Below are 115,343 nucleotides of genomic sequence, written 5' to 3' on the forward strand. Positions count from 1 at the left end.
CAAAGTTTTAAACAGGTTAACCACTCAATTTCTCCTCTATAAATTGAGTTTTAAACACTTCCCACACCCCCTAAAGAAGAAGAAGTAATATTTATATAAATACTCTATCTTTTTCTGAAGGTGTGGAAAGTGTTGAAGGATTGTAAAAATGAGCTCATTAGCCTTGCTTCGACGTCCTCGAAGAAATAGAAGAACTGTAGCTATCCGAGATTTGGTAGCCGAAACGTCTTTATTACCTCAAGATTTCATCTGTCCTTTTTTCGTTAAGGAAGGGAAAAACATTTGTGAGGAAATAGAAAGCCTTACGGATGTTTATAGGTGGAGTATTGATCTTCTTTTAAAAGAGATAGAAAGATTGTGTTTTTTAGGATTAAGGGCTGTAATTCTTTTTCCTGTAATCCCTAGTAATCTTAAAGATGCGTACGGTTCTTATTCTTCCAATCCTAAAAACATCCTTTGTAAAAGTATCTATGAAGTGAAAAAAGCTTTTCCAGATTTATGTGTGATAAGTGATATTGCTTTAGATCCTTATACTACTCATGGGCATGATGGTATTATGGATCAGGGTGAGGTATTAAATGATGAGAGTGTTCGCATATTTGGAAACATAGCAACATTACACGCTGAAATGGGAGCAGATGTTGTAGCTCCTAGTGATATGATGGATGGTAGAGTTGCGCATATTCGTTCGAAATTAGATCAATCTGGATGGACTAAGACTTTAATTCTTTCGTATAGTGTTAAGTATGCTTCTGCTCTCTATAATCCCTTTAGAGATGCTCTCGGATCACATTTACAATCTGGAGACAAACGAAATTATCAGATGAATCCAAAAAACGTTTTAGAAGCCTTATTGGAATGTTCTTTAGATGAGCAGGAGGGCGCGGATATGCTGATGATAAAACCGGCGGGATTATATCTTGATGTTTTGCATCGGGTGAGAAATTCTACATCATTACCTTTAGCAGCATATCAAGTTAGTGGTGAATACGCTATGATTGCAGCAGCAGCTAAGATGGGGTGGTTAGATAAGGAAGCGATGTTTTATGAATCTTTAATAGCTATAAAACGCGCAGGAGCCGACATTATCATTTCTTACGCAACTCCATTAATTTTAGAGATGATGGCGTCCTCGAAGCTCTAGGTTCTTCGAAGAACTTTATTCTTCATTTTCTGGATTTAAGATACCCGTTTCCTTTGCATAATCTTTTAGGGATTCTTTGATAATGGTTAGCATTTCTGTTTTCGAGGGGTCTATGAATGTGGGTAGGGCAAAATCTTCAGGACAAATTTCTAAAAACCCTAACAAGCAAGCTAATTCGAAATCCTTAGTAATTACTGCTTTAATTAAGGGTACTACAGGAATTTTCATGGGCATGACTTTATCATAAATTTCTGTATCTATGATAGGACGTGTTTCACCATGAAGATTGGTATCTGGATCCATATACGTATGCTTTCTTTTTAAAAATCCAGAAAGATAAGTTCTTGTACGCGTAGGCTTATTAATTCCTAATCTTAAGAAATTGAAAGCTTGTCGTATTTTTGGATTAGGAATCACAGATATGGTAGAATCTCGCATACCAAGACAGGGTGCGCTTTCTTTGTCGCAAAGTCTTCCTGTTAAGGGATCCCCAGAGATTAAAGATACATCAGAAGAAATATCTTCTAGAGAAAGTAAGCTTTGAAAATCGGCACCTTTTGTAGTTATAACATAACGCCTTAAAGATGATTTTAATCCTGATCCTGCGAGAGCTACGACTTGTTCATTTAGAATTCTTCCTTTTAAGAATAAATGTCCTATGGTTAGGACTTCTTGGAAGGATATCGTAAAGACTATGTCTTTTTCGTTAGTAATGGGTGCTATGTAATGAATGTGCGTTGAGGGAGATCCTGAGGGATAAGGACCTGTGATCTTATGTAAATGTGCTATAGATTTTAGATCTTTTTCAGGAATAGCAAGTCTATCAGTAGAAACAATATGAGGGCATAAACCGAAAAGTTTAGCTATTGCACGAACTCCAACATTAAAAACATAAAATCCTTCTTCTCTAGAAGAAAAGACAGCGAGATGTTTTTCTGTAGATGGTGTGAAGGGACGGTTGTCTGCAAGGTTTATGAAAATATCTCTAGGGGTTTGATTAGGAAGGGCTGGAATATCAAAAGGACGTTGTTTAAAAAGAGAGAAAAGTCCTTCTTTCTTAAAGATTTCCAACAGTTCTTTTTGTGATAATTTAGATAGATCATAAGAATACTCTGTTAGATTTTGTCCTGGAGTTTTTTTGATAACAATATCTAATAGAGAACGTTTATCTCCTCTACGTATTTCCTTTACGGTTCCAGAAACTGGAGAGGTAATGAAAACACCGGGGAAATTTTTATATTCCGCAACAGGAGATCCTGAGGTGATAATATCATCCTGCTCCACCTTAAGCTTTAAAGCTAAGGCAGAATATGGGCGCAGGTCTATAGAAACTAGAGTCGGATCTATTCTTTTTAAAAACCCAGACTCTTTAGGAGACCCTTGCAAAGATAAATCTAAACCCCGAGTAATCGCAATTTTCATACTTTAGGGATTATAGGCGTTTTTATAAGGGAATCCAGTTTTTTTTCTTATTTTTTTTGGATGATGTGCTTTTTGTTTTCTTATTAGAATTGGGTGTTGTTGTTTCTCCTCCTAAGTCTTTAGTAACTTCGTTAATTAGAACTTCTGTCTCTTTTTTATATTCATTACACGAAGATCTAATGTTTTCTAAAGCTAACCATTCTTCTGGAGAAAAGTTATCAGGATTATTAGCAAACACTTCCATTTGTTCTTTAGTCATTCCTGTTTGCTGGAGGATTTCTTGAGAACGTTTATCCAATTCTTGGATTTTTTCTTGGGTTTTTTCCATTAAATATTCGTAATCTACTTCAGAGTCAGAAGATAGGGCAGAACCGAAAGAGGGATCGAAGTCTATATTATAAAGAGTGAGTATTTGTTTTATAGAATCTATTATTTTTTGAGCGGAATTACTATTCATTAATACACCATGAATTTTAATTTATTATAAAACAAATATTATTATTTTGTGTTGTGATATTGCTCTTTTTTATAGTTAAGCGTATATTTCCCGTTAAAAACGGGAGACGTCGTGGACTATCTAGAAAAGTTGCAAGTCTTAATAGACGAAGAGCAACCCTCAAGTTTCTTTAATTTGTGGGAAGAATATTGTTTTAACGATGTGGTCCGGGGGGCAGAGCTTGTCCAGATCTTAGAGAAAGTAAGGCATTCATCTTTAGCGCCTTTGTTTGGTAAAATATCAGATACAGTTCTTCCTTTATGGGAAAGAATACCCGATGGCAAAGAAAAAGATCAGGTTCTTCAATTAGTTTTAGATATTCAAAATACTAATGCTAAACCGTTTTATGATGCCGCCATCGACTATGTAAATAGAAAGTATCAAGGTCGAGAAAATTTTAATGAAGCCTTAAGGGTTGTTGGTCTGCGTGATGGTCGTGAGTTTCAATATAGTTTAAGCCGTTTTGATTTCTTAATGCATTTAAATGAAGGGAATTTTGTCTTCCATTCTGGAGGATGGGGAGTTGGAGAGGTTATGAGTGTATCCTTCCTTCAACAGAAAGTTCTTATAGAATTTGAGGGAGTTATGATGGCTAAAGATATCTCCTTTGAAACAGCTTTTAAGAGTTTGATTCCTCTAGGTAAAGATCATTTTTTATCACGAAGATTTGGTGATCCAGATGGTTTTGAAGCTTATGCTAAGGAACATCCGTCAGAAGTTATAGAAATTCTTCTCAAAGATTTGGGTCCTAAAACTGCTAAAGAAGTAAAAGATGAGCTTGTAGATCTAGTGATTCCCGAAGCTGAGTGGAATCGTTGGTGGCAAGCAACTAAGAGTAAAATTAAGAAAAACACTCGTATAGTAGCTCCTAAGACAATAAAGGATCCTTATAGATATAATCCTGGAGGAGATTCTTTAATTTCTCAGTTAGAAAGTCGACTTTCTGAAATTGAGGATAATTCTGGGAAGCTCATAGAGATATATCAGTTTATTCGTGATTTACATAGCGAGTTAAAGAAACCTGAAAATCGCGAAATTATAATAAAAGCCTTACAGACACTAGCTATTGAGGATAACCAATCTTTGGAAATTCAAAGAGATTTATTGCTTTCAGATTTTTTAGGCGAAAAATCGAAAGTTTTAGATAGTAAGTTCTTATCCTCTCTTGATGAAGAGGGAATTATTTCCATAGTTAATAATATTTCTATAATAGCTTTGCAAAAAGTGTTTTTAATGTTGATAAAGAAGCACTCTCCAGTTTGGGAGAATGTTTTTATGAAAATTTTTCTTTCAACAACATCTCCATCTCTTAGAGAACTTACTTTTAAAGTATTTAAGGGTGAGGATTCTTATCGTAAAAAGATTGAGAAAAAACTTCTTGAATGTGCTGAACACCCAATGATGTATCCTGAAGTTTTTGCTTGGTTTTTCTTAAAACCAAAGTCTCATGATGATGGTATTTTTGATCCAAATAATAAAGAAATAGAAAGATTGTTTTTAGAGGCGGCTATGGTATTTATGTATCATGTTGCTTCAACACCACAGAAAGAATTAGGGAAAAAGATTTATAATTTTCTAGTGGGTCAGCGTTATCTAGCTATTCGCAATATGATAGAGGGAGCCCCATTATCCTATTTAAAAGAGATTTTATTACTGTCTACAAAATGTAGCCAGTTTTCTTCGAGTGATCTTAGTGTTTTACAAAGCCTTGCTGAGGTTGTCCATCCTGATTTGAAGAAAAATAAAGTTGTTATAGAAGAAGATATTCTTTGGACAACTTCTGAAAGTTTTACCAGAATGAAAAACAAGCTTCAATCTCTTGTTGGTAAGGAGATGGTAGATAATGCTAAAGAAATAGAGGATGCAAGGGCTTTAGGAGACCTAAGGGAGAATTCTGAATATAAATTTGCTTTAGAAAAACGAGCACGCTTACAAGAAGAAATTCGAGTGCTTTCTGAAGAGGTAAATCGAGCTAGAATACTGACTAAGGATATAGTCTTTACTGATAAGGTTGGTGTAGGATGTAAGATTTCTTTAGAAGATGAAAAAGGCAACCCTATCACTTATTCAATTCTTGGTCCTTGGGATGCTGATCCGGATAACTATATTCTTTCGTTAAAATCTAAACTTGCTCAAGAAATGCTCGATAAAACTGTTGGAGCAACTGTACAGTTTCAAGGGAAGAAATATAAGATAAGCCGAATACAATCTATTTGGGATGCATAATAGAGGATGGAGCATAGCGGAATCGAACCGCTGACCTCAACAATGCCATTGTTGCGCTCTACCAATTGAGCTAATACCCCGAATAAATAAAATTATCACGAGATAAGGTTTAGAATCAATCTTTGTTCTAATGCGAAGGATTTCTTTAGTATGAGTTTTTTTAATCAGTTACCCTCATTTGCTCCCGATTCTATTTTAGGTTTGCAAAAACTATTTTTAGAAGATGAGCGAGAGGAAAAAGTCAATCTTGTTATAGGTTCTTATGAAGACCCTAACAAGGCATACGGTGGTTTTTCTAGTGTCCGTAAGGCACAGTTTCTATTTTTAGAAGATGAGATGAATAAGGGGTATTTACCTATCAGTGGATTACCTTCTTTTAATCAAGAGATGGAGAAACTTGTTTTTGGTAATGTAAATTCTAGTTTTGTTGTTAGCGCTCAGGCGTTAGGAGGAACCGGAGCTTTACATTTAGGTGCTAAGATTTTTTCCATGGCCTATCCTTCAGGTAAGGTGTATATTCCCGAACAAACTTGGGGGAATCACGTAAGAATATTCGCTCAACAGGGATTGGAAGTTCTTAAATATCCTTATTATAGTTCGGAAAGCAAGACTCTGCTTTTTGATGAGATGCTAGCAGTATTAAAATCTGCTCCTAAATATTCTTTAGTGCTTTTACAGTGTTGTTGTCATAATCCTACAGGTATGGATCTTGATGAGAATATGTGGACACGTCTTGCTGAAGTAATAAAAGAGCATCAACTTCTACCTTTTTTTGATACCGCTTATTTAGGTTTTGGTTTGGGTATCAAGGAAGATAGACGTCCTATAGAGATTTTCATAGAGTCTGGAAATCCGGTATTTGTAGCGGCATGTGCAAGTAAGAATTTTTCTCTTTATGGAGAGAGAGTCGGCTATTTTGCTGTCTACAGTAAAGTTGTTGATGATTTAGATAAAATTTCTAGCTGCCTCGAAGAGAAAATCCGTGGTGAATATTCTTCTCCTCCTAGACACGGAGCTAAAATTGTTTCAACCATCTTATCAAACCGCGCTTTGGAAAAAGAATGGTTATCAGAATTAGATACTATTCGTAATTCTTTAGGAAAAACACGAGCTCGATTTGTTCAAGCTATGCGTAATCATATTGGACATTCTTTTGACTTTATTTTGTCTCAGAAGGGATTTTTTGGATATCCTGGGTTTTCTTTAGAACAAGTGCTTTTTCTGAGATTGGAGAAAGGTATCTATACCACTAGTGGAGCAAGGTTTAATTTAAATGGCATTAATGATGAGAATATCGAGTATGTTGCAAGGAGTTTTTCTGAGGCATACCAGTTATCCTAGTGTTTGTGATTAGATAAAAGCTTTTCTTTATTCGATAATCTTTCTATTCCACGTGAAAACAATCACTATGAATATTGGCGCAGACAAATGTCTGGGCATATTTCTATTTTATTTCATGTTGAAGTTTTAATTATGTTTTATTTTACCCGTTAGTATCATAAAACAGGGAGTTAAATACCGTTCATTAACACAAAATAAAATATATTTTAGATGGATTGAAAAGGTATCTCGATTCTGTATTACAATCAAAACATTAAGAAATATGTGTGCGATTAAAAAACCTGAAGGACATCGTTCTGCGATTAAAACCACAGGCTCTGTTGCTTATCGGCGTCACAGAAAAAACAGGCTCTATGTCTATTTAGTGATTGCTTTGAGTATCATTTTATGTTGGTCTCTACCAAAACCTTTTTATGAAAATCTTCAGAAACATTTTATATTTTTGTATACACGTGTTTTTTTTAAACAGGGTGAAGTTGTTCCTATAGATTATTCGATTCAAGATGTTGAAAATATCATCTTAAAAGATCGCATTGCTATTTTAGAAGAGCGTTTACAGGCTTATGAAGTTGCTAACTATACTCCTCCATTGTTTTCTGAGATCTTATCTCCATATTTTCGTAAGTTAATTGCTAGTCGTGTTATTTATCGTGATCCTTCTCATTGGGGAAGCTCTTGTTGGATAAACGTAGGTAAAGAACAAAAGATACAAAAAAATTCTCCAGTATTATCAGGAAAGGTACTTGTTGGTCTTGTAGATTATGTAGGGGAGCAACAATCACGAATACGCTTAATCACTGATGTAGGTATGCAACCTTCGGTAATTGCTGTTCGTGGAGGGGTACAAGCCTGGTTAATAAAAGATCAGATACAATCTCTTACAAAACACCTTGAACGTCTTTCTGATTCCTATATTCTTGAGAAAGATAAATATGAAAAAATCGATCAATTAGAAGAGCTCAACTCATTTATACATTATAATGATGAAACTACCTTACTTTTGCGAGGCACATTATCGGGTAGCGGTGGCCCTTTATGGAAAGATGAAACGCTAATTTTACACGGTGAGGGGTTTTGTTTTTCTGATGGAAAAGGTCTACGCGTTGGAGATATTTTAATTACAACGGGATTAGATGGAGTATTTCCTCCAGGATTATTTGTTGCTGAGATTACTAAAGTTTGTCGACCTAGAGAAGGTGCTTGTTCTTATAAAGTAGAGGCTAAGTCGCTAGCTGAAGATTTAACAGATCTTTCTTCTGTTTTGATTCTTCCTGCTATGGAATTTAATCCTAATGATAGACCGGATATTTTTGGTTTACTATGGGATTAGGCATTTTTTGATTTGGTAAGCGTAAAAATCCGTTTCCTTCAGGATCTACACTTCGGATAAAAACAAATCCCATTTCTACATCGCTAGTGATGTCAAATTGTTGAAGAAACCGTTTTGCTGCATGAATATAAATAGCGCCTTGATAGTCGAGATTCTGCTCCTTGATATAGTTGAAGAGGTTTTCTTGAGAGTATTCAGAACTTGTTTCTCCTAAAAATGATGTTTTCCAATCGATAATATAATACCTATTATTATGTTCGAAAAATAGATCAATAACTCCTTGCCAAAACTGTTCTTTGTTAGAAAATAGGAAGGACTCTTCAGTAAATATTTTGCTAGCAACAATATCTTTTAGAGAAAAAGAGTCTGTAGCAAAAGATAATGGGGAAGAGAATGATATCATGAGTTTTTTAGAAATAATTTCTTCATATCCCTCTAAATGAGTATTTTTCACGAAATTCGTAACTATTGACGAAATTTTAGAAAGAGGAATTTTAAAGTTGGGAGAAATATTCTCTAAAATTTTATGAATGATAATACCAGTTTTTCTTCCCTTGGGAAGAACAGAAGAAGCTGTAGCTTCTGTGGTATCATCATTTAAAGAAGTTTCGTTGTCTAATGCCTGTTTTACAGAAGAAAAAGAGAAGATTTGTTTAGCAGGAGCTATAGGCAATGTAAAGGTTGATGGGGGAATTATTTTATAAATAGGTTCTGTAAATTCGGGATCTGTTCCTATAGTTGATATGGAAAACATAGCGGGGTGTTCTTTTGCAAACTGTTGTGCTAAATCCATAATAGATTCGTGAGAGCCTTCAAATTTTACATAGTTAGTTAGAGCTGAATTACGTCGTGAATTTGAGGAATTTTGTATAGGGATAAATAGTTGTTTTCTTGCCCGCGTACAAGCAACGTACATTTCTCGAATCCATTCTGATGCGCTTTTATTTTTCTTAGATTTATCCAGTCCTGGGCAAAAAACCACATCGTATTCTAATCCTTTAGATGCGTGAATGGTGGTAATTTTTAATATTTCTGTATCTTCAGAATATGAAGAGAAGGAAAGATTTTCTTCCCAACGCCCAGTTTCAGAGAAATATTGTAGATAGAGTAATTGATGTTGGGGATGAGAAGAAACGGTGTTCAAATAAGCACATAGCCTCTCCATTTCTTGGAAAGTAAGATCTCCCTGTGGCGTTTTTAACAACGCTTCTCCTTGCATAGTCATGAAATGATAGAAAGTTGCTAAAAGTCCGTGATCAAAAATATAACTACGGAGTGAGAAGAAATATGTAGAGTAGAACTCTTTTTTTTCTATAACATCGCTAAGGTTGTGTCTGAAAAGACTGCTTAATAGTACTCTCTGTATTTTTTCATAATTTTCTGGATGAAGAATAGCTTCTAGCCACGCTAAGGTTAACAAATAAGTTTCTGTAAGATGGAAAATTGATTTGTTCTTAGAAAATGCTACAGGAATACTGCAATGAGTAATGAGATCGAAAGCTTGAGCAGAATCTGATACTAAAATTGCCATACGCCCTAGGGGAATATCGTGGGTTTCTTGTAAATAAGAAGCAGTATGAGAAATCCAGGCAGCCTGATCAGAAGTATCATCATAGGAGAAAAAGTGTATCGGGGAGTGCTGAGAATTTTCAAACTGCTCAGAGCTTTGAGAACGTAGGGGATGATATTCTATGGGTTCATAACCTGGAATTTCTAGAAATGGAGAGCATTTGCAAAAGAGAAAGTTAATTGCTTCCATAAGTTTTACAGTGGAGCGATAGTTGTTTATGAGATGTAATTGTGAGGATTTAGGAAATGTTGATTTAGCTTTTAAATATGTAGCGAGGTCCGCATTTCTCCACTCATAAATAGATTGTTTTGGATCACCTATTAAAAATAGAGATCCTGAGAAAGCATCATTTGCAAATAGCTTTGAAAATATGTTCCATTGTTTCCTATCAGTATCCTGAAATTCATCGATTAAAACTAACTGAAAACGTTTCCTTAGAGCTTTTATGATTTCCTCAGATCTTGAAGATAGGAGAATATCTTCTAAAGCTAAGATGCTCTCATCGGGAGATAACCACCACGTATAATGATTCTTTAAATACAGTTGTAAGTCTCGAAGTAGCGTATTAAAGATTAGGTCTACATTGCAAAATTGTTCAGTATAGTGAAACCAAGAGGTCTCTTCTATATAGCTAAAAGCTCTAGAGGGCTGATAACGTGCTAAACGGTTTTTAGGATGAAAAGTTTCTACAATTTTAGAAAAAGAAAATAAACGTATGGAAGTCTCTTCGGCATACAAGTATTTTACAAAAAGCAACAAGTCTTCATTTATAGAAAAGGGTTGTTTTCTAAAACTCTCTTTGTGCTGCAGTAATTGCTCTAGGAATTCTTTCTCTGGAATATCTTGTATTTTAGATCGAATAGAGCCGTGCCATGATTCTAGAGATTCTAAAGTAGAAGTTTTTGAGGATAAATGCTCAAAAGTCTGAAGTGTATAACTAGAGAGCAGCTTATCAGTTAAAAAAGATGAGTGTTTAGAATTCGAATTATATCTGGACGCAAGAAGATAAAATTGCTCTGGAAATAAAACAGAACGCCAAAAATCTTGGGATAGGTATTTTCGGATGTGATGAAACACGGATTGTGTATGGGTAAGAACAGCATTACTCTGCGTCATTTGCATTTCAGGAAAATGCTGCTGTAGAACGTGATTACAAAATCCATGAATAGTAAAGATCGCCATGCGATCTATAGTTGCCAAAGCATTGCGCACTTGCATGTAAAGCTGTTTTACATCACAAATGTCTTTTAGGTAAGGAGGAAGAGATACTGAAGGATCTTTGAGCGCGGATTTTAACTGAGATAACGCGTGTTTAAGATTATCTTGAATCCTGAGTTTTAATTCGTTAGTTGCAGCGTTTGTGAATGTTACTGCAAGAATGTTTTCAACATGGGAAACAGAACCTTCTAGAAGAGCACGTAATACAATTTGTTCAATAGTAAATGTCTTGCCTGTACCGGCAGAGGCTTCTAAGAAATATTTTCCATAAATGGATGTTTGAGAATTAAAAATATCAAACGGCTTCATCTGTGTCCTTAAACAAAGAAAGAATCAGTAAACGTTGCTCTTCGGCAACTATGAATTGATCTTGATAATTACGATTATGAAATTTCCAGAAAAGCGATAGGGCGGGATTATTAGCATCTGTTTCGATAGCAGCATGTATAGATTCATGAAACTTTTCAGCATTATCTAAAAATTTCCAGCATTCAGAAGAAATTAAAGGAATCGGATGCTCTTTTATCATTTGGTATACCTGTAGGACTCGATTTAAATATTTTTCGGGATCAGAAAAAGGAACAGGCAGATCTTCGAAGTGATCTTGAGAGGTAATATTTCTTATAATTGCGTGTTTTGTAATGGCATCGGATCGTTGTAACATCGCTATAGCTATGTAAGCCTTCAAATAATTTTGCATTTCAAAAGAGTTGTCTGGAATAGCTCTAGTCTTCTTCGCTACTTTTCTTGTCTTAGCTCCGGGATCAATAGAACATGAATATATACCCTTAGAGAATACACCAAAGAAAGTTCCATGTAGAAAAATCTCTTTATTATTTAGATTTGCGCAAACAGGTGGGAGAACCCGATCTTGATCACGAAGATGATCATGGAATAAAGAAGAAGAAAAAATTACTGAATAAGGATCTGTCAGGGGATTTAATCTTACCTTTTCTAACCATTTTTTTATGAGTTTATTGTAAGAGGCAAACAAATCTTTAGAAAAAGAGGATTGGTAATTATTCGGAACATCCTCAGGTATGTTCGAAAGATGATTTTCCCAAAATGACATGACTTGCTTTTTGGTTGGGAAGAGTTTTTCTCTAATTTCTAAGGTCGCAGGAGATCGAAGAGAAACATGATAATTGGATTTTAAAAAAAAATCTAATGGAGAAGAGAGAGCCCTGATTATTTGCGATACAGACAAATGAAGCGGAAGATTTGTAGTATTCTTAGGGATTTGAAATAAGGAAGGCAGAGGCTCTTTGATAGAGCAGAACGCCTGTGCAAGTTTGTAATGATATTCTTGTGAGATATGCACCAAGTTTTCTTTGGAGAATAATGAAGGAGCATAGGCTTTAGAAGGAAGGTGGGTAACGGATAAATTTAAAGCTTCTCGAAGATAATTCACATATGCAGTAGGTAAAACAGGGTTATGAGCAGAAGATTGGTAGCTAATATGAAGTTCATGTTTAGTAGATACTAAGGTCTGAAGAAAATGGAAATTTTCTTCATTTTCTGAAGAAGAAAACACGAGTTCTTCTTGAGTTGTTGAATCAACAAGATCTAGTAAATCAATAGCTTGTGTATGTTTGTTTGCTCCGAGAATAAATGTATAACTTTTAGGGATGAAGCTTAAGTCTCCCAAGGAGCCTACATAAGGACCAGGCTTATCATAAATAGGACTGTTTCCACAAAAACGATCAAAGAAATCCAAACAAAAATCAGTAAAAAACATCAAAGAACATTTTGAAGAAGAAAATGTTGGGAAAATAGAATTTCTAAGAGATGCTATCAAGGATAGCTCTTCGGAAGATAAAACAAAGATCGACTCTAAAGAAGATATAATGTGGGTAAAATGTGCCTCGTAAGCTTGAGTCATATTTGTGGAGTAAATATCTATAAGTTTCTGTAGATCATAGAGCAAAGGAAGAATGCGTTCCCAAATTTCTATTTGGCTTACCTTCCCATATTCTTCAACAAAAGGGTATTCATTCAAAATAGTATCACCCAAGCTTTGTATATGAGTCCCGTCTCCTTTGAAAAGCTTTTCCCATTCACTAGAAAGTCTTTTCAAAAGATAGGGAGTTTTACTGATATCTATAGAATTTTGTAGTTGTGGATGAATGAGTAGTTGAAGTAGGCGGTAGAGATTGCCCTGTGTTTGCAGAATAGATGATAAGAGTAAAAACTTTTCTTTTAAATCCCCAGCATATGGAGATGTAGTGTTTGTGAAGTATAGAGGTAGATGAGGTTGGAATACTGCTTTTAAATACACCTCGTAGGTTTCTAATTGAGAAGACAAAATAAAGATTTCTTCAGGAAGTACACCTTTATGTAATAGAGAAGAAATCTTTAAAAATACTTCATGAACTTCTCTAGAAGGGTTTAAAGCTTTGCTGATAGTTACAGTTTGTTCTTTATCTAGAGTGTCCTCAGGTGCATTGGGGCGTAAGTGAAATAGATTGCTTTGTAGAACGCCTAAAGATGTTGTTTCTTGAGGAGTCACGAAAGCTTCGCTATAATGCACTTCCTTGTCTAAAAAGAAATTTTGAGATGCTTGGGATTTATGCGAGAGATTGGCAAGCAATGCTTGTCTGTCCGCTAAAATATAATGTCCCCAAGCATCTCTATTGGCTTGATCCTCGAGCTGACGCCATAAGAAATCAATAGATTTATCAGAAAGTAAATCTCCAAAATATTCTCGACTTGGTGAAAAGCAATAAAAGTATACCGGGAAAAAATTACTTAATTCCGTAAAAAAAGTTGCAAAATGCTTAGGTAAATGAGAATAGCCAAAGATATGCAAAGAACGATTTTGTTTTTCAGAATCTAAAGCATCTAATATCGAAGAAAAGATCTTGTTAGTAGGAATAAAGTGTTTATCTAATTGAGAAAACAAGTCTTTATGATAGCGATTTTTTTCAGAAGGCGCTTGCGAGAATGTATAAAATTTTTTAAAAATAGCCGCTAGACTCTTTGTTGAGTTGTAAGAGGGTTCTAAAAGAAGTTCTTTCAGTGGAAGATCAACGGGGGGATGAGTAATATTTAGCAGCTCGTGTATAAATAGAGGAAGTGTTATATAGTCAGGAATTAACGGTTTTTCATGACAAACTTCAGTGAATAAATGTTTGACAAGGGAGTCTGAAGAAGAGAAAATAGTCGACCCCATGAAAATGTGGTTACTCGTAGCATTAGTAAGTTCTCTACGTAGCCAATGCCCTATTTCTGTATTGGCAACAAGAATCCATCTTTTAGTAAATGGCTGTTGATAGGTAGAAAATAGATCTTCTGCAAGTTTAGCTAATAGATGAATGGGCGAGTTGCTAAAAATTGCCTGACTATGTTTGGTCGCGTTCATGGATATATCAATACAGAAAAAGTCTTTTCGTGCTTTAGTAATAACGCATTTTCTTACGATATTAAATGATAATCTCTACAAATTTCTTTTAGTTTTTTTCCTTCTTGAAGGAAAAAGTTTGACAGAGAATGCGAAGATATTATCTTACGTAAGTTTATTCTTTGCTTTGCCATTTCTATTGCTAGCACCTTTAGCTGGAAGTTTATCAGATAGATATCAGAAGCGAAACATTATCTTGGCCACGCGTCTAGTAGAGATTGTTTGTACATCGTTAGGGTTATATTTCTTCTACATACAATCTGCGGTTGGTGGTTATGTAGTTTTGATCCTTATGGCAAGTCATACAGCTATTTTCGGTCCTGCAAAAATGGGGATCCTTCCAGAGATGTTGCCTTTAGATTACTTATCTAAAGCCAACGGCGTAATGACTGCCATGACTTATACAGGAAGTATTTTAGGGTCGTGTTTTGCTCCTTTGCTTGTCGATCTTACAAAGAATCTTGCAGTTAATTGTTACGTACTTTCAACATCATTTTGTGTTATTTCTTCTATTGTAAGTACATTTGTTTCTCTAAGAATACGTCCTAGCAATATTAAAAATCGTAGTCAAAAAATTACTTACGTAAGTTTTAAGGATCTCTGGGAGATCTTAAAAGATACACGTCACGTACACTATCTAACTTTATCTATTTTCCTTGTTGCTCTTTTTCTTTTAGTCGGAGCCTATACACAGGTAGAAATCATTCCCTTTGTAGAATTTACTTTAGGCTATCCTAAGCACTATGGAGGTTATTTATTCCCTCTTGTCGCTTTAGGTGTTGGAGTTGGATCCTATGTTACAGGATGGCTTTCTGGGAAAGATATTAAATTAGGTTATGTACCCATCATGACTTTAGGCTTAGGCATTGCCTTCATGGGTCTTTATGCTATCTCATGTTCTCTAGTTGGTGTGATGTTTTTCCTTCTCCTTTTAGGATTTTTAGGTGGGGTATATCAAGTACCACTACATGCTTATGTACAATACGCTAGTCCTGAACATAAGCGAGGACAAATTCTGGCTGCAAATAACTTTTTAGATTTTGTCGGAGTGTTAATTGCAGCAGGAATCGTAAGGATTTTAGGATCAGGCTTGAGTTTGCCCCCAGAGACGAGCTTTTTGTATATAGGGATAATCATTTTCTGTATAGGTTTATGGATTTTATGGATTTGGAAAGAGTTGGTCTATCGTTTGGTGCTCAGTGCTGTATTAGTAAGGCAGCTGGGAAGCTATCTTAGACTGCCCAAGTCAATAATTCCTGTTTGTTACATGGTGCGCACCCGTTCTTATCAAGAAGTGCGTCGTGTATTAGCTATGCTACCAAAAACCATACGCAGCACGGTCGTGATATTAGATCAGAAATTACAACCAGGCTGGACAACTAGAATAATTTCCTACTGTGTGCCTACAGTAATTTCTAATCTTAATGATACAAGTGATCATAGTATGAAAGAAGCTTGGGCTGTTTTACAGGCTAAGCGCTTGCAGGTATTGTTAAAAAAACAACCAGATCTATGTGTGATTTGCTTGGGAAAAGAAGAGAATATTGAAATATTTTCTAAGGTGTTGCTGGAACAAGGAATTAATATTAAGAATGTTCACTTGTCATGCAATAAAGTTTCTTACCGAAGAAAAATTTATGATCTATCCTTGAACGAAGCTGAAGAAGCCTAGTTCAAGGAAAAATTCGGCGATTTTTAATGTGAACAAGAACAGCTAGGGGTTTCTTCCTTCTCTTCCGCACTTTCACATAGATGCATACGACGGAAAGGTTTATTTCCTCTAGATGATGAGAAGGAGCGAATTCTCGGCGCTTCAGAACATTCTTGAGAACAACATCCTTTTGTTGAATCAATACAATTTTCACAACAGATGAATAAGTTGTTGCAATCAGTATTGGCACAATTGTAATAAATATCGCAGTCAGCTTCACAATGAGAGCATTTAGCAATGGGAGCTACATCGGTGTCTGCTTCATCGATAGGCACTGCCATACGATCGTCAAATACGAATAATTTTCCTCGCCATTTACCTGTTCCCACAGCTTGACCGTAGGCTATAACGCCACCATCGAGTTGATAAACTTCTTTAAAGCCTTTTTCTAAGAGCAGGGAAGAATATAACTCGCAGCGTATACCGCCGGTGCAATACATCATCACAGGGGTGGATTCCGGGTCATGTTCCTTAGATAACCGTTCGGCATACTCAGGAAATTCACGGAAAGTTTGAATGTCTGGAAGAACAGCATTTTCAAAATGTCCGATTTTCCATTCGTAATTATTCCTTACGTCTAGAACTAGACAGCGATTTTCTTCCAGTTTCTCATGCCATTCTTTTGGAGAAATATGTTTACCTTGGGTAGAAAGATCCACGTCACAACCAAGAGCCACAAGCTCTTTGCGATACTTCACAGTCACACGAGGGAAAATATTTTCTTCAATATGATGAATTTTAAATTTTACATTTGAAAATCCAGGACGCTGTCTTAGCCAGTTCATGTAGTATTCTGCGTCGGGTTGATAACCACTAAACTGGCCATTAATTCCCTGTTCAGATATGTAGATACGACAAGAAACATCTAAATTTTTAAATAGTTCCTTGTGCAACGTGATTTCCTCTTGAGGATTATCTACACGATTCAAATAATAATAAGCTAAAGCGTAATAATTCTTTTTCATAAGAAATACCCTAGCATATTCTCGGAAATAATTCCATTGTAGAAAATTAGGATTGGAACTAAAATGCTCTTTGGTATTTTGTCAAGTAGATGAGTAATCGTTTTTCTTTATTAGCGAGGAAAATCTTCCAGGTTATACCGAAAATAGTGCCGCTACCTTTGTCTAAAATGAAGAAGGCGGGGGAGGCGTGAATAATTTCTAAGGACTAAATAAAGGACTAAAATACATGGCTCGATATTGTGGCCCTAAAAATAGAATAGCAAGGCGTTTTGGAGCGAATATTTTTGGAAGAAGCCGAAACCCTCTGCTCAAAAAGCCCCATCCTCCAGGTCAGCACGGTATGCAGAGAAAGAAAAAGTCTGACTACGGTCTTCAACTTGAGGAAAAGCAAAAATTAAAAGCTTGCTATGGCATGATTTTGGAAAAGCAGCTTGTCAAGGCTTTCAAAGAAGTTATTAATAAACAAGGCAGTGTCACGAAGATGTTCTTAGAAAGATTCGAATGTCGCCTGGACAACATGGTTTATCGCATGGGATTTGCTAAGACTATTTTTGCAGCACAGCAGTTAGTTGCTCACGGTCACGTATTAGTAAATGGGAGAAAAGTAGATAGAAGATCCTTTTTCCTACGTCCTGGAATGCAGGTTTCTCTAAAAGAAAAGTCTAGAAAGTTACATTCGGTTCAAGAATCTTTAGAAAATAAAGATGAAAGCTCTTTGCCATCCTACATTTCTATAGATAAGAGTGGGTTTAAAGGAGAACTTTTAATGTCTCCAGAACAAGATCAAATGGAAGCACAACTTCCTTTGCCTGTTGACATTTCTGTTGTTTGTGAGTTCTTATCTCACAGAACATAAAGAAAATTTCTTTCTTCCAAGAAGAGAGGCGTCGACTAATTTTAATCGACGCTTTTAATTTCTTTTTCCTTATTTCTGAAAACTTTGTAACTGACGAATTTCCTTGGTCCATAGATCAGGACCTCCAGGAGTCTCTAGATATTTAGGGATCATTCGAGTGTGTTCATTAGTCATAAGAAATTTGAAACTTTCAATACCGATATCTCCTTCCCCTAACGGTGCATGACGATCCTTATGTTGTCCTAAAGGAAACATGGAATCATTAAGATGGAAAGTTCTTAAATATGATAGACCTACATTATCATCAAAATTTTTGAGTACTTGCTTCCAAGACCCTGGAGAGGTAATATCGTACCCAGCAGCAAAGATATGACAGGTATCTATGCAAACTCCTACGGGAATTTTGTGCTTAAGTTTGTCTATTAGATAGCCAAGTTCTTCAAAATTACTACCAATAAGGGTACCTTGACCCGCCGTGGTTTCCAAAAGGACGACAAGGGGAGGGGAGTCTTCGAATAAGGGCTCCATCAAGGAAAAACTTGAAACAATTCTATCTAAGCAAGCTTCTTTAGTATCATTGACAGCTGCACCAGGATGAAAATTAACGAAGTTGATTCCTAAAGATATGCAATCCTCGATTTCTTGCTGTATGCAGATACGGCTTTTTTCTAGGATTTCTGGATTAGGAGCCCCGGGATTAATTAAGTAGCCAGCATGGCTCATGATATAAGATAGAGAAGTCTCTTCAAGAGCTTTTTTAAAAGAATATACCAGAGAATCAGTGAGAGGACGCCTGCGCCACTGTCTTTGATTAGCGGTGAACATTTGAATAGTAGAAGCCCCAATTTCCTGCCCTTCGTAAATGGCATTTTGAAGGCCTCCAGCGGTGGATGTATGAGCACCCAACAAAGGAACTTGGGGAGGCGGAAATACCTGCATTTTAATGCTCCAAAAATCTCTATCTGGTATGGATAAATCAAGTATTAAGGGAGTAAGACATTTTAATGAATAAAAAAGACGGCCAAGGATCAGTAGCCAGCTCACTTTTTAATTTATTGTCAGGAACCTTTTTTAGTCGTGTAACAGGAATGTTACGTGAAATTGTGATGGCAGCTTATTTTGGGGCCGATCCTTTAGTAGCAGCTTTTTGGTTGGCATTCAGAACCATTTTCTTCTTAAGGAAAATTCTTGGAGGACCCATTCTAGGGCTAGCATTCATTCCTCATTTTGAATTTTTAAGAGCACAAGATACAAGTCGTGCTGCTTTTTTCTTTAAAAGCTTTTCAAGATTTTTTTGTCTTAATGCCTGTGCATTCACACTAGTTATCGAAATAGGACTAGGAATATGGTTGTATCATGCTCAAGGAAATACAGCTGATGTATTGCAGTTAACGATGATCCTTTTGCCATCAGGCATATTTCTTATGATGTACACGGTGAACTCAGCCTTGTTACATTGTGAGAAAAGATTTCTCAGCGTTGGCTTAGCTCCTGCTGTTGTCAACGCACTTTGGATTCTTACAGTATTCCTCGCAAGACATAGCGATCCAAGAAAACGCATTGTCTGGTTATCAGTAATTCTTGTTATCGGGTTTATTTTAGAATGGTTTGTTACTGTGCCTGGAGTAAGGAAATTTTTAGGAACGGCAACAACCCCGCCTAAAGAGCGGGATAGTATAAAAGCTTTAATAGTTCCGCTATCTTTAGGATTAATCTCCATGGGAGTTTTCCAGATAAATCTTCTAACTGATATGTGTTTGGCCCGCTACATACATGAAGTTGGCCCACTATACTTAATGTATTCCATACGAATCCAACAACTACCTGTACACCTGTTTGGTCTCGGAGTCTTTACTGTTGTGTTGCCTTCTATTTCTCGATGCGTTCAAGAAGATAATAACGAAGAAGGTTATGAACTTATGAAGTTCGCTTTGAATCTTACAGTTTCTGTAATGGTGATTATGACTGTGGGATTATTGCTCCTTGCTCTCCCCGGAGTTCGTGTGCTCTACGAGCATGGTTTATTTCCAACTAGTGCCGTACATGCTATTGTACAAGTCCTACGTGGGTATAGTGGAAGTATCATACCCATGGCGCTTATTCCTTTAATTTCTGTGCTTTTTTATGCACGGCGTCACTACACTATACCTTTAGTTATCGGAATTATAGCTGCTATAGCCAATATGATACTTAATGTAGTTTTCGGTTGTTGGTTGATAAAACATGTTTCAGGACTAGCTTACGCCACTTCTATTGTTTCTTGGGCGCAATTGTATTTTCTTTGGCAATATGCATCAAAAAAACATCCTGCATATTCTGGATTAATGTGGATCACATTTAGGCGTTCTATAAAAGTTATTGGGGTTGCATGTTTAGCTTTCACAGTTACTCTAGGGGTTAATATTCTTACACATACTACATATATAATTTTCCTTAGCCCTATTACACCACTAGCTTGGTCTTTATCATCTTTTGTAGCGCAAAGCGCTGCTTTTTTCTCTGAAAGCGTCATTTTCTTGGCTTTTTTGTTTGGTTTTGCAAAACTGCTTCGGGTAGAAGATCTTGTAAATTTAACATCTTTTCAATATTGGAAAGGACGCCGAAGCTCTTTGCATAATTCACCAGTTATGCAAGATAGTCAGAATTAGCGAGTTGTTTCCTCCTTTCTCGTTTGCAACTGTTTGGTTAGGGTCGTCCGAATAACCATCCTTTTCGATCTTCTCATACTCAATAATTAAATCGACGCTAAGGAAACTATGAAAAAATATATTTATCAATGGTTAGTGTGTATGACCCTATCGACAGTAATGTCTCAAGGGTTTGCAAATACACCTTCTGGAATGCAGAGAATGAACGATTCTCAAACATTTATGAATTTAGATGATGTGAAGGCGTATTTAGATACTCGTGGTTTTGTAGAAACCAGAAAACGAGGTGGCGTTTTAAAATTAGCTGGTGACGTACGTGTTAAATGGATCCATGCTAGAGAAGATATAAAAACACCTCCTACTCAGCCAGATAAATATAAACCCTTACCAATAAATCGTTACCGCAGCGAATTTAATCTTTATGTAGATTACAACGCTGATAGAACTTGGCTAACCTCAGAAATGAGTTGGGCAGCAATTGCTGGAGGCGAATCTTCAGCGGCTGGTATGGATATTGATAGAGCATTCTTAGGATATCGTTTCTATCAAAACTCAGAATCTCGTACAGAACTCTTTGGAGAAATCGGCCGTTCTTCTTTAGGCAGCATTTTTGAATCAGAAGTTCAATTTAATAGTAACTTTGATGGTCTCCATCTTTATGCGACTCGTCGTTTTAGCCAATGTTTTCCTTATAATGTAATTATCCATGGTGGACCATTCGTAGTAAATATGGCGAAAAAACATTATGCATGGGTTGTTGAAGGTATTGTTAACAAACTACCAGGAAATTTCTCTGTTAAATGTAGTGTTATTGATTGGAATTCTTTCTCTCCTTCAGAAGCTCCAGATCCTGCAAAAACAGCAACAGGTCCTGTCGCTGCTAATTTGAAGTATAAATATTGCGTATGGCAATGGTTGGTTGGTAAGCACTCTGAATTGCCCTGGTTCCATGGAAAGAAAAAACCTTTGTATGTCTATGGTGCTTATTTGATAAACACCTTAGCAAAAGCAACAACAACAACCTTAAATGAAAAGCAAAATAAAGCTTGGTTCGTTGGAGGAACTTTAGGTAGATTACGAAAAGCTGGAGATTGGTCAGCAACACTACGTTATGAATATGTAGAAGCTTTGGCAATTCCTGAAATCGATGTTTCCGGTATTGGAAGAGGAAATCAGTTAAAGTATTGGTTCGCTCAAGCAATTGCTGGGAAATATGACCCTAAAGAAGCTAACGGATTTACGAACTATAAAGGCGCTTCCTATCTTCTTATGTACGGAATCACAGATTGCTTATCTTTCAGAGCTTATGGAGCTTACTCCAAGCCTGCGGATAGCCGCTTAGGTAGTGACTTTACTTACAGGAAGTTTGATCTTGGATTAATTTCCGCATTTTAATCTGATTTTAATAAAATCTTTAAAAAAGCTCATATCTAATTAAAAGATGTGAGCTTTTTTTTTATGTTTTATAATGAAGAAAAGATTTTATTAGTTTTTTATTATTATGGTTAATCCTGTCGGCCCTATAGATGAATCAAAAAACATTGCTCCTGCAGACCTATCTACCTTAGGTATGGAGGCTAGCGCAGCAAATCGCAGCTCAGAAGCTGAAGCGATATCCGGAGCCGCGGGCAAGCCCGGACCGTCTCAGCCTTCTGTACAAACTTTAGGACGACTGAGATTCCTAAGCTCAGCCAGAAGTGCTCTGTCTAACTTTTTCGACAAAATATCAGCCTTCTTCTCAGGAAAAACAATTCCTGCATCTTTTGATGATGCTAAGGCACAAGCTGATAGCGCTAAAAATGCTTTACAGACCGCGACTACCTATGATGAGTTTAAGATTGCTTTACAACAGCTTCAAGACGCTGTCCGGTATATGGAAAAATTAGCTACTACTGATGATGAGAAAGCAGTGGCTAATACTTGGAAAACTAATCTTGCCGCGCAGCAATCTACTATCGATAAAATTAATCAATTGGGCAGCATCCTCGAAGAGAATAAAAAGCTTTTAGACGCGATAAAGACTACCTCATCTATTGATCAGATTACAGGTGCCGCTGGACAGATAGAAGTTAATAAAACAACTGCTGCAGCACTTATTGAAGAGTTAAAAAAAGCGGGTGTTAACTATCCTGTAATAGATAATCTTGAGACTAGTATTACAACTTCTGGAACAGAAGTTACTACATTAGCCACCGCCTTAATGGAGGCCTATACTGCAGGGAAAAACAGTGCTTCAGCTGTTGAGGAAGCAAAGGCGAATAATAGTCCTGACAATATAGAAGCCTGTAAGCAGATAATCGAAAATGCAAAAGCAGCCATAGAAGCTGCTCTTGCTTTAGCTCCAAACTCTCCTATAGCTAAAGCAGCTCAAAAGGAACAACAACAAGCGGCAAAAGATATCGGTAAAGTTAAGCCCAGTGGGGGTAGTGATGTTCCTATCGGAGGACCTGGAGCTCCTGGTAGTGTGGGGACTTCTCAAAATCGTGGTGCTACCCTAGGGGAAGTACGTGTATCGATGTTACTTGCTGATGTTGATAACGAAACCGCAGCAATAATCATGCAAGGTTTCAGAAATATGATTGATAACTTCCATGCGCAAAACTCTGATTTTATAGCACCACTGGAAGATGTTATGAATCAAGTAACCGACTTATCAACTCAGATCAACCCTGCGGATGCAGAGGCTACAGCGCAACTACAAGAAATACAACAAGCTCTACAAGATGCGCTTCAAGGAACGGCAGGTCAAGACGGCATGATCAATGCCTTGGGAGCTATAACAACAGCAGCTTCAATTTCTACAGGAGCTCCAATTGCTTCTGCAAATCAAGGTGGATCAGCTGTAAAGCAGCTTTACAAAACAGGATCTACTGCTTCTAGTTCTAAATCTTATGCCGATTCTTTATCTGCGGGTTATGACGCATATCAATCTCTGAATGATGTTTACTCACGAAGTAATGCATCTAATCGTGAGGTTTTAGATCGTACATCTACTCCGGCATTAACGCAGACAGTTTCTAGAACAGAAACGCGACCTAGCGATAATGATAACGCTGCTCAACGTTTCGCAAGAACTATAGCTGGAAATAGTAATACTCTTGGGGACGTTTATGCGTCGGTAGGTGTGTTGCAAACATTGCTAGGCGTATTACAAAATAATCCTCAAGCGAATGAAGAAGAAATCAAACAGAAGCTGACAGCGGTGATTACAAAAGCTCCGCAGTCAGGTTATCCTCATGTACAGCTTTCTAACGATGCTACGCAGAAGTTTATCGCTAAACTTGAGGATGAATTTTCTCGGGGATCAAAAAGACTTGCTGAAGCAAAAGAAGCTGCATTTGAGAAACAGCCTCTGTTTATCCAGCAGGTATTAGTGAACGTAGCTTCATTATTCTCTGGATACCTACAGTAAAATTAAAAGTTTTCTAGGAAGATTTGTTCCCAAAAAGGCCTGCTTTGTATTTTGCAAAGTGGGCTTTTTTTATGCTTCAATTTAGATGTGATTAGAGCTTACTTTGATATCTAAATATCCTATGAGATCTAAGTCAAAATTAGATGGAGAGAAAAAATGGGGAACCGGCCGGTTCCCCATGGCAGTTAAGTTATCTAATTAGGGTAAATTTCGCCTACTAGCTGGGAAAGGATTTTATTCAGCACTTGCATGGATGTCGACACTAACGTCCATTCTTGTTGTACGTTAGTCATCTGGTTTTGCAAGTTTAACTGCTGGGTTTGTCCTTGAGTAGTATAGTCTTGCTGATCGGCTTGGATTTGAGTAAATAGGGGCCCTAAACCACCTGTAGGTGTTATATTAGGGAATCCATTGGAAATAAAGCCTTCTAAAGCAGCTAAAGTGGGTATCCAGTCTTTTGAACCAGTAATTTTAAATATGTTACCATTATAATTACCATCTTTTGTTTGTTCTTCGATTCTAAGGTTAGATAGCATTGCATTTAGAAGATTAAGTTGATTAAATGTAATCGTTAAAGAGTATTTATAATTGGAAGTTGCATTAAGCATTTCAGATTTCTGAGATGAGGAAATACCAGGCAAATTATTAATTTTACCTATTAAAGCTTCCACTAAAACTTGAGCACGTCGACAACGGCCAGTATCACGAGCTATGTATTCTTTTTCTTTGGATAGAGCAAGGCAAGTCTCGAAATAGTCACCACAGAATAAGTCAGCACCTTCTTTACTTTGGATAAGATAGGAGGAGAGGTTATAGTACACCGAAGTTGTTGAGAACTCATTGGTGATTTTTAAAAGATCATTAATAGCATTTGCAGCAAGGTTATTGAAGTTAATCTCTTCTATCAATGGATTTAAAAAGGCAGATTGCTTGGGTAATTGTGAGTTCAAAATCAGATAAATAAATGCAGAGCCCAGGCTTTCTGAATTTAACCAGCTTTCAACAGCTTTCTTTCGATCAGCAGTAAAACTAGCATCCGCGGGGTTCAATTCCTTATATTTTTTATCTAAGTCCGCAATTTGTTGTTGGAGTGCTTTGATATGCTGATCTGCCGCTGTTTTGAATTCCCCTAATATTGCATTAGCTTGTGTAGTGAAATTACCATCTATGGTGGAGATTCGTAATACGTTTTGTTGGAAATTATCAAAATTGGGTATTTGGTAGCCTTTTTCGCTTTTAATATAGTTAGTTAAAGAGTTGGATATTGTTATAATTTCTTGACCCACCTGATCAAAGAACTTGTAACCTTTAATTACGCTACCTTTTCCTGATAAATATGTTTTTACCTCGTTTTCAGTATTTATTGCATTGTTTAAGGTATATTCTGAGATTTCCTGAAAGGCATTCATTCTTGCGATGAATCTAGTTAGATTAACTCCGCTTCCTATAGTAAGTCGTAAGTATTTTGGGACATGCGTATCAAGGATAGCTTTTTCTTCGCTTGTAAGATTTGCATACATTTGAGATAAACTAGTAAGGCCTGCATTAGCTTCCATGCCGGCAGTTATAAGTACTGAGGTATAATCTTTACCATCTTTGATGTTTTTAGATCCGTTTACCCAAGAAGTATAGCAACTTACAGATTGTTGAAATGCCGCTAGTTGATTTTCTAGAGTCTGTTTTTCATTTTCTATTGAAGAACGTACTGTATTTAGATTTTGAACAGCGGTTTGATAGGCTCCTGTAACTCCTTCTCGGTATATAGCAGCATCACGAGGTTTTAAATACGTATCTAAAGTAGTCTTGCTTGGAAGCTGAGTTGCTTGATAAATTATAGTCAGAGCAGCTGTATCTAGGGTTGTTAAAGTAAGATAACTACTTAGAGTTAGTTGCGTTTTAACAATTTCTTCAGCTCCTCCCAATGCCGGTACTTTATTAACGGCATCTGTAAGGCCATTAAAGATAGCACGAAGCGTTATCATTCCATTGACACTTTGCACATTATCTTTAGTAAGATTGGGGACTGTTGCTTCAATAGCTCGCATTTGCTTCATCATTTTAAGGGTTTCCCCTCCAATAGACGATCGATAAGCCATGAATTGTTCTTTAACATTAGCATCAAAGAAGTCTGATACGAATTGATCAACATATTCTTCGAGAGCTTTCTTAATTTCCTCTTCCGAAGCTCCTGAAGATACAAGCTTTGCTGATAGTTTATCTTGGCCTTTCTTAATTTCAGTAATTTGTTCTTTTTTGATTTGCTCAAGAATGTCTTGCTTACTAGGTTGATAACAGTTGTTAAACACCCTTTTTTGTTCATCAGAGGTAAGAGAGGTGTTGTTTTGCAATGGTTTGACTAGCGTTAGAGCAAGAATAACGGAAGAGACCTGTGTGAGATTAACATTTGGAGTCGAAGTAATGAAAGTCTCTAGACCATCAAGAATAAGAGGCACAAGTGCAAGAGCTGCTGTTGCTTGTATTGATTCAATAGTTTGAGATTTTCCTAGAGCAGGATTTGGATTACTACTTGTCTGCCGTTTAGGTGATACAGGTGGGGAGGGGAATATAGTATTGTTAGGATTTAACAACATAGAAGCTTGAACATTGCCAGCTTCTATAACGGATGCTAAACGCTTTAAAACATATAACCCAGAGTTTAATGTTTCTATGTCTATAGCTGGCTGAGCTTTAGCGTCAAAATTAGAAAACTTATGGTTTAACTTAATATTAAATAAACAATCACCGGAAACTGTTTTAGGCCTGTTCTGTATATAAAAAGAAGACATAGAAATTATTTTTATAATTTTTTATTTTATTTTCTTATTTTATGAACTTTTTTTCTATTCTGCTTTTTAATTAAAATTTTTTATTTCTTTTATAATGTTGCTGGTTTTGTTTTTAAGAAAAACTATTTATTTTTGATTAATTATAAAAATAGTTTTCATGTTAATTTTATTAAAAATAAAAGTTAACAATACTGCTCTTCGTATGGATATCATCAATAGTTATTCTGTTTCAGCAAATTATAAAAAATTGCCGATAACACTTTGTTCAGAGTCAATACAAAAAAGACATCAGTTATTGGAGAGTATTTTTCATTATGAAAAAACTGAAGCTGAGCGTCATATTGTGCAACGTCTGCTGTATATTTTCGATCAAAAATCTGATGAAAAATATCGACAGTTAATAGAGAAACTACGCAAATCTGAAATAGAAGATCGAGTAGTAAGTAAGAAAAGCCATACTGTTGCTGTTCATCATAAACCCTTATCTAATTCACATTCACCGGTTGCAGTAGTGGCGACAACATCGTCTATGGGGGTGAGTAGTAATCCAAGAACTGAGGATCCGTTTTATAATGGTACTAAACAGCAATGGGCTAATAACTTGCTGCAAGGAATAAAAACGGTTGTTGATAAAATCGTAACAGCTGGGGGCAGTTCTTCCTCTTCGGATTTAGAGGCTCTTAAAAAGATCCAAACAGAAGTTAATCGTTTAGTTGCTGCTGGTTTGAACTTAACGAATAAGGATTTTGAGTCTTTATACACTCTTCCTACCCTAATTTTTACTACTGTTCAACGATCTACTATTTTTAAAGGCGGTCAGAAAACAGATTTTGTAAATGAATTATCAGAAAAGTATGGTAACGCTACTCAATTAGCTCAAGTTTTTGGCGATGGCCGTGTCGAGGGATTAAAAGATGTTCTTAATGTGGTTAAGACTAAGTTAACAGAAGAAGAATTCGCTATTTTTCTAGGAATTCAAGAAGAGCTGGACCAATTGCAATCTTCCGTAAAGGCTTATGATCAAGAGAAATTTGATCGCATAGATGCAGTAGGAGACCAACTCGCAGACACTATTAGTATCTCAGCCTTATCAAGAAATGATAAAATCGATTTAAGTGCTCAAATTTCTTATTTGTATAAAGATCAAGTGTCTGCTGTAGAATCTTTTAACGTAGTTATTGAAGCTACAATCTTTGTGAATCGTCACCAAGAAGCTATGTTTGCTCAAGTATCCAGTTTAGTTGCTTCTTTAATGGGAGTATTTGCCCCTATTGACCTAGGAAAATTGACTGCTGAGATTAGTAGTGCTGCTATTTCTGGGGCAGTACAAGCCGTGCGCGCGATTAATTCTAGATTTGATGATCTAACAGCACAACAACAAGGATTAATTAATCAAGCTGTCAGGACTATTACTAATTTTAAAGGAGAGGAATACATAGCTGCTGTTTGGGCTTATTTTGTTGCCTCAACTGTTCTTGCAGATAAGCCAACAGCGTCTCTTAATGAAGTTAATACCGCAGTTAGAGAGGCTGCTAAAGAAGTTGAAACAACGACATTTGTTTTAGCTTCACCTATCAAAACAACGCTGACCAAAATTCAAACGGCAAACGGAAAATTTATTCTTAGCAATAATACTACTGAAACATATACGATCTACTCAGAAAATAGTGGTAAAGTAGTTATTAATCCCGCTCTTTTAAATCTCGGTAATGTAGGATTTTTACCAAATATAACTTCTGCTGCGAATAAGAATGCCGAAGCTACTGCTAGAGCTTATTTTCAGTTCAAAGGTCTTGCTGAGGTAGAAACAGCACAACTTCAATCTAAAATAGAAGAGACCCAAAATCAGCATAAAGATTTTCAAGATCTAAAAACTGAACTTTATAAAGATCAATTATTTGCCCAGGCCAATGAGTTGCAAACAATGGCTCTACCCTCAGCTGTAGCTTCTGTATTAATTGACCGTTATATGCCTAAAGAAGTGGATTTCTTAAATGGTATTTATGCTCAGCTTTATTATAGCAATTTAGGCTCATCGGTTGGCAATGCTATGATAGATGCTATTTCAGAATATGTTAACGCTTCTACCTATTTCAATTTTGCTAGTTATGTTGGTCAACAACCTGCTGTGGGTCAAAAAGGTAAAGACGAATTTCCTGGAACAGCTGACAGTGCTCGAAATAAATTAGAAACAGAACGTCAGAAAGCAGCTGCATATCTTAAAAGCACACAGAACGCAGAAAAAGTGTTAGAAGAACAAGTGCAAAAAGTTACTGAAGATTCGAAAATTACTAATGAGCAGCGAACACGTATAATAGATTCTTTAAATAACTATAGAGATAATTTAAATGCGATATCCGGATCTTTAGTATTATTACAAAACTATTTAGCTCCCCTACGCGTGGGTAATGGTTCTGTTAATGGTACTTTCAAGGTTACTGGAGGAGAAGACCAGTGGCAATCACGACTAGAGATCTTGGAGGATGCCTTAGTATCGGGGTTGCCGGGTAATGCCATCAATGGGGGTATGTTCCCGCTACAGGCAACTATACAATCTGATCAGCAATCTTTTGCTGATATGGGTCAAAACTATCAGTTAGAATTACAAATGCATCTAACATCCATGCAACAAGAATGGACCGTTGTTGCGACTTCTTTACAAGTGTTAAACCAGATGTATTTGAGTTTGGCTAGAAGCTTAATGGGATAGCATCTTTCTTAAAATTATAAGATTTTCCTTATAATTTAGCGGTGGTTGGCATGATTCTCGCTCCTTGTCTTCTTGTGAAAGCAAGAAAAGATGGGGAGGAGATTATGTCCACACCGCATATTCAACAAGAATTAGCACGTTTAGAATTCATTAATGATCAGCTACGTACAGAACTGGAATATGTAAATACGTTATTGTGTGATATAGGATTTCCTGAAGGACTAACTACTATCAAAGCAATAGCTAAAGAAGTTCTTACAGAAGATGATTTCTTAGATTAATACGAGAAGGAATCTCCAAGATAGTGCTGCTTTACCATAGGATTGGATATCATTTGTGAGGAAGATCCTTCGAAGAAGATCTTCCCATCAATAATGAGATAGCAACGATCAGCTATAGAAAGTAGTTCTTTAGCATTATGATCCGTAATGAGAATGCCAATACCACGACTAGAGAGAATTTTAATTAGGTATTTTACATTTTGAATAACAAGCGGATCAACGTTTGCAAAAGGCTCATCAAGTAGAAGAACACTAGGGTTTAAGGCTAATACACAAGCGATTTCCAACCTCCGTCGTTCGCCTCCAGATAATGTCCCTGCTTTTTTATTAATGCATGAGGCTAACTGTAGATCATCGATTAGTGTGTCTAAAAGGTGGGATTGCTGTTTCCTAGCTTTGTAGATAATCTCCAAGATGCAGATGAGATTTTCTTTTACTGTAAGATCTTTAAATACCGTAGGCTCTTGAGCTAGATAGCCAATGCCTAATCTTGCTCGGTGATCCATCGTTCTTTTAGTAACATCAGTATTTTTAAAAATAATCTTTCCTGAATCGGGACGGATTAATCCTACTGTAAGATAGAAAGCTGTTGTTTTTCCTGCACCATTAGGACCTAAAAGTCCAACAACTTCTCCTGCATTTACTTCGAAAGAGACATCATTAGTCACAGGTTTTTTGTTATATTTTTTTACTAAATTACAAACAGAAAGTATCGGCATAAAAACTCACTTTCTCCATAAAGATAGGGATAAGGTTTTCATGCCTCCTACAGCGCGTTCTTCGGGAGTATCGGGATCAGGATGGATAGGATCTACATGAAAGCGACAATCATAAATATTTAAAGAACAATCTTGGTAGTTTAACAAACCTCCATTGCCTTGAAATGTCATAAGCTTGTCTAAATCTTGCGTATGGATATGCCCTGAAAGCTTGGATAAAGCTTCCTTACATGCATAGTTTGCATCAGAGAAATGAAGCTCCATACAGGATTTATCTACATGACAGTTAAAAAACTGTCGTTCGGGAGAAGCAATTTGCTTATGTATTCCAAGTTTTTTAATTTTTAAAAAAGGCGGAGCTTTCTCAAAATGCTTATTCATACAAGACACATCACAAATGCTATCTACTTTGATTATAGCAACAATTGTTGTGCAGGCAATGCCGAATATCCCTAAGGAGCATAACCAGCCATAGAATAAGAATTTGGTCATACTGAGGCCATCTCAAATGAACGTACACAAGTATAGAGTTGATCCCATATCGGAAGAAGAGCTTCGAAGGTGTTTAAAGGCAACATGGAAGCGGCATCACTTTTCGCTATAGTTGGGTTAGAATGCGTTTCTATGAATAAACCGTGTGCTCCTGCAGCTAAGGCAGCCCGCGTTAATGTCGGAATAAACTCTGTCTGACCGCCGCTATGGGTTTTTAATCCTCCAGGAAGTTGAACAGAATGTGTTCCATCAAAAACTACAGGGAAACCCATACCTGAAAGCACGGGGATAGCGCGCATATCTGAAACAAGATTATTATAGCCGAAAGAGCAGCCTCTCTCAGTTAAAATGATCTTATCGTTCCCAGTAGAAAGAACTTTATCTACAGGACCCTGCATATCCCAAGGAGAAAGAAATTGGCCTTTTTTAATATTGATAATAGCATTTGTCTCCGCAGCAGAAATAAGAAGGTCTGTTTGACGACATAAAAATGCAGGAATTTGAAGAATGTCGCAGACTTGTGCTGCTGCACGGGCTTCTTCAGGAGAATGTACATCTGTAAGAATTTGCACGCCGAAGGCTTCTTTAACTTTAGATAGGATTTTTAAACCTTCGCTTACTCCAGGACCTCGATAAGAATTTATAGAAGAACGGTTTGCCTTGTCGTAACTGCTTTTAAAAATCCAATGAATACGGTCGGTATACGGGGTGATTAATTCTTGAATTTTTGAAGCTATTTCTAACGTAGTTTCTTCTTCCTCTATCACACAAGGACCTGCAATAAGGATCATCTTATCTGAGAACATCGCGCGTACTCTTTTTCTTCCGTTAAAAAGCCACTATAGAGGTTTATTTCAAACAAGTCCACCCATGATTTTGCAGAGAGAGCGCTCTTCGAGGAACACAGAGAAGTTCAACTCGGGTCGAGTCTTAATTGACTTTTTTAGATTTTGATTTATACTAGAGCGTGAATTATCCCTGTGCCTGGGTTGAGGTGACATGCCCTTAGCCGAGGTTTAATATCCCTCATATAGATCTGGACCGATAGCTCAGTGGATAGAGCATTCGCCTTCTAAGCGAATGGTCGCAGGTTCAAATCCTGCTCGGTCCGAACTCCTTTTTAGAAATCTTTAATTTGAAATAAGATTACATCTTTATTTGCCTGCGGAGCTTCCGCAGGCTGAAACAGAATACGTTGGAGAAAATGAGATATTCTGGAAAATGTATTAGTGGGGAAGATTCTAAAACTACTTGTCTTCCATAATTTCTAAGCTAACTTTCACGTTGTTTCTGCTAGCTACAGAGACAAGTAGAGTGCGAATAGCTTTAATTGTGCGCCCTTCTTTCCCGATGATTTTACCAATATCGGGCTTCGCAACTGTTAATTCGTAGATAATCGTGTGGGTGCCTTGAACTTCTTTGATATGCACTTCCTCAGGGCGATCTACAAGGTTTTTGATAATATAAGCTAAAAAGTCTTTCATAAAGTAATCCTATAACTAAATTCGCGTTGTCTGCGGGAGAACGGTAAAAAAAATCGAACTCAGATTAATTTAATTTTAATTTGTCTGTTAAAATAATCAAACTTAATTAATGATCGATGTTTATTTTATAATTGATTCAAATAATTGTTTGTTAATAACAGTTTTACTATTATGAAATTCTTTTATTATCAAGATCTTCATATCTCGGGGTGGTTTTGTTGTTAGGTTTAGGTGTTTACGTGTCTGAGGGTGGATAAAATCCAAGCTATAGGCGTGCAATTGTTGTTTGTCAAGACCATAACCGGCGTTTTTGGAGGCAGATCCATAGACAGGGTCCCCTAAGATTGGGGTATTTAGATACTTCATATGAACCCTAAGTTGATGAGTTCGTCCTGTTTCTGGATGTAGGAGTACTAAACTTAATTTTTCATTGTAAGCGAGTACTTCACAATGCGTAACGGCCTCTTTCCCTATAGAAGAGACAGCCATTTCTTTACGCTTACTTTGATGTCTAGCGAGTTTTGTTTGGATTTTAGTTGCCGGCGGTTTTCCTATGCAAATAGCTAAATATGTCTTTTTTAGTTGCTTAGTTGCAAATAGCTCGCTGTAAATTGTCTTTGCTTGTCGGGTTTTTGCTGTCATTAATAACCCAGAAGTATCCTTATCTAATCGATGAATAATCCCAGGCCTCCAAGGTTCCTCAGAAAACTCTTGTTTAAGGCGTTCACCTATTTCATGAAGTAAGGCGTGAACAACTGTCCCTTTAGTATGCCCCGGAGCAGGGTGTACTACCATGTCTCTAGGTTTATTTATAACGAGAATCATCTCATCTTCATATACCTTATTGAGAGGTATAGCCTCGGGAATAAGCTCTAGAAGTTCTTCTTTTTCTTCGATTACAATAGAAACAGAATCCCCAGGAACTAATTGTGTCGAGACTTTCGTTTGTATCTGCTCATTAACTGTAACGCGTTTATCTAAAATATGTTGTTGGTAAAAAGCGCGAGAATATTCTGAATTTTGAGAAACTAAGAATTTATCTAATCGATCGCGATTAGTTTCATTAACAATAAAAGTAAGAGAGTTGTTTGATTTCATTGTAATGAGCGGTTTTTTTATTAAAACATTTTAAAATAAAGAACCTTATGGTTCTAGAGAAAAGCTAAAATAGCTTTATTAATAAGTCCTTATAGAAAGCTTATTTAATCGATCCAACAGAAGATATTTTTGTTTTGTGAAGATTTGTCGTTTCACAGTAGCAAGAGTTTTATTATTTTTTAGAAACTATTTTGATATTTAAAAATTTAATTAGCAGATGCTGTTAATTCAATTTGTTTAAATTGCATACAGGCTAGAAAAGTAAGTGCGTCAATAGATGTACATAAGAATGTATGGGTAAGTAGGCTAGATACATGGTTTATCGATTTTTCCCATTCTTCAACTGAGCAGGGAAAGCAAGAAATCTCTTTAGCAAGATAGTACGTGTTGTTGTAAGAGATAAGAGAAAGATAGAGCTCTTGATTTACAAACGGAGCCCAGCGTTTTGCAGAGTCTACGAAACGGGAAGTGTCTTCTTCATTGAGAGGTAAGGCTAGAAAATAGGTAATTCCCATACTACTCTTTATAAACAGAACGCATTTTTTTAGATGCTTTCTGAGCACGATCCATTTCTTTATGAATATTGCCAAAAGAAGAAATAAGAATAGATTGAATAAACTTGTCGTACATCTCTTTCCCTTTTTCTTCTCCCATTTTTTGAATAAGGGCCAGTCTTAGCTGATCTAAGGTGCGTACAGGACCTTCGAATGTCATGTTTGTTGGTGATAGATATTCGGGAGTATTAATCTCTTTTGCTGGTGAAGATTCTTGAGTCTCAGCTTTTTTGATATTGATATAACGTGGTTCCATAACCCTACAGACCTTGGTGCCTAGCTTAATTATGTATTTTACTACGCAAAGAAGTTATTTTCTATAACCATAAAATAAAAAATTTCAAAAAATAGAAATTTTTTGTTCTTGATTATACTAAAATTTATTGTTTAAGAACTGATTTCTTTTGTTTAGAAAATGATAAAACTTGTGTTTTTCTTTTTCCAAGCTCGCCGTATTTTGCTAAAAGACCTTTAAGATATTTGATTGTGAATTTCTTCATATTGCTCAAATCTTTTTCTACAACCGTTTGTTTTTTTTCTATCACTGCAAGATCTCGAATATAGTTACTTTCATTAAAACAGAGGATTTTCTTAATAGCTAATGAAGCAAGCTGTCCTGTGGCCTGGTTACTTGGAATGTTAGGTAAGCTAGCAAGGAAAGGTGCTAAGGAGTTCAAAACAGCCTCGTGGAGATTTTCCTGAGAGACTTTATTGCCTAATTTAGAAAGATTTTCTCTGACTGTATCATACAGACGATGCTTAATGAAAATGTATTCTAAAGACTTGTAGTAATGTTCTTGAGAGAGTTCATCATGAAGTATTTGGAGTTCTTTTTGTAGATAGCCTTCCAGAATTTCTGTGTGGAGTCTTAGAATTTCCGACACAGACGTTTCTATCGGTTTATTATTATAGATAGCCGTAGGTTTTGACGTGAGAACGACTTGGCATTCAGTATATTGAAATAAGGGCTCAAGAATATCTTTAGCATAAACTCCTTTGGGGAGTTTTATTTCTATATGAGGTTGATCTGTTGAGAAATCTTGAATTGAATCAATTTTAATTACACCGCGTTTTGCAGCATTTTCTATAGAGCGAATTAATGTTTCTGTTGTTGTTGAAGGACAAATTTCTTTTATGATTAGAGTTTTTTGATCCACAGTTTGAATAGAAGCACGAATCATTAAAGAGCCTAGTCCATCTTGATATTCTGAGGCGTCCATAGTGCCTCCAGAATGGAAATCAGGAAATAGAGTAAATGAACGATTATTCAAAATAGCAATTTGTGCTTCTATAAGTTCACAAAGATTGTGCGGGAAGATTTTCGTTGTCATACCTACCGCAATTCCCTCAACACCGTGGAGTAGAAGAAGGGGAAGCTTTGCAGGAAGAATATCAGGTTCCTTTTCTCTTCCATCATAGGAATCATGAAAAGACATTAAATCCGTATTAAATAAAATCTCTTTAGCTAGGGGGCTGAGGCGAGCTTCAATATAACGTGCAGCAGCATGAGGATCTCCCGTTAGAGGATTTCCAAAATTTCCCTGCATATCGATCAGATAACCCTTATTTGCTAAAACGACAAGAGCTTCAACAATTGGAGCATCTCCGTGGGGATGCAACGCCATAGTGCGCCCAGCAATATTGGCAACCTTGTGCATTTTGCCATCGTCCATACGAAATAGAGTCCAAAGAAGACGTCGTTGTACAGGTTTAAGGCCATCAAGAATATGGGGAATGGCTCTTTCTAAAATCACATAAGACGCGTAATGCATAAAATGTGTTTTAAAAAGATCTGAAACATCATGCATAAACTACAAGTTGGTAATAAGGTTATCCATAATAAATTGTTTTCGTTCTTTAGTGTTTTTCCCCATGTAAAATTGTAAAAGTGTCTCTAAAGAGTCTAGAGAACCAATTGTTACAGGGGTTAGGCGCATATCAGCACCAATAAAAGCTTTAAATTCTTTAGGAGATATCTCTCCTAAACCTTTAAATCGTGTTACTTCTAAATTAGCTTCCTTTTTCCCTAATTTCTGTATTGCCTGTATTTTTTCCTGGTCTGAATAGCAGTACAGAGTTGTATCTTTGTAACGCACCTTAAATAAAGGTGTCTCTAAGATAAATAGATGATCGTTTTCAACAATCGGCAAGAATGTTTTTAAGAAGAATGTAATTAGTAAATTGCGAATATGCATACCATCTACATCAGCATCGGTAGCGAGGATAATTTTATTATAACGCAAATGTTGCGTACTATTTTTCGTAATACCTAATGCGGTGGCCAGGTAAAATAGCTCATCATTTTTATACATTTTTTCTTCTTCCAAAGAAAAAACGTTCATAGGTTTTCCTCGAAGCGAAAACACTGCTTGTGTTAGCGGATTTCTCGAAGATAAAATAGAAGCTGAAGCAGACTCTCCCTCTGTTACGAAAATAGACGAAGCCTCGCCATAAAGAGAACGCTCATTATAGTGAAACTTACAATCACGGAGTTTTGGAATTTTATAATGGAGCTTCTTTTGCTTGTCTTTAAGATCTTGCTTGATAAATTGAATGTTTTTACGAGTTTTCTCATTCAGCTTAATCTTATCGAGAAGAAGGTCTGCATAGGGTTTATTTTTTTTTAGCTCTTGAATAATAGCACTTTTAACATTCTTAATTATTCCCGAACGAATTTGCGTATTTCCAAGCTTGTTTTTTGTTTGTGATTCAAAAATTGGTGAAGCAATTTTTATTGCAACGCATCCTACCAGACCATCACGGATATCATTACTTGTAAATGTCTTTCCAAAATACTCATTGATTCCCTTAACAATAGCCTCTTTGAAGGCTGCTAGATGTGTTCCGCCATCTATAGTTTCCTGACCATTAACAAAGGAGAAATAGCGTTCGTTATATGTTTCTAGATGGGTAAATAGAAAAGATAATTCAGAATTTTGGAATGCTATAGGAGGATAGAGAGTTTCTTCAGGAATTTCTTCTTTAAATAAGTCTTGAAGACCTTGTTGGGATACAAAAATTTCATTATTACAAATTACTTCAAGACCGGGATGTAAATAGGTATAACGTCGAATTTTCTTTTTTAAGAACTCATCATTGAAAGAGAAATTGGTAAAGATTGTTGGATCTGGAGAAAAAGTGATTTCTGTTCCATCAGGATCTTTCGTAGATCCTTGACGAGAGTCTTGTAAAATGCCTTTGCAAAATGTTGCAAGATGGTATTTTTTTTTACGTACAGAGCGTACTGTGAATGTCTCTGAAAGAGCATTTACAGCTTTTAGCCCGACACCATTTAATCCTACAGAAAAATGGAAAACATCTTGGGTATACTTTGCTCCTGTGTTGATTTTAGAGACGCATTCGATCATTTTCCCTAAAGGAATGCCTCGACCACGATCACGCACAGTTATACTACAGGAGTCAGCACAAATGGAAATGGTCTTCCCATGTCCCATGATAAATTCATCAATCGCATTATCTACAACTTCTTTAAATAAAGTATAGATCCCATCTTCAACTTGGGAGCCGTCTCCTAATCTCCCTATATACATACCGGCACGTAGGCGGATGTGTTCTAAAGAGGCTAGAGAAACAACACTAGCTTCAGTATATGTTGCCATATTTTCTATTCTTCTTATTGCGTTCTAGGAAAAATACTTATATTAGAATTTTATTACGCGATGTTTGAGTAAACAATTTAACGATTAGTCATAGCAGTGCTATGAGTATTTCTCAATACCAGCTCTATTTATTGTTAGACTTAAAGGGATCCAAGCTCTTTTCCTAGAAGATTTGCCAGATTACGACATTTCTTTTTCTCAATCAAGATAGACGTAAGTCTTAGATTAATGTTCAAGAATCTGATATTTTATAATTCTTTTTCTAATTACGGTTTCGAAATTGGTAATACTCTCGTTTTAGATTTTGTCATGTGAGATAGTATTTTTCCTGGGCTAGATTGGTATTTTGTAAATTAGAATATTTAAGAATTTAGAGGAGTATCTTGTATTCAAATAGCGGCCTGATTCCATTTATTTTTGTTTTTTTATACAGAAAATACAGTTTGAAAATGGATAAATAGATGGCATCTAATTTTGTCTTGGGCTATACACCTAGATTACTTTCGTTCTCAATTCTCTATTATTTTCTTGTATTTAGGGAATAAGCGGAAAAATTACCACAACGTGCTTATGGTCTTAGGGGTTGTTGGAATTAGCTATCGAGAGGCTGCTTTAAAAGAAAGAGAAGCAGTTATTAATATCTTAAAGGATTTTGAAGCTAATTCGTTATTTTCTCAACGTTTTTTCAGTAGAGACGAATCTTTCGTTTTACTACTTACATGTCATAGAGCTGAAATTTACTATTTTTCTAAAAGCAATAGTAATGTTCAATCAGAATTGCTTGCGCGAATTTCTGCTTTGGGAGCACGCCCTTATTGTTATCAAGGATTAGCATGCTTCACCCATTTATTTACTGTTACTAGTGGTATGGATAGCTTGATTTTTGGTGAGACAGAAATTCAGGGGCAGGTGAAACGTGCTTATATTAAGGCGAAAACAGAAAGAGAATTACCTTTCGCTCTACATTTTCTATTTCAGAAGGCTTTAAAAGAAGGAAAGGATTTTCGCTCTCAAGTCTCTTTGTCTTATCCTGTTGTAACGATAGAGTCTGTAGTTGAGGAAACTCTAGACTTGCATGGTAAATCAACAAAAGACAAACTTTTATTTATCGGTTACTCGGATATTAATCGGAAGATCGCAAATGGGTTGAGTGCGAAAGGTTACCGAAATCTAATTTTTTGCTCTCGAAAAAATATTTCCATGCCCTACGATACAGTGGCTCGTAGTCAACTTTCTTTTAGGGAACCTTATGATGTCATTTTCTTTGGATCTTCGGAATCAGCTAAAGATTTTTCCGGATTGTCTTTAGAAAGTTTGGCAAGCATCCCAAGTCGTGTGATTTTTGATTTTAATGTTCCACGGACTTTTACTTTAATGGAACGTCCAAAAGATATCATATGTTTGGATATGGATTTTATTAGCGAGCGTGTGCAGAAGAAACTTCAAATTAGTAAGCAATGTACAAATAAAGAAAAACCATTTTTAGCTCTAGCAGCAAGAAAACAATGGGAAGTTTATGAACAAAAGTGCTCACATATACCTTCGAGCCAGGTTCGAGCTTCTTGTCCTAAGCTGTTGATTCTTTAGCGTCTAATTCGTCTCTTGACATATACAGCTATCGAAAATACTCTAGGCTTTTATCGCTAACTGCGATGGATTTGTATGCAGTGTGGTCTAGTACTGGCAGATTGTAGTTGATAACAAGTGCAATAAAAATCAGCCCGATTTTTCTTAGGTCTTTTGTTCTTTATAGTGAAAAAGATGCACAAGAAAACGAACATGATATTGTTTATAGAAACAAGAAATCGTTTTTATTTTTAAAGTTTGTATTGGCATAACTCGATTTAAAGGCTGAAAAAGCTAAGTCTAGAAAAGAGGTTGTCTAAATTTTCGGTGGAGAAGAGACAGCCGTTCCTGTATAGGAAGAGCGTGCATGTTGGAGAAATTGATAAAAAATTTTGCCACGTATATTGGTATAACGTCAACCCTCGAATTCGATGCTGATGGAGCATATGTCTTGCCTATAAGTGATCTTGTCAAGATACGTGTACTACAAAATGCAGATAATGAAATTGTGTTTAGTGCTTTCTTAGGGGAGTTGGCTCCTTCTGTGGATACAAATAAAGTATACTTACAAATGATGGTAGCGAACTTGTTTGGTAGAGAAACAGGAGGTAGCGCTTTAGGATTGGATTCCGAAGGCCATGTTGTCATGACACGTAGAATTCCCGAAGAAGTTTCATATGAAGATTTTGCTGGTTACATAGAGAGTTTTATGAATTTTTCTGAAACCTGGCTAGAAGATTTGGGACTAAATAAAGCACAACAAGGACAATAGGCAACAGGGGTAGAAAAACATGGGTGCACGTTTAATTATTGATAAAGGCCCGTTGTCAGGATTTGTTTTAGTTCTTGAAGAAGGAACAAGCTGGTCAATCGGAAGGGATGAGGCAACTAGTGATATTCAGCTAGAAGATCCTAAGCTTGCTGATACTCAGGTTGTTATAAGTAAAGAAGAGGGTGTTTATTCTGTTACAAACTTAGACAGTACACATCCTGTTACTGTAAATGGAAAAGAGATAATAGAGACAACATCTCTGCAAAACGGTGATAGCTTAACATTTGGCAGTAATCAATATTCTTTTTTCACGAATGAATTTGATCCTGAAGATGTTGTTTACGATTTTGACTTTTCTTCAAAAAATACAACTAATGTCTCGCCTGAACCTGCCGATAGTAAAAAGAAGACGAAGAAGAAAAGCAAGTCTTCACAGGACAATGAAAAAAAACCTTCTTCTTCAAAGCAGCAAGATTCTTCCGATGCTTCTCCTAATGATAAAGACAAAGAACTTGCTGAAGCTTTCTTAGCTTCTGCAAAGTCAGAGAAGAAAACTTCCGATCAAAAGGTAGATAAGGTAGATATAGATACGCTACCCGATTCCGGAACAAAAAAGAAAAAATCCCCATTGGGGGATGTGAAAAATACTGAAACCCAGCATGCTACTATGGAAGAAAACGGAGCCTTGCCTAATCAAAATCAGCAGCCGTTGCCAGATTCTGACTCTCCTAAGCAGGAACAGTCTCAAGAAGGTGATCGGCCTAAAGAAGGTGAGCCTGTCAAAGAATCTCCCGCTTCTAAAAAAGAAGAAGTCACTCCCCAAGGACCTACAACTGATGAGAATCAGGATGTAGAAGATTCACATCACGACAAAGAAACTTCTGAAGAAACGACTGATAACAAAGAAGAAGCTGAAGAGAAGCCCGAAGAGGAAAATCAAGAAGAGAACAAAAAAGCTGACAAAGCTGAAGTCTTGTCTCCGTTTAATGTGCAAGATCTCTTTAGATTTGATCAGGGTATTTTTCCTGCAGAAATAGATGACATTGTTCAAAAAAATGTTTCTGTAGATCTTTCTCAGCCCTCGCGCTTTTTATTAAAAGTATTGGCTGGAGCCAATATCGGTGCAGAATTTCATTTGGATACGGGAAAATCTTACATTTTAGGTAGCGATCCTGCATCTGCAGATATTGTCTTTAATGATCTTAGCGTCTCACATCGCCATGCAAAAATCATCGTAAGTAACGATGGTTCTACCATGTTGGAAGATCTGGGTAGTAAAAACGGTATAATCATTGAAGGGAAGAAAATAGAGCACAGCTCTACCCTAAGTTCCAATCAAGTTGTTGCTCTAGGAACAACTTTATTTTTACTGATAGATCATCTTGCTCCTGCGGATACAATTGTAGCCTCATTTGCTCCAGAAGATTACGGTTTATTTGGGCGTCCTCAAGATGCTGAAGAAGTGGCTGAGCAAGCTGCTCAGGAAGAAGAAGAAAAACGTAAACGAGCTACTCTCCCTACAGGATCATTTATACTTACGTTGTTTATTGGTGGCTTAGCTATACTTTTCGGCATAGGTACAGCTTCTTTATTCCATACGAAAGAAGTCGTCCCTATCGAGAATGTGGACTTTCAAGAAGACATCGAACGTGTAGTAAATACATTTCCGACAGTTCGTTACACATTTAATAAAAATAACGGACAGCTCTTTTTAATCGGACATGTAAAAAATAGTATTGATAAAAGTGAGCTTCTCTATAAAATGGACGCTTTGTCTTTCATCAAATCTATTGATGACAACGTTATTGATGACGAGGCTGTCTGGCAAGAAATTAATATATTGTTATCAAAAAGAGTAGAGTTTAAGGGCGTGAGTATGCATTCTCCCGAACCTGGCCAATTCGTGATAACAGGATATCTAAAAACAGAAGAGCAGGCTGTGTGTCTCTCTGATTATCTTAATGTGCATTTCAACTATCTTTCCCTACTTGAGAATAAGGTAATCATAGAATCACAAATGTTGAAAGCTATTGCTGGTCAACTTTTGCAATCAGGATTTGCAAATATTCATGTAGCCTTTGTTAATGGCGAAGTTGTTCTTACTGGATATGTAAACAATGCGGATGGGGAGAAATTCCGTTCTGTTGTTCAGGAGATCTCTAATTTGCCTGGCGTACGTCTTGTGAAAAACTTTGTTGTTTTGTTACCTGTTGAAGAAGGGATAATAGATTTAAATTTGCGGTATCCTAGCCGTTATCGTGTAACCGGGTATTCAAAATATGGTGACGTAAGCATTAATGTTGTAGTCAATGGTAGGATTTTGACCCGCGGTGACGTTGTCGATGGAATGACGGTAACAAGCATCCAACCGAACTGTATCTTTTTAGAGAAGGAAGGGTTGAAATATAAAATCGAGTACAATAAATAGCTAATTTTAAGGCTTGTTAATTCTTTTGTATTTAGGAAAAATACTATGTTTAATATGGAAAATACAGCTGCTAAAGAAGATAAATCTTCTCATCAGTTGTTTGATTTAGAGAAAGACATGCAGGATCTGAGTAAAGCTCAGGAGATCAAAGCTAATGTGCAGGATAAAGTGCAAAAATTGAATGCTTCTCTTCGAGAAGGTTCTGATAAAGCATTTTTTGAGAAACAACAAGCATTGTTAGCAGGATATCTAGCCCTTCAGAAAGTTCTCGGGCGGATGAACCGCAAAATGGTTTAACAGACTAGATAAGTAGTGGAGAATTTATGAGTGGTAGCGGAAGTAGTTGCTCAGCATTTAATTTTAATGACATGCTTAATGGCGTATGTAAATACGTCCAAGGTGTGCAACAATATTTAACAGAATTAGAAACCTCAACGCAAGGTACCGTTGACTTAGGTACGATGTTTAATTTGCAATTTCGTATGCAAATTTTATCACAGTACATGGAAGCAGTATCCAACATCTTGACAGCTGTGAACACAGAGATGATCACTATGGCAAGAGCTGTTAAAGGAAGTTAATAAACTAAGAGAAGGATCATGGCAGATTTGGAATTATTTAAAGCAGATTTTGCGTTGTTGTTTGAAGCTGGCATGTTGGCTATCAAACAAGGTGATGAAGAAAGCGCGAAAAAGCTTTTTCAATCTTTACAAATCTTAAAACCTGACCATTATGGTCACGAATTAGGATTAGCATTGATTGACTTGCATAAGATGGAAATTTTTGCTGCAGAAGAGCGATTAAGCGCTTTAGCACAAAAAGAAGTCGATAATTGGAGCATTAAGTCTTTCCTTTCTCTAACACACATGATGATCGTCTTGCATCAAGGAAGCTCTTTCGAAGTGCGCCGTGAAAGCTTGGAAAATTGCTTAAAATTGGCAGATCAGGTGTTAGAAAATTGTGAAATAGAATCAACAAGAATTCTTGCTCAATCCGTTTTAGACTGGCATGATACTCTAGTAGCTAAAAGCGGTGGGCCTTTAGGTTAACCTATTTTTTGGTTCTGAATAAAATACACATGGTTGTTGTCTTATGATAGATCCTTTGCAGCTTTTCCCGAATTTAGACTCTGATAAGGAAACAGCTTCTATACAAAAGCCTTCAGGAACTCCTTTAGCGAGTGAGCTAAATAAGGAAGTCCCTGCATTTTCTTTAGGAATGTCCGCGGATGCACTTAATAAAAATATCGAGGATCTAAAACCTAATCCTATGGCAATGATGCAAGATAGAAATTCTAATATCATTGATCCTGAATTAGAAGAAGCTTTGGATTCTGAAGAGCTCAAAGAACAAATAAATAATCTCAAAGAGCGTTTATGGGATGCAGAATCAACCTTACAAAACCAAGATCAAAATAGATTATCTCCTGAACATTTTGAAGCTGTTAGTGTGATTATCGATTTAATCAATGGAGATCTCAGCGACATAGCTGAACATACTCAGCAAAGTTTAGAGAAAAAGACAGAAGAAGAAAACGCTTCTGTTACACGTAAGATGATCAATTGGGTTTCCTCAGGCGAGGAAGTATTAAATAGAGCTCTTCTGTATTTTTCTGATAGAAACGGAGAGCGAGAAAATTTAGCCGACTTTTTAAAAGTACAGTACGCTGTTCAAAGAGCAACGCAAAGGGCAGAACTCTTTGCTAGTATTGTAGGAACTACGGTAAGTAGTATAAAGACGATAATGACCACACAATTGGGTTAACATGGACGAATTGACGACAGATTTTGACACGCTCATGTCGCAATTAAACGATGTACATTTGACTACAGTCGTAGGTCGTATTACTGAAGTTGTCGGTATGTTAATCAAAGCAGTTGTTCCCAATGTTCGTGTTGGGGAAGTATGCTTGGTTAAACGTCACGGCATGGAGCCTCTCGTTACTGAGGTTGTTGGCTTCACACAAAATTTTGCTTTTCTATCGCCATTGGGAGAGCTTTCGGGGGTTAGCCCTTCTTCAGAAGTTATCCCAACTGGTCTACCTTTGTACATCCGTGCGGGTAATGGTCTTTTAGGACGTGTGTTGAACGGTTTGGGAGAACCTATTGATTCTGAGACAAAAGGACCTTTAGTTGATGTTAATGAAACCTATCCTATTTTCCGTGCACCACCTGATCCATTGCATAGGGAAAAGTTAAGAACAATCTTGTCCACAGGCGTGCGATGCATCGATGGTATGCTCACAGTAGCTAGAGGTCAGCGTATAGGGATCTTCGCTGGAGCCGGGGTGGGTAAATCCTCTCTTCTAGGGATGATTGCTAGAAATGCTGAAGAAGCTGATGTTAATGTGATTGCTCTCATCGGAGAGCGGGGCCGCGAGGTTCGTGAGTTTATCGAGGGGGACCTTGGAGAAGAAGGAATGAAACGATCGGTGATCGTTGTTTCCACGTCAGATCAATCATCACAACTACGATTAAATGCTGCTTATGTAGGTACTGCTATAGCAGAGTATTTCCGAGATCAGGGGAAGACTGTTGTTTTAATGATGGATTCTGTAACTCGATTTGCTCGAGCATTAAGAGAAGTCGGGTTGGCTGCTGGAGAACCTCCAGCTAGAGCAGGATACACGCCTTCAGTATTTTCAACCTTACCTAGATTATTAGAACGTTCTGGAGCATCAGATAAAGGAACAATCACAGCATTTTATACTGTGCTTGTTGCCGGAGATGATATGAATGAACCGGTCGCCGATGAGGTTAAATCGATTCTTGATGGACACATTGTTTTATCTAACGCTTTAGCACAGGCGTATCACTATCCTGCTATTGATGTTTTAGCATCAATTAGCCGTTTGCTGACAGCAATTGTTCCTGAAGAACAAAGGCGCATTATAGGAAAAGCTCGTGAGGTATTAGCAAAGTATAAAGCAAACGAAATGCTTATACGTATTGGAGAGTATCGCCGAGGTTCCGATCGCGAAGTGGATTTTGCTATAGATCACATAGATAAGCTGAATAGATTCTTAAAGCAAGATATCCATGAAAAGACTAATTACGAGGAAGCTGCGCAACAACTTCGGGCAATTTTCCGATAAGATATTAAGGGTAAAATGCCGTGCCTAAATACCCGTTAGAGCCTGTTCTAGCGATTAAAAAAGATCGTGTTGATAGAGCGGAAAAAGTTGTTAAAGAAAAGCGTCGTCTTTTAGAGATAGAACAAGAGAAATTAAGAGAAATCGAAACTGCTCGTGACAAAGTGAAAAATCACTATATGCAAAAGATTCAACAATTGCGAGAATTGTTAGATGAAGGCACAACGAGTGATGCGGTTTTACAGAGAAAAGCCTATATTAAAGTTGTTGCTGTACAACTGGCTGAAGAAGAAGAAAAGGTTAATAAACAAAAAGAGAGCGTTTTAGCAGCTTCCAAAGAGCTGGAAAAAGCAGAAGTTAATTTAGCCAAACGGCGAAAAGAAGAAGAAAAAACGCGTTTGCATAAAGAAGAGTGGATAAAAGAAGCTCTCAAAGAAGAAGCGCGAGAAATAGAAAAAGAGCAAGATGAAATGGGACAACTGCTTCATCAGTTGCGCAAGAAAAAACAACGTGAATCGGGGGAATCTAGTTCATGGAATTAAATAAAACAACCGAGTCTTTGTACAGTTGCAAGACAGATCGCCATTCAGTACAACAGGACGTAGGTCCGGAGCCTAAAGATAACCGCGACGTTAAAGTATTTTCTTTGGAAGGCCACCAACAATCAAAACAAGATCGTCAGGATAAAGTTTCCAATAAAGGTTCTCGTCAAGAATCTCGAGGAGCTGATGATAAGCATGTAGAAGAGAAAACATCTACTGTATCTTCTAAAGAAGAAGATAAAGAAGACAGTGAAGGCTTCATGGCTTATGATAATCCTACAGCAGGAATGGCATTTGTAGATGTCGCTGCTCCTATTTCTAGTGAAGTTGTTGTAGAAAGTGCTACAATAGCTGTTGCTAGTGCAGATTTACAGTGGGTGGAAGAAGTTATTGCTAACACTGTAGAATCTATGATGGTTGCTGATGTTAATGGGCAGCAGTTAATCGAATTAGTTTTAGATACTGAAGGTAATGTTCCTGAAATTTTTGCAGGTGCAAATTTAACATTGGTACAATCTGGAACAGACCTTTCTGTAAAATTCTCTAATTTTGTAGATAATACTCAGATGGCAGAAGCAATGAATCTCATTGTGAATAATCCCTCTCAGCTTGCTAGTTTAGTAGGAGCATTAAAAAATCGTCATTTGAATTTGACAGAATTGACTGTTGGATCAAGTATTGTACAATTGCCAACTATTGAAGAAGCACAAACACCTCTACATATGATTGCTGCTACAATTCATCAAAGAGATGAAGAGAAAGATCAAGAAAAAGATCAGCAGCAGCAACAACAAGATCAAGAACAAAACCAATATAAAGTTGAAGAAGCGCGTTTATAAAGGTGATTTCTCATGGCAGTAGCAGCGGAGCCTAGCGCTAGTTGGTTAAAATCTAGAAATGATTTTCTAAACTCTTTAGTGAAAACAGAAGAAGGGATCTCTCTTCCTTCGTTTCCTAAAGGTTTATGCCAACATAGGTTGAAAGAAAAATTTCGTTTAGAAGAAACAAGTCTTACTATTCAACCTCGAGGCTCCCTCTCTGCAACTCAGGCTGTTCAAGATTTTGGAACACATCTTTTAGTTCAGTCGTTTCTAGTACAACCTTTAGACCCTGGAACCTTCTTCTTTGTTACTTCAGAAGCAGATCTTCAATCTTTCATGGTTGCTGTATTTAATGATTCTAGTTTAGCTTCCTATTTCTATGAAAAAGATAAACTATTAGGATTCCATTATTACTTTTGTGCAGAGCTATGTAAGTTACTCCAAGAATTGGCTTGGTTACCTTCATTATCTGCTAGAGTTGTAGGCGATGCACGATTTTCTAGTAAGGATCTACAAGGATCTTACCAAGCTGTAGATATCACTTGCGGATTAGATGGAAAATATATGCGTTTCCGTTTGCTTTTCCCAGACGCGGTATGTGATAGTTGTAAGCAGTTCCTTTCTGCATCGGATCAAAATTTTGATGTTCATCAATTAGATGCTACCCCTTTGACAATGTCTATAGAAGTTGGTTATTGCCAACTAACACAAGAGGAATGGCAACAAGTTGTACATGGCAGCTTCATTTTATTAGATAGTTGTTTATACGATCCTGATACAGAAGAAAGCGGTGGCTTGCTTACTATTCAGGGGCATCAATTTTTCGGTGGTCGTTTTATTAATCAAACCTCCGGAGAATTTAAAATTACCAGCTATCCAAGTTTACAACAGGAAGAACCTGCTGAAGAAACACCAGAAGCTGCTCTACCTGCAGCACCTTTACCAGGAAGCTGTAAATTAGTAGCCGAAGCTTCTAGATACTCATTAACTGTTGAAGAGTTTTTAAAACTTACTCAAGGCAGTATCTTAAATCTCGATGGTGTCCATCCCTCTCGAGGTGTGGATTTGATTCTCAATGGAGCAAAAGTCGGGAGAGGAGAGGTAGTATCTTTAGGAGATGTTTTAGGAATTCGAGTCCTAGAAGTATAAACGCATAATTGTCTCCTATGGATTGTCAATCCGAAATACCTTCTCAAAATCAGGTGATTGGTGAATATCACATCAAACAAATCCTGAGTAAGAAAGAGGGTAGTGCGGTATACCGAGGTTTACATCCTAATACTCTACAATCTGTAGCTATTAAGGTTCTTGCAACACCCTTGGTTGCTGATACATCACGAGTTCATAATTTCTTAAAAGAAGCGCGGATTGTTGAGCAAATCTCACATCCAAATATTGTTAAGTTATACCAATACGGACAATGTAGGAAAGGTCTGTACATAGCTATGGAATATATTCAGGGAGTTTCTCTTAGACACTACATTCTCTCCCAGCTGATTCCTTTATCACGTGCTATTGATATTGTCTTACATATTGCCCAAGCTCTTGAATATCTACATAGCCGAGGCATTCTCCATAGGGATATAAAACCAGAAAATATTCTTATGACATCTCAAGGACAAATCAAGCTTATAGATTTTGGTCTTGCTGCGTGTTCTATGGATGAAGATACTCATCTTGCGTGTTTGGGAACACCTTCATACATGAGTCCTGAACAACGTCAAGGAGATAAGATCTCTGAAAGTTCAGAAATCTATTCATTGGGTTTAATAGCATACGAATTAATCTTAGGAAATTTAGCCTTAGGCAAAGTTGTTTTATCTTTGATTCCAAATAGAGTGAGCAAGATCCTAGCAAAGGCTTTACAACCCTCTCCTAAAGATCGTTATGGATCTATGAAGGAATTCATCTCAGATTTACATAGATATCGTCATGGTGAAGATCTTCAAAAAGATAAGCGTAATAAAGATCATACCGCACTGGTGAATGATCAGCTATATCATCAGAGATTTTGGTTATCTCCTTTGGAAATTGTTGCTCCTGAATTTTTATCGGTTTCTATATATGAACAAGGATATCCTACGCATCCTCATGTATACTATGAAGCTTATATGAGTGAGGATGGTTTTAGAATATGGTTTTGTTATAGTCTTTCAGGAAATCCAACTTTAGTATTAACTATTATGAAGAGCTTCGTAAGTCAATGGGGTCATGAAGATAACATTAGAAGTGCGATTCGTAAGATTCATAGTGAGCTAATGCGTATAAATGTTCCTATAGATGAAAAGGGAATTTCCTTAATTTGCGTAACTATTTCGAAAGAAAAAAAGGAACTTTCTTGGATTGCTTGTGGGAAAACTAATTTCTGGTTACAAAAACAAGGAAAGGTTGCTCAGAATTTTACTACTTCGTCCTCAGGTCTAGGAAAAATTAGTTCTTTACAAATTCAGGAAACCAAGGTTGCATGGGAAATAGGTGATGGAGCAGTATTACATACCTTACAGGCAGACGATTCCATGTCATCTTTACATAGTCCTTTATTCACAGAGTTGAAAGATAGAGGACAAACAGCTATATTCTGCCCAATAGAGAGCGTACGGTACGGGATATTAGGAAATCATGACGGAAATCTTTGTCCCTCAACACTTATCAGCTTAAAAAGAATCCGGTGAAAATAGTGACGTCGAACATTGGAAGAAAGATCTTACAGGTCATAAATAAGAAAAAAGGAAAAATAGGGGTACTTGTTGCTTTGTTTTTCTTTGACCTGGTTTTACTTGGTGTGAATTCTCACAAACCACCAATTAGCGAACCAAGATCTCGAGCTAAAAACTCCCAAACTGACGAGAACAGCCAAATTGCTGCCTGTCCTAAAAACATAGTTAATAAGACATCAGTAAAAAAATCTGATAAGCAGTCTATTGCTAAAAGCTTGCCTCAGAATCAACCGCGTCATTTTAAGAAATCAACACAGACATTTTCCCCAGGGTTTTCTGAAGGCTCGCCATTTGCTAAGCCTGAAGTTAAAAAACGTCCTCTCGATAATCGTATGCAGACTGCTACGAAAAAAACTCCACGTTTCCTTCCTAAACAAGAAGAAAAAACGGAAGTTGTCGAGGAGAAGAGTGAAGAAGCTCAAATTTGGGAAGATAAGCGTACTTATGCTAAACGCGCCGTAAATGCTATAAACTTTAGTGTAAAAAAGCTTGTTGAAGAGAGTGAAAAAAAGAGCTCCCAAGAAGAAGGCTTTAAAGTTGATAATAAAGCAGCATCTTCACAACCGTTGAAAACAAAATCTCCAGATAAGCAACCCTCTATTGATAAGATAGCAGTCTATTCTGATTCCAAAAAAGATGATGAGCAATCTCCCTCTTTATTAAAAGGAAAACAAATTACCTGCGCAGATCTCAAAGATAATGGTTATACTGTAAATTTTGAAGATATCTCTGTCCTTGAACTTTTGCAATTTGTCAGTAAAATTTCTGGAACAAATTTCGTTTTCGATAGTAGTGATTTAAATTTCAATGTAACGATTGTTTCTCACGACCCTACCTCTGTAGACAATCTTTCTACCATCCTTTTACAAGTCTTGAAAATGCATGACTTAAAAGTAGTAGAGCAAGGAAATAACGTTCTTATTTATCGTAATCCTCGTCTTTCTAAATTATCTACTGTAGTCACCGATGGCTCTGCAAAGGATAATTGTGAAGCTGTTGTGGTTACCCGTGTATTCCGTTTATACAGCGTACACCCTACATCTGCTGTAAATATTATTCAGCCGCTACTTTCACATGATGCTATAGTAAGTGCTTCAGAAGCTACACGCCATGTCATTGTTTCTGATATTGCTGGAAATGTTGAGAAAGTCGGGGAGTTATTAGCAGCTTTAGATAGCCCCGGAACATCCGTGGATATGTCAGAGTATGAAGTGCGTTATGCAAATCCTGCTTCATTAGTGAGCTATTGCCAAGATGTTCTTGGTGCTATGGCTGAAGATGAAGCTTTTCAGATTTTCATTCAGCCAGGAACAAATAAGATTTTCGTAGTTTCTTCACCCCGCTTAACTAGCAAGGCAATACAGCTACTAAAATCCCTGGATATTCCAGAAATGGCACATACATTAGATGATGTTACAAGCCCTGCCGCAGCTTTAGGAACATCAGGAGCCGCAAATCCTAAAAGCTTACGCTTCTTCATGTATAAGCTGAAATATCAAAATGGTGCGGCAATAGCTCAGGCAATTCAAGATATTGGATACAATCTCTATGTAACAACAGCGATGGATGAAGATTTCATCAATACGCTAAACAGTATTCAATGGCTGGATGTTAACAACTCTATTGTTGTTATCGGAAATCAAACAAATGTAGATAAAGTTGTCAGCTTACTCAATGGTTTAGACTTACCTCCGAAGCAAGTGTATATCGAAGTGCTTATTCTAGAGACTAGCCTAGAGAAATCTTGGGATTTCGGAGTTCAGTGGGTAGCACTTGGAGATGAACAAGGTAAAGTTGCTTATGCTTCAGGATTATTAAGCAATACAGGTCTTGCTAATCCTACAAAATCTACAGTACCTCCTGCAAAACCATCTCCAGGAGATATTCCATTACCAACACCTGGCCAGTTAGCAGGAATTGGCGATATGATGTATGCATCCTCAGCTTTTGGCTTGGGGATCATAGGAAACGTTCTTAGCCATAAAGGGAAATCTTTCCTTACCTTAGGGGGACTTCTCAGTGCTTTAGATCAAGATGGCGATACTGTCATTGTTCTTAACCCAAGAATTATGGCTCAGGATACACAACAGGCATCTTTCTTTGTTGGGCAGACGATTCCTTTCCAAACGACGAGCACAATCATTCAAGAAACAGGAACTGTTACACAAAATATCGAGTATGAAGATATCGGTGTTAACCTTGTTGTTGCTTCAACGATCGCTCCGAATAATGTTGTTACTTTACAAATAGAACAGACGATTTCTGAGCTACATTCTGCTCAGGGTACTCTTACACCTGTAACAGATAAAACGTATGCAGCTACCCGCCTACAAGTTCCTGATGGATGTTTCTTAGTAATGAGTGGTCACATCAGAGATAAAACTACAAAAATCATTACGGGAGTTCCTCTGCTAAACTCTATACCTTTAATTCGAGGTTTGTTCAGCAGAACAATAGATCAAAGGCAAAAACGCAACATCATGATGTTCATTAAGCCTAAGGTTATTAGCAGCTTTGAAGAGGGTACAACATTAACAAATAAAGAGGGTTACAGATACAACTGGGAAGCCGATGAGGGATCTATGCAAGTAGCGCCACGACATGCTCCTGAATGTCAGCACCCTCCTGCATTACAGGCAGAAAGTGATTTTAAAATGCTAGAACTAGAAGCCCGATAAATGCTATATAGAAAAAATAAGATGATATTCTACGCCATGGAATAGCTTCTGACTCTGTTGTTTTTCAGGGGGAAAGCCAAGAAAACATCATCGGCCGTATGATTGTTGTTTTCTTGGCTTTTTTATTCCCCCTCTCTATACTTACTCCTTCTTTTTTGCCTAAATAGCTCAGTTGGTAGAGCAACGCATTCGTAACGCGTAGGTCGTCGGTTCGATCCCGGCTTTGGGCAAACATAGTAAAAAATATTTACAGAAAATAAAAAAACGCTTACCGTTTTGCTTTATTTTTTCATGGAAAAGTGTAAGAAATAAGAACTTATAAAGAGCAGGATCCTCTCATAATTGCCATTATGACACTTTGTATTTTGCTTTCTATTTTAGAAGTATTTCTTAGCCTATTTTTATAAAGAATATCCCGTATTTATAGATGGATATGGTGAAAATCAATGTCTTTTCTCTGTCCAAATTAAAAATACATTTAGGGGAAAAAGGGCAACTGGCATGTCCTAAGAGGCAAGAGACTTTAGGGAGAGTCGTCCTCTGAGCTTTAAGATCTCATCTTAAAAGTATGTCAGGGCTTTTAATTTTGGCCTTATGGGGAAACATTGCTGCCCTTCTATAACCGCATATGCGGTAAGGAGGGTATTAAAAGCCGACGGGAGATAAACTTTCTGCAAGTTTCTTTAAAACATCTGCGCGTAATTGCGTGATTACTTCCTTTTGCAGATTTTTATTGTTTTCAGGTTGTTTTGTAAGTGCTAAGTGCCCACGACGTGCTTGCCAGAATACAGGATTCCAAATAGGACTATTATCAGCACCTTGAATCCATCCAAGGCTAATTCCCAATTGAATCCAGCTTAACGCATCTAGTGTTTCCTGAAGGTCTAAATGATACGAATGCGTAAGTAGCCCTAATGCACGTAAAATATGATTTTTTAATTCTCCGGGATTTTGTTCAGCATGTTTCTTTTTTGCTGATGCCTCCGCAACGGATACTTTTGAGGACCATATTCTTAAGGATGATAGGATTTGCTCTTCCGTGAGCCCTAAAGAACATTTATTGGATAAAACTAGTATGTTCCCAATGTATCCTGGCGTTGCCGGTAGCATTCCTAAACAAGCTACTTCTGTATCCTCATCAATAATATCATTTAATTCTTGAGAATATACTAATGCAGGGGCATGTAAGAAACACTGACTTTTTAATCCTGTACCACATTCTCGAGAATTTGTAGTTAGAAAACCAAAATCTGAAGAAAAGGCAAATTCTAACTTCTCATTTAGGTAAGTATCTAACCGCACAAGCTGATCTAAAGCTTTTTCAGGTTCAGATGTAAAATCTATGGTATGGAGAATTAGATGATCTCGGAAATTTATAGCTGCTAAGATAGTTCCAGAACGATTTACAATAAGAGCTTCACCTTCAGGATTTCCCGTTAGATCATAGGGAAATAGAAAATGCTCAATGAGAAATTCTTTTTGCCAGGCAGGAGCATCTTTAAGAGGTAAAACTAGAAACTCATCAAAACCTTCAATATGGTTGAAATGCGAAACTATAGCCTCTAAAATTTCCTGCTTTTTCTCCCTAGATAAACAAGGAAGAAATTTTGCTATGGAAAGATTCCTAGATAGTGAAAACGTCGTTATAGGCCAGGTTTTATTTATAGAGGGGGCGTCTTTTTTACTAGCAAAATTAAGAAGTAAATCATTGGGAAGAATCATGCGAATTCTGATTTTTTAAATGATTAATTTGATCTCGTATTACAGCAGCTTGTTCGTAGTCTTCACGAGCTAACGTATCCTGAAGAGCCTCATTTAAAGCTATTAGCTTAAGAAGGGGATTCATACTCGCCGTTTCTCCAGGAGCACGACCAATATGCAAGCAACCGCGACTATTGTCAGAAGTTGTTGATGAGAAAATAGCCTTAGTGTGCACTAGTTTCGCAATCAGCTGTGTTTTGAAATTGGTATAACACAAATGACAACCAAGTAGCTGATCTTCATCAGTAGTTGGTTTCCAGACTGTTTTACAATTACCACACTCTAAAGTTACTGAAGATCCCGAAGCAACTATGGTAATATTGTCACGACTATAGTAATGACTCGGGCAGGGACAAGATTCACATACATAAGAACGTAGAATCTTATCTTTATCTACTTCAGTATAACAAATTGTTGCTGGCTTTTGACAGTGATAACACTGATGGGGTTTAGAAGTCGCCATGGAGATCTACCATTAAAGCCAAATACTAATACACCCAGTACCAATAACAAAAAAGTGACAAAGGAGAAAAAGGTTTTTTTAAAGAAATGTAAAAGAACCAAGAATAATCAACTGGGCCTTGAAGGATTTGAACCTTCGACCCCCTCATTAAAAGTGAGGTGCTCTAACCGCTGAGCTAAAGGCCCGAAGTTTGCTTGGTAATTTTACATTTTGACCCCAAGGGGATTCGAACCCCTGTTACCGGAATGAAAATCCGATGTCCTGGGCCAGGCTAGACGATGGGGCCAAGACAACTACAATATTACTAGTTCTATTCCTTTAGAGCAATCTTTTCCTCTCTTTGTTTCATATGAAAAACCAAAGAAATAGAGGTGGATAAAGACTACACATAAAAAATAGAGCTTATCATATTGACGAAAGATCCGCTTCTTTTTGCTTCGTAATTTCGTCAACTTGCTTACAGAACTTATCTGTTAATTCCTGAATCTTCTTCTCCATTCCTTTAACAGCATCTTCTGTTAAGTCAGAATCTTTTTTTAACTTATCGTTAGATTCCCTGCGGATATTGCGAATGGTTACTTTCGCTTCCTCAGATTTGCGACGCAACTGCTTGATAACTTCATTTCTGTATTCTGCAGTAGGCTCAGGAATCTTAATACGTACTATCGTTCCTTCTACATCAGGTTGCAAATTTAAATTTGCAGCAATAATGCCTTTGGATATAGCGGAAACGTTATTCGCATCATAAGGAGAAATGACTAACTGACGCGTATCAGCTACCGAAATAGAGGCTAAATCAGATAGCCTCATTGTAGTTCCATAGACATCTACAGTCACTGTTTCTACTAAAGCAGGATTAGCCTTTCCTGTTCTAAATGATCTGACTTCTTTATGGAAGAATTCCAAAGCAGCAGCCATTTTCTTTTCAGTATCAGTTAGAATGGACATGCTGAGCGTCTCCACAAATTAATGTTCCAATATTCTCATCGAAAATAGCTTGCTCTAAAGAATGCTTAACAAAGCTAAAGACACGAATAGGAATGTTGGAATCCATGCATAAAGATACGGCAGAGGCGTCCATAACTCCTAGTCCTTGAGATAGGAAATCCTTATAGCTAATGCGATCGTATTTTACAGCATCTGTAAACATCCGAGGATCTTTATCATACACTCCATCAACATGCATAGTTGCTTTAAGTAGGATATCAGCCTTCAACTCACAAGCACGCAAAGCGGCTCCTGTATCCGTTGTTAAATAAGGCGAACCTGCTCCTGTTGTGCAGATTAAAACTTTACCTTGGCTTAAAGCTTCCGCAGATTTTTGAGGAGTGTATAAGTCTGCTAATTGAGGACAAGAAAGCGTAGAAGTTAATAAACAAGGAATATCATCAGCTTTTAATGCATCTGCTAGAGCCATACCATTAATTAAAGTGGCTAACATTCCCATTTGGTCTGCAGATACGCGATTAATTTGTAGTTCTTTTTGCTGAGCAAGACCTCTTAAGATATTTCCACCACCTATAACAAGAGCCGTTTCAATATCACAGTTGCGTACAGCACGTAATTCTGCTACTAATCTGGATAAACGAACTTCATCAATTCGGTTTCCGCTATCTGTTGAGAGAGATTCTCCAGAAATCTTAAATAAGACTCGTGTTATTCGCTTAGACATATTTCCTCTCGCTTATTAAGCTCCTATTTTCCATAAAATGAATTCCTTCACTTCGACCGAATTTCCACTAGTTTTGCTAGCGTTATCAACCAAACCTTGAATGGTTATATCAGGATTTTTAATGAAGGCTTGTTCTAGTAGACAAACATCTTGGAAGAATGTTCCCAATTTGCCGCTGATGATTTTATCAATAACAGCTTGGGGTTTCCCTTGTATTTGAGAAGAAATTACTTCTTTTTCTCTTTCTAAAGCATCTGTAGGCACGCTCTCCTTATTTAAAAATAGTGGCTGTGCCGCAACGATGTGCATAGAAATATCTTTAGCTAGATTTTCTTTATCAGCAACTCCAGAAAGAACAGTTACGGAAACAGCTTTTCCATTACCGTGCGAGTAAATACCCACACTTTCTTCCGTTGCTTTTGGTACATATTTGATTCTGTTAATGCGGATATTTTCTCCGACAGTTTGCATGGTCACAGCGCGCAACCCATCAACTGTAAGAGAAGAGTCTTGAGATGAAGGAAGTTGTAACAATGCATCAACATTGTTCACTTTGTGATTTAAGACGTCTTCAATAAGACCATCGACGAAAGATCGAAACACCGAATTATTAGCTACGAAATCTGTTTCTACATTAACTTCAACAACAGCGGTACCGCGAACATCGCTCTTTGCTGCAATAACACCTTCTTTTGTTTCTCTGTGCTCTTTTTTACTAGCAGAGGCAAGACCTAATTTACGTAAGTGAACAACAGCTTCTTCAAGATTTCCGTTACATTCAGCTAAAGCTTCCTTACATTTGGTTAACCCCACACCGGTCTGTTGTCTTAAGAGTTTGAGGGTTTCCATTGAAAAGTTGCTCATTAGTTAGCCTCATTACTGTCGTATTTTTTTGCTAATAAATCTTCATGACGATTGTCATCACCGGTTGCGTAGATATCGATTTCTTCAGACGCATCTTCAGTGTTTAAAGCTTTAATTGGAGAAACAATTTCGACGCCAAGTTTTTTCTTGGTATTAACGATGTTTTCTTTAATAGCGTTAATGATTAAACGAATGCTTTTTAAAGAATCGTCATTACATGGAACAACATAGTCAATCGGTGTTGGGTCACAGTTAGTGTCAACTAGTGCTAATACGGGGATGCCGAGTTTTTTAGCTTCTGCGACAGCAATTTTTTCATAGCTAGGATCAACAACTATAACCAAACCAGGAATCTTTCTTAGATAACGGATACCTTCCAAGTTTTTTAATAATTTTTGATGACGCTTACCAAGTAAGGCAATTTCTTTTTTTGTTAGGTAAGAACTATTTTGAGTAAGATCTTTTTCGATTTTATCCAAAGTTTTAATGGAGTTTCTGATAGTCGTCATGTTGGTTAACATACCGCCTAACCATCTCTCCGCAACAAAGTATTCACCAGCTTCTATAGCGGCTTCTTTGATGACACATTTGGCCTGTTTTTTAGTTCCAACGAAAAGAATAGGCTTATTCTCTTTAATGACCTTACACACTTGGGGAAGAGCGTGACGTAGTTGATAAAGAGTTTTTGCTAGATTAATGATGTAAAGACCGTTTTTCTCCTCAAAGATGTAAAGTTTCATCTTTGGATTCCATCTGCGCGTTTGATGCCCAAAATGAGCACCCGCTTCCATTAAGTCTTTAACTGAAAGATTGCATAGTGGTTGTTCTTCCAAGCTTTGTACCTCTATTTCTTGAATATATTAACAATGGCATCTTGATCCAACGTCAAGATTTCAGTCTTGGTGATGTTTAGAAAAGCGCCCGATCAGAATCGAACTGACACCGGTAGCTTGGAAGGCTACAGCTCTACCATTGAGCTACGGGCGCGTACTAAAAAGGAGATGTTAATTTAATAAAGCTTTTTACGCAAGATTGTAATCTCTAGGTCTCTAGCTTCTAGAAAATTTTATATAGAAGATTAATTCTTATATAAATGGATTTTAGAAAAGAGATTTGGAAATAGACAAAAGATCTACAAAGAAAAAATCAGAACCCAGATGCTCCTAGGTTCTGATAGCGGGACAAAAAGTTAGGATAGTATAAACTAAATCCTTAGAATCTGAATTGAGCGTTCAAATGAGCAGCTCTTTCATCGATCAAGCGTGCTTCACCAGTGATAGACCATTTGTCAGCATCAATTAAAGTTGCGCCAATAGCGATACCGCAAGCTTTTCTAGATTTCATTTTATCAACTTGCATAGAAACAATTTGCATGAAGTCAGAAAATTTATTAGTTCCATCAACGGATGTAGCACTTCCTAATAACGTAGGATTCCAAGCTGTTAAGTCTAAAATAGCTGTAGCTAATTTAGGTTGCGCGATGCGGATTGAATCAGCATCAAATGTAGCTCTTGACCACTTCACTCCAATATATGGGACAAGCATATTCAATCTATAAGAAAGAGCCATACCAACTTGCCATTCATGGTATTTAATTATAGCGGACTTAGTGTCCGTAGCCTCCACTGTGCCTGCATTTAGAGGAAGAGGGAAAGCTTGATTTTTGTATCCTCTAGGCTTGTGTATTGCAAATTGTGCAGTATTGCAGATGACATTAAGAGTTTCTATCTTAGGATTAGATTGGGCATATTGGAATTCCGCTCCTAAAGTTGCACAACCACATTCCCATAGAGCTCCACGTGCACCAACGCTCCAAGAGAATGTTGTGTCAGTGTAAAGCTCTACAATACCTTGTGTCATGAATACGTTAGGAAGTTCATTAGCATTTAAGGATCCTCCAGCAACTCCAATTAAGCCAACAAGACTAAAAGCTGCAGAATTAGATTTAAAATAGCCATTAGTAGCACCTAAAGTGCAAAAAACATCGAAACGATCCCAAATGTTTAATGCTAGGAAAGCAGCATTTGTGAACCATTCCGCATCTTGCATATGTTTTCCATAAGCAAGATTCGGTCTTTCTACTGGGGTACTCGTTCCAGAAGCTGTTCCAGAAGCTCCTGTAGGAGCAGCTGCCATTCCGCTGACAGTTTTATTAACATCAACTTTTAATACACGATCGAAAACATAATCTCCGTAGTATCCTGCGCGGATGCTGATAGCATCACACCAAGTAGAGCAAGGATCACAAGGATCACCTGAAGCACCTTCCCACATAGTGCCATCGATTAATAAACTTGGTTCAGCTGGATTCCCTACAGGCAAGGCTTGTAAGGAGAGAGCGGAACCCGTAGCGGCAAACAGTAATGCCGATTTTAAGAGTTTTTTCATACTCACCTCTAAAGATTATGCTTAGTATCTTTTCTTTTTGTGCTCGCTATTCTAATTTGCTCTTCTGGCGGCACCACGTCCAAGTTAAAGCCAGACAAGATATCCTGTAGGCAATTAATGGCTTTGAGGAGTGTCTTGCAAGTGAAAACAGCCTTAAGCATGAACATACAGTTCATTAATCGAAAACATAACAAACTTTTCTTATTATAGTAAAGACGATAAGAAAAAAGACTGTTTTCAGGCATAAATTTCAAGCGATAACTCCTTATATCTGCTAATAAGTGAGCTAATAGATTTTTGTACATACTTTTATTTCTTATGCCACTTAGAATAAGTTGGAATTGCCTTCACAGAAGAGTGTAAAAAGGCTTTCTTATGTCTGAAGCCTTAAGCATGCTTCTTTGTTTTGCAAATAAAACAAAGCAAAATTATTTAATAAAACATTAATTTTTTAAAGATTTTTATTTTTAGGTTTTATTTGTAATGTTTTCATTTTTTTTAAAAACCACATGAATTTTACGTATTATTCTGCTTTGTAGAGTTTAGTTTGTAACTAGTCGAATCTCTTGCCAGACAATGGTTGAGATCCTACTATTTGTTTTATGAAACCTCCTAATAAGCGTCGTTCTTATCTTACAGTTCCAGAAAAGACCAACAGACTATTGTCGGGGATTATCGTAACATTGGCGATAATTGCTGTGCGTTTGTGGCATCTTGCTGTTGTTGAGCATGATCAGAAATTAGAAGAAGCTTATAAACCGCAAATGAGAGTAATTCCCGAGCTTGTTGAGCGGGCAACGATTTGCGATCGTTTTGGTAAAGTGTTGGCAGAAAATAAGATGCAATACGATGTGAGTGTAGCTTATGGAGCTATTCATGATTTACCATCTAGGGCTTGGCATGTTCATGCAGACGGAACTCGTGAGCTTATTCCTGTTAGGAAAAATTATGTTACGCGTTTATCGGAACTCCTTGCTCAAGAGCTACATTTGGATAAAGATGCGATTGAAGATAATATTCATGCTAAAGCCTCCGTATTGGGTTCCGTACCGTATTTAGTTCAAGCTAATGTTTCTGAGCGTACATATTTAAGATTAAAGATGATGTCAAAACATTGGCCTGGTTTGCATGTAGAGCCTACTGTACGACGTTATTATCCTATGGGAAAGATGGCCTCGGATATTTTAGGTTATGTAGGACCGATTAGCGCTCAAGAATATAAGCGAGTAACGCATGAATTAAGTAAGTTGCGAGAATGTGTTCGAGCCTATGAGGAAGGTGAAAATCCGAAATTTCCTGAAGGTTTAGCAAGTATAGATCAGGTGCGTTCTTTATTAAATTCTTTAGAGAACAATGCTTATAGTTTAAATGCCCTAATTGGGAAGCTAGGCATAGAGGCATGCTGGGATGGGAAATTACGCGGTCAATTAGGAAAGAAAACTGTTCTTGTAGATCGCCGTGGTAACTTCATTCAAGGTCTTAATGAAATAGCCGCAACCTCTGGTAAGAAACTCCAGCTTACATTGTCAACAGAGCTACAGGCATTTGCAGATGCTTTGCTTTTAGAGCATGAAAAAACAGAACAGTTTCGTTCAACACGATCATTAAAGAAACAAAAGTTTCTACCCCCTTTATTTCCTTGGATTAAGGGAGGAGCAATTATTGCTTTAGATCCTAATAACGGTCAAATTTTGGCCATGGCCTCATCTCCGCGTTATCACAATAATGACTTTATCGATATGAGGGTCGGATCGGATTCAGAAGCGAGATCTGAAGTATATCGTTGGTTAGAAAATACTGAGCATGTTGCAGAAGTGTATGATAGGAAAGTTCCTTTGCGCCGTGAAAGGAGAGATCCTCTTACGGGTTTATACTACGATGAGGAGCTTTCTCTTACTTTGGATTATTTCTTGGATTTCATTTTACCAAATACATCAGAGCTTAAGTCAGTTGTTAAGAGTTATGGGACTGTAGAGAATGCTATCAAACTGCAGCAGAGTGTAGAACGTTTATTGAATATTTTCTCTTATTCTGAAGGGCATTGTTCATGCTCTTCTATATTTGATGCGGTATTTCCTTCTGAACAAGAGCATATTGCTATAGGCAGAGTGATTTCTATAAAGCAGCAGCAGTGGATAAGTCATTGCTGCAAAGACTATGAGGAAGAAATAGAAGACATTAAGAAAGATCTTGAACCATTTTTTTCTGAACTTCCATCGAATTACGATAAGCTTTTGCTTATAGATCTATTTCAGATGGTTGTTGATCCTTCTAAAGTTAATTCTGAGCTACTTTCATCTGTAGGATCTCTTTCTTTATCAGAATTTTTCGATTGTCAGGGACATTATGTAGCTTTGCGTAGTGCCTTTTCCAAGATCGTAGAAGACATTTTTGTTGAGGTAGATTTCAAAGAGTGGAGGAAGCTCTATTTTGCGAAGTTTCTAGAGGTTAAGCGAAAAGAGGAAAACGATAGGAAACAACGTTATCCCACGCCGTATGTGGATTATTTATTAGAAGAAAAACGAGCACAATATCAGGATTTCCGTCGTTGTTACCTTGATAAGTTTTTAGCGTATTTACTTTCTGGGCAAGGGCAAACGGAATATCTAAAAGCTTATTACGAAGCCATTTCGATATGGAAAGGGGAATTAGAAAGAGGTGCGCATAAGGCATTGCCATGGTACGAGCATTATGAGTTTTTAAAACAAAAGTTTTCTGATTCTTCAATTGATCAATTGCATTTGTTCTTGTCTTTTAGAGAATTTTCTGAGCTTCAGCGGCCTCTCTATGGAAATTATGCCCCAATGCTTACAAGAAATGTTCCTCAAAAAGAACAAGATTTAGCAGCAGCATTTTATCCTGCTTATGGTTACGGCTATTTACGTCCTCATGCTTTTTGTCAGGCGGCGACTTTAGGATCTATTTTTAAGCTTGTCTCTGCTTATTCTGTATTATCTCAGGAAGTGATGCGAGGAAATGTTGATATAGACTATCTATCGCGTTTGCTTGTTATTATTGATAGACAGTCTTTCGGTTATGTAAGTTCTAAGCCACACGTTGGCTTTTTTAAAGACGGCTCTCCTATTCCTTCATTTTATCATGGAGGGATTTTACCAAAGAATGACTATGCAGGGCGCGGACGTATTGATTTGATTGCTGCTTTAGAGATGTCTAGTAACCCTTATTTTTCCTTGCTTGTCGGCGAGCATCTCTCTGATCCTGAAGATTTATGTCATGCGGCCTCTTTATTTGGTTTTGGAGAGAAAACAGGGATAGGCTTGCCGGGAGAGTATGCTGGTGTAATTCCTCATGATGTGGCCTACAATCGTTCAGGATTATATGCCACTGCTATAGGACAGCATACTCTTGTTGTTACTCCTTTGCAAACGGCTGTGATGATGGCAGCACTGGTTAATGGGGGATCTCTTTATGTTCCTAATTTAATTTTAGGAGAATGGGATGGAGAAGAGTTTATTTCGGCATCTTCTGTGAAAAAACGAGATGTGTTTATGCCTGAGTGCATAACGGAATTGTTTAAATCCGGTATGCATAATGTCATTTGGGGAAATTATGGAACTACAAGAAGTATTTGTGATCAGTTTAGTCCTGAGTTATTAAATCGAGTTATTGGAAAGACAAGCACGGCAGAATCTATAGTGCGGGTAGGTTTAGATCGACAATATGGAAATATGAAGATGAAGCACGTGTGGTTTGCTGCTGTGGGATTTGCTGATGCTGAACTTATTCATCCTGATATTGTTGTGATTGTCTATTTGCGTCTTGGAGAGTTTGGAAGGGACGCAGCGCCTATAGCTGTAAAAATGATAGAAAAATGGGATAAAATAAGAAAAAAAGAAGGTTTTTCTGCCAATCAGTAGGAGTTGGCACGCTTTTTGCTCCTGTAAAACACGAGGTCAACGAACTTGTGTGCCAGGAGAAATATTCATGGAAGAAGCTGCGAAACATCTAGCGAAAGAATTTCTCTGCTCAGGAATTAACTTCTTTTTGAGTGGAGAATATGAACAGGCAGAACGAAGACTAAAAGAAACTTTAGAGCTAGATCCTACAGCAGCGCTAGCTTATTGTTATTTAGGAATTATTGCTTTAGAGCTGGGAAGAATTCCTGAAGCGTTAACTTGGTGCACAAAAGGATTAGAATCCGAGCCTGGTGATAGCTATTTACGTTATTGCTATGGCGTAGCTTTAGATCGTGATAATCGTTGCGAAGAGGCAATTGAACAGTATCGTGCTTATGTGATTTTGCATCCAGATGATGCCGAATGTTGGTTTAGTTTAGGGGGAGTCTATCATCGTTTAGGTAGATACATAGAAGCAATAGAGTGTTTCGATAAAATCTTAGATCTTGATCCTTGGAATCCACAAAGTTTGTATAATAAAGCCGTTGTTTTAACAGATATGGATAATGAGTCAGAAGCCATTACTCTATTAGAGACTACGGTAAGTAAAAACCCTTTGTATTGGAAGGCATGGATAAAATTAGGTTACTTGCTCTCGCGTCATAAGGAATGGGATAAGGCTACGGAAGCTTATGAAAGGGTTGTGCAGCTACGTCCTGATCTATCTGACGGTCATTACAATTTGGGTTTATGTTATCTCACCTTAGATAAAACACGATTAGCTTTGAAAGCTTTTCAGGAAGCCCTCTTTTTAAATGAAGAAGATGCGGATGCGCATTTTTATGTTGGGCTAGCCCATATGGATCTTAAGCAGAATCAACTTGCATCTGATGCTTTTCATCGTGCGCTTGGGATTAATTTAGAACATGAACGCTCCCATTATCTTCTCGGCTATCTTTATCACATGGAAGGGCAATCAGAAAAAGCAGAAAAAGAATTATCATTCTTAACTGTAAAAGATTCCATGTTCGCTCCGTTGCTACAGAAAACCGTATCTTCAGGTCAATTTGAACGTAGATTGGATGTGTTGCCATAAACGAAAAATTATAAATTGCGGTAAGCAAAGTAATTTTTTCAATTCCGTTGAGTTTCTATGAGATCGAAAAAATCGCTGTGATGCAGAAACTTTCGGGACAAAAAAAATGGAACTCTTAAAATGGTTTTGTGTTTTAAGACTTTATATCTTTTTTGAACACAAAGTGTGATCTCTAAAAGAATGAACAGTGTTAACATTCTTTTCTAAACAGGCGAGAAAGTTAAAGCTTCGCTTTTTCTTTCTCACCTTCTTTAATGCTTCGAAAAATATTGAAAATCTGTTAATCTGGACAAGCCCTTGTGTGGTTTTACACAATGACATTACGTGCGCAGAGGCGGGGCGTTATGAGCCAACCCATAGAAGATTTTTTGCAGAATCATGAAGATTATCCCTATGGGTTCGTCACGCCTATAGAGTCAGAGGGGTTGACAAGAGGTCTTAATGAAGAGACTATTGAAAAAATCTCCCAGCTGCGCAACGAACCTTCCTTCATTCTAGATTTTCGCTTAAAAGCTTACCAGCATTGGAAAAAATTACAGGAACCCGCTTGGGCTAGACTGAATTATGACCCCATTGATTATGAGGACATAGTCTATTTTTCTGCTCCAAAGCAAAAAAATCCTTTAGGACGTTTAGAGGAGGCCGATCCTGAAATTTTAGAAACTTTTAAGAAATTAGGGATCCCTTTAGACGAACAAAAACGTTTATTAAATGTTGAGAACGTTGCTGTAGATTTGGTTTTTGATTCGGTGTCAATAGGAACGACATTCAAAGAAGCTTTGGATAAGGCTGGGGTAATTTTTTGCTCAATGAGCGAAGCGATTCGTGAATATCCCGAGTTAATAAAAAAATATTTAGGATCAGTTGTTTCTCATAGGGATAACTATTTTGCAGCTTTAAATGCTGCTGTTTTTAGTGACGGCTCTTTTGTCTATATTCCGAAGGGTGTACGTTGCCCTATGGAGATCTCTACATATTTTAGGATCAATGATAAGGAGTCGGGGCAGTTTGAGCGCACTTTAATTATTGCAGAAGATGATTCTTTTGTGAGTTATCTCGAGGGATGTACAGCCCCGTCATTCTCTTCAAATCAGCTGCACGCAGCTGTCGTAGAGCTTGTGGCGCATGAACGGGCTGTCGTTCGTTATTCTACCGTGCAAAATTGGTTTTCTGGGGATAAGAAAACAGGCAAAGGTGGAATTTATAATTTTGTAACCAAGCGTGGCTTATGCGCAGGATACAAATCAAAAATCTCTTGGTCTCAGGTTGAAGTTGGAGCGGCAATTACTTGGAAATATCCTAGCTGCATTTTGAGGGGGAAAGAAAGTGTTGGGGAGTTTTATTCCATAGCTTTAACAAATGGCAAAATGCAAGCCGATACTGGGACAAAGATGATTCATGTGGGGGAAAAAACAACTTCAACAATAGTTTCCAAGGGTATCTCTTCGGAGGAATCTCATAATACTTTCAGAAGTCTTGTTTCTATTTCAGCAGGGGCTGTGGGAAGTCATAACTACACGCAATGTGATTCGATGCTGATTGGACAATCATGTGGCGCCTATACCGATCCTAAAATTGTGGTAGAAAACTCTAGGTCATCTGTTGAACATGAGGCAACGACATCAAAATTACGAGCAGATCAGTTAATGTATTTGCGTAGTAGAGGATTGAGTGCGGAAGAGGCTGTAAGCTTAGTAGTTCATGGTTTTTGTCGTGAGATTATCGAACAGTTACCTTTAGAGTTTGCTCGAGAAGCTTCGAAATTGTTGTTTGTTAAGTTAGAAAATAGCGTGGGGTAGTTGATGCTACATATACAAAACTTACACGTATGCTGTGAGGATGTTAAAATCCTGGATAATTTAAATTTACATATCTCTCCAGGAGAATTACATATTATTATGGGCCCTAATGGAGCAGGAAAATCTACCTTTGCTAAAGTGTTGTCAGGAGATGATAGCGTTTCTATTATTTCTGGAGATATTAGCTTATTAGGTCAGGATCTATTAGAAAAAGCTCCTGAAGAACGTGCGCAAATGGGATTATTTATAGGATTTCAACAACCTCCAGAAATTCCTGGCGTAAATAATAAGCTCTTTTTGAAAGACGCCTATAATGCTTGCAGGCGTTCTCGCCAGGAAGAAGAAATAGCAGAAGCTGAATTTGATATGCTTTTGTCCTCTGTTTCTGAAACCTATGAATTCGAATCGTTTGAGCATTTCTTAGAAAGAAATATCAATGAAGGATTTTCTGGTGGAGAGAGAAAGAAAAATGAAATTTGGCAAATGCTTGTTTTAGAATCAGAAATGATATTGTTAGATGAGCCTGATTCAGGGTTAGATGTTGATGCTTTAAGGTTCGTCTGTAAAACAATTGAGAAATATCGCGAGCTTCATCCTAGAAGCGCTATTTGTATAGTCACTCATAACCCTAAATTAGGAAATCTTCTTCAACCCGATTATGTACATATCCTATTAGAAGGAAGGATAGCATGTTCAGGAGGAATTTCTTTGATGCGAGAGCTAGAAGAAAAGAGTTATCACGAAGTATTGTCCTGCTCTTCTCGGGGGTAATATGTTAAGTTTTTTAGAGCATAGTTGCCCTATAGCTAAAGATTCTCCTGTGCATCAAGCTACACGAGTGTGCTATGAAAAACATTCCGAATCGGAATCATTTAAAGAGATTTTCCGTGCTTTTTCTTGGCTTAAAGATCTTACGCAATCTCCAGAGAAGTATCATATTGCTCATGGGGGATCTGAGACAGCAAAGCAACATTGGTTACATCATCAGAATTCCCTATCCTGTGAATGTATTTTAATTAATGGTAAATACGAACCTTTTCTTTCTCAATTGCCAGAGGGTGTATTATCGATGTCTTTAAGGGATGCGCACTCCGTTTTCTCTACTTTTATTCAAAGATACGATGTAGATACACAGCCTCTGGCGTTTCTGAATGCTGTATGTTCTCAGGAAGAAGGTGTGGTTATCTATATTCCTGAGGAATTTCAGGTAAGTGAACTTTTAAGTATTCGACATATTAGTTTCCCAACATCTCAGGATGATCGGATGATTTATTCCCCAAAGATTATCTTAATTTTAGGAAAGCAGTCCAGCTGTTCTGTTCAAATTTCTCATCATACTGAACGAGAGAGCGGTGTTGCTGAAAGCTTTGCTATTATTAATGGTGTTACAGAAGTCTTTGTATCTGAGGGCGCTGAGTTGTCATTGACTATGCTGCCTAAATACATTAATGAAGAAAGAATAAGCTGGTCACATATAGCGACTATCGAAGAGCAAGGAGCGTGTTCCATAGCCCAACAGCTTCTTGAAGATGCTGGAGGTTATGGTTGGTTTGATAATACTTTTTCTATGATAGGGAATAACTCTCATGGAGAATCTTTGGTTTCTGCATTATCTCCAAGAAAGACATGGGTAAGAAATCTTATGCATCATGATGCAGAATCCACAACATCACGACAAAATATCAAATCGATTTTATATTCTGGGCATTTCCTTTTTGAGGGAGGTATCCATGTAACCTCTCGTGGAATGTTTACCGACGCTTATCAAAAGCATGATACATTATTGCTTAATGACAATGCTCGTGTAACAACTTTTCCAAGATTAGAAATTTTTACTGATGATGTTAAAGCTTCTCATGGAGCTACGGTAGGACCGTTAGACGCTCAGCAGATATTCTATATGCAATCTCGTGGAATGACGCGTGAAGAAGCTCAAAAGAAACTTGTTCGAGGATTTTTATCCATAGAATCTTCTTTGGAACATTTTCCGAAATTATCGATGCGAATGCAATCGCAAGAAGTTACTAAGGAGTACTCTATAGATGGTATGTAGGATAAAAGAAGACTTTCCTATTTTTTCTAATAAAAAGCTTCAGGGGGAATCCTATATCTACTTAGACTCTGCTGCGACTACGCATAAGCCTAAAAAGGTAATAGAGGCTATTACGGATTTTTATAGTAGTACCTATGCTACTGTGAACCGTAATATCTACAGTTCTTCAAAAAACATTACTGAAGATTATAATGCTGTTCGCGGGAAGATACGTGAGTGGATACAAGCTTCATATAATGAAGAAATTGTGTTTACTCGAGGAACTACAGCAGCTTTAAATTTATTAGCAATATCTGCTAATGATATTTTCATTCCTGAAGGGGGTGTTGTATTAGTTTCTGAAGCCGAGCACCATGCAAATGTCTTATCTTGGGAATTAGCTTGCCGTAGACGCGGATCTTGCGTGAAGAAAGTAGCCGTTGATGATTCTGGTTATATAGATTTAGAACATTTGGAAACCTTGCTTAGGACAGGGGCTTCTTTTGTTAGTATAGCCCATGTCAGTAATGTTACAGGATGTATCCAACCTTTAAAGCAAATAGCGCAGTTAGCTCATACATATGGAGCGTATATTGCTGTAGATGGTGCTCAGGGAGTCGCCCACGCTTCTGTAGATGTTGTCGATTGGGATATTGATTTCTATGCTTTTTCAGCTCATAAAATCTATGCGCCTACTGGACTGGGAGTGTTATATGGTAAGAAAGAGCTTTTAGAGAAGCTTCCTCCTGTAGAAGGTGGTGGGGATATGGTCTCTATCTATGATAGTGAGAATCCAGAATACCTTCCTGCACCGTTAAAATTTGAAGCAGGAACACCACCTATAGCTTCTATCTTAGGATTAGGAGCTGCTATAGACTATCTGCAATCCCTACCAGATGCTTTATATCAGCAGGAAGAAGAGTTAACTCGTTATCTTTATAATGAGCTAATGACAATTCCTGGTATGCAAATATTAGGTCCAGGGGTGAATCAGCCGCGCGGCGCTTTAGTGAGTTTGAAAATTCAGGGCGCGCATCCTTTTGATATCGGTTGTCTTTTAGATCTTCAAGGAATAGCTGTGCGTACAGGTCATCAATGTGCACAACCTGCGATGAGCCGATGGAATCTAGGCCATGTCCTTAGAGTGTCTTTAGGGATATATAATGATAAAGAAGACATCGATACTTTTATGTCTGCTTTGCAAGCTATATTAACTAGATTGGGCGCATAGTTTTATCGATAGTTTTTCTGAAAATCAATACGTTCTTTTCTAGGACGCCAGCGTAAATATGCTTGCCCACATTTATCTATTAACCAATTTTTAATATATTGTGAGCTATGGATAAGTTTTGGCAATGTATAGTCCGCACGTGTCATATCTATACGATAGATCCCATGATTCTTATTTTTTCTATTTAGGGTATTTCCTAGGACAAAGGAAAAGGGATAGTGTTGCTTAACTATTTTTGCACATGCATCATCGTATTTCCCAAAGGGATAGAAAAACCCTAAGGGAGTTTTCTCAACAGCTTTCTCTATAGAATACTTAGATAAGAAAATCTCCGTAGCAAGATAGGGAGGAGTGTGTTGCAAATTGCGAATAGCAAATCCTGATGAAGCTAACTGTATATAAGGAGAATCTGCAAGTATTTGCAATTCTTGTTTTGTACAAAATGGTTGGTGGGCGGCAAAGACTTCATCTTGGAAAGCTAGAGTTTCTCTAGGAGATAAACGATGCTTAAGGGGAAGAGAAGAAGCTGAATCTTCAGCGACATATCTCCAAGCAATTCCAATAACAGCAGGGATATGATGCACTTGTAGAAAAGGGAAAATATGAGAGTAAAAATCTATAGAGGCGTAATCAAAAGTTAACATCAGGGATAACTTTTTGATAGGTTCTCCGGGGAGCACTAAAGGGTATGTCTGTTTAAGCAGGAGTAAATATCTTTGGAGTTTTTCTAAAAGGCTAGGCTGTTTAGAAAAGAAAACTTGCCGAAAGGCTAAAACAATAAGCATGTGGCTGCCTTAAGATGAGGGTTTGTTATCCTCATGAGGATAGACAACTAAAGATCCCGAGAGAATTTTCGGGGGATGTTGAGAAGAAGGCTCTGTCGATGTCTGTCTAGAAGAAGGAGATTCTGTCGTGGCACTAGGGAGTTCTTGGGTATCTACAGGAGATGGCATAAAGATCCTTAATATAAATAGGCAGTTAGTGCTTTTTGCCAAAACGTTTAGTTAATGTCCACTCTCCATCTTTGTAGAATTGTTCAAATTCCTTGAACAATGGCAAGGTTTTGAGCTCTTCAAAATCCGTTTCGGTATCTTGATTTAAGATTTCTTTGATTTCTATAATTCTTAAAAGAGTGAGAAAGCGTAGAGTGGGATAATCTTCAGAAGACGCCGACAACTGAAGCAGCTGGGAAGATTTTTCTAACGCTGCTTGGTAATCTTGAGTAGCTTGAGCATCCGCGATTTCTTTTAATAAAACCTGAGCTGGGGAGGGCATATGGAATTTTGCCCCGCTACTATAAGCAAGTCCTGCGTAATAGGCTCCACGTAATGGTTCATTGTGGATATAGAAACATGAAGAAAGGAAACCTGCATAAGGCTTTACAGAATTTCCGCCCATACGATAGGCGTGTTCTAACATTGGCAAAGCAGTTTTAGGAGGTATGAATCCCTGAAAAACTGCAGAGTCTGCAGTTTTTGTAAGAAGAAGAATACTTTCGTGTTTTTCACGGTCATTTTTTTGAAAGTTATAAACGATCTTCCCCGTGAGAAATAAGGACAAAGTCACAAGGACTGTTAAAATAAACGAATAGGAATAAACCCTTTTCCATATTGAGGATAGCAAGTTCTTCATGATTTTAAGATGTAAAGCGCTTAATATTTTCAGTGTATCTGGAAAAAAATTTTTCGTAAACTCCTTGATTTGAGATGCCCCAACAGAGAGAAACACTAAAAAAAGCACTTCACTTCTACAAGCTCTTTTGATAGAAAAACTTCTGTGATACTATTTTTCCTTAAAATAAATTGGGATAAATACCATCTCTATGCCACTAAAAATGTTCCAGAGATGATAAGAAAATAGCGAAGGTAGTTTGTGAGTGGAATTATCAATAAAGATACGATAATAGAAGTGGCTATCGATAATATTCGAGTGAGTCCCTTTCAACCTCGTCGGATATTCTCTGAAGCCGAGCTTCAAGAATTAGTATCATCTTTAAAATCCGTAGGTTTAATTCATCCTCCTGTAGTTCGTGAAATTCGTAGTGGCGATAAGGTTTTATATTATGAGTTAATTGCCGGAGAACGTCGATGGAGAGCTTTACAGCTCGCAGGCTACACGACGATTCCCGTTGTTCTTAAGCAAGTAGTTGCCGATGATATTGCTGCAGAGGCAACACTTATAGAAAATATCCAACGTGTGAACCTTAGTCCTATGGAAATGGCTGAGGCTTTCAAAAAGCTCATTAATGTTTTTGGTTTAACTCAAGATAAGGTAGCCCTAAGAGTAGGGAAAAAGCGCTCTACAGTTGCGAATTACTTACGGCTTTTTTCCTTATCGGAAACTATTCAAAAAAGTCTTTATTTAGGGGAAATTACTTTAGGACATGCTAAGGTTATTCTTACTTTGGAAGACCCTAAATCACGAGAAACTCTCGCTGAGAGAATTATTTCACAGCGTCTTGCTGTTCGTGAAGCTGAACAAGAAGCAAAGAAATTGTTATCAGGTGCGTCTACGATTTCTTCTACTACAGAACGCATAAAAACACCTTTAGCTGGAAACTATCAAGATATGCAAGAGCGTCTTAGCCAGTCTTTAGGCTATAAGGTGACGGTAAAGTCTCAAGGTTCTCATCATAGCGTATCGCTACATGTTCACGATGAAGAGCAACTCAAGCAGTTAGAAGAGTGGCTGTTAAAAAAATCTTAGTTTTTATAAAGAAGATTTAAAATCTTCTTTACTATTTTTTAAAGAATGCACTGATATGAGTGCTTATTCCCATCCGATTGTTCTGGAATAGGTCCTTGAAAGCAGGTTTTCCGTCTCTTGGGACAGCGGTTATAAAAGACACACCCTGTAGGAGAAGGAATTTCAGAAGTGTTTGTCTGATATGCTTTTAATTTCTGTTCTGTACTGCGATTTTCTGGAAGATCGGGAAGCTGCGAGTTGAGAAGCATTTGTGTATAAGGATGTTTAGGATTTAAGAAGATATCTTCTGTAGCTCCCGATTCAACTATTTTACCCTTATACATAATAATCACTTCTGAGCAAAAAGAGCGAACAACAGCCAAATCATGGGAAATAAACAGATAACTCATCTTTAGCTCTTTTTGTAAATTTGAGAGCATATTTAGGATTTGCGCTTGCATCGAAAGATCAAGAGCAGAAACTACCTCATCGCATATAATAAGCTTAGGAGTTCCTAATAATGCTCTAGCTATAGATACACGTTGTTGTTGACCACCAGAGAGTTGATGAGGATAACGGTAAAAATAATCTGCAGATAAACCTACTAGTTCTAAGGTTTCTCCAATTACAGAATGGAGTTTCTCTTTTGTGATTATGCGATGGTGAATAAGAGCGTGACCTAAGCTATCGAAAATCGTTTTCCTAGGATTTAAAGAGGCTTTAGGATTTTGGAAAACCATTCGCACAGAGGAGCGAAGTTTTTTTAAATCATGTTTAGAATGTAGTTTGATAGGAGTATTGTTAAAAGATAGGTAACCAGAGGTGAGCGATAATAGTCCGGAAAGAGCTAACGCTAATGTTGTTTTTCCCGACCCCGATTCTCCAATCAGACCTACGATCTTCCCTGACGGTATACAAAAAGAAATATTATCAATAGCTCTTGTTGCTATTGTCTTTCTTCGAAACCAACTTGAACGCTTATAATAATATTTTTTTAACTGATTGGCTTGTACTAAAGAATCACTCATATAGCCAGCACCTTACTTTATGCTCTTTCCCTACATTTTGAACTTCTGGAGATTCAATTTTACATTTCCCATAGGCTTTCGAACATCTAGGATAGTAACAACATCCTGAAGGAAGAGCACTATAGTGGGGAGGTTGTCCAGGAATTGCTGTAAATGTGTCATTTTGCAATGAAGGGCGTGAGGCTAGAAGATCTTGAGTATAGGGATGGCGCGGGTTGTGGAAAATTGCCTTGGCAGAAGCATACTCTGCTATTCTTCCTGCATAGAGTACAAGCACCTCATCAGATGTTTCAGCAACAACACCCATGTTATGGGTAATAATCAACAAACTCATCCCTAATTTTTCCTGTAAACCTTTTAATAACTGTAAAATCTGATATTGAACAGAAACGTCAAGAGCTGTTGTTGGCTCATCAGCAATTAAAATTTCAGGAGAAGCGAGCAGCGCCATAGCAATGGAAACTCTTTGTAGCATTCCTCCAGAAAGCTGATGAGGATAGAGTTTTAAACAGAGTTCAGGGTTATGAAATCCTGTATCTATAAGAGCTTGGATAATTTTCTCTTTACCCTCTTTATGTGGAAGATGAAGATGTGTGCGGATAAGTTCCTGGAATTGTTGTTCTATGGTGAAAACGGGATTTAAAGAGGATTGGGGATTTTGGAAAATCATAGAAATTTTCGTTCCGAAAATTGATTTTAAGATTCCTCGTGGAGCTTCTAATAAATCTTTTTCGTGGAAAAGAATTTTTCCTGATGTAGAAAATAGCGGGGAGGGTAATAGCTGCATAAGAGCTTGAGCGGTTACCGATTTCCCCGATCCTGATTCCCCGATAATCGCTAACGTCCTTCCCTTGTGCAAATCAAAGGACAATGACTCAACAATAGGGTAACGTTCCCGACGTTTATTCAGGCTTACCGAAAGATCTTTAACTTGTAAGATAGGTGGATGAGTCATAAGTCATTTACAAGATCATTAAAGGACGTTATTATTGCTAAAAAGGTATTCTTATGCAAACCCTTGCTCGTCTGTTCGGACAGTCTCCTTTTGCCCCGCTACAAGCACACTTGGAAGTCGTAGCATTTTGCGTTCAGCAAATGGTGCCAATCTTCACAGCTTTGCGAGATGGGGATTATAAACAGGTACAAACAATAGCAAAAAGTATTTCTGATAAGGAGTACCAAGCAGATTGTATAAAAAATGATATGCGCAATCATCTTCCTGTAGGCTTATTTATGCCTATATCACGGGCCGGATTGCTAGAGATTATTTCTATACAAGATAGCATAGCTGATGTTTCCGAAGATGTGGCTATCTTACTTACTGTTAGAAAGCTACGTTTTTATCCAGAATTTGAGAGTATCTTTTTCCAATTCTTACATAAAAGTGTCGAAACTTTTGATCTTACTATGACAGTCATACAAGAATTCAATAAGTTACTAGAAAGTTCTTTTGGAGGGCGTAAAGCTGATAAAGCCCGCTTTTTAGTAAGTCGCGTAGCGAAAGCAGAACACGAGTGTGATGTTATTCAACGAGAGATCATGCAGATATTCTTCTCCGATGAATTTACGATTTCTGAAAAAGAGTTTTATTTATGGCTGCAGGTAATTAAGCGTGCTGCTGGTATTTCCGATAGTTCGGAAAAACTTGCTCACCGAGTTAATATGACGCTGGAAGAAAAGTAATATTTCATGCTTGCCTTACTCATTTTTGTTCTCTTATGTGGTTTTTATACCTCTTGGAATATAGGAGCTAATGACGTTGCTAATGCCGTTGGCCCTAGTGTGGGATCCGGAGTATTAACATTACGTCAAGCCGTAATTATTGCTGCTATTTTTGAATTTTTAGGAGCATTGTTCCTCGGGGATCGTGTTGCAGGAACTATAGAAAGTTGTATAGTCTCTGTTTCAGATCCATTAATAGCATCTGGTGATTATGTTTATGGTATGACGGGAGCTTTGTTGGCCACAGGGGTATGGTTACAACTAGCATCATATTTTGGATGGCCGGTTTCTACAACACACTCCATAGTGGGTGCTGTGATCGGCTTCGGTCTTGTTCTTGGTAAAGGAACAGTTATTTATTGGGGATCTGTGGGGGCAATTTTAATCAGTTGGGTAATCTCTCCGTTAATGGGAGGATGCATCGCCTATCTGATCTTTTCTTTTATACGTCGAAATATTCTCTATAAAAATGATCCTGTGAGTGCGATGATCCGCATAGCACCATTTCTTGCAGCTTTTGTGATAATTGTTTTAGGAATAATTATTGTTTGTGGTGGCGTGGTTACACGTTTGGTGCCTCTACCATGGGCTTTATTATTAGTTTGCCTTGTGGGAGGTCTTGCTTATGCCATCATGTTTAAATATGTACACACGCCACATTGCTCCTTTATTTGTAGTTCACCAAAATCGGGAAGTTTGCTTTGTCGTTTAAAAACATGCGGGGGAAACTATGGAAGGAAATACCTTATTGTAGAGAGAATCTTTGCTTATTTGCAAATCATCATTGCCTGTTTTATGGCGTTTGCTCACGGATCTAATGATGTGGCCAATGCTATAGCTCCTGTAGCTGGAGTTTTACGACAAGCGTATCCCCAAGTATATTCTTCTTATACATTAATAGGACTTATGGCTTTTGGTGGTGTTGGGTTAATTATAGGGTTATCCATTTGGGGGTGGCGGGTGATTGAAACTGTAGGCTGTAAGATTACCGAACTTACCCCTTCGCGGGGATTTTCTGTAGGTCTAAGTGCTGCTGTTACAATTGCTTTGGCATCAGCTATGGGCTTGCCTATATCTACAACTCACGTAGTGGTTGGTGCTGTCTTAGGGATAGGCCTTGCTCGTGGTATTCACGCCATTAACTTAAATATTATCAAAGACATTATAATGTCGTGGTTTATCACTCTTCCTGCAGGAGCGATACTCTCTATTCTATTTTTCTTTGCTTTAAGAGCGCTCTTCCAGTAAAAATAGGGAAATCATCTTAGATAATTTCTCAAGGTATATGGATAGATTGACAGTCAGGGACCTTTCCCCAGAAGAAAAAAAGGTTTTAGTTCGTGTAGATTTTAATGTTCCTATAAAAGATGGGAAGATTCTTGATGATATCCGCATTCGTAGCGCTATGCCGACAATTAACTATCTGCTGCAAAAACGCGCTGCTGTAATTTTAATGAGTCACTTGGGCCGTCCTAAAGGAACTGGTTTTGAAGAGAAGTACTCTCTCCAACCCGTTGTTGAAGTTTTAGAAGGTTATTTAGGACATCATGTGCCTTTAGCTACTGATTGTATTGGGGAAGTTGCTCGTCAGGCGGTAGCCCAGCTATCTCCAGGACGGGTATTACTACTAGAGAACCTCCGCTTCCACAGGGGAGAAGAACATCCCGAAGAAGATCCTACATTTGCTGCTGAACTTTCTTCTTATGGAGACTTTTATGTAAACGATGCTTTTGGAACTTCCCATAGAAAACATGCTTCTGTGTACACGGTTCCCCAAGCATTTCCTGGGAGATCCGCAGCAGGTCTTCTTATGGAAAAAGAACTCGAATTTTTAGGACAGCACCTTCTCCTTTCTCCTAAACGTCCTTTTACTGCGATTCTTGGTGGATCTAAAGTATCTTCGAAAATAGGGGTAATAGAAGCCTTACTATCGCAAGTCGATAACCTGCTTTTAGCAGGAGGCATGGGATTTACCTTCTTAAAAGCACTAGGAAAATCCGTAGGGAATTCCTTAGTTGAAGAATCAGGGATAGAACTTGCTCGTCGTGTTTTGAAACTCGCAGAGCAGCGCAATGTACGTATCGTTCTTCCTATAGATGTGAAGGTCGCAAAGACTTGTGAACCTGGAGTTGCGTGGTCAGAAATATCTGTAGATCAAGGTATTTCTTCGGATCTTGAAGGTTTAGATATCGGAGCTAAAACTATCCAGGAGTTTTGTAAAATCATCGATGTTTCAGCAACAGTATTTTGGAATGGTCCCGTTGGTGTTTATGAAGTTCCTCCTTTCGATCAAGGTTCTATGGCTATTGCCAACTGCCTAGCACGACATTCTTCTGCAACCACTGTCGTTGGTGGTGGTGATGCCGCTGCAGTTGTTGCTTTAGCTGGATGTACCTCTCAAGTTTCACACGTATCGACAGGTGGCGGAGCTTCTTTAGAGTTTTTAGAAAAAGGATTTTTACCGGGAACAGAGGTTTTATCTCCAGCACAAGATTAAAATTCCTAAAGGCGCTACGCAGCGCCTTTATATTTAGGGACGCGTATCCGCTTCACATCTTTTCTTTTAGATTCTTTTAGTTAACCTTCCTTTACAAGCATTCAAATATTTTTCATAAAATTAATAATTTTTTTTCCATTCGATAGGTTCTTACTTAATTCCTAGTTTTAAATAGCTAACTATTCTTTAAATTCTTTATTCATAATAGTTAAGCGAATTCGGAAATGCTTTCGTTAATCTAACGTACCGATCCATCTTCATATATTTTAAGGAGCGCATATTCAATGAGATGCGCTTTTCTTTTTTATTAATTCTCATATTTTCTATTTATTTCATTTTGTAATTAAAAAACGTGATTTTAATTTTATTTTTAAACAAAAGGTGTGCTGCTAAATCAAATTTAATTTTAAAATTAAAATATAAAAATGGAGAAAAACTATGGGAATTAATCCAAGCGGTCGCGGGAATAACAATGATCTATGGATTTCAGGAGCTCATAATGAACATCCAGATGTTCAGGATGCTGGAAGTTCTTCTGGAACGGCGGGCTCCCATAGTGTTTCTACTCAAAATAATACGTCAGAAACTTCTGGTTTCTTATCAAGAATCGGAGCTGCTGTAAGAAACTTCTTTTCCGGTATGTTTCGTGGGAGTTCTTCTTCACAAACAAGTTCTCGAGCCTCCTCTCCGCAGTCAACTCCATCTGGTAGTCGTAGATCCTCAAATGTATCGGATATGGAAGTAGACGGAGCAGGATCCGATACAGGTAGTATAAAATCTACGAGTAGCACGGGTTCAAGCGATAGTTCAAGATCGACAGAGGGTGCTGCTAAAGGATTACAAAAGAAAGGTTATACTCCAGGAGTTAAAGTACCTTCTCCTACGGTTCCTCGTAGAGGACGAATTCAACGTCCAAATACACCACCACCGCCTCCTCCTCCTTCAACCCCATCAACAAGTGGTACACCTGTACGCGCTGCCCCACCACCACCACCAACAGCAGGTACATCACAAGCACCCTCAACAAGTGGGACTGGACCTAAAAAGCGTAAAGCTCCTCAGCCTCCAGGAGGAGAGCCTGCACGTCCAAAATTACAACGTCGTGACAGCATATCCTCCTTTTCTAGTACAGACTCTACAGTGAGTACAGAATCGGGTATTGTTGAGTCAGCATCAATAGCGGATAGATTAAAAGCAGAAATAGAGATCGTTAATACAACAAAGCAAGCGCAGTTGGATGCTCTATCTCTTCAGATTAAAGATCGTTGGACAAGTCAAGAAACACAAGACCCTGTGGCTTACAAAATTTCTTCTATGCAGACATTAGCAGCTAGATTAGGTAAAGCACGTGCAGAAGCTCGACAAGAGGTGGGTATATTACGACCTGGAATTAGTGAAGCTCCATTAAAGACAGCAATTTCTCAATCTAGATCTATATGGGATCTCGGAGAAAAAGAACAAAGACAGGATGGAGAATCTGTACTTCTTCAAGTGCTGGTACGTATGGGACTAGAGGGGAGCTTATTAAGTTCTGAAGTTGATTACGTGGATTATGTAAATCAGCTTATTGGGGAATATGGAGATGCTGAGGAAGGATACAATTGGCAACCTACGATGCAATCTCTTGCTCACGATTTAAACGGAATAAGAAATAGTAATCCCAATGGTATGCAGAAATTTTGGTCTTCGTTTGCTGGCAAAGGAGAGGTTATTGTCAGAAGTCTAAACAATAAGTTTATGGCTGCGAATACAGGAAACTACGATCCTTCTTCAGTTAAAGTAGATACTCGTTGGAATCTAGGTGCTTTGGATTTAATGAAGTCTTTAAATCCCGCGGTATATGTAAAAACAACCTCTGTCTTGGGTGTCGATGCCTTTAGTTTGCCAGAAGAGGATTAGAGATTAGTCATGGGATCTCCAATTTCAGGTGGTGGAGGCGCTGAACCTCCATGGAAAGATCTATTTAAGGATACCTCGACAGAGGGCGATGATGCTGATTTAGACGATCGCATTTCTGATCATGTTAGCTCTATTTTTGATGATCAAGGGGCGGAGTGTGGTATTCCCGAAACTAATGCTTCTGAGGAAATGAATAGTGACCTTCAAGGTAGAATACATTCAGAACCTCAGGAAGGTTTCTTTAGGAATATACTCGCTAGGATTCGTAACGCAGTTCGTGGGTTATGGTATAACAGATTAGGATTTTCTTGTTTGTCAAGACGCGAAGACTTTTCTAAAAGTTATGCTGATCTTTTTAAAGAAACAGATTTGCCCGCAACAGCTGTTGCGGAAGCTAAATCAGCTCCAGCAGCTACATTAGGGTGTTGCGCATCTATAAGACAATTCTTTATAAAAGCATTTAAAAAAATGTGCTGCTGCATCGCTAGAAGATGTACAGAATCTTCCATAGATTTTTGTGGTGCAGATCCTGAAGGTCCTGAGGGTACTATGGCACTTGCGTTAATGCTACGCATGTCATGTAGATGGTCTTCAGAAGAAGAACTTCTTTATCAATCGCAAAATAAAGGGATTGATGCCTTTCTAGCCATGGGAACAGCTTCTGTTGCAAGTACTGTAGAAGCAATAGCTATTTTAACAAATTTTGAAGACATTCTAAAAGGAGAGAGAGTACAAGATCCTGTAGCAACAGTTCGGGGTATCGCGAAACTTTCTTCGTTGCCTTATGATAAAACAATTAACTGCAGCACAGCTATAAAAACTCTCCAAGAAGCTGATGCCGATTACGACTATACACTTATACTGAATTTGGCTGCACGTCTTGATAATCTCGCGAATAAGGGATATGAAGAAGTTATTATAGTTAGAGAAATTCTCTCGTCTTTACGCTATACGCATACAACTTTAATGGGAGAGTATCTCAATTTGTGGGGAGATGATTCTTTACAAACAAGTCAGCAAATTCCCATAAATTATGATTTAGTCGTGACTATTGTTAAAAACAACTTGCCTGATTTGGAAGAGGCGTATCGCAATAATCGTACAGAATATGAGAAAAAACTTAACGATATAATAGGGAACTTTTTCTTTCTCTATGAAAATAGAGCATCTAGGTTAAGAAGGTTGTATCAAGGCAATATGGAAAATCCTCAAGATATAGTAGACGAAGATAGGGGTCAGTAAAACTGTTATTTTTAGAAATAAAAATAATGCAATAATATTTCCTCTAAAGAATAAGCAAAAAGAAAACGATACAGCCGTATTCTTCCGATGATGTTGGACTTGCGATTTTCTACAGACTATTACTTGCGTGTTATCGAATTAGCTATTCGTGATGAGTCACGTACACTTGTCTATAATAAGAAACAATCCCTTTTAGAAACTTGGCCTATAAATGCGGCTCTTTCTCCTGATCAAGATGGTATGAAAGAAACCATCCAAAAAGTAATTCAGGAACTTTTTTCCCGTTCTGTGATTTCCTATTCCCTATCGGGGAGACTCCTTTCTATTATTGACATGCGTTTACGGCAAGAAAGGCCTTACACACGTATTTTATATAGAATATTTCGTAAAGATACTTTTGAGAGAAAACAGACTATTGTTAAAAAGCTCTTATTGTTAAAAAACATTATTTTTCTAGAGCGTCAACGTCCTTTAAATAAAATCTCCCATGTGGCCAGTACTGTATTTAGCAAGGAAAAAACAAATTTCTCTTCCTGGGAAGATTTTACTCATGATGTCGAAATGCCTACAGAAGACATGGATATGAGCTCTTCAGTAAAAGACGGTTTTGCTGCGGAATCTTCTTCGCAAGTAGTCATGGAAGCTTTAATGACCTTTCTAGAAAGCCAAAATACTTACCTCCCCTTAAGTTTGGAGCTTTTAGATCAGTTTCTTTCTGAAAAGGTGTTAGCTTTGCACACATTATCAGAAAGAAATTTTCATCTATTGACAGAACTCAAAGATCTCTACACATTAAGTCGTGAAGATTTTCAAGCAGTTATCGGTGGTATTGTTACAGATTCTCTTTCTGATGTTCTTACAAATTCTCTGGTAGGGTCTCAATTACTTACTCCCCAAGGGAAAGCTATGGTAAGTACCTGGCAAGAAGTTGCTGAATTTTCTCCTAAAGAGACTGTCTTTGCTCAAGGATTTCTAGCAGAGATCCTTCGACGTATTGTATCTGAGGATTTAAAAACCATTGTTTCGGTGGCTAATGACGCCACCCCAGAACAGATTGGCAGAATGTATAGCATTCGTGATTGTAGCCCGGGGTTGTGGTTGAAAATGATGCGGATACTCTTAATGCGCTGGCTTCTGGACTTTGATGATAGGGTATACTCTTCATTAAAAAAAAGTATTCACTATTACACGCCACAACCAACTTTATGGCAGCAAATTTTATGTATGTTTAAAAAGTTTTGATATTCTTCTTTTCAAGTTTCATTTTTTCTATTTAGAGAAAGGACTTTAAATAGGTATTTTTTCTTTTAGGGTTTTTTCAAAGGAAAATAACGCGAAAAAGTGTATGCTTTTTCGTTATGGTTCCTTTTCGTCTACATCATTTATACACATTACTTAATGAGCTTTATACCACACCTATTGGTGAGGTAAATCGTGTGGCTCTGTATTTTAAACAGCACCGTTCTTTAGGTTCTAAGGATCGTCAATGGATGAGTACGCGTATTTTTGCTATCTTGCGTCATCGACGGTTATTAGAAGCGCTTATCCAACAAGATAATCAGGAAGTTACCCCCGAGACTTTAGTGGCTAAAGTCGAAGAGGGAGCTCTAGACAATATTGAAAAATACCAGGATTTTCCTTGGCCTGTGCGTTATTCTATATCTGATGATCTTGCCGAGTGCTTGATTGAAGATTATGGTCAGGAAAGAGCTAAGGAACTCTCTGAGATTTTTCTTCAGGAAGCTCCTTGTGCTATTCGTGTGAATACACGACGAACTTCTGTGGAAGATCTTCAAAAGTGTTTAGAATATCCCAGTGAGCCAGGATCTGTCCCAGGTTCTTTACGTTTTGATAAGCGTTATCCCTTGCAACACAGTGCAGCCTTTCATCGAGGCCTATTTGAAGTTCAAGATGAATCATCTCAGAAAATCACTTTAGATATTCCTATAAGTAAAAAAGATCGTATTTTAGATTTTTGTGCAGGAGCTGGAGGGAAAAGTCTGATTTTTGCCGAGAGAGCGCATCACGTTGTTCTACATGATAGTCGTAAGGATGTTTTAGACGAGGCAAAACAACGTTTGCGTAGGGCGGGAATAAGGAACTTTTCTATAGGAGAGCAACATCTAAGGAGAAATAGCTTTTCTATCGTAGTTGTTGATGCTCCTTGTACAGGAACAGGAGTATTTCGACGATATCCTGAAAAGAAAAGCCAATTTTCTAAAAAACTTCTCATTACATTCTCAAGAGTACAAAGAAAGATTCTTAGAGAAGCTATGAATTACGTAAAACCTGGTGGGAAGCTCGTCTACATTACCTGCTCTTTACTTTCAGAAGAAAATGAAAAGCAGGTTGCTTTCATGAAATCTTTAGGATGGGAAGAAGAACGTCATATGCACACTGCATTATCATCAGAAAGTGGAGACGGCTTTTTTTCCGCCCATTTTGTTCGCAAAAGCAGAGAAGCTTCTGTATAGAATTTGACCTAAGCCATGTTCATGGTGAGGGTCATCACTCTGTGCTTGATAATAATCAACAATAAATTATGACATTCTCCAGATGCTTGGGGAAATTTATCAAATTGTAATAAGATGTGCAGAAGATTCAGAGGATCATTCCAAATTTCAGGACGTTTTAATGCAAATATTACCTGTTTTAGAAAGTAAGTGTGCTGCTCATCTTTTATAACTTTTGGATCTTTCCAAAAATACCACGAAGATGTTGTCGGAGCATCATTTCTAGAAATACACAATGTAGTAGATACTAAAGTCTCGGAAATTTCTTCTCCAATTCCTGCCATAGGTAGGAAAATAGAAGCGAGCAAACTGCAAATTAGAGATTTGCGCATAATATTCCTTATTATCTCAATAATACCTACGTAGTTTATGCAAAAATCAGGTTTTTAATAAGCTAAAAGAAAGAGTTATATCATAGGTAATATCGAGATGATTTCCTGCGATGTACGCGTGTTTTCCTATAATATAGAAGTACTAATGTTAAAATAATGTATGTTCTGTATGAAGTGACAATACGCTTAGCATACAAACAAATTTTTTGGACGATAGAAGGATGAATCGTATCTGGAGCATAAAGGGGTTCAGCACGAACCTTCTCACCAGAGAGATTGCGAAATACCCAATGACCAAGAAGATCCCCCTTTTGAATAGGAAGCTTTGTTGCATGAGGAACAAAAGAAATTGTTCGGGGCTCTTCTCCCTCAGAAGCATAGAAATCATAATAGATACCATTAGGTAAAGGAACAGAAATTTTCCCTAAAAGTCCCAAACGCAAGGCATATTTTTCTGTCGGGGGGATGAGATATCTTCGTAAAGCAGGTTCATTGAAAATCCCCTCACATAAAGCTATAACATCTTCATAAAGCTCCCCCATAGCAGGATAACCGGCGGCTATAGTAATAATAGAGCGGCCATGTTTTTTCGCTGCAAAGATAAGATTTTTCCCCGCATCTTTTGTTGTCCCTGTTTTTCCACCTAATGCAGGAGGATAGTAATAGGTAGATCCGGGAAGAATAAGTTTATTTGTAAGATTTAAGACTCTCTCTTGGCTCAAGTTTGTCGCGGCCATTTTATAATTGGTAGTGCGAATAACCTGACGAAATAAAGGTTCTTTTAGACCCTCACGCATAATAGAGGTTAAATCGCGAGCTGTTGTGTAGTGATTAGGGTGATGCAAGCCATGAGGGTTATTAAAATGCGTATGTGAGCAGCCTATCTCATTCAGGAAGCTATTTAATTGCTTCATAAATTCGGTTACAGACCCCGAGCAGGCCATCGCGAGAGTATTAGCAGCGTCGTTAGCCGAACAGATTAGCAAGGCGTGAAATAGGTCCCATCCCGACACCTCTTCTTTATTTTGCAGTTGTATTGTCACACCGTCAGTTTCTAGCCAATGTGGTGGGCTGCGATAGCCCGATTGTTTTTTAGCCTGAGGGGTAATTGAAGCAATAGCATCTTGTTTTACAGTAATGAAGCGATTCAGAATATCGGGATGTTTTCTTAAGATAAATAGCGCTGTGGCAATCTTTGTCATGCTTGCAGGATAAATTCTTTTGTCTATGTCTTTAGCATAAAGTACCTTACCAGTTTCAGATTGAATGATAGCTAGGGCATTTCCTCGTATTTCAGGAAAAGATATATCCGCATAAGAAGGGATCATAAAGATGCCTGCAAAAAAACCAATCAGTCCAGATCTAAAAAAAACTCTTATCATTATAGGGATTTTGATAGCTTGTTACTTAGGGTTGAATCTTCGCTTAAGTCTGAGAAAGCTCTTGACGCCTCTTAAAATAAAGAATTACCATGAGTGAGAGGGAAAACGCTATGAGTTTAGATTTTTTAGAAGAATTTTACCGTCGGGCTATTTGCAACAAAGGAACGGCGTTTCCTGAGGGCTTCGTGGATATTGCCGATGTCCTGTCTCATTCTGCGTCTGAACTTAAAGTTGACTCTATTAGCGATCTTCCTGTTAATAATTTCATCATTGCAGAATCTGCAGATAAACTCACTTTATTTAATGCGGATTTTGCTGTTTGGCTAGTTCCGGAGCTTGTCCAAGGAGAGGCAGTTACTCGGGGATATATTGCTTTATATGATTCTGTGGGAGATTATACTCCAGAAATGGCATTTCAAGCTTCTGGGGAATACAATCAATCTGCATTGATTCTTGAGGCACTTCAGATATATCTACAAGATATAAAAGATACTGAAAGCGTATTACGTTCTTTCCGTTTTAATCAAGATTAGTTCAATTATTATGGATTTTTAAATGTACGATATTAGAGTCTCCGTGTCTTTCATACTGAAATTCATCTACAGAGTTTTTTGCTAAGAAAATTCCTAATCCACCAAGCTTTCTCTCATCTAAAGGAAGTTGATTTTGAATATCGATAGATGCAGTTAAAGGATTGAAAGACGGTCCATTATCTTTGATAGTTACTTGCAAAGCTTCTTTATCTCCATCACAACAAATGATTATGTTTCCAGGAGATGTCGCTTCTTGATATGCATAGGAAATAATATTGACGAGTAGCTCTTCACAGGCAAGCTCTAGCTTTAATAATTTCTCTTTCGGGAATGTTTTTAGCTGTCCTGTCCCTTTGACGAAGTCTAGCATATTGTGAAGTTCACTAAGGAGTGCCGGAAAGACTGCTTCTCCATCAGAAGAGGTCATAATATACCTGTTGAACAATAGTCTCGGCTAAATGAGCGTATAACACACGCCAGGCGCTCTTAATAGCCTCATTATGCATTTCAAATTGACCTAAAGCAAATTGTTGAGCGTTCACCATGCCTAAATCAGGTTCAAAATCAAAGGAGACTGATCTTCTTGATACACAGTCATCGATTACGACTTTCCCCGAATGTCTGTCAATAAGTTGTATTTTCGCAGATATAGATAAACGCCCCTCACTAGAGACAATAAAATGTCTCGGGGTCTTATCATCAATTTTATTTGGGGGATACGTAAAACCTGTATTCTCGTCAACTTCATTCAAAAGTTGTACCTTGAGAAGATAACGAGCGCAGCTTTCACCATTGCGGACAGAAAGAGAACGTTTTCCTAATTCATAGATGAGAGCTGATGTCAATTGACCTAGGGAATCCTTATCAATAGGAGAGAGATAAATGCCTTCAGAACGTATCGAGCAGCCTAAATTTGATAAAGTTGCTGACGAATTTATGATAGTATATCCACTGCAAGAAGACAGTCCCAAGCTGGACAAACAAAAAAACAAGGCAAAAACTAGTGTATGCATGAGAAATATCTTAAAACTAAGAAGAATGTTTTGCTATTCTATTTAGTCGTTTATGACACTTAGCTACTAAAGATGACTCAGGATAGTTATCAATAGCTGTGGTATAATAGATACTCGCAGCATGAGGTTTCTTTTTCTTTTCATAAAAACGTCCAGTAGCATAGAGCCCTGAAGCATAACGTTCACACATAGAGCGTACGTTTGAAGAAACAACATGAGTTAAAGGGTGGTTGGGATGTTGCTTTTTGATAGCCTCTTCATTGATCTTTGCCAAATTTAAATATTGCACATTATGAGGCTCTTTTTGTGCTTGCATAAGATAAATTTCTGAAAGACGAACAAAGGATTTTGGAGACAATGAGTGGGGAGCAAATTGTAGTGTTAATTTTTTAAAAGTTTTAATGGCTTCAGAAAAATCTTTTTTGATAACGAGTAAATCACCCTTAAGATACAAAGCTTGAGCTCCTAAGTCTTTATTAGGAAAAGCTGTGAGTATTTCATCATAAATACGTAAGGCATCAGCATCAGCATTAGCGAGTTTAGGGAATCCTTCTAAAAGGAACACACGTTTGCGTTTCCCTTGAGTGAAGCTCTTTGCTATAGAATATTTCATCAAAAACAATTCTTCAGAATAATTAGCTTCAGGAAGTTGCATATAAGTTGCAAAAGCTTTTTCAGCTAAATCTGGTTGACCATTTTTGAAATAACATACTCCAGTTAAGTACAAAGCTTCAGTATATAAAGGATCTTTTGGAAAATGATGAGTAACCATACCAAAACAAAGTAAGGCTTTACGATAACTCTGTCGTTCTAAATAGTTCTTCCCTTCCAAAATATATTCTTCCGGAGAGTGTTTAGGTACAAACTTTTGAGGAGATAGTTTCCCAGAAAAAGGTTCAAAAGAAATCGGCCTGGCGTGGCATCCAGAACACAAAAGTAGTAATAAAACAACAAACTGTAAAACAGATTTCATAAATCCGGCATGAAGCTACGATAACAAAATGTTATCATAAAAAAGAAAAAGAGAATTTGTCAAATCCGTTGTTTTTGTTTTGTTTACAAAATATAATTTTTTTATTTGATAAAACATTTTTTTATTTAGTAAAATAAATAAAAAGGTTTTTTATGAAAAAGTTAGTTTTGTACTTTGGTACTTTTGTTGTATCTCTTTTTTGCGGAGTTTTTTTATGGGATAATGTCCCTTGTGCACATAAGGCCATGCAAGTCACCGCAAATTACAGTGTCGATGTTTTTGAGAAAAGCTGCCGGCTTGTTCGCAAAGTTTCTGGATTCGAAAGAGTCCGAGTTTTTGAAAGGAAGTTTTCTCCAGAGCAAATATTGACTTTCTTCCCAGAGCATGTGGATGGAAATGCCTCTGTAGAACTGACTTTTGTTCCTCATACACTAATGCATGTGCGTTTTTCTAGAGAGGATACTGTCAAGAAAACGATGGTCAGTCAAGAGGGTGAGATCCTTTGGAGCTTAGCAAATGGTGAAATGGTTCTTAACACAGGAACATGGGCTTGTTCTAAAGGATTTAGGGAATGCCTAATGCTAAGAGCGGACAAACAAGACGTCAATGTTATGCAGGCTCTAGCAAATCTCGGAGGAGCCGCTTCTAAAGAATCATTGACACAAGCTCTATCTATGAAAAATATCAGAGCTGAAAAGGTAATCCGTGCCTGTCAGAAAAAGAAGTTGATTTTCTCAATGGGTAGTCAAATAGGAAGCCATTTCCAACAACTTCAGCCGATCAAAGGTTGTACAACAACAATCCAATCGTCTCCTGTATGGTTGCGAAGACCTCGGGGTTCCTCTATTGTATCGCCACACTTTTCTGAAGATCGCGTAAGTAGTCTTGCCGGAATGATTTTTGGAAATAATTTCTTAATATTAGATAAGGTTGTTGTTTACGTTCCTGTATATAAAGTATCGTTAGTTGCTGCAGATAATAGTGTTCGTATAGAATACATTAATGCTGTAACAGGAAAACCATTTTTGGATATTTAAACAGCAATAAATCGAACAGGAAGTTGAGAATTTTCTAAGTCCCTCTGAAGGCCGCTAGTATCTTCAGAAACAAAATAGTCTGCATCGGGAGAGATGGAGGCGACGCGCTCATTATCCTTCGTGAAAACTAGAGAGAGAGCACGAGATCCGGGATATTTGCGCAGGATTTGTTTTAATACGCCCAGGTGGCTATGGCGTAATTGTCCAAGATCAAGAGATAATTTAACTACAGAAGCTTGAGATCGATTGTCAGTAGTTTTTGACATAGTAGATGTTTTCCTCTGATTCGTATCTTTATTGGTTTCTAAGTTTAAATACGACATTTTCTGCATCTGACTTTTGATCTTATCAAACATATCGTCGCATTCTTGGAGGAGATTTCCATTAATAAGAGACAGGTCCCTCATCCACCGGCAAGATAAGCGTAAAGATTCACTACGTTTATCGATAGATAAAATAGCATAAATTAAACGATCTTCTTCTAAAAGTTCCTGTTGTTCAGCATACATTTCGGGCCATATAGGTAATTCATAAGAGTCAACACCGTCGTTAACACGTAATAAAGCAAATTTTCTTTGTGCTTTTGAAGAAATTCGTGTTGTGACCTTATCGATAATGAATATAGTCCGAATTACCGAACCGTGGGGGAGATTTTCAAACTCTCCAGGGCTGACAACAGAGAGCTGAGGTAGAATATCTTTAACAGCATCCATAGGGTGCTCAGTAAGATAGATACCTAATAACTCTTTCTCTTTCTTGAGTATTTCTTTTTTTGACCTATGAACAACATTTGTAACTGGAGTTAACGCTACAGGATGTTCTTGATGCATAGTATTTAAAGAAAAGAATGTCATAACTCCGGTAGCAGCTTCTTTCTTCTCTTTAGATATTGTGTCATAGAGGGTTTCTAAAGTGGCTTGAGCAAAGTCTCTATCAGACTCAAAAACATCGAAACATCCTGCATCGATTAAGTTTTCTGTGTGCTTCTTAGTGACCTTCTTTAAATCAGAACGTTGGATAAAATCTTGTATGCTTTGATACGGCCCACGTTTCTCTCTTTCCTCAATGATACTTTCTACTAGACCCTTACCTATACCTCGAATGGCTCCCATAGCAAAACGAATACCTCTATCTGTAGCAACAAAGTTTGTTCCTGACTCATTAATATCAGGAGGAAGGATACAGATATCCATGCTATGTGCTTCGTGAATGAGTTTCCCGACTTTCTCAATATCATCAGAGTCGCAGGTAAGAAGAGCTGCTAACCATTCTTTAGGGTAATTTGCTTTAAGATAAGCAGTTGTATAGGTAATTAACCCATAAGCAGCTGCATGGGATTTATTAAAGCCGTAGGAAGCAAATTTTTCCATTTTATCGAAAATGATTGTTGCTAAATCCGCATTGATACCATTTTTGCGTGCGCGTTCACAAAACTTCGTGCGCTCTTGAAGCATCTGCTTGATATCTTTTTTCCCCATAGCACGACGTAAAACATCACCTTCCCCTAGGGAATAGCTTGCTAGAGATCCGGCAATTTGCATAACTTGCTCTTGGTAAACCATAATGCCGTAGGTTTCTTTGAGAATAGACTCCATAAGAGGATGATCGTAATCTATGATCTCTTTGCCATGCTTTCGATTAATGAAGGAGGGAATCATATCCATAGGGCCAGGACGATATAAAGCACCTATGGCGATGATTTCTTCAAAGGAATCGGGGCGAAGATTTTTTGCTAACTCTTGCATCCCTTTAGATTCCATTTGGAATATCCCCATTGTCTTGCCTTGATGCAAAAGAGCAAATGTTGTTTTGTCATCCAAGGGAAGAGAGGCCATTTCTAATAGCTTGCCAGTTTTCTTTTGGATTGCATGAATAGCAATATGGATACTCGTTAAAGTTTTTAATCCTAAGAAGTCCACTTTAAGCATCCCCACACTTTCCAAAGGCTTCATGGAAAATTGTGTAGTAATCATTGTAGAATCTTTAGAAATACAGATGGGGATGTGATTAGTTAAGCGGTCTCCACAAATAATAACTCCAGCAGCATGTACTCCTGTATTGCGGATAGATCCTTCTAGATGCATCGCCATATCAATAACCTGAGCAGCCTCAGAATCATTGGTGTACAACTCATTTAGATGGGGATCTGTTTCTAAAGCTTTTGCTAATGTAGTATTAAGTTCTGGGATATGCTTGGCGATGTGGTTAACTTTAGAAAGAGAAACGTCCAAAGTCCTTCCTACATCTTTCACAGCCATTTTGGCTTTCATAGTTCCAAAAGTAATAATCTGAGCTACGTTATCTTTCCCATGGCGTTCTATTGCATAACTGATAACGCGTTCTCGCCCCGCCATACAAATATCGATATCGATATCGGGATAGGATAAACGCTCGGGATTAATGAATCTTTCAAAAAACAGATCGAATCGGATAGGTTCTATTTCTGTAATTCCTAATAAAAATAACATCACAGATCCAGCTCCAGAACCACGTCCAGGACCTACAGGGATTCCATTATCTTTTGCCCAACGTATAATATCCCAAACAATAAGGAGATAGTCGCACATCCCTTTAGGGATGATAATTGACATTTCCATTTCCAATCGTTCTTTAACTAATTCTAAAGGATCTCTATCAGGAAATTTTTTAGAGATATGACTAAGCTGTTCCAGAGTATATTTTGTAGATAATCCTTGTTCGCAAAGCTCGCGAAGAAAAGCTGAAGAAGCTTCGTAACGTTCTGCTTCCGTATACGTTTGCTTTTCTTTAAGAAACTCAGGAACGTAAATAGGGTAGTGCTTATTTGAAAGATTCAATTCAAGATTACATTTATCTGCAACCTCTAAAGTATTGGAGATTGTTTCTGGATGATCAGCAAATAAAATTGCCATTTCTTCTGGAGACTTAAAATAATACTCTCTACTACGAAATGTTTTTCTCTTAGGATTAGGGATATAGGTATTTTGTTTTGCAATTCTTATTGTTTCCCCTAGTTGTACATTGAGAAGAATTTCATGCGCTAACCAGTCATTAGGATGGATATAATGAATATCATTAGTAGCTACTGAACGAATTCCTAAATCCCTACTAGTTTTTAATACAGCCTGATTAACTTTTACTTGAGCCTCGATAAATTGATGATACTCGTGTTTTAACCACTCTTCTCCCAAGGAGACAATTTTTTCCTCAGACATTTTATGAAGTTGAATTTCGCTATAAAAATCATCACCAAATAGGTTTTGATACCAACGAAGGTCTTTTTCAAGAGCTTCTTCAGAATCTAAAGCAGCTTGAGCTACAGAGCCAGATAGGCAGGCAGATAGACAAATAAGACCCTCAGAATGTTGACTGAGAAGTTCTCTATCTATTCTAGGGAAATAATAAAACCCTTCAGTGAATGCTAGGGAAGACAATAAGCAGAGATTACGATAACCCTGTTCATTTTTACATAAAAGAATGAGATGATTTGCTACGCGACTTTTTTTCTCTTTTTTCTTATCAAAGCGTGAAGTCGGAGCCACATAAATTTCACAGCCAATGATAGGCTTAATGTCGTTTTGTTGACACTCTTTATAAAATTCAATAGCTCCGTATAAATTTCCATGATCTGTTAATGCTAGAGAAGGAATTTGATATTCCTTTGCCTTTGCTACGAAGCTCTTAATCGAGCTTGTAGCATCTAGAATGGAATATTGAGAATGACAGTGAAGAGGTATCCAAGTCACTAGTAATCCCTCGTGTCAACCCACATTACTTTTTAGTTTGTAAACTTCTCTCGGAGGCATTCCATGTAGGAAGGAATAAAACCAAAGCAATTAAAGCACAACCTAGAAGAGCAATGAAGAAACCTCTCCAGCCCCAATCTTGTGCGATTTTCCCTAAAGGATAGCCTGCAAATGCTGCTCCGAAATAAGCAAACCAACCTGCGAAACCACTAGCAGTCCCCGCAGCTTTTTTATGAGATAATTCCGCAGCTGCTAAACCAATCATCATCTGAGGACCAAATAGGAAGAAGCCGATGACGAAGAGTAGGGTGCCGTCTAACCACCAGATATCTTCATTGCGACCATACCACATGCCTAAAATTGAAAATAACAATCCTAAAGAAAATACAACATTCATCGGACCGCGCTTGCCTTTGGAAATCTTATCGGATAACCATCCAGCAATTAACATGCCAAAAAGCCCACCGATTTCAAATAAAGAGACGCAGAAGTTAGCTTTAACAGCAACGTAACGTTTTGTCTCAATCAAGAATAAGGCGCTCCAATCATTTACAGCCATACGAACAACGTAAATGAAAAATGAAGCAAAAGATAGTAACCAGATCCATTTGTTTTTCAGAACATAAGTAAAGAGAATCTCTTTAGTAGATAATTCTTTTTCTGCTTCTTCTTCTAAAATATCTGCCGTTGTTTCTTCATGTTTCTGAGACTCCTGTTCTTTTCTATGTTTTTCAATAGCAGGAAGACCTAAGGATTGAGGTGTATCACGAAGACGATTGATTAAAACAAACCCCATGATAATACATAATACACCAGGGATGAACATAGCCCCACGCCAACCACAACAGTCAATAGCAAATCCCGTAAGAATAGGAATTAAAGCTCCACCAATGTTATGCGAAGTGCTCCATACACTCCACCAAGTGCCTCTTTCAGATTTTGAATACCAATGAGTTAGTAGACGAGCGCATGGAGGCCAACCCCAGCCTTGAAACCAACCATTAAGTCCCCACCACAAAGCAAACAACAAGATTGAAGAGGACATTCCGAAGAAGATGTTCGTAAGTCCTGTGATAATTAAACCCAATGCCATGAAATAACGAGGGTTTGACTGATCAGACATGAGACCGCTAACGAACTTGCTGACGCCATAGCTGATGTATAAAGTGCTCCCGATGATCCCTAATTGTGCTTTATCAAAACCAAGGTCCGTCATCAGTGTGGGCATGGCAAAGGTAAAACTCTTCCTTGTGAAATAGTAGAAGACATACCCTATAAACATGCTGTAGAAGATTCGAATTCTCCAATACTTGTATTGTTTTTTGACTAATTCTGGATCATCAAGTTCTTTAATGTGCTTGGGAGGCTGAAAGAATTTGGTCCAAATATTCATCATAAGATCTCATGTTTAAATATTTAATATAGTTTCAGTAGAATAGGGAAGACCTGAGGTTAACATATGGGCAATGAAAAAACAAGAACGTAATAACATGTTGTAGCACGCGTAAACATTGATTAATTGTAGTTTTCAGTTGCTTATTTTAGTATAGATTGACGTATTAATATCTGAATTTACATCCTTCTATTTTAATTTTTATCGCACCAAAAATGAGGCAGCTGGCTTAGAGAACTGTATTATGAAGAGAATAGTTATATTGTTCGCAAGTTTGTTTTTAACTCCAATAGGTATTGAAGATACTAGAGAAGTAAGATCTATTGAGGCTAAAAACTGGAAGAAAGTATTGCGAACATATGTTCGAGAATGTGACTTTCCTCATCAAGAGATAATAGAACCCCTCTTTTGTGAATCTTCTGACTCTTCTGTAGGACGGGTTTAATTTTGCCCTTTATCTGAATTTGAGATATTCTACTCTTAAAATTGTTTAATTAAAATTAAAGACATACGGTGAAAGTAGCTTTACCCAAAGGGGTTTTCGATATATTCCCTTATATTACTGATGCAAAACATATGTGGAGGCATACTTTCTTATGGCATCGGGTAGAAGATGTTATTCATGAAGTATGTGATTTATATGGATTTTCAGAGATCCGGACACCTGTTTTTGAAAAGTCAGAGGTATTTTTACATGTCGGAGAGCAAAGCGACATTGTAAAAAAAGAAATGTATACTTTTCTGGATAAGAAAGGACGGTCATTAACGCTACGACCAGAGGGAACAGCTCCGATAGCACGCTCATTCATAGATAATCCTATGAGTCGACGCGACGATAATAAATTTTATTATATCCTTCCTATGTTTCGTTATGAGCGTCAACAATCGGGAAGATACCGTCAGCACCATCAATTTGGTTTAGAAGCTATAGGAGTGCGACATCCTCTTCGTGATGCGGAAGTTCTAAGTTTGCTTTGGCATTTTTATTCAGCAGTAGGTTTGCAGCATATGCAAATTCAATTGAATTTTTTAGGAGGAGAGCTCACGCGTAAGCGTTATGATCAGGTTTTGCGCGAGTATTTTTTTCAATATTTAGACTCCTTATCTTCTTTGAGCAGGGAAAGGTTTAATGCAAATCTATTGAGAATATTAGATTCTAAAGAACCAGAAGACCAAGAGATTATTAAATCGGCCCCCCCGATTCTTGACTATATTTCCGATGAAGATCGAAAATATTTTGATGAAATTCTTTCTGCTTTAAATACTTTGGATATTCCTCACTCTATTAATCCAAGATTGGTTCGAGGTTTAGACTACTATACTGATGTAGTTTTTGAAGCGATCACGACATTTGGAGGCCACTCCTATGCTTTGGGAGGAGGTGGGCGTTATGATGGACTGATTGGTGCATCTGGGGGGCCAGTCACTCCTGCTTGTGGTTTTGGAGTTGGTTTGGAAAGGGTGATTCAAACGTTATTAGCTCAGGGGAATTTAACCCTTCCATTTTCCCAGAAATTGCGTTTGATTCCTGTTGATTCAGAAGCAGATTCTTTTTGTTTTGTTTGGGCCCAACATTTACGTAGTTTGGGAATCCCTACAGAAGTAGATTGGACACATAAGAAATTGAAAATTGCTTTAAAAACAGCAGATGCAGAGAAAGTGACTTTTGTTTGTCCAATAGGAGAAAGAGAATTGCTTTCTGAGGAATTGACCATTAAAAATATGTCTTTACGTCAAGAATTCTCTGGTTCAAAGCAAGAGATAGAGCAAAGGTTGCTATATGAAATACAGAACACATCGTTGTAATGAGTTGTCCCTAAGCAATGTTGGAGAACGTGTGCGGGTATCCGGATGGGTACATCGTTATCGTAATCATGGGGGTGTCGTTTTTATAGATTTACGAGATCGTTTTGGAATTACACAAATAGTCTGTCGTGAAGATGAGAAACCTGACTTACATCAGTTAGTTGATTCTGTCCGTTCGGAATGGGTATTATCCGTAGAAGGCTCTGTATGTCGACGCTTAGAAGGTATGGAAAACTCTAACTTGCCTACAGGAGACATTGAGGTAGATATTGAAAAAGTAGACATTTTGTCAAAAGCTAGAAACTTGCCTTTCTCTATCTCTGATGAGCATATCCATGTGAATGAGGAGCTGCGATTAGAATATCGTTATTTAGATATGCGTCGGGGGCAGATTTTAGACCGGTTGATTTATCGTCATAAGGTTATGTTGGCCTGCCGTCAATATATGGATAAACAAGGTTTCACTGAGGTTGTTACTCCTGTTCTAGGTAAATCTACTCCTGAAGGAGCTAGAGATTATCTAGTTCCTTCTAGAATATATCCTGGAAGTTTTTATGCTTTACCCCAGTCTCCACAATTATTTAAACAGATTCTTATGGTGGGCGGTTTAGATCGATATTTCCAAATAGCCACTTGCTTTAGAGATGAAGATCTGCGCGCCGATCGTCAGCCCGAATTCTCTCAAATTGATATTGAGATGAGTTTTGCTACTCCCGATGATCTTTTTCCTATTATTGAACAACTAGTAGTTGAAATGTTTGCTGTTCAAGGAATTAAAATAGATGTTCCTCTGCCTAGAATGACGTATCAAAAAGCAAAAGATTTGTATGGAACAGATAAACCAGATCTTCGATTTGGGTTGCAATTGCGTGATTGTCGAGAGCACGCAAAACAATTTTCTTTCTCTATATTTTTAGATCAACTTGCACAAGGAGGCACAATAAAAGGTTTTTGTGTCCCTGGGGGTGCCGATATTTCGCGTAAACAGCTTGATATTTACACAGAGTTTGTAAAGCGCTATGGCGCTATGGGACTGGTTTGGATTAAAAAGCAGGAAAATGGTGTCGCTTCTAATGTTGCTAAATTTGCTTCTGAAGAAGTATTTGAAGCTATGTTTGCGGACTTCGGTGCTGAAGATAATGACATCTTACTTTTGATAGCAGCTCCAGAATCTGTAGTTAACCAATCTTTAGATCATTTACGCAGATTGATTGCTAAAGAGCGTAATTTATATGACGACTCACAATACAATTTTGTTTGGATTACGGATTTCCCGCTATTTGCTAAAGAAGATGGCAAGATATGTTCGGAGCACCATCCGTTTACCTCTCCTTTAGATGAAGATATTTCTTTATTGGACACAGATCCTTTATCTGTACGTTCTTCGAGTTATGACCTAGTTCTTAACGGATACGAAATAGCTTCCGGATCACAGCGTATCCATAATGCAGATTTGCAAAATAAAATATTTTCTATTTTAGAGTTGTCTCCAGAGAGTATAAAAGAAAAATTCGGCTTCTTTATAGATGCCTTAAGTTTTGGCACACCACCACATTTAGGAATTGCTTTAGGTTTAGATCGTATTATGATGGTGCTGACAGGAGCTGAAGGTATTCGAGAAGTGATAGCTTTCCCAAAAACTCAAAAGGCTGCAGATTTAATGATGAATGCACCTGCAGAAATTATGACTTCCCAATTAAAAGAGCTAAATATTAAGGTAACTTCTTAAATAATTTTATACCTATTTTAGGTGCATGGCATTACATAATGTGATTGTCTAGGTTACAACCATAGGAGAGAAAATATGAAAAAACAATGGCATTTAATTATAATAACAATGGTTGTGTCCTTTTCCATTGCTTCCTGTGATTCGAGTTCTCAAGGTGGGAACCAAACAGAACAAGTTGAGGAGAAAAGCACTACTAATGATTCACAACTTTCTGTAAATCAACAGATATCGCGTACTTTCGGTCATTTGTTAGCAAGACAGTTACGCAAATCAGAAGATATCATGATGGATATCACTGAGGTTGCTAAAGGGTTGCAAGCTGAGTTAGAATGCAAAAGCGCACCTTTAACTGAATCAGAATATGAGGAAAAAATGGCAGAAATACAACAATTAGTTTTCGAGAAGAAATCGAAAGAAAATCTCTCCTTAGCAGAAAAATTTCTACAAGAGAATAAGAAGAATGATGGTGTTGTGGAAGTCCAGGCTGATAAATTACAATACCGTATTGTAAAAGAAGGCGCAGGGAAAGCTATTTCAGGCAAGCCTTCGGCACTTCTTCATTACAAAGGCACTTTTATCAATGGTCAAGTATTTAGTAGCTCGGAAGCTAATAAAGAACCCATCCTTCTTCCTTTAGGACAAACGATACCAGGATTTGCTTTAGGAATGCAGGGAATGAGAGAAGGTGAAACTCGCATCCTTTATATTCATCCTGATTTAGCTTACGGGACTGCCGGTCAATTGCCTCCAAACTCTCTATTGATTTTTGAAATTAGTTTAATTGAAACTACAGATGATTCTGTAGCTACAAAAAATACAGAGAATAAGAATACGGCTTCATGAAAGTAGTTCTTTACAATCCTGATATTCCCCAAAACACGGGGAATATAGGAAGAACTTGTGTAGCTCTAGGTGCTGAATTAATTTTAGTGAGGCCCCTAGGGTTTTCTCTACTCGATAAATTTGTTAAGCGCGCCGGGATGGATTACTGGGATAAGGTTGATCTATCTGTTGTGGATTCTTTAGACGAAGCTCTATCCGGAGTAGATCAAAACAAGGTTTTTTGTCTTTCAACCAAAGGTTCAAAATACTATGGGGATGTTTCTCTCCCTATGGACGGTGTATATCTTTTTGGTTCTGAATCGAAGGGGTTACCTGAGGAAGTGCTAAAAAAATACTACAACCACTGCTATTACTTGCCTATGAAGCGTGGAATTAGGTCTCTGAATTTAGCAACAACTGTGGGTGTAGTGCTTTTTGAAACAGTCCGACAAAATAATCAGAGTGGTTGTATTCACAATGTGGATTAAGAGTGCTGATTAATTAGCTTAATCAAAGAATCCTTATCTTTTAGTCCAACTACACGATCGATCTCTTTTCCATCTTTAAATAGAATTAGGGTAGGAATTGAAGAAACCCCATACTGTTCTGCTGGTGCAGGATGGTCATCTATGTTTAGTTTTCCAATGAGCACTGAGGGTACTTCTGTTGCAAGACTTTCTAATACGGGAGTTAGCATTTTGCAAGGCCCACACCATTCAGCAAAGAAATCTATAAGTACTAGACCTGTGGTGATGAAGGAATTGAAATTTTCAGCAGATACGACTTTGACCATAATTCTCCAATAAGTTCGGGGTATTCGTTTTGAATTTTACTTGCAGCTAAGAAGACTTGAACTTCCATGAGCCTAAGCTCACTAGAACCTGAATCTAGCGCGTCTACCGGTTCCGCCATAGCTGCATGAAGGCAGATTGTAGACATAGGTTAAAAAAAACACAATTCAGAAACTTTTTCAAAGGAAAAGAGAGAAATATCCTATCTATTTCCGGAATTCTTCTGAGAATAACCAGAGAATACTTGATCTATGCTTATGAAAGATATTTATGTTAAAAAAACCTCCACACACCTCTGTTTAGGTCATTCATATTTATTAAGATCTTCTAATTGTTTTTAATCATTTGATTTGAAATGCTTTGAGAATCTGTTAGAGACAGTTTTAAAGTTGAAAATTAAAACAAGAGTTTCGCTAGATTGTTCTAAGATAATTAAAATTATTTTAATTGCTTGTTTTTACAATAAAATTTTCCTCTAAAATTTATTGCTATTTTGGTTCAAGAGACTCAGGCGACTCTTAGAAGTATTGTCAAGGATCCTGTTCTTTTCATTCTTATGCATACCAACTCTATCGATTTAGAGGAGGCAATAGGTTAGTAGCTTTATGTTCAACATAATTCTCGTGTTATGCTAGTATGGTTGATTTAATGTGAAACAGTGCTAAACTATTCTTGAGTTTATTGTTTTAGAAAAGAATTTTTCTTCAGTAAACCAGGAAAACTTTTAATTTGCTTCATTAGCTGAAAAAGGGATGGGCATGAATATTTCTGGAAGTATCAAGCAGAAACTTCTCCAGTTTTTGGGAAAACAAAAAGCACCAGAATTGTTGGCAACGTATCTATTTTATCTAGAACAAGCTCTAAATATAAATCCTGTAGTTTTCGTTCGTGACAAAATCATTTTTAAAACTCCAGAAGATGCTATTCGAATTCTTGAGGAAGGCAAAAAGATTTGGCGCGAAACAGAGATACAAATTTGCTCTGGGAAACCAGAAGTTAATGAACACACAAAAAGAATCTATATTTGTCCTTTCACTGGAAAGGTGTTTGCTGACAACGTGTATGCTGATCCTCAAGACGCTATTTATGATTGGTTATCCTTGTGTCCTCAGAATACAGAGCGCCAAAGTGGTGTTCGTGTAAAACGTTTCCTTGTGTCCGACGATCCAAGTATGATCAAAGAATACATCATTCCTCCTAAAGAGCCAATTGTTAAAACTGTTTTTGCCTCTGCTATTACCGGAAAACTATTTCATAGCTTGCCAACACTTATAGAAGATTTTACTTCTACATATTTGCGTCCTATGACTTTGGAAGAAGTGCAAAATCAAAATAAGTTCCAATTGGAAGGTACTTTCTTATCTTTACTACAAGACGCTCTCGTGGAAGACAAAATTGCTGAGTTTGTAGAAAGCTTAGCGGATGATACAGCCTTTCATGTATATATTAGTCAATGGGTAGATACAGAAGAGTAACCAATTCTGCTCAAAAAACTGTAGATATGGGTATCGAACTTGGCAAAATACTTCCTCAAGGAGTTGTTTTGTTATTGTTTGGTGATTATGGTGCAGGGAAAACAGAATTTGTGCGCGGCGTTGTACAAGGATATTTGGGGGATGCTTGGGATCAAGAGGTCGCTAGTCCTTCATTTTCTCTTTTACATGTGTATGGTAGTGAGCTGCAAAGAATCTGCCACTATGATTTTTACCGAATAGACGCTATCGGAGAAAATCAACAAGATCTTTTTCAGGATGCTGAAGAAGAAGATGTTTTATGTATAGAATGGCCGGAAAACATAACGTTACCGCGATTTCGAGAGATAATACAGATTCAGATTAATGTGCTAATTACTAATCAAAGAGAGGTGAGCATAGATGCCTCACCATCGATATTGTTAAAATTGCAGAAGGAATAAAAGAGAATCATGACTTTACTAAAAGATACGGTTTTTGTTTGCCTAGATTGTGAAATGACTGGGTTGGATGTAAAAAAAGATCGTATTATTGAATTTGCTGCCATGCGTTTCACTTTTGATAATGTGATTGATTCTATGGAGACTCTGATCAATCCCGACCGCGTGATTTCAGCGGAATCACAAAGAATACACCGTATTTCTGATGCAATGTTAAAAGATCAGCCCAGGATTGCTGAGGTATTTCCAAAAATTAAATCTTTTTTGAAAGAAGGAGACTATATAGTTGGACATAGCGTGGGGTTTGATTTACAAGTCTTGACTCAAGAAGCTGAGAGAGTAGGGGAGAGCTTCCTGTCTAAGTATTGTATTATTGATACTTTGAGATTGGCAAAGGAATATGGAGATAGTCCTAACAATTCATTAGAAGCTTTAGCTGTGCATTTCAATGTTCCTTATGACGGCAATCATCGTGCTATGAAAGATGTAGAGATCAACATCAATATTTTCAAACATTTCTGTAAGCGATTTCGAACTATAGAGCAGCTTAAGCAGATGTTAGCAAAACCCATAAAGATGAAATATATGCCTTTGGGTAAACATAAAGGACGTTGTTTCTCAGAAATCCCCCTTTCGTATTTGCAGTGGGCATCTAAAATGGATTTTGATGCGGATTTACTATTTTCTATAAGACACGAAATTAAGCATCGGCAGAAAGGTACAGGCTTTACTCAGGTCAATAATCCGTTTATAGGATTATAGAACAAATCTGATTTATAAAAGTTTATTTTAAATCTTTGAAGTTCGCGTTATTAAAGAAATAAAAATGTCATTTCAAGTAATCTCTTGATTTTCTTTGGGTCTAAAGATACTATCCAACAAAAAGTAGGAAGCGTTGTCTCTTCTCGGGGGAATTTTTAATGCTTAAGAAAAAGCCCGTATCTTTCAGTTGTATCGACGGTCATATCTATAAAATTTTCCCAAACGATCTAAATACAAATAATACCGTATTCGGTGGTTTATTAATGAGTTTGCTCGATCGTTTAGCGCTTGTAGTTGCAGAAAGACATACTGAAAGAATTTGCGTAACTGCTTTTGTGGATGCTTTGTGTTTTTATGCCCCCGCCTACATGGGAGAAAATTTAATTTGTAAGGCTGCTGTTAATCGCACATGGAAGACCTCATTAGAAGTTGGAGTTAAGGTATGGGCAGAGAATATTTATAAGCAGGAAAGACGCCATATTACTTCCGCCTATTTTACCTTTGTTTCAGTAGATGAAAATAATGTTCCTACTCCTGTTCATCAGGTTGTTCCAGAAACCCCTGAAGAAAAACGCCGATACGATGAAGCTGATCAGCGCCGACAATCTCGATTGAATATGAATAAATAGGAATGTGTTGTTGAGAATTCTTAGTTTTCTTTGTTCCTGGGTTCTCATAGCTTTTGCTCAACCTGATGTGAGTTGGTTTTTCTCTTTATTAGGGAGCGCCACAGGTTATGGATTTTTGTGGTATAGTCTAGAACCTCAAAAGAATCCCTATCTATCTTGGAGACGGCTAATGTCTCTACTATTTTTTTGGTCCGTCACGATAAATGGTGTGCATTTTTCTTGGATGCTTTCAGATTTATATGTTGGGAGATTTATCTATGTTGTTTGGGGGATGCTGATTGGTTTATTAGCATTGCTGTTTACGGCTTTTTCTTGCTTATTATTTTATATAGTACGCAAAAAACATGTGAAAATCCTTTGGTGTTTACCTGGTTTATGGGTAGCCCTCGAGATGGTGAGATTTTATTTTCTCTGTTCAGGAATGTCTCTGGACTATTTAGGCTGGCCAATTACTGCGAATGCTTATGGACGCCAATTCGGAGGTTTTTTTGGCTGGTCAGGAGAAAGCTTTGTCATAGTAGCTACAGGAATTAGTTTTTACCAATTGTTATTAGGAAAGCGCTTTGCACGAGTAGCTTGGTTGGGATGTTTTCTTTTCCCCTATATTTTAGGAGGATTACACTATGAATATCTCAAAAATACTTTTTCAAAAGAGGAAAGTCTGCGCATAGCTGTTATGCAACCAGCATCCTCAACTCTTTTAGAAGGGCCTTGGTCAGGATCTCCAGCAATGGCTTGGCAAAGGCTTGTTAGTCTTTCTTCTATTGTGCGAAAACCTGTAGATCTCCTTATTTTCCCTGAGGTTTCCGTTCCCTTTGGAAGAGATAGAAAAATCTACCCTTATGACGATAGTCAGGTGATACTTTCTCCTTTAACGCATTTTAAACATAAAGATGAACTTTTGGCGAATATAGATTGGATGCAAGCTCTTTCCAATCATTTTAATTGCCCTATTCTTATGGGTCTAGAGCGTTGGGAGGAACTGGATTCTAAACTGCATCTGTATAATTCTGCTGAGTGTATTTCTCAACACGGTGAGCTAGTTGGATATGATAAGCGTGTTTTAGTTCCCGGGGGAGAGTATATTCCAGGAGGCAAGTTTGGTTGGTCGGTTTGTAAGAAATATTTCCCAGAATATGCATTATCTTTTCAGCGCATCCCTGGGGGACGTTCCGGAATTATAGAGGTAGAAAACTTACCGCGAATGGGAGTTTCCATCTGTTACGAAGAGACTTTTGGAATGCTATTACGCAATTATAAGCGAGAGGGAGCAAAGCTCCTTGTAAATTTAACTAATGATGGATGGTATCCCTCATCAAGATTACCGCAAGTACATTTTTATCACGGTATTTTACGGAATCAGGAGTTGGGGCTGCCTTGTGTTCGTTCTTGTCATACTGGTATTACTGTGGCCGCAGATGCATTAGGAAGGATAATAAAAATGCTTCCTTATGAGACGCCTTCTCGGAAGGCGTCTCCAGGAGTTTTACAAGTAGCCCTTCCTCTTCAAAATTATCCTACTCTATATGCATTTTGGGGAGATTTCCCTTTGATTTTCGTATCTTTGCTATCACTAGGGTATATTGGCTGTTATTTTGGATATCGCTTGCTTGCTAAAAAAGAAAAAGGATAATATACGAACACTCTTTGTCAGGTTTTTGCATGTTAGAACGAGCTCAAAGAACGTTAAAGCGCGAAGTGCGTTATTCAGGTGTGGGAATTCACTTTGGAAAATCGGCGACTTTAACTTTAGAACCTGCCAAAGAAAATACTGGAATAGTCTTTTACCGCTCCGATCTTTTAGGAGAACATATCCCTGCCCTGCTCCCTCATGTATGCAATACAGGCCGCAGCACCACATTATCTTCAGGAGATTCTGTTATTGCTACCGTTGAGCATCTTATGGCTGCTTTGCGTTCGAGTAATATTGACAATGTCATTGTTCGTTGTAGTGAAGAGGAAATCCCGATAGGGGATGGAAGCTCTCATGTTTTTATGCAGCTCATAGATGATGCCGGTGTTTGTATACAAAATGATAAAGTTCCCATTGCGAGACTATCTCAGCCTGTGTACTATCAAACCCAAGATACTTTTCTCGCTGCATTTCCTTGCGACGAGTTAAAGATTTCTTACACTCTACATTACCCTCAAAGTCCTACTATAGGAACGCAGTATCGTTCTTTCGTTATTACGGAAGAGTCTTTTCGTAAAGAGATCGCTCCTTGTAGAACATTTGCTCTATATAACGAGCTGTGTTTTTTGATGGATAGGGGTTTGATTAGAGGGGGGTGTTTAGAAAACGCTGTGGTTTTTAAAGATGATGGTGTTATCAGCCTTGGGCAATTGCGATTTTCAGATGAGCCTGTACGGCATAAAATTTTGGATTTGATAGGGGATCTTTCTTTAGTAGGGAGACCTTTTGTTGCTCATATTGTTGCTGTAGGATCAGGACACTCCTCAAACATTGCCTTGGGTAGAAAGATTTTAGAAGTGCTACAATCCTAAGAAATGAGTAATAGATGAAAGAGGCGCCTGTAATTAAATTACGAGAATTATTAAACTTACTTCCACATCGGTATCCTTTTTTGCTTGTGGATAAGGTGTTGTCTTATGATGTGGAGAAACGATCCATTGTTGCACAAAAAAATGTAACGATAAACGAGCCTTTTTTTGTAGGGCATTTCCCTGAAGCACCCATTATGCCTGGAGTGTTAATATTAGAATCTTTAGCGCAAGCAGCCGGAGTTTTGTTAGGCTTGGTTTTAGAAAACGACAGAAATAAAAAGTTAGCTTTGTTTTTGGGAATACAAAAAGCAAAGTTTCGTCAGGCAGTTAGACCGGGCGACATTCTTACATTGAGCGCTGAATTTTCATTGATTTCGTCGAAGGGAGGAAAAGCTTCGGCACGAGCTTGTGTGGGTTCTCAGGTTGCTGCTGAGGGAGAACTGAGCTTTGCTCTTGTAGATAAGGAATCTTTAGATTAACGGAGACGTATGACGAACATTCACCCAACAGCAATTATCGAACCCGGCGCTAAAATCGGAAAGAATGTTGTTATTGAGCCGTATGTTGTTATTAAATCTGCGGTGACCCTTTGTGATGATGTAGTTGTTAAATCTTATGCGTATATTGATGGGCACACTACTGTAGGCAAGGGAACAACGATATGGCCATCCGCAATGATTGGTAATAAACCTCAAGATTTAAAATATCTTGGGGAGAAAACCTATGTTACTATAGGGGAAAATTGCGAGATTCGAGAATTTGCTATTATCACTTCATCTACTTTTGAAGGAACTACAGTTTCTATAGGAAATAATTGTCTTATCATGCCCTGGGCGCATGTAGCTCATAACTGTACAATTGGAAATTATGTGATTCTCAGTAACCATGCGCAATTGGCTGGTCATGTTGTCGTAGAGGATTATGCAATTATTGGCGGCATGGTCGGTGTTCATCAATTTGTTCGTATTGGTGCGCACTCTATGGTCGGGGCCTTAAGTGGTATTCGAAGAGATATTCCTCCGTACACTATAGGTACAGGGAATCCATATCAGTTAGGCGGGATCAATAAGGTTGGTTTACAAAGACGACAAGTCTCTTTTGACACGCGTTTAGCTTTGATTAAGGTCTTTAAAAAAGTTTATCGTTCTGCGGATAGCTTTTCCGAGTCGTTATTAGAAGCTCAACAAGAATACGGCCATATTCCTGAAGTTCAAAATTTCATTCATTTTTGTCAGAATCCCAGTAAGCGTGGAATAGAGCGTGGTGCTGACAAGGATGCTTTACAAGAGGAGAATGTGGAGAAGGAAGGAGCTCTTGTTGAGTCTTAAGGTTATTTATTTTGGCACTCCACAGTTTGCCGCTACAGTTTTAGAAGATTTATTACACCACGACGTTAATGTTATAGGTGTTGTTACTCGATTGGATAAGCCTCAAAAACGTTCTTCGCAACCTATTCCTTCTCCTGTTAAAACATTGGCCTTATCTAACAATATTCCGCTTTTACAACCTGAAAAAGCTTCGGATCCGCAATTTATTGAACAGCTAAGAGCTTTTGAAGCTGATGTTTTTATTGTTGTTGCTTACGGAGCTATCCTACGTCAGGTAGTTTTAGATATTCCGAAATACGGTTGCTATAATTTGCATGCGGGTCTATTACCGGCGTATCGTGGTGCAGCGCCTATACAGCGTTGTATTATGGATGGCGTTGCAGAGTCTGGAAATACTGTAATTCGCATGGATGCAGGCATGGATACCGGAGATATCGCTGGTATGTCTTATATTCCTGTAGGTCCTGATATGACAGCTGGGGAGCTTGCAGAAGCTTTAGCTGCTCAGGGGGGAGAAGTTCTAATAAAAACTTTACACCAGATAGCTAACGGAACAATTTCTCATACGCCTCAAGATCCGTCTAAAGCGTCGATAGCTCCTAAACTATCTAAGGAAGAAGGATTTGTTCTTTGGGATCGTCCTGCTGATAAGGTATATGCTCAAATACGAGGTGTTACACCGACTCCCGGAGCCTGGACACTCTACTCCTATCAAGATAAACCGGACAAACGTTTGGTTATTCGTAAGGCCTCTCTTGTTTCTAACAAGGGTGTTCATGGCCATCCTGGGGATATTATTATATCAGATAACCAAGAACTTCTTATTGCGTGTGCTGAGGGGGTTATTTGTTTACGAGAAATCCAGCCTGAGGGTAAGGGAGCAATGGATTCAAAAACTTTTTTGAATGGACATGCAGGCCACAAATTAAAATTATCTTTTCACACAACCAATTAATTTCAATATTAGTCAAGTTGATTTAGTTTATTAAGTTGCTAATGTGATATAATTGCGACTTAAAACGGTTATCTTTTTGCTGAAAACCTTTTAATTTTAGGGAGGTGGATATGGCATCTGCAATACCACGTGTAACTGGCCTAGTTATGGGCGGTAAAAACGTGTTTCTGCAAACAACAATGCAAGGAACTAGGAGAGGCGAGGCCGGCAATTGCATTAAACAGTTTTTTACGAATGGGAACAACCATTTAGCGCGCTTTGTTGGCAGTACAAAAAGCCTAGACAAGGCGTTTAAATTCGCTAAATCGGTATCAGAATTTAGCTGCGGCGTTATAGAAAGTTCTGGAAGTACAGGAGCTTCTCTTCAAGTGGCTAAAAATGTAGCCGGAACTTTAAGTACAGCTAGATCTGTTGTAGCTTTAGCTAACGTGTTGAACGGTTCGATTCCTGGATGTGTTAACTCCTCTAAGAATTGTTTTCACCATATTAAGAAATGCTTTACTCCAGAAGCAGAGTATAATCTTGGTAGTCTTGAGAAGGGTCTGTCTTACAACAAAATCTACCTCACTAAAAGTGACCACGCGCTGGCGGCGATTAAAGAGGGTTGCTCTGCGATTGGTGCGGCTACTTACATCACAACATTTGGTGTCAGCCGTCCGATACTCTTGGCTAACAAACTTGCTAACAAGCCTTTCCTTTCTTCGGAAGCAAAAGAAGGACTCGGCAATAGTGTAAACTATCTAATGACAGCAAACCATGCTGCGGGTGTTATCGGCGGAGCCGCATCCTTGCTCTATGAAAACCGTGCATATAAACGTGCTTCTGACGGATTATTAAACGCTAGAACGACAGAGACAATGGATCCTGAAGTTTATAATCAAGTATCTCAACAGTTAAAAGAATCGCACTTCAAAGCTGTTAAAAAGACAATACTTGGAATTTTAGAAAAAGCATTTGAATTGGTCGCTGATTTATTCAAATTAATTCCTTTCCCATTTTCTGCCCCAATTCGATTGGCTGTGACATCGGGAGCCGTTACACTTTCCAGTGGTATTGGTCTTTACAGCGTCTGGTCCAATTCGTAAGAAAAAGATTTGTCAGTTTAAGACAATGTTGCAAATCGCTTCTAGAAAACCTAGAAGCGATTTTTTTATTTATTAACAAACTAAGATTTTATAATAACTTTTTATCTTTCTCTCATTAAGGCGTTCCCGCTTTTTCTTATTGTAAAAATCTTCTCCCTCTGATAACCTCTCCTTTTATTTTCTTAAGGAAAAGGTTCCTTTTCTTTTTAGGGAATTCTACGAGTAAAAATGCTAAAACGACTTGCCTGGTTGCTCTCGCTTGAGTGCGACCATTGTATTAATGGGTAATTATATGCGATCTCAGCTTAGCTTAATGGGAAAAAAAGAAGGCATGATTCATGTCTTTGACAAAGATGGAAATCTGGTTGCGTGTTCGGTAATTAGCGTGGGTTCCAATGTTGTTACTCAAATAAAAGTTGATTCAACTGATGGTTACAATGCTATTCAGATGGGCGCGAATGAAATCAATGTCCCAGAAAAGACATTGGAAAAACGTATGAACAAGCCTAAGCTCGGCCACTTTAAGAAGTCGGGTTCTCGTGTTTTTGGTTTATTAAAGGAAGTTCGTGTTTCCGAGGATGCTATTAATGAAGTTTCTTTAGGAAACGAATTTGGCTTAGAGGTTCTTGAAGATATCTCTTCTGTAGATATTAGCGGTGTTTCTAAAGGTAAAGGATTCCAAGGAGTCATGAAGAGATTCGGGTTCCGTGGAGGTCCTAAAACTCACGGTTCTGGATTTCATCGTCATGCTGGTTCTATAGGAATGCGATCAACTCCTGGGCGATGCTTCCCTGGAAGTAAGCGCCCTAGTCATATGGGTACTGTCAATGTAACCGTTAAGAATTTAGAAGTGGTAAAAATAGATTTAGAGAAAAAAGTATTACTGGTGAAGGGAGCGATCCCTGGTCCTAGAGGCTCTGTTGTTGTCGTCAGACGTTCTTCTAGAGCAAAAGGGTAATACAGAAGAGGTCCTAATGGTTTTATTGTCAAAGTTTGATTTTTCTGGGAATAAGGCGGGAGAGGTTGAATTGCCAGATGCCTTTTTTATTCAAGAAGGAAATGGGCTTCAATTAGTGAAAGACTATCTTGTGGCCATTCGCGCCAACAAGAGACAGTGGTCTGCATGTACGAGAAATCGTTCAGAAGTCAGCCATTCTACTAAAAAGCCTTTTAGGCAGAAAGGCACGGGAAATGCCCGTCAGGGGTGTTTAGCTTCTCCTCAGTTTCGTGGAGGAGGCATTGTTTTTGGCCCCAAGCCTAAGTTTGATCAACATGTTCGTATTAATAGAAAAGAAAAAAGAGCGGCGATTCGTTTGTTGTTGTCTCAAAAGATCCAAACAAATCGATTGATTGTGGTTGATGACAGCGTGTTCACAAGTAGTTTGTCTTCTCCAAAGACAAAAGAAGCTTTAAGGTTTTTAAAATCTTGTAATGTAGAGTGTCGAGGAATTCTTTTCATTGATGATTTAGATCATGCTGAAAACAATGAAGGTTTAAGGTTAAGTTTGCGAAATTTATCAGCTGTGCGTGGTTTTACGTATGGAATGAATATCAATGGATACGATCTAGCCTCTGCCCATAATGTAGTGATTTCCGAAAAAGCTCTGAGAGGACTCGCCGGGCATCTTATTTCTGGAACGAAAGATTAAAAGGGAAAATTAGGACATGAAAGATCCTTATGATGTAATCAAACGGCATTATGTAACCGAGAAGGCCAAAACATTAGAAGCTTTGAGTCTTGGGAATGGTGAGGGCAAAAAGAAAGGTAGTTTCTGCAAACATCCAAAGTATACATTTGTTGTATCTTGTGATGCCACGAAGCCTTTAATTGCGCAAGCTTTGGAATCTATTTATGCAGATAAAAAAGTAAAAGTTAAAAGTGTAAACACGATATGTGTGAAGCCTCAGCCAGCCCGAATGTTTCGTGGAAAACGAAAAGGAAAGACTGCAGGATTTAAGAAGGCAGTTGTGACCTTCTATGAAGGCCATTCTATCGGGTAATCTATTAGAGGGAAGAAAAACATGTTTAAAAAGTTTAAGCCAGTAACTCCAGGGACTAGACAGTTGGTTCTTCCGGCTTTCGATGAGCTAACTAGGCAAGGAGAGTTATCGGGGAAAAGAACTAGGAAAAGTGTGCGGCCAAATAAAAAGCTGTCGTTTTTCAAAAAGAGTTCAGGTGGTCGTGATAATTTAGGTCACATTTCCTGCCGTCACCGTGGTGGAGGGGCTAAACGTCTATACCGAGTTGTCGACTTTAAGCGTAACAAAGACGGTATTGAAGCTAAGGTAGTTTCTGTTGAGTATGATCCAAACCGTTCTGCCTACATTGCTTTATTGAGTTATGCTGATGGAGAAAAACGTTACATACTTGCTCCAAAAGGCATAAAAAGAGGAGATGAAGTTATCTCTGGAGAGGGCAGTCCTTTCAAAGTGGGCTGTTGCATGACTTTAAAAAGCATGCCTTTAGGGTCAACCGTTCATAATATTGAGATGAGACCCCATTCTGGCGGAAAATTAGTAAGATCAGCAGGTTTGGCTGCTCAGGTTATTGCTAAAACTCCAGGGTATGTTACATTAAAAATGCCTTCAGGCGAATTTCGCATGTTAAATGAAGGTTGTAGAGCTACTATCGGCGAAGTTTCTAATTCCGATCACAATTTATGTGTTGATGGTAAAGCAGGAAGAAAGCGATGGAAAGGCGTTCGCCCAACCGTTCGTGGTACTGCTATGAACCCTGTCGATCACCCTCATGGAGGTGGTGAAGGCCGTCATAATGGTTATATTCCACGCACTCCTTGGGGTAAAGTCACGAAAGGGCTAAAAACTCGTGACAAGCGTAAAAGCAATAAGTGGATAGTTAAAGATCGTAGGAAATAGGGATTATGAGTAGATCGTTAAGAAAGGGTCCTTTTGTTGATCACCATCTGATAAAAAAAGTGCGTGCTATGAACTTGCTGGAGAAGAAATCTCCAATTAAAACTTGGTCTCGTCGTTCTATGATTACCCCTGAAATGATTGGCCACACATTTGAAGTTCACAACGGAAAAAAGTTTCTAACAGTTTTTGTTTCAGAAACTATGGTAGGACATAAGTTGGGAGAATTTTCCCCAACAAGAATATTTAAAAGTCATCCCGTGAAGAAAGGGTAAGTCTAAAGGAGACATGTCATGTTTAAAGCGACCGCCCGCTATATACGGATTCAGCCTCGCAAGGCTCGACTAGCTGCCGGGCTTATGAGAAATTTAAGTGTTAAGGAAGCTCAGCAACAGTTAAGTTTTTCTCAGCTAAAAGCTGGAAGATGTCTGAAAAAAGTTTTAGACAGTGCTGTAGCTAACGCCGAGCTTAATCAGAACGTGAAACGTGAGCAATTAAGTGTTATCGAAGTCAGAGTAGATGCAGGTCCTGTACATAAGCGAGCTAAATCGAAAAGTCGGGGAGGGCGATCCCCAATTTTAAAACGCACTAGTCACTTAACTGTTATTGTTGGTGAGAAGGAGCGGTAGGAGAAGTTATGGGTCAGAAAGGATGTCCAATCGGTTTTCGTACAGGTGTCACTAAAAAATGGCGCTCCCTATGGTATGGAAACAACCAAGAATTTGGTAAATTTCTTATTGAAGATGTTAAAATTCGAGAACATTTAAGAAAAAAACCTTCTTGTCAAGGGGCTGCGGGCTTTGTTGTGAGACGTATGAGTGGTAAGATTGAGGTTACAATTCAAACCGCTCGCCCAGGATTAGTTATCGGAAAGAAAGGAGCAGAGGTAGATCTTTTAAAAGAAGAACTAAGAAAGCTTACTGGTAAAGAAGTTTGGGTAGAAATAGCAGAAATTAAACGCCCCGAATTGAATGCAAAATTAGTGGCAGACAATATTGCTAGACAAATTGAACGCCGAGTTTCTTTTAGACGTGCCATGAAAAAGGCTATGCAATCTGTTATGGATGCCGGAGCTATCGGTGTTAAAATACAGGTGTCTGGAAGATTGGCAGGTGCTGAGATTGCCCGTTCTGAATGGTATAAAAATGGTCGTGTTCCTCTGCATACATTGAGAGCTGATATTGATTACGCCACAGCATCCGCAGAGACTACTTATGGAATTATCGGCGTAAAAGTCTGGATTAATCTTGGAGAAAAAACCTCTACGGCTAATGCTACTGCTGGCGCTGCGGCTCCAGCTGCACAATAGCTGTAAACAAGTGTGTGTGTGAATTATTATGTTGATGCCTAAACGAACAAAATTTCGCAAACAGCAAAAAGGTCAATTTGCAGGCCTAAGCAAGGGGGCTACTTTTGTTGACTTTGGCGAGTTTGGAATGCAGACCTTAGAAAGAGGTTGGGTGACTAGCCGACAAATAGAAGCTTGCAGGGTTGCTATCAATAGATATTTAAAACGTAAGGGGAAGGTTTGGATTCGTATTTTCCCCGATAAAAGCGTGACTAAAAAGCCTGCAGAAACTCGTATGGGTAAAGGTAAGGGTGCTCCAGATCATTGGGTAGCAGTCGTTCGTCCGGGTAGAATTCTTTTTGAAGTGGCTAACGTTTCCAGGGAAGATGCTCAGGATGCTTTGAGAAGAGCTGCAGCAAAATTAGGGATAAGAACACGTTTTGTGAAGCGAGTCGAAAGGGTATAAGTATATGGCAGCAAAGAAAAAATTATTGGCTGAGCTTAGAGAGAAAAGTCGAGTTGAGCTAGACGCATTTATCCATGAAAATAAGAAAGCTCTTTTTTCTTTAAGAGCTGAGTCTGCTTTACAGAATAAAGCAGTTAAGATGCACTTGTTCTCTATGTATAAGAAAAACATAGCTCGATCTATGACGGTCATACAAGAAAAAGAGGGAAAAATTGATGGCTAGTGAAGCAAGAGGCCTTAGAAAAGTCAAAGTTGGTGTTGTTGTCTCATCAAAAATGGATAAAACCGTAGTTGTTCGAGTAGAAAGAATATTCTCCCATCCTCAGTACGCTAAAGTTGTTAGAGACTCTAAAAAGTACTATGCGCATAATGGTTTAGACGTTTCTGAAGGCGATAAAGTTAAAATTCAAGAAACGCGACCTATGTCTAAATTGAAAAGATGGCGTGTTGTTGAGCGTATAAGTTAATTTGGTAGATTAGCAACGTTGGGTAGATGCAGTTATGATTCAGCAAGAAAGTCAATTAAAAGTTGCCGATAATACCGGGGCTAAAAAAGTAAAGTGTTTTAAAGTTTTAGGCGGATCTCGCAGACGTTACGCTACAGTGGGTGATATCATTGTATGTTCCGTTAGAGATGTTGAACCTGATAGCTCTATCAAAAAGGGCGACGTGGTTAAAGCTGTAATTGTTAGAACGCGCCGCGATATTCTTAGAAAAGATGGTTCTTCTTTGAGATTCGATACTAATAGCTGTGTAATTATCGATGAAAAAGGAAATCCCAAAGGAACACGAATTTTTGGTCCGATTGCTCGAGAAATTCGAGATCGTGGCTTTGTGAAAATTAGTTCTTTGGCTCCTGAGGTGATTTAAGGATAAGAAAAGATATGAAAAGACATAGTGTTTGTGTTGGCGACACGGTTTATGTGCTGGCTGGGAACGACAAGGGAAAGCAGGGTAAAGTTTTATCTTGTCTTAGAGAAAAAAATAAAGTGGTCGTTGAAGGAATCAACGTTCGTACGAAAAATATCAAGCGCAGTCAAGAAAATCCTAAGGGTAAAAGGATTAATATTGAAGCTCCGATACATGTTTCTAACGTGCGTTTAAGTATAGACGGTGCTCGAGCAAAACTTTCTGTCAAAGTTACTAAAAACGGACGAGAGTTATGGAATAGATCTCCTGATGGCACTTCTAAACTATATCGTTCTGTGAAAGAGAGAAAAGGTTAATATGAGCAGGTTAAAAAAACTATATACTGAAGAGATCCGAAAGTCCCTCCAAGAAAAGTTTGGGTATGGAAATACCATGCAAATTCCTGTTCTTAAAAAAATTGTTATAAGTATGGGTCTTGCTGAAGCAGCTAAAGATAAAAATCTTTTCCAGGCTCATTTAGAAGAACTTTCTATGATTTCCGGACAAAAACCTTTGGTTACAAAGGCTAGAAACTCCATCGCTGGTTTCAAACTTCGTGAAGGACAAGGCATTGGTGCTAAAGTAACTTTGCGTGGTCAGCGTATGTACGATTTTATGGATCGTTTTTGCAACATAATCTCTCCTAGAATTCGTGACTTCCGTGGTTTCTCGAGTAAAGGAGATGGGCGCGGATGTTATTCATTGGGATTAGATGATCAGCAGATTTTCCCTGAAGTAGATTTAGATCGCGTTAAGAGAACCCAAGGAATGAATATTACTTGGGTAACTACAGCACAAACAGATGTTGAATGCACTACTCTTTTAGAGTTGATGGGTTTGCGCTTTAAGAAGACTCAATAGGGGAGATATAAGATCAGTATGGGCATGACAAGTGATACTATAGCCGATTTATTAACTCGAATCCGAAATGCTTTGAAGGCAGAGCATTTATATGTGGATTTAGAGCACAGCAAGATGCGTGAAGCGATTGTAAAAATCCTGAAGCAACATGGGTTTTTAGCTCATTATTTAGTGAAGGAAGAGAGTCGCAAACGTACCATGCGTATCTTTTTACAATATAGTAATGACCGCAGGCCTGTGATAAGCCAATTAAAGCGAGTTTCTAAACCTTCTAGAAGGGTTTATGTTCCTGCAGCAAAGATCCCTTATGTTTTCGGAAATATGGGTATTTCTGTTCTTTCAACATCTCAAGGGGTGTTAGATGGATCGACAGCTAGGGCTAAAAATATTGGTGGCGAACTACTCTGTTTAGTTTGGTAACAGGATAAAAGAATTTATAGGACGGTAAGGAATGTCTCGTAAAGCTCGAGACCCTATTGTGCTCCCTCAAGGAGTAGAGGTCTCCATTCAAAATAATGAAATCTTAGTAAAAGGTCCTAAGGGCTCTTTAAAACAAGTATTAGCACCAGAAGTGGTTATCGATATCAAAGATAAGGAAGTTTTTGTTCATGCAGCTCCTGGTGTCATTGATAGACCAAGTCGTATGCAAGGTTTGTTTTGGGCTTTAATTTCTAATATGGTTCAAGGAGTCAGCACAGGATTCGAGAAGCGATTGGAAATGATAGGAGTTGGCTTTAGAGCTGCCGTTCAAGGATCTATTTTAGATTTATCTATCGGGGTATCTCATCCTACGAAAATGCCTATTCCTGCGGAGCTTCAGGTTACTGTTGAAAAGAACACTTTAATTTCAGTGAAAGGAATAAATAAGCAGCTAGTTGGAGAATTTGCTGCTAGTATCCGTGCCAAACGTCGTCCTGAGCCCTATAAAGGTAAAGGTATCCGCTATGAGAACGAATATGTTCGTCGTAAGGCTGGGAAAGCGGCAAAAACAGGTAAAAAATAGTGTAGCAAGGCAGAGTTAGGTTATGGAAAATTCGTTATTCAAGAAGTCTGAAAAGAAAGTTCGCAGGGCTTTAAGAGTGCGTAAAGTCTTAAGAGGCTCTTCTTTAAAGCCTCGTTTGTCTGTTGTAAAGACTAACAAGCATATCTATGTACAATTAATTGATGATTCTATTGGCAAAACTTTGGCTTCTGTCTCAACTATGGCGAAATCAAGTAAGGCTTCCGGATTAATTAAAAAAAATCAAGACGTTGCTAAAACGTTAGGAACCCAAATTGCCCAGATAGGGAAAAGTCTTCAGGTGGATCGAGTTGTATTCGATCGTGGTCCTTTCAAATATCATGGAGTTATTGCCATGGTAGCTGATGGTGCTAGAGAAGGCGGAT

At 37.8% G+C, this 115,343-nt stretch carries 107 protein-coding genes and 7 tRNA genes (1 of these 114 running past the window's edge); 73 read left to right on the forward strand and 41 right to left on the reverse strand.

What is annotated here, in order from left to right; translation table 11 throughout:
• Positions 1–148: 148 nt before the first annotated feature.
• Entirely contained in the window at positions 149–1,144 is a 996-nt protein-coding gene (gene hemB / locus C10C_RS00005) for a porphobilinogen synthase (protein ID WP_117273700.1), read from the forward strand.
• 15 nt (positions 1,145–1,159) lie between these two features.
• Here hemB and C10C_RS00010 read toward each other — a convergent pair whose 3' ends face one another.
• The gene (locus tag C10C_RS00010; RefSeq protein ID WP_117273701.1) at positions 1,160–2,566 is read right to left on the reverse strand and encodes a Na(+)-translocating NADH-quinone reductase subunit A; all 1,407 of its coding nucleotides are present in this window, start codon (positions 2,564–2,566) and stop codon (positions 1,160–1,162) included.
• Between the two features lie 22 nt (positions 2,567–2,588).
• On the reverse strand, positions 2,589–3,023 hold the full coding sequence (locus tag C10C_RS00015; protein ID WP_117273702.1) for a hypothetical protein: 435 nt from the start codon (positions 3,021–3,023) through the stop codon (positions 2,589–2,591).
• 111 nt (positions 3,024–3,134) lie between these two features.
• Between C10C_RS00015 and C10C_RS00020 the strand changes: the two genes are divergently transcribed.
• Positions 3,135–5,288 (forward strand): GreA/GreB family elongation factor, encoded by a 2,154-nt coding sequence (locus tag C10C_RS00020; protein WP_117273703.1) that lies wholly within the window; start codon positions 3,135–3,137, stop codon positions 5,286–5,288.
• A 7-nt stretch (positions 5,289–5,295) separates the two neighbouring features.
• On the opposite strand, the gene C10C_RS00025 is transcribed toward C10C_RS00020, so the two are convergent.
• Positions 5,296–5,368 (reverse strand) — tRNA-Ala (locus tag C10C_RS00025).
• A gap of 70 nt (positions 5,369–5,438) precedes the next feature.
• Between C10C_RS00025 and C10C_RS00030 the strand changes: the two genes are divergently transcribed.
• Both C10C_RS00030 and C10C_RS00035 read left to right on the forward strand, forming a co-directional pair.
• Entirely contained in the window at positions 5,439–6,629 is a 1,191-nt protein-coding gene (locus C10C_RS00030; RefSeq protein WP_117273704.1) for an amino acid aminotransferase, read from the forward strand.
• A 262-nt stretch (positions 6,630–6,891) separates the two neighbouring features.
• A complete protein-coding gene (locus C10C_RS00035) occupies positions 6,892–7,959 on the forward strand; it encodes a rod shape-determining protein MreC (RefSeq protein WP_117273705.1) in 1,068 nt (355 codons plus the stop codon).
• Here the strand turns inward: C10C_RS00035 and C10C_RS00040 are convergent.
• Positions 7,919–11,056: a UvrD-helicase domain-containing protein gene (locus tag C10C_RS00040; protein WP_117273706.1), complete on the reverse strand. Its 3,138-nt coding sequence runs from the start codon at positions 11,054–11,056 to the stop codon at positions 7,919–7,921. The genes C10C_RS00035 and C10C_RS00040 overlap by 41 nt on opposite strands.
• Positions 11,043–14,108 (reverse strand): exodeoxyribonuclease V subunit gamma, encoded by a 3,066-nt coding sequence (locus C10C_RS00045; RefSeq protein ID WP_117273707.1) that lies wholly within the window; start codon positions 14,106–14,108, stop codon positions 11,043–11,045. Before C10C_RS00045 ends, C10C_RS00040 begins: the two co-directional genes overlap by 14 nt.
• Between C10C_RS00045 and C10C_RS00050 the strand changes: the two genes are divergently transcribed.
• On the forward strand, positions 14,107–15,819 hold the full coding sequence (locus tag C10C_RS00050; protein WP_117273708.1) for an MFS transporter: 1,713 nt from the start codon (positions 14,107–14,109) through the stop codon (positions 15,817–15,819). The genes C10C_RS00045 and C10C_RS00050 overlap by 2 nt on opposite strands.
• Before the next feature lie 23 nt (positions 15,820–15,842).
• Here the strand turns inward: C10C_RS00050 and trhO are convergent, their stop codons facing one another.
• Entirely contained in the window at positions 15,843–16,823 is a 981-nt protein-coding gene (trhO, locus tag C10C_RS00055; RefSeq protein WP_117273709.1) for an oxygen-dependent tRNA uridine(34) hydroxylase TrhO, read from the reverse strand.
• Positions 16,824–17,049: 226 nt separating this feature from the next.
• On the opposite strand from trhO, the gene rpsD reads away from it, so the two are divergent.
• Positions 17,050–17,679, forward strand: a complete 630-nt coding sequence (gene rpsD / locus C10C_RS00060) for a 30S ribosomal protein S4 (RefSeq protein WP_117273710.1) — start codon at positions 17,050–17,052, stop codon at positions 17,677–17,679.
• Between the two features lie 69 nt (positions 17,680–17,748).
• On the opposite strand, the gene C10C_RS00065 is transcribed toward rpsD, so the two are convergent.
• Positions 17,749–18,618 carry a deoxyribonuclease IV gene (locus tag C10C_RS00065; protein ID WP_117273711.1) on the reverse strand — a complete coding sequence of 290 codons (870 nt, stop codon included), beginning with the start codon at positions 18,616–18,618 and terminating at the stop codon, positions 17,749–17,751.
• A gap of 65 nt (positions 18,619–18,683) precedes the next feature.
• Here C10C_RS00065 and C10C_RS00070 point away from each other — a divergent pair, with 65 nt between their 5' ends.
• From C10C_RS00070 to C10C_RS00080, 3 genes are all read left to right on the forward strand, one after another.
• Positions 18,684–20,327: a lipid II flippase MurJ gene (locus C10C_RS00070; protein ID WP_117273712.1), complete on the forward strand. Its 1,644-nt coding sequence runs from the start codon at positions 18,684–18,686 to the stop codon at positions 20,325–20,327.
• Positions 20,328–20,435: 108 nt separating this feature from the next.
• A complete protein-coding gene (locus C10C_RS00075; protein ID WP_117273713.1) occupies positions 20,436–21,722 on the forward strand; it encodes a hypothetical protein in 1,287 nt (428 codons plus the stop codon).
• Positions 21,723–21,828: 106 nt separating this feature from the next.
• Complete coding sequence (locus C10C_RS00080) at positions 21,829–23,739, forward strand: cell surface protein (RefSeq protein ID WP_117273714.1); 1,911 nt, start codon at positions 21,829–21,831, stop codon at positions 23,737–23,739.
• Positions 23,740–23,933: 194 nt separating this feature from the next.
• Here C10C_RS00080 and C10C_RS00085 read toward each other — a convergent pair whose 3' ends face one another.
• A complete protein-coding gene (locus C10C_RS00085) occupies positions 23,934–26,525 on the reverse strand; it encodes a CT620/CT621 family type III secretion system effector (protein WP_117273715.1) in 2,592 nt (863 codons plus the stop codon).
• 202 nt (positions 26,526–26,727) lie between these two features.
• On the opposite strand from C10C_RS00085, the gene C10C_RS00090 reads away from it, so the two are divergent.
• On the forward strand, positions 26,728–29,235 hold the full coding sequence (locus C10C_RS00090) for a CT620/CT621 family type III secretion system effector (RefSeq protein WP_174222239.1): 2,508 nt from the start codon (positions 26,728–26,730) through the stop codon (positions 29,233–29,235).
• A 104-nt stretch (positions 29,236–29,339) separates the two neighbouring features.
• On the forward strand, positions 29,340–29,516 hold the full coding sequence (locus C10C_RS00095; RefSeq protein WP_117274746.1) for a hypothetical protein: 177 nt from the start codon (positions 29,340–29,342) through the stop codon (positions 29,514–29,516).
• On the opposite strand, the gene lptB is transcribed toward C10C_RS00095, so the two are convergent.
• The 3 genes from lptB to kdsA are packed head-to-tail and all read right to left on the reverse strand — an operon-like array spanning position 29,513 to position 31,533.
• The gene (lptB, locus tag C10C_RS00100; RefSeq protein ID WP_117273717.1) at positions 29,513–30,235 is read right to left on the reverse strand and encodes an LPS export ABC transporter ATP-binding protein; all 723 of its coding nucleotides are present in this window, start codon (positions 30,233–30,235) and stop codon (positions 29,513–29,515) included. The two genes, C10C_RS00095 and lptB, sit on opposite strands and share 4 nt — an antisense overlap.
• Before the next feature lie 6 nt (positions 30,236–30,241).
• Positions 30,242–30,727: a DUF1137 domain-containing protein gene (locus tag C10C_RS00105; protein WP_117273718.1), complete on the reverse strand. Its 486-nt coding sequence runs from the start codon at positions 30,725–30,727 to the stop codon at positions 30,242–30,244.
• Positions 30,724–31,533 (reverse strand): 3-deoxy-8-phosphooctulonate synthase, encoded by an 810-nt coding sequence (gene kdsA / locus C10C_RS00110; protein WP_117273719.1) that lies wholly within the window; start codon positions 31,531–31,533, stop codon positions 30,724–30,726. The genes C10C_RS00105 and kdsA overlap by 4 nt, the downstream gene beginning before the upstream one ends.
• A 232-nt stretch (positions 31,534–31,765) precedes the next feature.
• On the opposite strand from kdsA, the gene C10C_RS00115 reads away from it, so the two are divergent.
• Positions 31,766–31,838: transfer RNA gene (locus tag C10C_RS00115), tRNA-Arg, on the forward strand.
• A 136-nt stretch (positions 31,839–31,974) separates the two neighbouring features.
• Here the strand turns inward: C10C_RS00115 and C10C_RS00120 are convergent.
• The 6 genes from C10C_RS00120 to C10C_RS00145 form a co-directional block, all read right to left on the reverse strand.
• Positions 31,975–32,211, reverse strand: a complete 237-nt coding sequence (locus C10C_RS00120; RefSeq protein ID WP_011005996.1) for a KH domain-containing protein — start codon at positions 32,209–32,211, stop codon at positions 31,975–31,977.
• A gap of 120 nt (positions 32,212–32,331) precedes the next feature.
• Positions 32,332–33,309, reverse strand: coding sequence for an RluA family pseudouridine synthase (locus C10C_RS00125; RefSeq protein WP_117273720.1), 978 nt, complete (start codon positions 33,307–33,309; stop codon positions 32,332–32,334).
• A 206-nt stretch (positions 33,310–33,515) separates the two neighbouring features.
• Positions 33,516–33,824, reverse strand: a complete 309-nt coding sequence (locus tag C10C_RS00130; protein WP_117273721.1) for a hypothetical protein — start codon at positions 33,822–33,824, stop codon at positions 33,516–33,518.
• A 1-nt stretch (position 33,825) separates the two neighbouring features.
• Positions 33,826–34,119 (reverse strand): CT656 family putative T3SS effector, encoded by a 294-nt coding sequence (locus tag C10C_RS00135; RefSeq protein WP_117273722.1) that lies wholly within the window; start codon positions 34,117–34,119, stop codon positions 33,826–33,828.
• Positions 34,120–34,243: 124 nt separating this feature from the next.
• Positions 34,244–35,671, reverse strand: a complete 1,428-nt coding sequence (locus C10C_RS00140) for a DNA gyrase subunit A (protein ID WP_117273723.1) — start codon at positions 35,669–35,671, stop codon at positions 34,244–34,246.
• Between the two features lie 3 nt (positions 35,672–35,674).
• Positions 35,675–37,483, reverse strand: a complete 1,809-nt coding sequence (locus tag C10C_RS00145) for a DNA topoisomerase IV subunit B (protein ID WP_117273724.1) — start codon at positions 37,481–37,483, stop codon at positions 35,675–35,677.
• A gap of 570 nt (positions 37,484–38,053) precedes the next feature.
• Between C10C_RS00145 and C10C_RS00150 the strand changes: the two genes are divergently transcribed.
• From C10C_RS00150 to C10C_RS00215, 14 genes are all read left to right on the forward strand, one after another.
• Positions 38,054–39,070, forward strand: coding sequence for a glutamyl-tRNA reductase (locus tag C10C_RS00150; protein ID WP_117273725.1), 1,017 nt, complete (start codon positions 38,054–38,056; stop codon positions 39,068–39,070).
• A 346-nt stretch (positions 39,071–39,416) separates the two neighbouring features.
• Positions 39,417–39,821: a CesT family type III secretion system chaperone gene (locus tag C10C_RS00155; RefSeq protein WP_117273726.1), complete on the forward strand. Its 405-nt coding sequence runs from the start codon at positions 39,417–39,419 to the stop codon at positions 39,819–39,821.
• Between the two features lie 19 nt (positions 39,822–39,840).
• Positions 39,841–42,249, forward strand: coding sequence for a type III secretion system inner membrane ring subunit SctD (gene sctD / locus C10C_RS00160; protein ID WP_117273727.1), 2,409 nt, complete (start codon positions 39,841–39,843; stop codon positions 42,247–42,249).
• 45 nt (positions 42,250–42,294) lie between these two features.
• Positions 42,295–42,546 (forward strand): DUF5398 family protein, encoded by a 252-nt coding sequence (locus tag C10C_RS00165; RefSeq protein WP_117273728.1) that lies wholly within the window; start codon positions 42,295–42,297, stop codon positions 42,544–42,546.
• A gap of 26 nt (positions 42,547–42,572) precedes the next feature.
• A complete protein-coding gene (locus C10C_RS00170; protein ID WP_117273729.1) occupies positions 42,573–42,830 on the forward strand; it encodes a DUF5407 family protein in 258 nt (85 codons plus the stop codon).
• A gap of 18 nt (positions 42,831–42,848) precedes the next feature.
• On the forward strand, positions 42,849–43,298 hold the full coding sequence (locus C10C_RS00175) for a CdsG family type III secretion system protein (RefSeq protein WP_117273730.1): 450 nt from the start codon (positions 42,849–42,851) through the stop codon (positions 43,296–43,298).
• A gap of 43 nt (positions 43,299–43,341) precedes the next feature.
• Complete coding sequence (locus C10C_RS00180; RefSeq protein WP_117273731.1) at positions 43,342–44,013, forward strand: CT668 family type III secretion system protein; 672 nt, start codon at positions 43,342–43,344, stop codon at positions 44,011–44,013.
• 1 nt (position 44,014) lies between these two features.
• The gene (gene sctN, locus C10C_RS00185) at positions 44,015–45,343 is read left to right on the forward strand and encodes a type III secretion system ATPase SctN (RefSeq protein ID WP_117273732.1); all 1,329 of its coding nucleotides are present in this window, start codon (positions 44,015–44,017) and stop codon (positions 45,341–45,343) included.
• 20 nt (positions 45,344–45,363) lie between these two features.
• Complete coding sequence (locus C10C_RS00190) at positions 45,364–45,882, forward strand: type III secretion T3S chaperone (RefSeq protein ID WP_117273733.1); 519 nt, start codon at positions 45,364–45,366, stop codon at positions 45,880–45,882.
• A complete protein-coding gene (locus C10C_RS00195; RefSeq protein WP_117273734.1) occupies positions 45,873–46,721 on the forward strand; it encodes a DUF5421 family protein in 849 nt (282 codons plus the stop codon). Before C10C_RS00190 ends, C10C_RS00195 begins: the two co-directional genes overlap by 10 nt.
• Before the next feature lie 12 nt (positions 46,722–46,733).
• A complete protein-coding gene (gene sctQ / locus C10C_RS00200; protein ID WP_117273735.1) occupies positions 46,734–47,852 on the forward strand; it encodes a type III secretion system cytoplasmic ring protein SctQ in 1,119 nt (372 codons plus the stop codon).
• Between the two features lie 17 nt (positions 47,853–47,869).
• Entirely contained in the window at positions 47,870–49,375 is a 1,506-nt protein-coding gene (locus tag C10C_RS00205; protein ID WP_117273736.1) for a serine/threonine protein kinase, read from the forward strand.
• Entirely contained in the window at positions 49,372–52,098 is a 2,727-nt protein-coding gene (locus C10C_RS00210) for a secretin N-terminal domain-containing protein (RefSeq protein WP_117273737.1), read from the forward strand. Before C10C_RS00205 ends, C10C_RS00210 begins: the two co-directional genes overlap by 4 nt.
• 157 nt (positions 52,099–52,255) lie before the next feature.
• Positions 52,256–52,328 (forward strand) — tRNA-Thr (locus C10C_RS00215).
• 415 nt (positions 52,329–52,743) lie between these two features.
• Here C10C_RS00215 and C10C_RS00220 read toward each other — a convergent pair.
• The 10 genes from C10C_RS00220 to C10C_RS00265 form a co-directional block, all read right to left on the reverse strand.
• Positions 52,744–53,820, reverse strand: a complete 1,077-nt coding sequence (locus tag C10C_RS00220; protein WP_117273738.1) for a protein arginine kinase — start codon at positions 53,818–53,820, stop codon at positions 52,744–52,746.
• Positions 53,804–54,322 (reverse strand): UvrB/UvrC motif-containing protein, encoded by a 519-nt coding sequence (locus C10C_RS00225; RefSeq protein WP_117273739.1) that lies wholly within the window; start codon positions 54,320–54,322, stop codon positions 53,804–53,806. The genes C10C_RS00220 and C10C_RS00225 overlap by 17 nt, the downstream gene beginning before the upstream one ends.
• 112 nt (positions 54,323–54,434) lie before the next feature.
• Positions 54,435–54,507: transfer RNA gene (locus C10C_RS00230), tRNA-Lys, on the reverse strand.
• A gap of 26 nt (positions 54,508–54,533) precedes the next feature.
• A tRNA-Glu gene (locus C10C_RS00235) sits at positions 54,534–54,608 on the reverse strand.
• 119 nt (positions 54,609–54,727) lie between these two features.
• On the reverse strand, positions 54,728–55,270 hold the full coding sequence (frr, locus tag C10C_RS00240; RefSeq protein WP_117273740.1) for a ribosome recycling factor: 543 nt from the start codon (positions 55,268–55,270) through the stop codon (positions 54,728–54,730).
• On the reverse strand, positions 55,254–55,994 hold the full coding sequence (gene pyrH / locus C10C_RS00245; protein WP_117273741.1) for a UMP kinase: 741 nt from the start codon (positions 55,992–55,994) through the stop codon (positions 55,254–55,256). The genes frr and pyrH overlap by 17 nt, the downstream gene beginning before the upstream one ends.
• A 15-nt stretch (positions 55,995–56,009) precedes the next feature.
• Positions 56,010–56,858: a translation elongation factor Ts gene (gene tsf / locus C10C_RS00250; RefSeq protein ID WP_117273742.1), complete on the reverse strand. Its 849-nt coding sequence runs from the start codon at positions 56,856–56,858 to the stop codon at positions 56,010–56,012.
• The gene (gene rpsB, locus C10C_RS00255) at positions 56,858–57,649 is read right to left on the reverse strand and encodes a 30S ribosomal protein S2 (RefSeq protein ID WP_231913652.1); all 792 of its coding nucleotides are present in this window, start codon (positions 57,647–57,649) and stop codon (positions 56,858–56,860) included. Before rpsB ends, tsf begins: the two co-directional genes overlap by 1 nt.
• A 125-nt stretch (positions 57,650–57,774) precedes the next feature.
• Positions 57,775–57,845, reverse strand: a tRNA-Gly gene (locus tag C10C_RS00260).
• A gap of 225 nt (positions 57,846–58,070) precedes the next feature.
• Complete coding sequence (locus tag C10C_RS00265) at positions 58,071–59,246, reverse strand: porin (protein ID WP_117273744.1); 1,176 nt, start codon at positions 59,244–59,246, stop codon at positions 58,071–58,073.
• A gap of 602 nt (positions 59,247–59,848) precedes the next feature.
• Here C10C_RS00265 and C10C_RS00270 point away from each other — a divergent pair.
• The 6 genes from C10C_RS00270 (at position 59,849) to C10C_RS00295 (ending at position 69,261) form a co-directional block, all read left to right on the forward strand.
• The gene (locus C10C_RS00270; RefSeq protein ID WP_117273746.1) at positions 59,849–63,124 is read left to right on the forward strand and encodes a penicillin-binding transpeptidase domain-containing protein; all 3,276 of its coding nucleotides are present in this window, start codon (positions 59,849–59,851) and stop codon (positions 63,122–63,124) included.
• Positions 63,125–63,191: 67 nt separating this feature from the next.
• Positions 63,192–64,199, forward strand: coding sequence for a tetratricopeptide repeat protein (locus tag C10C_RS00275; RefSeq protein WP_117273747.1), 1,008 nt, complete (start codon positions 63,192–63,194; stop codon positions 64,197–64,199).
• 344 nt (positions 64,200–64,543) lie between these two features.
• Complete coding sequence (gene sufB, locus C10C_RS00280) at positions 64,544–65,998, forward strand: Fe-S cluster assembly protein SufB (protein WP_117273748.1); 1,455 nt, start codon at positions 64,544–64,546, stop codon at positions 65,996–65,998.
• 3 nt (positions 65,999–66,001) lie between these two features.
• The gene (gene sufC / locus C10C_RS00285; RefSeq protein ID WP_117273749.1) at positions 66,002–66,769 is read left to right on the forward strand and encodes a Fe-S cluster assembly ATPase SufC; all 768 of its coding nucleotides are present in this window, start codon (positions 66,002–66,004) and stop codon (positions 66,767–66,769) included.
• A gap of 1 nt (position 66,770) precedes the next feature.
• Entirely contained in the window at positions 66,771–68,051 is a 1,281-nt protein-coding gene (gene sufD / locus C10C_RS00290) for a Fe-S cluster assembly protein SufD (protein ID WP_117273750.1), read from the forward strand.
• A complete protein-coding gene (locus C10C_RS00295; RefSeq protein ID WP_117273751.1) occupies positions 68,041–69,261 on the forward strand; it encodes a SufS family cysteine desulfurase in 1,221 nt (406 codons plus the stop codon). Before sufD ends, C10C_RS00295 begins: the two co-directional genes overlap by 11 nt.
• A 2-nt stretch (positions 69,262–69,263) precedes the next feature.
• On the opposite strand, the gene C10C_RS00300 is transcribed toward C10C_RS00295, so the two are convergent.
• From C10C_RS00300 to C10C_RS00305, 3 genes are read right to left on the reverse strand one after another with little or no spacing between them, the layout of a single operon-like run.
• Positions 69,264–70,046 (reverse strand): polysaccharide deacetylase family protein, encoded by a 783-nt coding sequence (locus tag C10C_RS00300; RefSeq protein ID WP_117273752.1) that lies wholly within the window; start codon positions 70,044–70,046, stop codon positions 69,264–69,266.
• A gap of 9 nt (positions 70,047–70,055) precedes the next feature.
• Positions 70,056–70,214 (reverse strand): hypothetical protein, encoded by a 159-nt coding sequence (locus C10C_RS05190; RefSeq protein ID WP_174222212.1) that lies wholly within the window; start codon positions 70,212–70,214, stop codon positions 70,056–70,058.
• A gap of 25 nt (positions 70,215–70,239) precedes the next feature.
• Complete coding sequence (locus C10C_RS00305) at positions 70,240–70,893, reverse strand: hypothetical protein (protein WP_117274747.1); 654 nt, start codon at positions 70,891–70,893, stop codon at positions 70,240–70,242.
• A gap of 240 nt (positions 70,894–71,133) precedes the next feature.
• Here C10C_RS00305 and C10C_RS00310 point away from each other — a divergent pair, with 240 nt between their 5' ends.
• Entirely contained in the window at positions 71,134–71,967 is an 834-nt protein-coding gene (locus C10C_RS00310; RefSeq protein ID WP_117273753.1) for a ParB/RepB/Spo0J family partition protein, read from the forward strand.
• A gap of 38 nt (positions 71,968–72,005) precedes the next feature.
• On the opposite strand, the gene C10C_RS00315 is transcribed toward C10C_RS00310, so the two are convergent.
• A complete protein-coding gene (locus C10C_RS00315) occupies positions 72,006–72,974 on the reverse strand; it encodes an oligopeptide/dipeptide ABC transporter ATP-binding protein (protein WP_117273754.1) in 969 nt (322 codons plus the stop codon).
• Positions 72,967–73,929, reverse strand: a complete 963-nt coding sequence (locus C10C_RS00320) for an ABC transporter ATP-binding protein (RefSeq protein WP_117273755.1) — start codon at positions 73,927–73,929, stop codon at positions 72,967–72,969. Before C10C_RS00320 ends, C10C_RS00315 begins: the two co-directional genes overlap by 8 nt.
• 53 nt (positions 73,930–73,982) lie before the next feature.
• Here C10C_RS00320 and C10C_RS00325 point away from each other — a divergent pair, with 53 nt between their 5' ends.
• From C10C_RS00325 to C10C_RS00355, 7 genes are all read left to right on the forward strand, one after another.
• Positions 73,983–74,657, forward strand: coding sequence for a TIGR00153 family protein (locus C10C_RS00325; protein ID WP_117273756.1), 675 nt, complete (start codon positions 73,983–73,985; stop codon positions 74,655–74,657).
• Positions 74,658–74,663: 6 nt separating this feature from the next.
• The gene (locus C10C_RS00330) at positions 74,664–75,944 is read left to right on the forward strand and encodes an inorganic phosphate transporter (protein WP_117273757.1); all 1,281 of its coding nucleotides are present in this window, start codon (positions 74,664–74,666) and stop codon (positions 75,942–75,944) included.
• 37 nt (positions 75,945–75,981) lie between these two features.
• On the forward strand, positions 75,982–77,193 hold the full coding sequence (locus C10C_RS00335) for a phosphoglycerate kinase (protein ID WP_117273758.1): 1,212 nt from the start codon (positions 75,982–75,984) through the stop codon (positions 77,191–77,193).
• Positions 77,194–77,631: 438 nt separating this feature from the next.
• The gene (gene semD / locus C10C_RS00340; RefSeq protein ID WP_117273759.1) at positions 77,632–79,092 is read left to right on the forward strand and encodes a SemD/SinC family type III secretion system effector; all 1,461 of its coding nucleotides are present in this window, start codon (positions 77,632–77,634) and stop codon (positions 79,090–79,092) included.
• Positions 79,093–79,101: 9 nt separating this feature from the next.
• On the forward strand, positions 79,102–80,334 hold the full coding sequence (locus C10C_RS00345; protein ID WP_117273760.1) for a TmeB family type III secretion system effector: 1,233 nt from the start codon (positions 79,102–79,104) through the stop codon (positions 80,332–80,334).
• 87 nt (positions 80,335–80,421) lie between these two features.
• On the forward strand, positions 80,422–81,576 hold the full coding sequence (locus C10C_RS00350) for a hypothetical protein (RefSeq protein WP_117273761.1): 1,155 nt from the start codon (positions 80,422–80,424) through the stop codon (positions 81,574–81,576).
• Between the two features lie 116 nt (positions 81,577–81,692).
• Positions 81,693–82,808, forward strand: coding sequence for an RsmB/NOP family class I SAM-dependent RNA methyltransferase (locus C10C_RS00355; RefSeq protein ID WP_117273762.1), 1,116 nt, complete (start codon positions 81,693–81,695; stop codon positions 82,806–82,808).
• 8 nt (positions 82,809–82,816) lie between these two features.
• Here the strand turns inward: C10C_RS00355 and C10C_RS00360 are convergent, their stop codons facing one another.
• Positions 82,817–83,179 carry a hypothetical protein gene (locus tag C10C_RS00360; protein ID WP_117273763.1) on the reverse strand — a complete coding sequence of 121 codons (363 nt, stop codon included), beginning with the start codon at positions 83,177–83,179 and terminating at the stop codon, positions 82,817–82,819.
• Between the two features lie 80 nt (positions 83,180–83,259).
• Positions 83,260–84,561 carry a D-alanyl-D-alanine carboxypeptidase family protein gene (locus C10C_RS00365; RefSeq protein ID WP_117273764.1) on the reverse strand — a complete coding sequence of 434 codons (1,302 nt, stop codon included), beginning with the start codon at positions 84,559–84,561 and terminating at the stop codon, positions 83,260–83,262.
• A 110-nt stretch (positions 84,562–84,671) separates the two neighbouring features.
• On the opposite strand from C10C_RS00365, the gene C10C_RS00370 reads away from it, so the two are divergent.
• A complete protein-coding gene (locus tag C10C_RS00370; RefSeq protein WP_117274748.1) occupies positions 84,672–85,094 on the forward strand; it encodes a hypothetical protein in 423 nt (140 codons plus the stop codon).
• A gap of 1 nt (position 85,095) precedes the next feature.
• Here the strand turns inward: C10C_RS00370 and C10C_RS00375 are convergent, their stop codons facing one another.
• From C10C_RS00375 to C10C_RS00385, 3 genes are read right to left on the reverse strand one after another with little or no spacing between them, the layout of a single operon-like run.
• Complete coding sequence (locus tag C10C_RS00375) at positions 85,096–85,521, reverse strand: ATP-binding protein (RefSeq protein ID WP_117273765.1); 426 nt, start codon at positions 85,519–85,521, stop codon at positions 85,096–85,098.
• Positions 85,508–86,107 (reverse strand): LPS assembly lipoprotein LptE, encoded by a 600-nt coding sequence (gene lptE, locus C10C_RS00380; protein WP_117273766.1) that lies wholly within the window; start codon positions 86,105–86,107, stop codon positions 85,508–85,510. The genes C10C_RS00375 and lptE overlap by 14 nt, the downstream gene beginning before the upstream one ends.
• Before the next feature lie 16 nt (positions 86,108–86,123).
• Positions 86,124–87,080, reverse strand: coding sequence for a tetratricopeptide repeat protein (locus C10C_RS00385; protein WP_117273767.1), 957 nt, complete (start codon positions 87,078–87,080; stop codon positions 86,124–86,126).
• Between the two features lie 152 nt (positions 87,081–87,232).
• Here C10C_RS00385 and C10C_RS00390 point away from each other — a divergent pair, with 152 nt between their 5' ends.
• A complete protein-coding gene (locus C10C_RS00390; RefSeq protein ID WP_117273768.1) occupies positions 87,233–88,117 on the forward strand; it encodes a hypothetical protein in 885 nt (294 codons plus the stop codon).
• Here C10C_RS00390 and dnaE read toward each other — a convergent pair.
• Entirely contained in the window at positions 88,114–91,842 is a 3,729-nt protein-coding gene (gene dnaE / locus C10C_RS00395) for a DNA polymerase III subunit alpha (protein ID WP_117273769.1), read from the reverse strand. The two genes, C10C_RS00390 and dnaE, sit on opposite strands and share 4 nt — an antisense overlap.
• Before the next feature lie 25 nt (positions 91,843–91,867).
• Positions 91,868–93,235 carry an MFS transporter gene (gene pgtP / locus C10C_RS00400; protein WP_117273770.1) on the reverse strand — a complete coding sequence of 456 codons (1,368 nt, stop codon included), beginning with the start codon at positions 93,233–93,235 and terminating at the stop codon, positions 91,868–91,870.
• A gap of 244 nt (positions 93,236–93,479) precedes the next feature.
• On the opposite strand from pgtP, the gene C10C_RS00405 reads away from it, so the two are divergent.
• The 5 genes from C10C_RS00405 (at position 93,480) to C10C_RS00425 (ending at position 98,080) form a co-directional block, all read left to right on the forward strand.
• Positions 93,480–93,680: a hypothetical protein gene (locus tag C10C_RS00405; protein ID WP_117273771.1), complete on the forward strand. Its 201-nt coding sequence runs from the start codon at positions 93,480–93,482 to the stop codon at positions 93,678–93,680.
• A 68-nt stretch (positions 93,681–93,748) separates the two neighbouring features.
• Positions 93,749–95,041 carry a histidine--tRNA ligase gene (hisS, locus tag C10C_RS00410; RefSeq protein ID WP_117273772.1) on the forward strand — a complete coding sequence of 431 codons (1,293 nt, stop codon included), beginning with the start codon at positions 93,749–93,751 and terminating at the stop codon, positions 95,039–95,041.
• On the forward strand, positions 95,016–96,770 hold the full coding sequence (aspS, locus tag C10C_RS00415; protein ID WP_117273773.1) for an aspartate--tRNA ligase: 1,755 nt from the start codon (positions 95,016–95,018) through the stop codon (positions 96,768–96,770). The genes hisS and aspS overlap by 26 nt, the downstream gene beginning before the upstream one ends.
• Before the next feature lie 75 nt (positions 96,771–96,845).
• Entirely contained in the window at positions 96,846–97,613 is a 768-nt protein-coding gene (locus C10C_RS00420; protein WP_117273774.1) for an FKBP-type peptidyl-prolyl cis-trans isomerase, read from the forward strand.
• Positions 97,610–98,080, forward strand: a complete 471-nt coding sequence (locus C10C_RS00425) for a tRNA (cytidine(34)-2'-O)-methyltransferase (protein ID WP_117273775.1) — start codon at positions 97,610–97,612, stop codon at positions 98,078–98,080. The genes C10C_RS00420 and C10C_RS00425 overlap by 4 nt, the downstream gene beginning before the upstream one ends.
• Here C10C_RS00425 and trxA read toward each other — a convergent pair.
• Both trxA and C10C_RS00435 read right to left on the reverse strand, forming a co-directional pair.
• A complete protein-coding gene (trxA, locus tag C10C_RS00430; RefSeq protein WP_117273776.1) occupies positions 98,077–98,385 on the reverse strand; it encodes a thioredoxin in 309 nt (102 codons plus the stop codon). The two genes, C10C_RS00425 and trxA, sit on opposite strands and share 4 nt — an antisense overlap.
• Before the next feature lie 41 nt (positions 98,386–98,426).
• Positions 98,427–98,510: transfer RNA gene (locus C10C_RS00435), tRNA-Leu, on the reverse strand.
• 631 nt (positions 98,511–99,141) lie between these two features.
• Here C10C_RS00435 and C10C_RS00440 point away from each other — a divergent pair.
• The 26 genes from C10C_RS00440 to rplR form a co-directional block, all read left to right on the forward strand.
• Positions 99,142–99,858 carry a DUF2709 domain-containing protein gene (locus C10C_RS00440; RefSeq protein WP_117274749.1) on the forward strand — a complete coding sequence of 239 codons (717 nt, stop codon included), beginning with the start codon at positions 99,142–99,144 and terminating at the stop codon, positions 99,856–99,858.
• Positions 99,837–100,298: a tRNA (adenosine(37)-N6)-threonylcarbamoyltransferase complex ATPase subunit type 1 TsaE gene (gene tsaE / locus C10C_RS00445; protein ID WP_117273777.1), complete on the forward strand. Its 462-nt coding sequence runs from the start codon at positions 99,837–99,839 to the stop codon at positions 100,296–100,298. Before C10C_RS00440 ends, tsaE begins: the two co-directional genes overlap by 22 nt.
• 9 nt (positions 100,299–100,307) lie before the next feature.
• A complete protein-coding gene (locus C10C_RS00450) occupies positions 100,308–101,057 on the forward strand; it encodes a putative quorum-sensing-regulated virulence factor (RefSeq protein WP_117273778.1) in 750 nt (249 codons plus the stop codon).
• A 158-nt stretch (positions 101,058–101,215) separates the two neighbouring features.
• Positions 101,216–101,686 (forward strand): acyl-CoA thioesterase, encoded by a 471-nt coding sequence (locus C10C_RS00455; protein ID WP_117273779.1) that lies wholly within the window; start codon positions 101,216–101,218, stop codon positions 101,684–101,686.
• 7 nt (positions 101,687–101,693) lie between these two features.
• On the forward strand, positions 101,694–103,319 hold the full coding sequence (gene lnt / locus C10C_RS00460; RefSeq protein WP_117274750.1) for an apolipoprotein N-acyltransferase: 1,626 nt from the start codon (positions 101,694–101,696) through the stop codon (positions 103,317–103,319).
• A 29-nt stretch (positions 103,320–103,348) separates the two neighbouring features.
• Positions 103,349–104,191, forward strand: coding sequence for a UDP-3-O-acyl-N-acetylglucosamine deacetylase (gene lpxC / locus C10C_RS00465; RefSeq protein WP_117273780.1), 843 nt, complete (start codon positions 103,349–103,351; stop codon positions 104,189–104,191).
• Between the two features lie 14 nt (positions 104,192–104,205).
• Positions 104,206–104,670: a 3-hydroxyacyl-ACP dehydratase FabZ gene (gene fabZ, locus C10C_RS00470; RefSeq protein WP_117273781.1), complete on the forward strand. Its 465-nt coding sequence runs from the start codon at positions 104,206–104,208 to the stop codon at positions 104,668–104,670.
• A 9-nt stretch (positions 104,671–104,679) separates the two neighbouring features.
• A complete protein-coding gene (gene lpxA / locus C10C_RS00475; protein ID WP_117273782.1) occupies positions 104,680–105,519 on the forward strand; it encodes an acyl-ACP--UDP-N-acetylglucosamine O-acyltransferase in 840 nt (279 codons plus the stop codon).
• Positions 105,509–106,474 carry a methionyl-tRNA formyltransferase gene (gene fmt, locus C10C_RS00480; RefSeq protein WP_117273783.1) on the forward strand — a complete coding sequence of 322 codons (966 nt, stop codon included), beginning with the start codon at positions 105,509–105,511 and terminating at the stop codon, positions 106,472–106,474. The genes lpxA and fmt overlap by 11 nt, the downstream gene beginning before the upstream one ends.
• A 110-nt stretch (positions 106,475–106,584) precedes the next feature.
• Positions 106,585–107,559 carry a CT529 family inclusion membrane protein gene (locus C10C_RS00485; protein ID WP_117273784.1) on the forward strand — a complete coding sequence of 325 codons (975 nt, stop codon included), beginning with the start codon at positions 106,585–106,587 and terminating at the stop codon, positions 107,557–107,559.
• Between the two features lie 292 nt (positions 107,560–107,851).
• Positions 107,852–108,517 (forward strand): 50S ribosomal protein L3, encoded by a 666-nt coding sequence (rplC, locus tag C10C_RS00490; protein ID WP_117273785.1) that lies wholly within the window; start codon positions 107,852–107,854, stop codon positions 108,515–108,517.
• A 16-nt stretch (positions 108,518–108,533) separates the two neighbouring features.
• Complete coding sequence (rplD, locus tag C10C_RS00495) at positions 108,534–109,208, forward strand: 50S ribosomal protein L4 (protein ID WP_117273786.1); 675 nt, start codon at positions 108,534–108,536, stop codon at positions 109,206–109,208.
• 16 nt (positions 109,209–109,224) lie between these two features.
• The gene (locus C10C_RS00500) at positions 109,225–109,560 is read left to right on the forward strand and encodes a 50S ribosomal protein L23 (RefSeq protein WP_117273787.1); all 336 of its coding nucleotides are present in this window, start codon (positions 109,225–109,227) and stop codon (positions 109,558–109,560) included.
• Between the two features lie 21 nt (positions 109,561–109,581).
• Positions 109,582–110,436 carry a 50S ribosomal protein L2 gene (gene rplB, locus C10C_RS00505; protein ID WP_117273788.1) on the forward strand — a complete coding sequence of 285 codons (855 nt, stop codon included), beginning with the start codon at positions 109,582–109,584 and terminating at the stop codon, positions 110,434–110,436.
• A 5-nt stretch (positions 110,437–110,441) separates the two neighbouring features.
• Positions 110,442–110,708 carry a 30S ribosomal protein S19 gene (rpsS, locus tag C10C_RS00510; protein ID WP_011006070.1) on the forward strand — a complete coding sequence of 89 codons (267 nt, stop codon included), beginning with the start codon at positions 110,442–110,444 and terminating at the stop codon, positions 110,706–110,708.
• 18 nt (positions 110,709–110,726) lie between these two features.
• A complete protein-coding gene (rplV, locus tag C10C_RS00515) occupies positions 110,727–111,062 on the forward strand; it encodes a 50S ribosomal protein L22 (RefSeq protein ID WP_117273789.1) in 336 nt (111 codons plus the stop codon).
• Positions 111,063–111,070: 8 nt separating this feature from the next.
• Positions 111,071–111,742 carry a 30S ribosomal protein S3 gene (rpsC, locus tag C10C_RS00520; RefSeq protein WP_117273790.1) on the forward strand — a complete coding sequence of 224 codons (672 nt, stop codon included), beginning with the start codon at positions 111,071–111,073 and terminating at the stop codon, positions 111,740–111,742.
• A gap of 28 nt (positions 111,743–111,770) precedes the next feature.
• On the forward strand, positions 111,771–112,187 hold the full coding sequence (gene rplP, locus C10C_RS00525; RefSeq protein ID WP_117273791.1) for a 50S ribosomal protein L16: 417 nt from the start codon (positions 111,771–111,773) through the stop codon (positions 112,185–112,187).
• 4 nt (positions 112,188–112,191) lie between these two features.
• On the forward strand, positions 112,192–112,410 hold the full coding sequence (rpmC, locus tag C10C_RS00530; protein WP_117273792.1) for a 50S ribosomal protein L29: 219 nt from the start codon (positions 112,192–112,194) through the stop codon (positions 112,408–112,410).
• Positions 112,403–112,654, forward strand: a complete 252-nt coding sequence (rpsQ, locus tag C10C_RS00535) for a 30S ribosomal protein S17 (protein WP_117273793.1) — start codon at positions 112,403–112,405, stop codon at positions 112,652–112,654. The genes rpmC and rpsQ overlap by 8 nt, the downstream gene beginning before the upstream one ends.
• Positions 112,655–112,688: 34 nt before the next feature.
• The gene (gene rplN / locus C10C_RS00540) at positions 112,689–113,057 is read left to right on the forward strand and encodes a 50S ribosomal protein L14 (RefSeq protein WP_011006076.1); all 369 of its coding nucleotides are present in this window, start codon (positions 112,689–112,691) and stop codon (positions 113,055–113,057) included.
• Between the two features lie 14 nt (positions 113,058–113,071).
• Entirely contained in the window at positions 113,072–113,413 is a 342-nt protein-coding gene (gene rplX, locus C10C_RS00545; RefSeq protein ID WP_117273794.1) for a 50S ribosomal protein L24, read from the forward strand.
• A 1-nt stretch (position 113,414) separates the two neighbouring features.
• Positions 113,415–113,957, forward strand: a complete 543-nt coding sequence (rplE, locus tag C10C_RS00550; RefSeq protein WP_117273795.1) for a 50S ribosomal protein L5 — start codon at positions 113,415–113,417, stop codon at positions 113,955–113,957.
• Between the two features lie 18 nt (positions 113,958–113,975).
• Positions 113,976–114,377, forward strand: coding sequence for a 30S ribosomal protein S8 (gene rpsH, locus C10C_RS00555; protein ID WP_117273796.1), 402 nt, complete (start codon positions 113,976–113,978; stop codon positions 114,375–114,377).
• Positions 114,378–114,408: 31 nt separating this feature from the next.
• Positions 114,409–114,960 carry a 50S ribosomal protein L6 gene (rplF, locus tag C10C_RS00560; RefSeq protein WP_117273797.1) on the forward strand — a complete coding sequence of 184 codons (552 nt, stop codon included), beginning with the start codon at positions 114,409–114,411 and terminating at the stop codon, positions 114,958–114,960.
• A gap of 22 nt (positions 114,961–114,982) precedes the next feature.
• Positions 114,983–115,343 carry the 5' portion of a 50S ribosomal protein L18 gene (gene rplR / locus C10C_RS00565; protein ID WP_117273798.1) on the forward strand. The gene runs 11 nt beyond the window's last position, so the window shows 361 of its 372 coding nt (coding positions 1–361); it begins with the start codon at positions 114,983–114,985; its stop codon lies off the right edge, out of view.

Origin of the sequence: Chlamydia poikilotherma, assembly GCF_900239975.1 — a bacterium.
Taxonomy (GTDB): Bacteria; Chlamydiota; Chlamydiia; order Chlamydiales; family Chlamydiaceae; genus Chlamydia; species Chlamydia poikilotherma.

Coding starts and splice junctions, on each gene's coding strand:
- hemB (WP_117273700.1), top strand. CDS start 149: ATGAGCTCATTAGCCTTGCTTCGACGTCCTCGAAGAAATAGAAGAACT.
- C10C_RS00010 (WP_117273701.1), bottom strand. CDS start 2,566: ATGAAAATTGCGATTACTCGGGGTTTAGATTTATCTTTGCAAGGGTCT.
- C10C_RS00015 (WP_117273702.1), bottom strand. CDS start 3,023: ATGAATAGTAATTCCGCTCAAAAAATAATAGATTCTATAAAACAAATA.
- C10C_RS00030 (WP_117273704.1), top strand. CDS start 5,439: ATGAGTTTTTTTAATCAGTTACCCTCATTTGCTCCCGATTCTATTTTA.
- C10C_RS00035 (WP_117273705.1), top strand. CDS start 6,892: ATGTGTGCGATTAAAAAACCTGAAGGACATCGTTCTGCGATTAAAACC.
- C10C_RS00040 (WP_117273706.1), bottom strand. CDS start 11,056: ATGAAGCCGTTTGATATTTTTAATTCTCAAACATCCATTTATGGAAAA.
- C10C_RS00050 (WP_117273708.1), top strand. CDS start 14,107: ATGGATATATCAATACAGAAAAAGTCTTTTCGTGCTTTAGTAATAACG.
- C10C_RS00045 (WP_117273707.1), bottom strand. CDS start 14,108: ATGAACGCGACCAAACATAGTCAGGCAATTTTTAGCAACTCGCCCATT.
- trhO (WP_117273709.1), bottom strand. CDS start 16,823: ATGAAAAAGAATTATTACGCTTTAGCTTATTATTATTTGAATCGTGTA.
- rpsD (WP_117273710.1), top strand. CDS start 17,050: ATGGCTCGATATTGTGGCCCTAAAAATAGAATAGCAAGGCGTTTTGGA.
- C10C_RS00065 (WP_117273711.1), bottom strand. CDS start 18,618: ATGCAGGTATTTCCGCCTCCCCAAGTTCCTTTGTTGGGTGCTCATACA.
- C10C_RS00070 (WP_117273712.1), top strand. CDS start 18,684: ATGAATAAAAAAGACGGCCAAGGATCAGTAGCCAGCTCACTTTTTAAT.
- C10C_RS00075 (WP_117273713.1), top strand. CDS start 20,436: ATGAAAAAATATATTTATCAATGGTTAGTGTGTATGACCCTATCGACA.
- C10C_RS00080 (WP_117273714.1), top strand. CDS start 21,829: ATGGTTAATCCTGTCGGCCCTATAGATGAATCAAAAAACATTGCTCCT.
- C10C_RS00085 (WP_117273715.1), bottom strand. CDS start 26,525: ATGTCTTCTTTTTATATACAGAACAGGCCTAAAACAGTTTCCGGTGAT.
- C10C_RS00090 (WP_174222239.1), top strand. CDS start 26,728: ATGGATATCATCAATAGTTATTCTGTTTCAGCAAATTATAAAAAATTG.
- C10C_RS00095 (WP_117274746.1), top strand. CDS start 29,340: ATGTCCACACCGCATATTCAACAAGAATTAGCACGTTTAGAATTCATT.
- lptB (WP_117273717.1), bottom strand. CDS start 30,235: ATGCCGATACTTTCTGTTTGTAATTTAGTAAAAAAATATAACAAAAAA.
- C10C_RS00105 (WP_117273718.1), bottom strand. CDS start 30,727: ATGACCAAATTCTTATTCTATGGCTGGTTATGCTCCTTAGGGATATTC.
- kdsA (WP_117273719.1), bottom strand. CDS start 31,533: ATGTTCTCAGATAAGATGATCCTTATTGCAGGTCCTTGTGTGATAGAG.
- C10C_RS00120 (WP_011005996.1), bottom strand. CDS start 32,211: ATGAAAGACTTTTTAGCTTATATTATCAAAAACCTTGTAGATCGCCCT.
- C10C_RS00125 (WP_117273720.1), bottom strand. CDS start 33,309: ATGAAATCAAACAACTCTCTTACTTTTATTGTTAATGAAACTAATCGC.
- C10C_RS00130 (WP_117273721.1), bottom strand. CDS start 33,824: ATGGGAATTACCTATTTTCTAGCCTTACCTCTCAATGAAGAAGACACT.
- C10C_RS00135 (WP_117273722.1), bottom strand. CDS start 34,119: ATGGAACCACGTTATATCAATATCAAAAAAGCTGAGACTCAAGAATCT.
- C10C_RS00140 (WP_117273723.1), bottom strand. CDS start 35,671: ATGCATGATGTTTCAGATCTTTTTAAAACACATTTTATGCATTACGCG.
- C10C_RS00145 (WP_117273724.1), bottom strand. CDS start 37,483: ATGGCAACATATACTGAAGCTAGTGTTGTTTCTCTAGCCTCTTTAGAA.
- C10C_RS00150 (WP_117273725.1), top strand. CDS start 38,054: ATGGTCTTAGGGGTTGTTGGAATTAGCTATCGAGAGGCTGCTTTAAAA.
- C10C_RS00155 (WP_117273726.1), top strand. CDS start 39,417: ATGTTGGAGAAATTGATAAAAAATTTTGCCACGTATATTGGTATAACG.
- sctD (WP_117273727.1), top strand. CDS start 39,841: ATGGGTGCACGTTTAATTATTGATAAAGGCCCGTTGTCAGGATTTGTT.
- C10C_RS00165 (WP_117273728.1), top strand. CDS start 42,295: ATGTTTAATATGGAAAATACAGCTGCTAAAGAAGATAAATCTTCTCAT.
- C10C_RS00170 (WP_117273729.1), top strand. CDS start 42,573: ATGAGTGGTAGCGGAAGTAGTTGCTCAGCATTTAATTTTAATGACATG.
- C10C_RS00175 (WP_117273730.1), top strand. CDS start 42,849: ATGGCAGATTTGGAATTATTTAAAGCAGATTTTGCGTTGTTGTTTGAA.
- C10C_RS00180 (WP_117273731.1), top strand. CDS start 43,342: ATGATAGATCCTTTGCAGCTTTTCCCGAATTTAGACTCTGATAAGGAA.
- sctN (WP_117273732.1), top strand. CDS start 44,015: ATGGACGAATTGACGACAGATTTTGACACGCTCATGTCGCAATTAAAC.
- C10C_RS00195 (WP_117273734.1), top strand. CDS start 45,873: ATGGAATTAAATAAAACAACCGAGTCTTTGTACAGTTGCAAGACAGAT.
- sctQ (WP_117273735.1), top strand. CDS start 46,734: ATGGCAGTAGCAGCGGAGCCTAGCGCTAGTTGGTTAAAATCTAGAAAT.
- C10C_RS00205 (WP_117273736.1), top strand. CDS start 47,870: ATGGATTGTCAATCCGAAATACCTTCTCAAAATCAGGTGATTGGTGAA.
- C10C_RS00220 (WP_117273738.1), bottom strand. CDS start 53,820: ATGATTCTTCCCAATGATTTACTTCTTAATTTTGCTAGTAAAAAAGAC.
- C10C_RS00225 (WP_117273739.1), bottom strand. CDS start 54,322: ATGGCGACTTCTAAACCCCATCAGTGTTATCACTGTCAAAAGCCAGCA.
- frr (WP_117273740.1), bottom strand. CDS start 55,270: ATGTCCATTCTAACTGATACTGAAAAGAAAATGGCTGCTGCTTTGGAA.
- pyrH (WP_117273741.1), bottom strand. CDS start 55,994: ATGTCTAAGCGAATAACACGAGTCTTATTTAAGATTTCTGGAGAATCT.
- tsf (WP_117273742.1), bottom strand. CDS start 56,858: ATGAGCAACTTTTCAATGGAAACCCTCAAACTCTTAAGACAACAGACC.
- rpsB (WP_231913652.1), bottom strand. CDS start 57,649: ATGGAAGCGGGTGCTCATTTTGGGCATCAAACGCGCAGATGGAATCCA.
- C10C_RS00265 (WP_117273744.1), bottom strand. CDS start 59,246: ATGAAAAAACTCTTAAAATCGGCATTACTGTTTGCCGCTACGGGTTCC.
- C10C_RS00270 (WP_117273746.1), top strand. CDS start 59,849: ATGAAACCTCCTAATAAGCGTCGTTCTTATCTTACAGTTCCAGAAAAG.
- C10C_RS00275 (WP_117273747.1), top strand. CDS start 63,192: ATGGAAGAAGCTGCGAAACATCTAGCGAAAGAATTTCTCTGCTCAGGA.
- sufB (WP_117273748.1), top strand. CDS start 64,544: ATGAGCCAACCCATAGAAGATTTTTTGCAGAATCATGAAGATTATCCC.
- sufC (WP_117273749.1), top strand. CDS start 66,002: ATGCTACATATACAAAACTTACACGTATGCTGTGAGGATGTTAAAATC.
- sufD (WP_117273750.1), top strand. CDS start 66,771: ATGTTAAGTTTTTTAGAGCATAGTTGCCCTATAGCTAAAGATTCTCCT.
- C10C_RS00295 (WP_117273751.1), top strand. CDS start 68,041: ATGGTATGTAGGATAAAAGAAGACTTTCCTATTTTTTCTAATAAAAAG.
- C10C_RS00300 (WP_117273752.1), bottom strand. CDS start 70,046: ATGCTTATTGTTTTAGCCTTTCGGCAAGTTTTCTTTTCTAAACAGCCT.
- C10C_RS05190 (WP_174222212.1), bottom strand. CDS start 70,214: ATGCCATCTCCTGTAGATACCCAAGAACTCCCTAGTGCCACGACAGAA.
- C10C_RS00305 (WP_117274747.1), bottom strand. CDS start 70,893: ATGAAGAACTTGCTATCCTCAATATGGAAAAGGGTTTATTCCTATTCG.
- C10C_RS00315 (WP_117273754.1), bottom strand. CDS start 72,974: ATGAGTGATTCTTTAGTACAAGCCAATCAGTTAAAAAAATATTATTAT.
- C10C_RS00320 (WP_117273755.1), bottom strand. CDS start 73,929: ATGACTCATCCACCTATCTTACAAGTTAAAGATCTTTCGGTAAGCCTG.
- C10C_RS00325 (WP_117273756.1), top strand. CDS start 73,983: ATGCAAACCCTTGCTCGTCTGTTCGGACAGTCTCCTTTTGCCCCGCTA.
- C10C_RS00330 (WP_117273757.1), top strand. CDS start 74,664: ATGCTTGCCTTACTCATTTTTGTTCTCTTATGTGGTTTTTATACCTCT.
- C10C_RS00335 (WP_117273758.1), top strand. CDS start 75,982: ATGGATAGATTGACAGTCAGGGACCTTTCCCCAGAAGAAAAAAAGGTT.
- semD (WP_117273759.1), top strand. CDS start 77,632: ATGGGAATTAATCCAAGCGGTCGCGGGAATAACAATGATCTATGGATT.
- C10C_RS00345 (WP_117273760.1), top strand. CDS start 79,102: ATGGGATCTCCAATTTCAGGTGGTGGAGGCGCTGAACCTCCATGGAAA.
- C10C_RS00350 (WP_117273761.1), top strand. CDS start 80,422: ATGATGTTGGACTTGCGATTTTCTACAGACTATTACTTGCGTGTTATC.
- C10C_RS00355 (WP_117273762.1), top strand. CDS start 81,693: ATGGTTCCTTTTCGTCTACATCATTTATACACATTACTTAATGAGCTT.
- C10C_RS00360 (WP_117273763.1), bottom strand. CDS start 83,179: ATGCGCAAATCTCTAATTTGCAGTTTGCTCGCTTCTATTTTCCTACCT.
- C10C_RS00365 (WP_117273764.1), bottom strand. CDS start 84,561: ATGATAAGAGTTTTTTTTAGATCTGGACTGATTGGTTTTTTTGCAGGC.
- C10C_RS00370 (WP_117274748.1), top strand. CDS start 84,672: ATGAGTTTAGATTTTTTAGAAGAATTTTACCGTCGGGCTATTTGCAAC.
- C10C_RS00375 (WP_117273765.1), bottom strand. CDS start 85,521: ATGACCTCTTCTGATGGAGAAGCAGTCTTTCCGGCACTCCTTAGTGAA.
- lptE (WP_117273766.1), bottom strand. CDS start 86,107: ATGCATACACTAGTTTTTGCCTTGTTTTTTTGTTTGTCCAGCTTGGGA.
- C10C_RS00385 (WP_117273767.1), bottom strand. CDS start 87,080: ATGAAATCTGTTTTACAGTTTGTTGTTTTATTACTACTTTTGTGTTCT.
- C10C_RS00390 (WP_117273768.1), top strand. CDS start 87,233: ATGAAAAAGTTAGTTTTGTACTTTGGTACTTTTGTTGTATCTCTTTTT.
- pgtP (WP_117273770.1), bottom strand. CDS start 93,235: ATGAATATTTGGACCAAATTCTTTCAGCCTCCCAAGCACATTAAAGAA.
- C10C_RS00405 (WP_117273771.1), top strand. CDS start 93,480: ATGAAGAGAATAGTTATATTGTTCGCAAGTTTGTTTTTAACTCCAATA.
- aspS (WP_117273773.1), top strand. CDS start 95,016: ATGAAATACAGAACACATCGTTGTAATGAGTTGTCCCTAAGCAATGTT.
- C10C_RS00420 (WP_117273774.1), top strand. CDS start 96,846: ATGAAAAAACAATGGCATTTAATTATAATAACAATGGTTGTGTCCTTT.
- C10C_RS00425 (WP_117273775.1), top strand. CDS start 97,610: ATGAAAGTAGTTCTTTACAATCCTGATATTCCCCAAAACACGGGGAAT.
- trxA (WP_117273776.1), bottom strand. CDS start 98,385: ATGGTCAAAGTCGTATCTGCTGAAAATTTCAATTCCTTCATCACCACA.
- C10C_RS00440 (WP_117274749.1), top strand. CDS start 99,142: ATGAATATTTCTGGAAGTATCAAGCAGAAACTTCTCCAGTTTTTGGGA.
- tsaE (WP_117273777.1), top strand. CDS start 99,837: ATGGGTAGATACAGAAGAGTAACCAATTCTGCTCAAAAAACTGTAGAT.
- C10C_RS00450 (WP_117273778.1), top strand. CDS start 100,308: ATGACTTTACTAAAAGATACGGTTTTTGTTTGCCTAGATTGTGAAATG.
- C10C_RS00455 (WP_117273779.1), top strand. CDS start 101,216: ATGCTTAAGAAAAAGCCCGTATCTTTCAGTTGTATCGACGGTCATATC.
- lpxC (WP_117273780.1), top strand. CDS start 103,349: ATGTTAGAACGAGCTCAAAGAACGTTAAAGCGCGAAGTGCGTTATTCA.
- fabZ (WP_117273781.1), top strand. CDS start 104,206: ATGAAAGAGGCGCCTGTAATTAAATTACGAGAATTATTAAACTTACTT.
- lpxA (WP_117273782.1), top strand. CDS start 104,680: ATGACGAACATTCACCCAACAGCAATTATCGAACCCGGCGCTAAAATC.
- C10C_RS00485 (WP_117273784.1), top strand. CDS start 106,585: ATGGCATCTGCAATACCACGTGTAACTGGCCTAGTTATGGGCGGTAAA.
- rplC (WP_117273785.1), top strand. CDS start 107,852: ATGCGATCTCAGCTTAGCTTAATGGGAAAAAAAGAAGGCATGATTCAT.
- rplD (WP_117273786.1), top strand. CDS start 108,534: ATGGTTTTATTGTCAAAGTTTGATTTTTCTGGGAATAAGGCGGGAGAG.
- C10C_RS00500 (WP_117273787.1), top strand. CDS start 109,225: ATGAAAGATCCTTATGATGTAATCAAACGGCATTATGTAACCGAGAAG.
- rplB (WP_117273788.1), top strand. CDS start 109,582: ATGTTTAAAAAGTTTAAGCCAGTAACTCCAGGGACTAGACAGTTGGTT.
- rpsS (WP_011006070.1), top strand. CDS start 110,442: ATGAGTAGATCGTTAAGAAAGGGTCCTTTTGTTGATCACCATCTGATA.
- rplV (WP_117273789.1), top strand. CDS start 110,727: ATGTTTAAAGCGACCGCCCGCTATATACGGATTCAGCCTCGCAAGGCT.
- rpsC (WP_117273790.1), top strand. CDS start 111,071: ATGGGTCAGAAAGGATGTCCAATCGGTTTTCGTACAGGTGTCACTAAA.
- rplP (WP_117273791.1), top strand. CDS start 111,771: ATGTTGATGCCTAAACGAACAAAATTTCGCAAACAGCAAAAAGGTCAA.
- rpmC (WP_117273792.1), top strand. CDS start 112,192: ATGGCAGCAAAGAAAAAATTATTGGCTGAGCTTAGAGAGAAAAGTCGA.
- rpsQ (WP_117273793.1), top strand. CDS start 112,403: ATGGCTAGTGAAGCAAGAGGCCTTAGAAAAGTCAAAGTTGGTGTTGTT.
- rplN (WP_011006076.1), top strand. CDS start 112,689: ATGATTCAGCAAGAAAGTCAATTAAAAGTTGCCGATAATACCGGGGCT.
- rplX (WP_117273794.1), top strand. CDS start 113,072: ATGAAAAGACATAGTGTTTGTGTTGGCGACACGGTTTATGTGCTGGCT.
- rplE (WP_117273795.1), top strand. CDS start 113,415: ATGAGCAGGTTAAAAAAACTATATACTGAAGAGATCCGAAAGTCCCTC.
- rpsH (WP_117273796.1), top strand. CDS start 113,976: ATGGGCATGACAAGTGATACTATAGCCGATTTATTAACTCGAATCCGA.
- rplF (WP_117273797.1), top strand. CDS start 114,409: ATGTCTCGTAAAGCTCGAGACCCTATTGTGCTCCCTCAAGGAGTAGAG.